The 105,371-nt window shown below is 70.1% G+C and carries 115 protein-coding genes, 3 tRNA genes and 2 pseudogenes; 29 read left to right on the top strand and 91 right to left on the bottom strand.

Annotation, left to right across the window (positions count from 1 at the left end; translation table 11 throughout):
• The first annotated feature begins 107 nt into the window (after positions 1–107).
• Together ACFYNS_RS26200 and ACFYNS_RS26195 are read left to right on the top strand one after the other, a co-directional pair.
• Positions 108–413 carry an RNase A-like domain-containing protein gene (locus ACFYNS_RS26200; RefSeq protein ID WP_360289801.1) on the top strand — a complete coding sequence of 102 codons (306 nt, stop codon included), beginning with the start codon at positions 108–110 and terminating at the stop codon, positions 411–413.
• An 11-nt stretch (positions 414–424) separates the two neighbouring features.
• Positions 425–1,150: a contact-dependent growth inhibition system immunity protein gene (locus ACFYNS_RS26195; protein WP_388605347.1), complete on the top strand. Its 726-nt coding sequence runs from the start codon at positions 425–427 to the stop codon at positions 1,148–1,150.
• On the opposite strand, the gene ACFYNS_RS26190 is transcribed toward ACFYNS_RS26195, so the two are convergent.
• From ACFYNS_RS26190 to ACFYNS_RS26165, 6 genes are all read right to left on the bottom strand, one after another.
• The gene (locus ACFYNS_RS26190) at positions 1,135–1,905 is read right to left on the bottom strand and encodes a hypothetical protein (protein ID WP_360289805.1); all 771 of its coding nucleotides are present in this window, start codon (positions 1,903–1,905) and stop codon (positions 1,135–1,137) included. The genes ACFYNS_RS26195 and ACFYNS_RS26190 overlap by 16 nt on opposite strands.
• 224 nt (positions 1,906–2,129) lie before the next feature.
• Positions 2,130–2,387 (bottom strand): hypothetical protein, encoded by a 258-nt coding sequence (locus ACFYNS_RS26185; RefSeq protein WP_360289807.1) that lies wholly within the window; start codon positions 2,385–2,387, stop codon positions 2,130–2,132.
• On the bottom strand, positions 2,387–3,517 hold the full coding sequence (gene tsaD, locus ACFYNS_RS26180; protein ID WP_360289809.1) for a tRNA (adenosine(37)-N6)-threonylcarbamoyltransferase complex transferase subunit TsaD: 1,131 nt from the start codon (positions 3,515–3,517) through the stop codon (positions 2,387–2,389). Before tsaD ends, ACFYNS_RS26185 begins: the two co-directional genes overlap by 1 nt.
• Entirely contained in the window at positions 3,510–4,082 is a 573-nt protein-coding gene (rimI, locus tag ACFYNS_RS26175) for a ribosomal protein S18-alanine N-acetyltransferase (RefSeq protein ID WP_388605351.1), read from the bottom strand. The genes tsaD and rimI overlap by 8 nt, the downstream gene beginning before the upstream one ends.
• A gap of 143 nt (positions 4,083–4,225) precedes the next feature.
• A complete protein-coding gene (gene tsaB / locus ACFYNS_RS26170; RefSeq protein ID WP_360289811.1) occupies positions 4,226–4,900 on the bottom strand; it encodes a tRNA (adenosine(37)-N6)-threonylcarbamoyltransferase complex dimerization subunit type 1 TsaB in 675 nt (224 codons plus the stop codon).
• 118 nt (positions 4,901–5,018) lie between these two features.
• Positions 5,019–6,614, bottom strand: a complete 1,596-nt coding sequence (locus tag ACFYNS_RS26165; protein ID WP_388605344.1) for a DUF2993 domain-containing protein — start codon at positions 6,612–6,614, stop codon at positions 5,019–5,021.
• Between the two features lie 407 nt (positions 6,615–7,021).
• Here ACFYNS_RS26165 and ACFYNS_RS26160 point away from each other — a divergent pair, with 407 nt between their 5' ends.
• Entirely contained in the window at positions 7,022–7,597 is a 576-nt protein-coding gene (locus ACFYNS_RS26160; RefSeq protein ID WP_388605342.1) for a L,D-transpeptidase, read from the top strand.
• A 179-nt stretch (positions 7,598–7,776) separates the two neighbouring features.
• On the opposite strand, the gene ACFYNS_RS26155 is transcribed toward ACFYNS_RS26160, so the two are convergent.
• The 5 genes from ACFYNS_RS26155 to ACFYNS_RS26135 form a co-directional block, all read right to left on the bottom strand.
• Positions 7,777–8,001 (bottom strand): hypothetical protein, encoded by a 225-nt coding sequence (locus tag ACFYNS_RS26155; RefSeq protein ID WP_360289817.1) that lies wholly within the window; start codon positions 7,999–8,001, stop codon positions 7,777–7,779.
• Between the two features lie 159 nt (positions 8,002–8,160).
• Entirely contained in the window at positions 8,161–8,823 is a 663-nt protein-coding gene (tsaE, locus tag ACFYNS_RS26150; RefSeq protein ID WP_388605340.1) for a tRNA (adenosine(37)-N6)-threonylcarbamoyltransferase complex ATPase subunit type 1 TsaE, read from the bottom strand.
• Positions 8,753–10,159, bottom strand: coding sequence for an alpha/beta fold hydrolase (locus tag ACFYNS_RS26145; RefSeq protein ID WP_388605338.1), 1,407 nt, complete (start codon positions 10,157–10,159; stop codon positions 8,753–8,755). The genes tsaE and ACFYNS_RS26145 overlap by 71 nt, the downstream gene beginning before the upstream one ends.
• A gap of 83 nt (positions 10,160–10,242) precedes the next feature.
• A complete protein-coding gene (gene alr / locus ACFYNS_RS26140; protein WP_360290970.1) occupies positions 10,243–11,358 on the bottom strand; it encodes an alanine racemase in 1,116 nt (371 codons plus the stop codon).
• Positions 11,359–11,575: 217 nt separating this feature from the next.
• Positions 11,576–12,133: a DinB family protein gene (locus tag ACFYNS_RS26135; protein WP_360290855.1), complete on the bottom strand. Its 558-nt coding sequence runs from the start codon at positions 12,131–12,133 to the stop codon at positions 11,576–11,578.
• Between the two features lie 152 nt (positions 12,134–12,285).
• Between ACFYNS_RS26135 and ACFYNS_RS26130 the strand changes: the two genes are divergently transcribed.
• A complete protein-coding gene (locus tag ACFYNS_RS26130) occupies positions 12,286–12,810 on the top strand; it encodes a GNAT family N-acetyltransferase (RefSeq protein ID WP_360290858.1) in 525 nt (174 codons plus the stop codon).
• 73 nt (positions 12,811–12,883) lie between these two features.
• Here ACFYNS_RS26130 and ACFYNS_RS26125 read toward each other — a convergent pair whose 3' ends face one another.
• The 3 genes from ACFYNS_RS26125 to ACFYNS_RS26115 form a co-directional block, all read right to left on the bottom strand.
• Positions 12,884–14,374, bottom strand: coding sequence for an NAD(P)H-hydrate dehydratase (locus ACFYNS_RS26125; protein ID WP_388605336.1), 1,491 nt, complete (start codon positions 14,372–14,374; stop codon positions 12,884–12,886).
• A gap of 49 nt (positions 14,375–14,423) precedes the next feature.
• Positions 14,424–14,792, bottom strand: coding sequence for a holo-ACP synthase (locus ACFYNS_RS26120; protein ID WP_075002184.1), 369 nt, complete (start codon positions 14,790–14,792; stop codon positions 14,424–14,426).
• A 156-nt stretch (positions 14,793–14,948) separates the two neighbouring features.
• Positions 14,949–15,194, bottom strand: a complete 246-nt coding sequence (locus tag ACFYNS_RS26115) for a hypothetical protein (RefSeq protein ID WP_276478286.1) — start codon at positions 15,192–15,194, stop codon at positions 14,949–14,951.
• A gap of 224 nt (positions 15,195–15,418) precedes the next feature.
• Between ACFYNS_RS26115 and coaA the strand changes: the two genes are divergently transcribed.
• Positions 15,419–16,405 carry a type I pantothenate kinase gene (gene coaA, locus ACFYNS_RS26110; RefSeq protein WP_388605334.1) on the top strand — a complete coding sequence of 329 codons (987 nt, stop codon included), beginning with the start codon at positions 15,419–15,421 and terminating at the stop codon, positions 16,403–16,405.
• 190 nt (positions 16,406–16,595) lie between these two features.
• Here coaA and glmM read toward each other — a convergent pair whose 3' ends face one another.
• From glmM to ACFYNS_RS26090, 4 genes are all read right to left on the bottom strand, one after another.
• Positions 16,596–17,969, bottom strand: coding sequence for a phosphoglucosamine mutase (gene glmM, locus ACFYNS_RS26105; RefSeq protein WP_360290868.1), 1,374 nt, complete (start codon positions 17,967–17,969; stop codon positions 16,596–16,598).
• Between the two features lie 276 nt (positions 17,970–18,245).
• Positions 18,246–18,749, bottom strand: a complete 504-nt coding sequence (gene rpsI, locus ACFYNS_RS26100) for a 30S ribosomal protein S9 (protein WP_019354921.1) — start codon at positions 18,747–18,749, stop codon at positions 18,246–18,248.
• A gap of 42 nt (positions 18,750–18,791) precedes the next feature.
• Positions 18,792–19,235: a 50S ribosomal protein L13 gene (gene rplM, locus ACFYNS_RS26095; RefSeq protein WP_388605332.1), complete on the bottom strand. Its 444-nt coding sequence runs from the start codon at positions 19,233–19,235 to the stop codon at positions 18,792–18,794.
• Between the two features lie 355 nt (positions 19,236–19,590).
• The gene (locus ACFYNS_RS26090; protein WP_388605330.1) at positions 19,591–21,264 is read right to left on the bottom strand and encodes an ABC-F family ATP-binding cassette domain-containing protein; all 1,674 of its coding nucleotides are present in this window, start codon (positions 21,262–21,264) and stop codon (positions 19,591–19,593) included.
• Positions 21,265–21,330: 66 nt separating this feature from the next.
• Between ACFYNS_RS26090 and ACFYNS_RS26085 the strand changes: the two genes are divergently transcribed.
• Entirely contained in the window at positions 21,331–22,251 is a 921-nt protein-coding gene (locus ACFYNS_RS26085) for a hypothetical protein (RefSeq protein WP_360290878.1), read from the top strand.
• Between the two features lie 147 nt (positions 22,252–22,398).
• On the opposite strand, the gene truA is transcribed toward ACFYNS_RS26085, so the two are convergent.
• The 32 genes from truA to rpsJ all read right to left on the bottom strand — a co-directional run bounded on the left by truA (position 22,399) and on the right by rpsJ (position 40,785).
• Positions 22,399–23,259, bottom strand: coding sequence for a tRNA pseudouridine(38-40) synthase TruA (gene truA / locus ACFYNS_RS26080; protein WP_388605328.1), 861 nt, complete (start codon positions 23,257–23,259; stop codon positions 22,399–22,401).
• A 96-nt stretch (positions 23,260–23,355) separates the two neighbouring features.
• On the bottom strand, positions 23,356–23,847 hold the full coding sequence (gene rplQ, locus ACFYNS_RS26075) for a 50S ribosomal protein L17 (RefSeq protein ID WP_360290883.1): 492 nt from the start codon (positions 23,845–23,847) through the stop codon (positions 23,356–23,358).
• 124 nt (positions 23,848–23,971) lie between these two features.
• Complete coding sequence (locus ACFYNS_RS26070) at positions 23,972–24,994, bottom strand: DNA-directed RNA polymerase subunit alpha (RefSeq protein ID WP_019354927.1); 1,023 nt, start codon at positions 24,992–24,994, stop codon at positions 23,972–23,974.
• Positions 24,995–25,143: 149 nt separating this feature from the next.
• Positions 25,144–25,770, bottom strand: coding sequence for a 30S ribosomal protein S4 (rpsD, locus tag ACFYNS_RS26065; protein ID WP_019354928.1), 627 nt, complete (start codon positions 25,768–25,770; stop codon positions 25,144–25,146).
• A gap of 25 nt (positions 25,771–25,795) precedes the next feature.
• On the bottom strand, positions 25,796–26,200 hold the full coding sequence (gene rpsK / locus ACFYNS_RS26060; protein WP_016473404.1) for a 30S ribosomal protein S11: 405 nt from the start codon (positions 26,198–26,200) through the stop codon (positions 25,796–25,798).
• Between the two features lie 67 nt (positions 26,201–26,267).
• The gene (gene rpsM / locus ACFYNS_RS26055; protein WP_360290888.1) at positions 26,268–26,648 is read right to left on the bottom strand and encodes a 30S ribosomal protein S13; all 381 of its coding nucleotides are present in this window, start codon (positions 26,646–26,648) and stop codon (positions 26,268–26,270) included.
• 174 nt (positions 26,649–26,822) lie between these two features.
• Positions 26,823–26,936 (bottom strand): 50S ribosomal protein L36, encoded by a 114-nt coding sequence (rpmJ, locus tag ACFYNS_RS26050; protein ID WP_003956441.1) that lies wholly within the window; start codon positions 26,934–26,936, stop codon positions 26,823–26,825.
• 66 nt (positions 26,937–27,002) lie between these two features.
• Positions 27,003–27,224 (bottom strand): translation initiation factor IF-1, encoded by a 222-nt coding sequence (infA, locus tag ACFYNS_RS26045; RefSeq protein WP_003948620.1) that lies wholly within the window; start codon positions 27,222–27,224, stop codon positions 27,003–27,005.
• A gap of 343 nt (positions 27,225–27,567) precedes the next feature.
• The gene (gene map, locus ACFYNS_RS26040; protein ID WP_360290891.1) at positions 27,568–28,404 is read right to left on the bottom strand and encodes a type I methionyl aminopeptidase; all 837 of its coding nucleotides are present in this window, start codon (positions 28,402–28,404) and stop codon (positions 27,568–27,570) included.
• 480 nt (positions 28,405–28,884) lie between these two features.
• A complete protein-coding gene (locus ACFYNS_RS26035; protein ID WP_360290894.1) occupies positions 28,885–29,535 on the bottom strand; it encodes an adenylate kinase in 651 nt (216 codons plus the stop codon).
• A complete protein-coding gene (secY, locus tag ACFYNS_RS26030; RefSeq protein WP_276478296.1) occupies positions 29,535–30,848 on the bottom strand; it encodes a preprotein translocase subunit SecY in 1,314 nt (437 codons plus the stop codon). Before secY ends, ACFYNS_RS26035 begins: the two co-directional genes overlap by 1 nt.
• Positions 30,849–31,032: 184 nt before the next feature.
• The gene (gene rplO / locus ACFYNS_RS26025) at positions 31,033–31,491 is read right to left on the bottom strand and encodes a 50S ribosomal protein L15 (protein WP_075002194.1); all 459 of its coding nucleotides are present in this window, start codon (positions 31,489–31,491) and stop codon (positions 31,033–31,035) included.
• A gap of 1 nt (position 31,492) precedes the next feature.
• The gene (gene rpmD, locus ACFYNS_RS26020) at positions 31,493–31,675 is read right to left on the bottom strand and encodes a 50S ribosomal protein L30 (protein WP_019354934.1); all 183 of its coding nucleotides are present in this window, start codon (positions 31,673–31,675) and stop codon (positions 31,493–31,495) included.
• Positions 31,675–32,277 carry a 30S ribosomal protein S5 gene (gene rpsE / locus ACFYNS_RS26015; RefSeq protein WP_019354935.1) on the bottom strand — a complete coding sequence of 201 codons (603 nt, stop codon included), beginning with the start codon at positions 32,275–32,277 and terminating at the stop codon, positions 31,675–31,677. Before rpsE ends, rpmD begins: the two co-directional genes overlap by 1 nt.
• A 43-nt stretch (positions 32,278–32,320) precedes the next feature.
• On the bottom strand, positions 32,321–32,704 hold the full coding sequence (rplR, locus tag ACFYNS_RS26010; protein ID WP_075002196.1) for a 50S ribosomal protein L18: 384 nt from the start codon (positions 32,702–32,704) through the stop codon (positions 32,321–32,323).
• A 3-nt stretch (positions 32,705–32,707) separates the two neighbouring features.
• Positions 32,708–33,247: a 50S ribosomal protein L6 gene (gene rplF, locus ACFYNS_RS26005; RefSeq protein ID WP_360290901.1), complete on the bottom strand. Its 540-nt coding sequence runs from the start codon at positions 33,245–33,247 to the stop codon at positions 32,708–32,710.
• 23 nt (positions 33,248–33,270) lie between these two features.
• Positions 33,271–33,669 carry a 30S ribosomal protein S8 gene (rpsH, locus tag ACFYNS_RS26000; protein WP_360290903.1) on the bottom strand — a complete coding sequence of 133 codons (399 nt, stop codon included), beginning with the start codon at positions 33,667–33,669 and terminating at the stop codon, positions 33,271–33,273.
• Positions 33,670–33,833: 164 nt separating this feature from the next.
• Complete coding sequence (locus ACFYNS_RS25995) at positions 33,834–34,019, bottom strand: type Z 30S ribosomal protein S14 (protein ID WP_019354939.1); 186 nt, start codon at positions 34,017–34,019, stop codon at positions 33,834–33,836.
• 2 nt (positions 34,020–34,021) lie between these two features.
• Entirely contained in the window at positions 34,022–34,585 is a 564-nt protein-coding gene (gene rplE, locus ACFYNS_RS25990; protein ID WP_019354940.1) for a 50S ribosomal protein L5, read from the bottom strand.
• Positions 34,585–34,908, bottom strand: a complete 324-nt coding sequence (rplX, locus tag ACFYNS_RS25985) for a 50S ribosomal protein L24 (protein WP_026004359.1) — start codon at positions 34,906–34,908, stop codon at positions 34,585–34,587. Before rplX ends, rplE begins: the two co-directional genes overlap by 1 nt.
• 2 nt (positions 34,909–34,910) lie before the next feature.
• The gene (gene rplN / locus ACFYNS_RS25980) at positions 34,911–35,279 is read right to left on the bottom strand and encodes a 50S ribosomal protein L14 (protein ID WP_019354942.1); all 369 of its coding nucleotides are present in this window, start codon (positions 35,277–35,279) and stop codon (positions 34,911–34,913) included.
• Between the two features lie 124 nt (positions 35,280–35,403).
• Positions 35,404–35,688, bottom strand: a complete 285-nt coding sequence (rpsQ, locus tag ACFYNS_RS25975; protein WP_019354943.1) for a 30S ribosomal protein S17 — start codon at positions 35,686–35,688, stop codon at positions 35,404–35,406.
• A complete protein-coding gene (gene rpmC, locus ACFYNS_RS25970; RefSeq protein WP_019354944.1) occupies positions 35,688–35,912 on the bottom strand; it encodes a 50S ribosomal protein L29 in 225 nt (74 codons plus the stop codon). Before rpmC ends, rpsQ begins: the two co-directional genes overlap by 1 nt.
• Complete coding sequence (gene rplP / locus ACFYNS_RS25965; RefSeq protein ID WP_360290911.1) at positions 35,912–36,331, bottom strand: 50S ribosomal protein L16; 420 nt, start codon at positions 36,329–36,331, stop codon at positions 35,912–35,914. The genes rpmC and rplP overlap by 1 nt, the downstream gene beginning before the upstream one ends.
• Positions 36,332–36,334: 3 nt before the next feature.
• Complete coding sequence (gene rpsC, locus ACFYNS_RS25960; protein WP_360290914.1) at positions 36,335–37,171, bottom strand: 30S ribosomal protein S3; 837 nt, start codon at positions 37,169–37,171, stop codon at positions 36,335–36,337.
• Positions 37,171–37,518 carry a 50S ribosomal protein L22 gene (gene rplV / locus ACFYNS_RS25955; RefSeq protein WP_360290973.1) on the bottom strand — a complete coding sequence of 116 codons (348 nt, stop codon included), beginning with the start codon at positions 37,516–37,518 and terminating at the stop codon, positions 37,171–37,173. The genes rpsC and rplV overlap by 1 nt, the downstream gene beginning before the upstream one ends.
• A gap of 43 nt (positions 37,519–37,561) precedes the next feature.
• On the bottom strand, positions 37,562–37,843 hold the full coding sequence (gene rpsS, locus ACFYNS_RS25950) for a 30S ribosomal protein S19 (RefSeq protein WP_019354948.1): 282 nt from the start codon (positions 37,841–37,843) through the stop codon (positions 37,562–37,564).
• Positions 37,844–37,856: 13 nt separating this feature from the next.
• A complete protein-coding gene (gene rplB / locus ACFYNS_RS25945; protein WP_360290917.1) occupies positions 37,857–38,693 on the bottom strand; it encodes a 50S ribosomal protein L2 in 837 nt (278 codons plus the stop codon).
• 47 nt (positions 38,694–38,740) lie between these two features.
• Positions 38,741–39,163 carry a 50S ribosomal protein L23 gene (rplW, locus tag ACFYNS_RS25940; RefSeq protein ID WP_075002200.1) on the bottom strand — a complete coding sequence of 141 codons (423 nt, stop codon included), beginning with the start codon at positions 39,161–39,163 and terminating at the stop codon, positions 38,741–38,743.
• A complete protein-coding gene (gene rplD / locus ACFYNS_RS25935; RefSeq protein ID WP_075002201.1) occupies positions 39,163–39,810 on the bottom strand; it encodes a 50S ribosomal protein L4 in 648 nt (215 codons plus the stop codon). The genes rplW and rplD overlap by 1 nt, the downstream gene beginning before the upstream one ends.
• Positions 39,811–39,817: 7 nt before the next feature.
• Positions 39,818–40,462, bottom strand: coding sequence for a 50S ribosomal protein L3 (rplC, locus tag ACFYNS_RS25930; protein WP_019354952.1), 645 nt, complete (start codon positions 40,460–40,462; stop codon positions 39,818–39,820).
• A gap of 14 nt (positions 40,463–40,476) precedes the next feature.
• Positions 40,477–40,785: a 30S ribosomal protein S10 gene (rpsJ, locus tag ACFYNS_RS25925; protein ID WP_016909683.1), complete on the bottom strand. Its 309-nt coding sequence runs from the start codon at positions 40,783–40,785 to the stop codon at positions 40,477–40,479.
• 850 nt (positions 40,786–41,635) lie between these two features.
• On the opposite strand from rpsJ, the gene ACFYNS_RS25920 reads away from it, so the two are divergent.
• The 5 genes from ACFYNS_RS25920 to ACFYNS_RS25900 all read left to right on the top strand — a co-directional run bounded on the left by ACFYNS_RS25920 (position 41,636) and on the right by ACFYNS_RS25900 (position 49,627).
• The gene (locus tag ACFYNS_RS25920) at positions 41,636–42,145 is read left to right on the top strand and encodes an SRPBCC family protein (protein WP_360290922.1); all 510 of its coding nucleotides are present in this window, start codon (positions 41,636–41,638) and stop codon (positions 42,143–42,145) included.
• Positions 42,146–42,453: 308 nt separating this feature from the next.
• Positions 42,454–42,855 carry an SseB family protein gene (locus tag ACFYNS_RS25915; RefSeq protein ID WP_019354954.1) on the top strand — a complete coding sequence of 134 codons (402 nt, stop codon included), beginning with the start codon at positions 42,454–42,456 and terminating at the stop codon, positions 42,853–42,855.
• Positions 42,855–43,541: a hypothetical protein gene (locus ACFYNS_RS25910; protein ID WP_360290926.1), complete on the top strand. Its 687-nt coding sequence runs from the start codon at positions 42,855–42,857 to the stop codon at positions 43,539–43,541. Before ACFYNS_RS25915 ends, ACFYNS_RS25910 begins: the two co-directional genes overlap by 1 nt.
• Positions 43,541–48,133, top strand: a complete 4,593-nt coding sequence (locus ACFYNS_RS25905; RefSeq protein ID WP_388605321.1) for a putative T7SS-secreted protein — start codon at positions 43,541–43,543, stop codon at positions 48,131–48,133. Before ACFYNS_RS25910 ends, ACFYNS_RS25905 begins: the two co-directional genes overlap by 1 nt.
• A 1,164-nt stretch (positions 48,134–49,297) precedes the next feature.
• The gene (locus ACFYNS_RS25900) at positions 49,298–49,627 is read left to right on the top strand and encodes a hypothetical protein (protein ID WP_388605319.1); all 330 of its coding nucleotides are present in this window, start codon (positions 49,298–49,300) and stop codon (positions 49,625–49,627) included.
• Here ACFYNS_RS25900 and ACFYNS_RS25895 read toward each other — a convergent pair.
• Positions 49,624–49,803 carry a hypothetical protein gene (locus ACFYNS_RS25895; protein ID WP_027760764.1) on the bottom strand — a complete coding sequence of 60 codons (180 nt, stop codon included), beginning with the start codon at positions 49,801–49,803 and terminating at the stop codon, positions 49,624–49,626. The genes ACFYNS_RS25900 and ACFYNS_RS25895 overlap by 4 nt on opposite strands.
• Before the next feature lie 42 nt (positions 49,804–49,845).
• Here ACFYNS_RS25895 and ACFYNS_RS25890 point away from each other — a divergent pair, with 42 nt between their 5' ends.
• The gene (locus tag ACFYNS_RS25890) at positions 49,846–50,421 is read left to right on the top strand and encodes an NADAR family protein (RefSeq protein ID WP_388605317.1); all 576 of its coding nucleotides are present in this window, start codon (positions 49,846–49,848) and stop codon (positions 50,419–50,421) included.
• 126 nt (positions 50,422–50,547) lie between these two features.
• Here the strand turns inward: ACFYNS_RS25890 and ACFYNS_RS25885 are convergent, their stop codons facing one another.
• Positions 50,548–51,153: a TetR/AcrR family transcriptional regulator gene (locus ACFYNS_RS25885; protein ID WP_388605349.1), complete on the bottom strand. Its 606-nt coding sequence runs from the start codon at positions 51,151–51,153 to the stop codon at positions 50,548–50,550.
• Between the two features lie 145 nt (positions 51,154–51,298).
• Between ACFYNS_RS25885 and ACFYNS_RS25880 the strand changes: the two genes are divergently transcribed.
• Positions 51,299–51,991, top strand: coding sequence for an FMN-dependent NADH-azoreductase (locus tag ACFYNS_RS25880; RefSeq protein ID WP_388605315.1), 693 nt, complete (start codon positions 51,299–51,301; stop codon positions 51,989–51,991).
• Entirely contained in the window at positions 51,988–52,311 is a 324-nt protein-coding gene (locus tag ACFYNS_RS25875; RefSeq protein ID WP_388605314.1) for a DMT family transporter, read from the top strand. The genes ACFYNS_RS25880 and ACFYNS_RS25875 overlap by 4 nt, the downstream gene beginning before the upstream one ends.
• 104 nt (positions 52,312–52,415) lie before the next feature.
• Here the strand turns inward: ACFYNS_RS25875 and ACFYNS_RS25870 are convergent, their stop codons facing one another.
• Both ACFYNS_RS25870 and ACFYNS_RS25865 read right to left on the bottom strand, forming a co-directional pair.
• The gene (locus tag ACFYNS_RS25870; RefSeq protein ID WP_388605312.1) at positions 52,416–52,595 is read right to left on the bottom strand and encodes a hypothetical protein; all 180 of its coding nucleotides are present in this window, start codon (positions 52,593–52,595) and stop codon (positions 52,416–52,418) included.
• 518 nt (positions 52,596–53,113) lie between these two features.
• Positions 53,114–53,365, bottom strand: a complete 252-nt coding sequence (locus ACFYNS_RS25865) for a hypothetical protein (RefSeq protein WP_388605310.1) — start codon at positions 53,363–53,365, stop codon at positions 53,114–53,116.
• A gap of 133 nt (positions 53,366–53,498) precedes the next feature.
• Between ACFYNS_RS25865 and ACFYNS_RS25860 the strand changes: the two genes are divergently transcribed.
• Positions 53,499–53,954 carry a GNAT family N-acetyltransferase gene (locus ACFYNS_RS25860; RefSeq protein WP_388605309.1) on the top strand — a complete coding sequence of 152 codons (456 nt, stop codon included), beginning with the start codon at positions 53,499–53,501 and terminating at the stop codon, positions 53,952–53,954.
• A 129-nt stretch (positions 53,955–54,083) separates the two neighbouring features.
• Here the strand turns inward: ACFYNS_RS25860 and ACFYNS_RS25855 are convergent, their stop codons facing one another.
• The 4 genes and pseudogenes from ACFYNS_RS25855 to ACFYNS_RS25840 form a co-directional block, all read right to left on the bottom strand.
• Positions 54,084–54,284: a hypothetical protein gene (locus tag ACFYNS_RS25855; protein WP_388605308.1), complete on the bottom strand. Its 201-nt coding sequence runs from the start codon at positions 54,282–54,284 to the stop codon at positions 54,084–54,086.
• 192 nt (positions 54,285–54,476) lie between these two features.
• On the bottom strand, positions 54,477–55,043 hold the full coding sequence (locus tag ACFYNS_RS25850; RefSeq protein WP_388605307.1) for a GNAT family N-acetyltransferase: 567 nt from the start codon (positions 55,041–55,043) through the stop codon (positions 54,477–54,479).
• Between the two features lie 53 nt (positions 55,044–55,096).
• A pseudogene (locus ACFYNS_RS25845) lies at positions 55,097–55,287 on the bottom strand (MerR family transcriptional regulator); the annotation flags it as partial.
• Positions 55,288–55,619: 332 nt separating this feature from the next.
• Positions 55,620–56,429, bottom strand: coding sequence for an alpha/beta fold hydrolase (locus tag ACFYNS_RS25840; protein ID WP_388605305.1), 810 nt, complete (start codon positions 56,427–56,429; stop codon positions 55,620–55,622).
• Positions 56,430–56,539: 110 nt separating this feature from the next.
• Between ACFYNS_RS25840 and ACFYNS_RS25835 the strand changes: the two genes are divergently transcribed.
• The 5 genes from ACFYNS_RS25835 to ACFYNS_RS25815 all read left to right on the top strand — a co-directional run bounded on the left by ACFYNS_RS25835 (position 56,540) and on the right by ACFYNS_RS25815 (position 61,043).
• Positions 56,540–57,367, top strand: coding sequence for a helix-turn-helix domain-containing protein (locus tag ACFYNS_RS25835; RefSeq protein ID WP_388605303.1), 828 nt, complete (start codon positions 56,540–56,542; stop codon positions 57,365–57,367).
• Between the two features lie 246 nt (positions 57,368–57,613).
• A complete protein-coding gene (locus ACFYNS_RS25830) occupies positions 57,614–57,856 on the top strand; it encodes a hypothetical protein (protein ID WP_069993043.1) in 243 nt (80 codons plus the stop codon).
• Positions 57,853–58,968, top strand: a complete 1,116-nt coding sequence (locus ACFYNS_RS25825; protein WP_360290954.1) for a hypothetical protein — start codon at positions 57,853–57,855, stop codon at positions 58,966–58,968. The genes ACFYNS_RS25830 and ACFYNS_RS25825 overlap by 4 nt, the downstream gene beginning before the upstream one ends.
• A gap of 440 nt (positions 58,969–59,408) precedes the next feature.
• On the top strand, positions 59,409–60,512 hold the full coding sequence (locus ACFYNS_RS25820) for a hypothetical protein (RefSeq protein ID WP_388605301.1): 1,104 nt from the start codon (positions 59,409–59,411) through the stop codon (positions 60,510–60,512).
• Positions 60,513–60,524: 12 nt separating this feature from the next.
• Positions 60,525–61,043: a VOC family protein gene (locus tag ACFYNS_RS25815; RefSeq protein WP_388605299.1), complete on the top strand. Its 519-nt coding sequence runs from the start codon at positions 60,525–60,527 to the stop codon at positions 61,041–61,043.
• A gap of 163 nt (positions 61,044–61,206) precedes the next feature.
• On the opposite strand, the gene ACFYNS_RS25810 is transcribed toward ACFYNS_RS25815, so the two are convergent.
• Positions 61,207–62,193: an alpha/beta fold hydrolase gene (locus tag ACFYNS_RS25810; protein ID WP_388605297.1), complete on the bottom strand. Its 987-nt coding sequence runs from the start codon at positions 62,191–62,193 to the stop codon at positions 61,207–61,209.
• A 141-nt stretch (positions 62,194–62,334) separates the two neighbouring features.
• Here ACFYNS_RS25810 and ACFYNS_RS25805 point away from each other — a divergent pair, with 141 nt between their 5' ends.
• Positions 62,335–62,964, top strand: a complete 630-nt coding sequence (locus tag ACFYNS_RS25805) for a helix-turn-helix domain-containing protein (protein WP_388605294.1) — start codon at positions 62,335–62,337, stop codon at positions 62,962–62,964.
• A 78-nt stretch (positions 62,965–63,042) separates the two neighbouring features.
• A complete protein-coding gene (locus ACFYNS_RS25800) occupies positions 63,043–63,477 on the top strand; it encodes a glutaredoxin domain-containing protein (RefSeq protein WP_388605292.1) in 435 nt (144 codons plus the stop codon).
• A 63-nt stretch (positions 63,478–63,540) separates the two neighbouring features.
• Here the strand turns inward: ACFYNS_RS25800 and ACFYNS_RS25795 are convergent, their stop codons facing one another.
• From ACFYNS_RS25795 to ACFYNS_RS25785, 3 genes are all read right to left on the bottom strand, one after another.
• Entirely contained in the window at positions 63,541–64,317 is a 777-nt protein-coding gene (locus tag ACFYNS_RS25795) for a hypothetical protein (protein WP_388605290.1), read from the bottom strand.
• 278 nt (positions 64,318–64,595) lie between these two features.
• Positions 64,596–65,288, bottom strand: a complete 693-nt coding sequence (locus tag ACFYNS_RS25790) for a hypothetical protein (RefSeq protein ID WP_388605288.1) — start codon at positions 65,286–65,288, stop codon at positions 64,596–64,598.
• A gap of 197 nt (positions 65,289–65,485) precedes the next feature.
• Entirely contained in the window at positions 65,486–65,665 is a 180-nt protein-coding gene (locus ACFYNS_RS25785; RefSeq protein ID WP_360303820.1) for a transposase, read from the bottom strand.
• A 289-nt stretch (positions 65,666–65,954) separates the two neighbouring features.
• Between ACFYNS_RS25785 and ACFYNS_RS25780 the strand changes: the two genes are divergently transcribed.
• Positions 65,955–66,086, top strand: coding sequence for a hypothetical protein (locus tag ACFYNS_RS25780; RefSeq protein WP_388605286.1), 132 nt, complete (start codon positions 65,955–65,957; stop codon positions 66,084–66,086).
• Between the two features lie 33 nt (positions 66,087–66,119).
• Here the strand turns inward: ACFYNS_RS25780 and ACFYNS_RS25775 are convergent, their stop codons facing one another.
• The 6 genes from ACFYNS_RS25775 to ACFYNS_RS25750 form a co-directional block, all read right to left on the bottom strand.
• A complete protein-coding gene (locus tag ACFYNS_RS25775) occupies positions 66,120–66,896 on the bottom strand; it encodes a hypothetical protein (protein ID WP_388605284.1) in 777 nt (258 codons plus the stop codon).
• A gap of 275 nt (positions 66,897–67,171) precedes the next feature.
• Positions 67,172–67,861 (bottom strand): hypothetical protein, encoded by a 690-nt coding sequence (locus ACFYNS_RS25770; RefSeq protein WP_388605282.1) that lies wholly within the window; start codon positions 67,859–67,861, stop codon positions 67,172–67,174.
• 161 nt (positions 67,862–68,022) lie between these two features.
• Positions 68,023–68,445, bottom strand: a complete 423-nt coding sequence (gene panD, locus ACFYNS_RS25765) for an aspartate 1-decarboxylase (RefSeq protein ID WP_360303826.1) — start codon at positions 68,443–68,445, stop codon at positions 68,023–68,025.
• A 204-nt stretch (positions 68,446–68,649) separates the two neighbouring features.
• Positions 68,650–69,690, bottom strand: coding sequence for a LacI family DNA-binding transcriptional regulator (locus tag ACFYNS_RS25760; protein WP_388605279.1), 1,041 nt, complete (start codon positions 69,688–69,690; stop codon positions 68,650–68,652).
• A 145-nt stretch (positions 69,691–69,835) separates the two neighbouring features.
• Positions 69,836–71,686, bottom strand: coding sequence for a discoidin domain-containing protein (locus ACFYNS_RS25755; protein ID WP_360293552.1), 1,851 nt, complete (start codon positions 71,684–71,686; stop codon positions 69,836–69,838).
• Complete coding sequence (locus ACFYNS_RS25750) at positions 71,683–72,771, bottom strand: DUF1996 domain-containing protein (protein WP_360293549.1); 1,089 nt, start codon at positions 72,769–72,771, stop codon at positions 71,683–71,685. Before ACFYNS_RS25750 ends, ACFYNS_RS25755 begins: the two co-directional genes overlap by 4 nt.
• Before the next feature lie 368 nt (positions 72,772–73,139).
• Between ACFYNS_RS25750 and ACFYNS_RS25745 the strand changes: the two genes are divergently transcribed.
• Positions 73,140–75,002 (top strand): coagulation factor 5/8 type domain-containing protein, encoded by a 1,863-nt coding sequence (locus ACFYNS_RS25745; protein WP_360293547.1) that lies wholly within the window; start codon positions 73,140–73,142, stop codon positions 75,000–75,002.
• Between the two features lie 195 nt (positions 75,003–75,197).
• Here the strand turns inward: ACFYNS_RS25745 and tuf are convergent, their stop codons facing one another.
• The 15 genes from tuf to ACFYNS_RS25670 form a co-directional block, all read right to left on the bottom strand.
• The gene (gene tuf, locus ACFYNS_RS25740) at positions 75,198–76,391 is read right to left on the bottom strand and encodes an elongation factor Tu (protein WP_360293544.1); all 1,194 of its coding nucleotides are present in this window, start codon (positions 76,389–76,391) and stop codon (positions 75,198–75,200) included.
• A 248-nt stretch (positions 76,392–76,639) separates the two neighbouring features.
• A complete protein-coding gene (gene fusA / locus ACFYNS_RS25735) occupies positions 76,640–78,763 on the bottom strand; it encodes an elongation factor G (RefSeq protein ID WP_360293541.1) in 2,124 nt (707 codons plus the stop codon).
• A gap of 39 nt (positions 78,764–78,802) precedes the next feature.
• Complete coding sequence (rpsG, locus tag ACFYNS_RS25730; RefSeq protein ID WP_019354980.1) at positions 78,803–79,273, bottom strand: 30S ribosomal protein S7; 471 nt, start codon at positions 79,271–79,273, stop codon at positions 78,803–78,805.
• Positions 79,274–79,275: 2 nt separating this feature from the next.
• Positions 79,276–79,647, bottom strand: coding sequence for a 30S ribosomal protein S12 (rpsL, locus tag ACFYNS_RS25725; protein WP_003948652.1), 372 nt, complete (start codon positions 79,645–79,647; stop codon positions 79,276–79,278).
• A 367-nt stretch (positions 79,648–80,014) separates the two neighbouring features.
• Positions 80,015–80,476, bottom strand: a complete 462-nt coding sequence (locus ACFYNS_RS25720; RefSeq protein WP_360293538.1) for a DUF1707 and DUF4190 domain-containing protein — start codon at positions 80,474–80,476, stop codon at positions 80,015–80,017.
• 392 nt (positions 80,477–80,868) lie between these two features.
• Positions 80,869–84,768, bottom strand: coding sequence for a DNA-directed RNA polymerase subunit beta' (locus ACFYNS_RS25715; RefSeq protein ID WP_360293535.1), 3,900 nt, complete (start codon positions 84,766–84,768; stop codon positions 80,869–80,871).
• A gap of 92 nt (positions 84,769–84,860) precedes the next feature.
• Positions 84,861–88,343, bottom strand: coding sequence for a DNA-directed RNA polymerase subunit beta (gene rpoB, locus ACFYNS_RS25710; RefSeq protein ID WP_388605275.1), 3,483 nt, complete (start codon positions 88,341–88,343; stop codon positions 84,861–84,863).
• A 530-nt stretch (positions 88,344–88,873) separates the two neighbouring features.
• The gene (rplL, locus tag ACFYNS_RS25705) at positions 88,874–89,257 is read right to left on the bottom strand and encodes a 50S ribosomal protein L7/L12 (protein WP_019354984.1); all 384 of its coding nucleotides are present in this window, start codon (positions 89,255–89,257) and stop codon (positions 88,874–88,876) included.
• Between the two features lie 150 nt (positions 89,258–89,407).
• Positions 89,408–89,980 (bottom strand): 50S ribosomal protein L10, encoded by a 573-nt coding sequence (gene rplJ, locus ACFYNS_RS25700; RefSeq protein WP_360293529.1) that lies wholly within the window; start codon positions 89,978–89,980, stop codon positions 89,408–89,410.
• Positions 89,981–90,451: 471 nt separating this feature from the next.
• The gene (locus ACFYNS_RS25695; protein WP_388605272.1) at positions 90,452–91,330 is read right to left on the bottom strand and encodes a hypothetical protein; all 879 of its coding nucleotides are present in this window, start codon (positions 91,328–91,330) and stop codon (positions 90,452–90,454) included.
• A gap of 271 nt (positions 91,331–91,601) precedes the next feature.
• Positions 91,602–92,324 (bottom strand): 50S ribosomal protein L1, encoded by a 723-nt coding sequence (gene rplA, locus ACFYNS_RS25690; protein WP_360293524.1) that lies wholly within the window; start codon positions 92,322–92,324, stop codon positions 91,602–91,604.
• Between the two features lie 79 nt (positions 92,325–92,403).
• The gene (gene rplK / locus ACFYNS_RS25685; RefSeq protein ID WP_075003444.1) at positions 92,404–92,838 is read right to left on the bottom strand and encodes a 50S ribosomal protein L11; all 435 of its coding nucleotides are present in this window, start codon (positions 92,836–92,838) and stop codon (positions 92,404–92,406) included.
• Positions 92,839–93,069: 231 nt separating this feature from the next.
• Entirely contained in the window at positions 93,070–93,951 is an 882-nt protein-coding gene (gene nusG, locus ACFYNS_RS25680) for a transcription termination/antitermination protein NusG (RefSeq protein WP_388605270.1), read from the bottom strand.
• Between the two features lie 73 nt (positions 93,952–94,024).
• A complete protein-coding gene (gene secE / locus ACFYNS_RS25675) occupies positions 94,025–94,306 on the bottom strand; it encodes a preprotein translocase subunit SecE (RefSeq protein ID WP_360293517.1) in 282 nt (93 codons plus the stop codon).
• A 117-nt stretch (positions 94,307–94,423) separates the two neighbouring features.
• Positions 94,424–94,496 (bottom strand) — tRNA-Trp (locus tag ACFYNS_RS25670).
• Positions 94,497–94,856: 360 nt separating this feature from the next.
• On the opposite strand from ACFYNS_RS25670, the gene ACFYNS_RS25665 reads away from it, so the two are divergent.
• Positions 94,857–96,095: a pyridoxal phosphate-dependent aminotransferase gene (locus tag ACFYNS_RS25665; RefSeq protein WP_360293514.1), complete on the top strand. Its 1,239-nt coding sequence runs from the start codon at positions 94,857–94,859 to the stop codon at positions 96,093–96,095.
• 109 nt (positions 96,096–96,204) lie between these two features.
• On the top strand, positions 96,205–97,260 hold the full coding sequence (locus ACFYNS_RS25660; RefSeq protein WP_388605267.1) for an adenosine deaminase: 1,056 nt from the start codon (positions 96,205–96,207) through the stop codon (positions 97,258–97,260).
• 167 nt (positions 97,261–97,427) lie between these two features.
• On the opposite strand, the gene ACFYNS_RS25655 is transcribed toward ACFYNS_RS25660, so the two are convergent.
• From ACFYNS_RS25655 to ACFYNS_RS25630, 6 genes are all read right to left on the bottom strand, one after another.
• Positions 97,428–98,501, bottom strand: coding sequence for a UDP-N-acetylmuramate dehydrogenase (locus ACFYNS_RS25655; RefSeq protein WP_360293509.1), 1,074 nt, complete (start codon positions 98,499–98,501; stop codon positions 97,428–97,430).
• Between the two features lie 168 nt (positions 98,502–98,669).
• Positions 98,670–99,104: a MaoC family dehydratase gene (locus tag ACFYNS_RS25650; protein ID WP_360293506.1), complete on the bottom strand. Its 435-nt coding sequence runs from the start codon at positions 99,102–99,104 to the stop codon at positions 98,670–98,672.
• A 5-nt stretch (positions 99,105–99,109) separates the two neighbouring features.
• A complete protein-coding gene (locus ACFYNS_RS25645) occupies positions 99,110–99,571 on the bottom strand; it encodes a MaoC family dehydratase N-terminal domain-containing protein (protein ID WP_360293503.1) in 462 nt (153 codons plus the stop codon).
• 139 nt (positions 99,572–99,710) lie between these two features.
• Positions 99,711–99,875 (bottom strand): 50S ribosomal protein L33, encoded by a 165-nt coding sequence (rpmG, locus tag ACFYNS_RS25640; protein WP_019354206.1) that lies wholly within the window; start codon positions 99,873–99,875, stop codon positions 99,711–99,713.
• A 90-nt stretch (positions 99,876–99,965) separates the two neighbouring features.
• Positions 99,966–100,038 (bottom strand) — tRNA-Met (locus ACFYNS_RS25635).
• A 40-nt stretch (positions 100,039–100,078) separates the two neighbouring features.
• A tRNA-Thr gene (locus tag ACFYNS_RS25630) sits at positions 100,079–100,151 on the bottom strand.
• 569 nt (positions 100,152–100,720) lie between these two features.
• Here ACFYNS_RS25630 and ACFYNS_RS25625 point away from each other — a divergent pair.
• Both ACFYNS_RS25625 and ACFYNS_RS25620 read left to right on the top strand, forming a co-directional pair.
• On the top strand, positions 100,721–102,028 hold the full coding sequence (locus ACFYNS_RS25625) for an amidohydrolase family protein (RefSeq protein WP_360293500.1): 1,308 nt from the start codon (positions 100,721–100,723) through the stop codon (positions 102,026–102,028).
• Between the two features lie 81 nt (positions 102,029–102,109).
• Positions 102,110–102,790, top strand: a complete 681-nt coding sequence (locus ACFYNS_RS25620) for an NAD(P)H-binding protein (RefSeq protein ID WP_360293497.1) — start codon at positions 102,110–102,112, stop codon at positions 102,788–102,790.
• A gap of 225 nt (positions 102,791–103,015) precedes the next feature.
• Here ACFYNS_RS25620 and ACFYNS_RS25615 read toward each other — a convergent pair whose 3' ends face one another.
• Complete coding sequence (locus ACFYNS_RS25615) at positions 103,016–103,489, bottom strand: carboxymuconolactone decarboxylase family protein (RefSeq protein WP_360293494.1); 474 nt, start codon at positions 103,487–103,489, stop codon at positions 103,016–103,018.
• 202 nt (positions 103,490–103,691) lie between these two features.
• Between ACFYNS_RS25615 and ACFYNS_RS25610 the strand changes: the two genes are divergently transcribed.
• Positions 103,692–104,018, top strand: a complete 327-nt coding sequence (locus tag ACFYNS_RS25610; RefSeq protein WP_360293491.1) for a hypothetical protein — start codon at positions 103,692–103,694, stop codon at positions 104,016–104,018.
• Between the two features lie 384 nt (positions 104,019–104,402).
• Here the strand turns inward: ACFYNS_RS25610 and ACFYNS_RS25605 are convergent.
• Positions 104,403–105,168, bottom strand: a pseudogene (locus ACFYNS_RS25605) (IS5 family transposase).
• Positions 105,169–105,371 lie beyond the last annotated feature (203 nt).

Raw genomic sequence — 105,371 nt, 5'->3', positions numbered from 1 at the left:
ACAGGACCCTAGACAAGTCCCATCGTTGCAGGTCAGGGGCACTTCTCGCTTTTTCGACCAAGCATCGGACAGCCACCGTGGTGAAAGCGCGAGGCTAAGGTGCCAACGTGACCTCCCCCACCAGAGCTGCCACCTATCCCGACCGTGCGACCGCGCAGTGGTGCACACAGCAGGTCGTCACCCGAAACGAGCAGCAAATCCACCGCTGGTTGGCGCAGGGCACGCGGCAGCGGCTGACCATCGAGGCGGCGTGGCCCTCGCGGCAGGAACCGGTAGGACGGGTGCTGCTGCAGGCGATGATGCTGGCGGGGCGCGGGGCGATCGAGGTGCGAGCCGCTCGCGTCGTGCTGAGAAGAGACCCCTCCCAGGACAACGGCTTCTCGGTACACGCCTCGTTCCCGGTCTACCTCTAGGAGCTTCCAGGATGTCCATGAAGCCCCTCGTCCACGACCGCAAGTACGGCGAACTGGATCAGGTCCTGACCGCGTACCTGGGCCGGACGGCGGACGACACCGCCGACGAGCGCAGCGAAGCGCTCACCGCCTACCTCCGCCACACCTGGCAGAACCGGCCGTGGGCGCTGGGCACAGCGGAGCAACAACTGCGGGAGTACGCGCAGAACCCGCCGGGACGGCTGCGGCACAAGCTGGGCGAGTTCTACCCCGTACCGGATGTGGGAATCCCGGAGAGCGACGTCCAGGAGTGGCTGCAGCAACTCGCGCAGCACATCCGGGCGAGCGTCGAGAGCAGCGACGCGCCGCCGCCCGGACCGCCGCGGACTCATTGGGAGTGGCATGCGCGCTTCCCCGAACTGGGACAGCTTCTGGGCGGATGGTTCTCACAGGAGATGCCGGACGAATTCGGCGAGCACGATGAGGCACTCGCCGACTACCTCAGCACCACCGACCCAGGACTCGTCGCCCGGCTGTGTGGTGAGCTGCGGGAGTTGCTGGCATCGGATCTGGAAGAGATCGAGTACTCCACGGCCGTCACGGAACTCGGTATGGAAGTAGACCCTCCGGCTCCGTACACGCCAGCGGCGTGGCTCGTCCGCGTCGCGGAGCGGGTTTCCCAGCCGCCGACCCAGTACGGAGCCCAGACTCCAGCCGAGCGGGTGCAGCAGGCCCAAGAGACTCAACCCATGGAGTGAACGGCCTCCTCCAGCCGCACCACATCCCAGACCAGCCGCGCCTGCTGTTCCGCCAAGGCGGCAGCCATGCCGTTCTGCTGCTCGGTCAGCTCGCAGCAGAAGGAGTGGTAGGGCAGCAACTCCTGCACCGTGCGCAGAAGAACACGTGCGACATCAGCTGCCTCGGCGGGACTCCCGGAACCGCACGGGCCGCCCTCAAGCTCCAGCTCGTCGTTGTGGAAGGGCTCATCGAGCCGCAGGGCCCCGGCGACGCCGCCGTCCCGGCGCAAGACGGCCAGCAGCGGCTGCTGGTCTTCCTCGTTCCATTCGTCGGCGAGGAACACCGTCTCCCGGAGTTCCTCGGCACTCATGCGGTGCCCGTCGTCAGCGTCGGACATCGCGTCCTGCCAGGCAGTCAGCACTGCGCCGGGCGCCTCACGTACATCGGCGTAGTACTCGGCCGTGAAAGTCCCACAGGTGCGTGTCCGACGAGTCGGCAATGCGAAGGCACTCGGACGCGGTCGCAGCGCGGACAAGGAGAACTGCCTCACCCACCCCACCTGGTCGAAACCATGTGCTCGCAAGAACCGCTGGCCGCCACCACCGTTCGGGGTGGATACGCGCAGCCGCTCGAATCCCCCGGCTGCGGCCAGCTCTCGCAGCACGATCAACGCCTCGCCGCCGTAACCGCAGCGACGCGACTCGGGCGCGATCTCCACCAGGCCCTCGCATCTCAACGAATGCGCATCCGCGGCGTACACACCCACCAGCCCCACAACGGTGCCCCTTGCACGGTCACGCAGCACGCGGGAGCGGCGCGTCCAGCCGACAGCGAGCGTCCGATCCGGCCGCAGGACGGCACGTGCGCTTCGAACGGGCCAGGAGTCGCCGGGCCCCAGCGCGTCGAGTACCTCATCTGCATCCCGAGGTGCCCAGCACTCGGCCACCATGGCTCCTGTGTCTCCGTTCATACCCACCCCCTGCCTCCCGTCACCCTGACTCACACGCGCTCGAACCGCCACCGGTGCACCGGGCGGGCGGACAGCTCCGGCGGGGGGTCGGGCAGCTCGGGGACGTCCGCGTCGTATCCGCCCGCCCAGCAGGTGATGACCAGGACCCGGTCGCCCGGTGCGGTGAAGTGTTCGCGGCGTTCGCAGCGGGCGTCCGGGGGCAGTTCCCGGCTGCGGACCCAGGAGAGCAGTTCGGCCCCGCGGCCGGGGGCGGCCTTGGCCTCCCACATGAGGGCGACGGTCGGCATCAGGCGTAGAGGTTCTTCCTGCTCAGTTCGTGCACGTGGTCGTGGTCGTCGTGGTCATGGCCGTGGTCGTGGTCCGGGGCCGCCGACGGGTCCGGCACGTGCGGTTCCGTCACCGGGAGCGAGGAGTCCGCGGGCAGGTCCCAGGCGGAGGCGGCGCGGTTGCGTGCCACCATCTCGGCGCCGAGGGCTGCCACCATGGCGCCGTTGTCGGTGCACAGCTTGGGCCGGGGGACCCGGAGGGTGATGCCCGCCTCGGCGCACCGCTCCTCGGCCATGGCACGCAGCCGGGAGTTGGCCGCGACCCCGCCGCCGATCATCAGGTGGTCCACGCCCTCGTCCCGGCAGGCGCGCAGGGCCTTGCGGGTCAGCACATCGGTGACGGCCTCCTGGAAGGAGGCGGCGACGTGGGCGACGGGCACCTCCTCGCCCGCGTTCCGCTTCGCCTCGATCCAGCGGGCGACGGCCGTCTTGAGGCCGGAGAAGGAGAAGTCGTAGGGCGCGTCGCGCGGTCCGGTCAGCCCGCGGGGGAAGGCGATGGCCGCCGGGTCGCCCTCCTTGGCGTACTTGTCGATCACCGGGCCGCCGGGGAAGCCGAGGTTGAGCACCCGGGCGACCTTGTCGAACGCCTCGCCCGCCGCGTCGTCGATGGTGGAGCCCAGCGGCCGGACGTCGGAAGTGATGTCGGGCGCCAGCAGCAGCGACGAGTGGCCGCCGGAGACCAGCAGCGCCATCGTGGGCTCGGGCAGCGCGCCGTGTTCGAGCTGGTCGACGCAGATGTGCGAGGCCAGGTGGTTGACGCCGTAGAGCGGCTTGCCCAGCGCGTACGCGTACGCCTTCGCCGCCGAGACGCCGACCAGCAGCGCCCCGGCGAGCCCCGGGCCCGCCGTCACCGCGATGCCGTCCAGGTCGGTGGCGGCGACCCCGGCCTGCTCCAGCGCGCGGTCGATCGTCGGCACCATCGCCTCCAGGTGCGCCCGGCTGGCGATCTCGGGGACGACGCCGCCGAACCGCGCGTGGGTGTCCACGCTGGAGGCGACGGCGTCGGCCAGCAGCGTGTGGCCGCGCACGATTCCGACGCCGGTCTCGTCGCAGGAGGTCTCGATGCCGAGAACGAGCGGTTCGTCAGCCATGGCTCTTCGTTCCTTGGTGCGGATGCGGATGCGGATGCGGGTGCGGAAGGGTGTTCGCGGGGGCGTCCCCCGAGGTGTCGGCGGCGGCCGCATACCCGGCGGGGTCGGCCAGCCGCATCACCAGCGCGTCGGTACCGGTGGGCTGGTAGTAACCGCGCCGGATGCCGATGGGCACGAAGCCGAAGCGCTCGTACAGGCGCTGCGCGGGCGCGTTGTCCACCCGCACCTCCAGCAGCACCTCCGCGCACTCGAAGTCCGTGGCGGCCTGCAACAGCGCCCGCAGCAGCCGCGCGCCGAGGCCGGTGCCCCGGTGGCCGGGCAGCACGCCGATGGTCTGGATGTCCCCCGTGCCGCCGACGGCCGCCAGGCCGCCGTAGCCGACGAGGCGGCCCGCCGGACCCGCTTCCGGAGAAGGGACCGCGTCCTCGGCGACCAGGTAGCGCCGGGTGGCGTCCGCTCCCCGCGCGTACGCCAGCTCGGACCAGAACATCCCGGCCGACCAGGCGTCCTCGGGGAAGAGCCGCTGCTCCAGCGCGAGCACGGGCTCGATGTCCCACCAGCGCATCTCGCGCAGACCGACGCGGCTCTCCCCGCCCTCCGCGCCACCCGCCCGCGCGGGGCCGGAGCCGCGGCCGGCGGCGTCGTCGGCGAGGTCGTCGGCGGCTTGGTGGGCGGCGGCTTGGTGGGCGGCGGCTTGGTCGGCGGCGCTCACCGCGGGGTGACCACCTTGTAGTTGGCGGGCACCTGCGCGTCGGGCCGCCGCAGATACAGCGGACGGGGCGGCAGCAGCTCCTCGCCGCGCGCCAGTCGCTCGGCCGCGAGCCGGGCGAGGGCCGCGGCCGACTGGTCGGCGGGCAGGTCGTGGCGTACGCCCCGGAAGACCGACTCGTACAGCACCGCGCCCGCGCCGACGGCGGGCAGGGCGCCGATCTCCTCCTCGCGGGCCTCGATCTCCGCGGGCCGGTCAACCGCCGGGTCGGTGCTGCGGGTGCGCGCGTCGGCGTACCGGGCCCAGTAGACCTCCTTGCGGCGCGCGTCGGTGGCGACGACGAACGGTTCCTCCAGTCCGGAGGCGTACGCGATGCCGTCGAGCGTGCACACGCCGTGCACCCGCTGGCCCAGCGCCGCCGCGAACGCCTCCGCGGTCGCCAGACCGACCCGCAGTCCGGTGTAGGGGCCCGGTCCGACGCCGACCACCAGGTCGGTGACCTCGGCCAGCTTCCGGCCCGCCTCCGCCAGCACCGCGTCCACGCAGGGCAGCAGCAGTTCGCCGTGGCGGCGGGCGTCGACCTGGTGGGCGGCGGCGAGCGTGCGGTCGCCGTCCGCGTCGTGGAGTGCGACGGTGACGGCGGGTGTGGCGGTATCCAGCGCGAGCATCAACACCCGACCAGCCTACGGCGCCCGCACGGCCCGCTCTCACCCGCGCGGGCCCGCCACCCCCGCCCCGGCGGCCGGGCCGTGCCGTGCACCGGGGATCTCCGCCCAGTACGTCAGCGGTGCGTCAGCGGTGCGGCACCAGGTGTTTCACCGGGTGCTTCACCGGGTGCATCGCCGCGTTCCCGCGCGCGTCGGCGCCGTTCCCGCGCGCGTCGGCACCCATGTGCGCCCCGGCGTGCTGCCGGTGGCCGGGGGCTTCCCGCCGCGCGTTCTCCCGCTCGTTGTCTCCCCCGTTGTCTCCCTTGTCGTCGCCCTCGGCGTTTCCCTCGTTCGTGGCTCCCTCACCGAACGGGACATCAGCCCCGGTCAGCTCGGCACGGATGCCTTCCTTGGCCACCGAGATGCCGCGCAGCCGCACGTCACCGGGCAGGTCGGGCAGCGTGACGCGGAGAGCGAGCTTGTCCGCGAGCTTCGGCTCCTCGATCTTCTCCAGGGCCGCCACCAGGGCCGGGTCGATCCCTGCCTTCTCCAGCAGCTTCGGATGCCGCACGGCGACATCGAGCAGGTTGAGCCGCATCACCTTGTCCACGAAGTCCGGTGTCCCCGTCACCCGGCTCAGCTCCCGGTCGCTGTGCCGGGCCTGCCGGGCCTGCTCGGGTGTCATGCCGAACCGCCGCGCGATGGACCGCACCCCGAACAGGGCCCGCGCCTTGTCGCGGTCGTGCTGGATGCGCTCGGCCAGCGGACGGGAGAGCCGCAGCCCCGCCTCCTCGCCGGTGCCCGGGGTGAAGCTGAACAGCTTGGGCACGACCAGCCGCATGTCGTCCACCGTGGTGCCCACGCCGTGATCGCCGGTACGGGCGAGATGGGCGCGCGCCCGCACCTTGACCTCGGTGTCCGCGACGGGCAGCTCGCCCGCGGCCAGCACGGTGTGCGGACCGCCCGGGGTGAACGTCACCTGCGAGGTGCCCAGTTCGCGGTCGAGATCGTCGAAGTCGAGCAGCACGTCGCCCTTCATCCGGCCGAGCACCGCGCCGCGGACGGAGGAGGGCGCGTCGCCGATGATCCGCACGTCCTTGACCCGGCCGCTGACCTGGGCCACCGAGACCCGGCCCGCGGGCACATCAGGAATCGCCACCTCCACATCGTCCAGGCGGCTCCGCGCCACCTGAGTGAGGAAGGGGAAGCCGTTGATGTGCACTTCGGGGCGGGCGTGCAGCTTCAGCGCGCTCTGCACCTGGTCGGCGGCCTTGCCCTCGGCGTAGAGCGCGGCCCAGCGGTCGGCGACGCCGAGGAACGCCAGCAGCGCGCAGCAGGCGACGCCGAGCTTGACTGTGCGGGACAGCCGGGAGCGGCGGCGCCTGCGGACGGCCCGCAGATACGGCATCCGGTCCTCGTAGGCGGGCTCGTCGTAGTCGGACCGCAGACCGAGGCCCCGCAGTCCGCCCTCGTACGGTTCCTCGGGCCCGGAGGCCGCCGCGGAGGACCCCGCCACGCCATACCCGCCATACCCGCCATACCCGCCGCCCGCGCTCCCCGCGCCGTCCCCGAGCGCCTCGTACGGGTTGGGGGCGGCGGTGCCGGGTGGAGCAGCGTCCGCCGGGGCCAGCGACGCCAGTTCGTCGTAGGGGCTGGCCGGCGCGTGGGAGTGCTCCGGGCCGCTGTCCCGGCCCTGGGGGCCGTCCCCGCCCCGGCCGGCCGGGAACCGGTCCCGGTGCACCCGGAACTGGCCCTGCTGGTCCTGAGGTTCGGGAACTTTCGGTATGGGGGTTGTGGAGTTTGTCGATGAACCGTGGGGGGTCATCGGCTTATGCGAACACAAGCGCGGGCATTACTCCAAGTTGCCGATCCCGCCGCCCGGCGTTCCTCCTCTCGCCACGCTGCGTTCCCCCTCCCCCCTGCCCTGCGCTTCCCCTCCCCCTTTTCCCTGCGTCTCCTCTTCCCCCTGCCCTGCGTTTCGCCGGCCCCTCGACCTACGGCTCTCCCACCGCCGCCCACCGGCCCTGCGCTCCGCCCCGAACCATGCGCGGCGCGCCTGCTGCTACCGTCGACCCGAGGTCGGCTCCCGGACGGGACGGACGGCAGTCCACCGCGGGAGCACGCGGGCAGGAGAGGTGGCAGCACACGGTGGCACGCAGCAGCGGCAGCAGCGCCGGGGTGATCGTGGCCGGGCTGACGGCGGCGGCACTCGCCGTGGTCGGCTTCTTCGCCTACCAGGCGTCGGCCGCCCAGGAGCGCGCCGAGAAGCCGTCAGCGGCGAAGTCGGCCAAGCCCTCGCCCGGCGCCTCGGACGGGAAGAGCCGCACCCCCGCCGAGCGGGACACCGCGCTGCCCGGCGACTCCGGCCGGGGCCATCGCGTCGTCTACGCGCTCAAGCGGCAGCGGGTGTGGCTGGTCGGCAAGAACGGCAAGGCCGCCAGGACGTTCGAGGTCTTCCCCAGCACGGTCGACCCCGAGCCGGGCGCCTACAAGGTCACCTCGCGCGCCTCCCATGTGACCGGCTCGGACGGTGTTCCGGTCGAGAACGTGGTGCGGTTCGCCGACGTGGACGGCGTCACGGTCGGCTTCAGCGCGGCACTCGACGGGTCGACGCCGGAGCCGGACGCCTCCCGCAGAACGGGCGGCATCCGCGAGAAGCGCGCCGACGGTGAGGCGCTGTGGCTGCACGCACCCATCGGCACCCGCGTCGTGGTGGTGCGCTAGCAACTCCCGTTCCCCGTTCGGCCCTTTTGCCGGGCTCCGGGCTCCGGGCGATGCCGACCCGGTATTCGGGAGGCGCGCCCTGTGAGGGCTCACGGGATTCGGGCCCCGGTACCCGCACGCCGCGCGGCATGCGACCCTCGGTCACGTACGGGCACAGCGGCCTCGTACGGGCACAGCCCTCAGCGGCGTGCGGAAGGTGCGCGCCCGGCCGGGGTGGTCTCCTCGTCGGGAGTCCCGGCGTCCGACGGCGGGCTGGAGACGGCGGCCGCGGCGGCGCAGGACGCGAGCAGTTCACTCATGGGCGGCGTGCCGTGCGAGGTGTGTCCACCGGCGGACGCCGACTCGTCCCGCGCAGGCGCGTGCGGCGCCCGCGGCGCTCGCTGCTGAGACTGCTGTGCGGTCATGGCTCCTCCAGGGGCGTCGGCACGGTGACACCTAGGCATACACTTAGGCATACCTAACCGTGCTCTCACCTCCCATGGGACCACGGTCCGCGCCGACCGCGCAACATCTTGCCGACACCATGTCGGCACGCCGGGGCGCCGGAACCGGGCGCCGGGCGGCTACCCGAGAGCTCCGAAGTCCTCCGCGGCCCAGCGCGGTCCGACCCCCACGAGGGTGACCGTCCGTACGTCCTCGGCCCCCTCCGACCCGGTGTCGCCGACGCCTTCGCCGGAGGGCGCGACGCCCTCGCCGGGCGGGGCGTCCTGGCCCGTCGCACGGGTGAGGACGACGTGCAGACGCTGCTCGGTGAGCTCCTCGACCTTGCCCTCGCCCCACTCCACGACGACCACCGAATCCGGCAGCGAGACGTCCAGATCCAGGTCCTCCATCTCCTCCAGCCCGCCGCCCAGCCGGTAGGCGTCCACATGCACCAGCGGCGGGCCGTCCCCCAGCGGCGGGTGCACGCGGGCGATGACGAAGGTGGGCGAGGTCACGGCGCCGCGCACATCCAGGCCCTCGCCCAAGCCGCGCGTCAAGGTGGTCTTCCCGGCGCCGAGTTCACCCGTCAGGAGGACAAGGTCACCGGCGCGCAGCAGTCCGGCCAACCGCAGGCCGAGCGCCCGCATGGCGTCGGCCGTGGGCACGGTGAGGGTGGTCTCGTTGCGCGGGCCGTCCGCCGCGCCTTCAGGGCCGCTGGTGCTGCCGGTGCCGTCAGCGCCGGTGCGGTCGCCGGGAGGAGCCTGCGGAGGCGGAGCGGGATGCTGGTCGTGCGGTGCTTCCATGGGTCCGGATGGTACGCGCCAGCCACTCGGCCAGGTGCTCGTTCACCTGCTCAGGGCGCTCCAGCATGGCCAGGTGACCGGTCGCCTCCAGGAGCACGTACGCGGCGCCCGGCAGAGCCACCACGATCCGCTCGCTGTGCTCGCTCGGCGTCATCAGGTCGCGGTCCCCGGCCAGCACCAGCGCCGGGCGGTCGGCGAAGGCCGACAGCGCGGCGGTCTTCTCGTGCTCGGCGAAGGCGGGATAGAACTCCGCGACGACATCCACCGGCACGGACTCGATCAGCCGCTCCGCGAACCGGGCCACCCCCGGGTCCACCTCGCGGGGGCTGCCGAACGAGTACCGCTTGACCACCCCGGCGAACAGGTCGGCGGTGACCCGGCGGCCGCGCTCGACCAGTTCGGACTGGGCCGCCAGCGCGCGGAGCACCCCCGGCACCACCCGGCGCACGGTGCGCACCCCGGCGGCCGGCAGGCCGTAAGTCACCTCGCCGAGCCCGCCCGCGCTGGTGCCCAGCAGCGCCACGCCCGCGACGCGCTCTTCGACGTACTCCGGGTACTGCTCGGCCAGCGCCATCAGCGTCATCCCGCCCATCGAATGGCCCACCAGCACCACCGGCCCCTCGGGGGCGGCGGCGTCGAGGACGGCCTTCAGGTCGCGTCCCAGCAGGTCGATGGAGACCGCCTCGCCGGCCGCGGCCCGCGCGGAGCGGCCGTGGCTGCGCTGGTCCCAGTAGACGCACCGGACGGCGCCGCGCAGCGCGGCCCGCTGGAAATGCCACACGTCCTGGCTGAGGCAGTAGCCGTGCGAGAACACCACGGTCACCGGCGCGCTGCCGGTGCCGCCCCGGCCCCGCACCAGCTCCACCAGCCGCGACCAGTACCCGGCCACCGGCCCGGCAGTGTCCTCGGTCGCGCCCCGGCCGCGCCCCGACGCCGACTGCGCCCCGGGCAGCGGGACCGGGCTGACCTCGGGGCCGCCCAGCCCGTCGCCGGACCCGGGGGCGGGCGCCGCGGGGTCCGTGCGCGGGAGCGGGAAGTCTGCGGGCTCGTCGACCTCGTAGTAGAGCTCCGTACCGTCCGCGGCTGGGACCCGGCCGGGAGTCCCCCGCAGCGTGCCGTAGGGGCCCGCGGCATCCAGCGCCAGCCGCGCCTTGCGGCGTACGGAACGGTGCACGGTGAGGCGTTCGAGCGCGACCCCGGCCGCGACGGCGCCCAGGGCGGCGCCCGCGACGCCCGCCCGGCGGGTCCAGGCCGCGCCGCCGGACGCGCCGGATGCGCCGGACGCCCTGCCGACAGCCGCCCCGACCGCGTCCCGTGTGCTGCTGCTGTCGCTCATGACCGCCCCCGTCCGTCCCGTACGCGCGGTTCCGTCCCGTCCGTCACCGGTGTCCGCGCCCGACCGCCGTGCCGCTGCCCGGCTCAGTCCTCGGCCTGCTCATTGGCGTATACCCGGGGTACCCGTGCGCTGATCCGGGTGACGATCTCGTAGGAGATGGTGCCCGCGGCGCGGGCCCAGTCCTCGGCGGTCGGCTCGCCCCCGTCGCCGGGGCCGAAGAGGACGGCGCGGTCGCCCGCTGCCGCCTCGTCGCCGCCCAGGTCGACGACGAACTGGTCCATGGCCACGGTGCCGGCGACCGTGCGCCATTTCCCGGCGACCAGCACCGGACCGGCCCCGGACGCGTGCCGCGGCAGGCCGTCGCCGTAGCCGAGCGGAACCAGCCCCAGGGTCGTCTCGCCCGGGGTGGTGTAGGCGTGCCCGTAGCCGACCCCGTGGCCGCCGGGCACCTGCTTGACCAGCGCCAGCGAGGCGCTGAGCGTCATCGCCGGGCGCAGCCCGAGGCTGTCGGCCGTACCGACCTCCGGCGACGGGGAGAGCCCGTAGACGGAGACACCGGTACGGACGAGGTCGAAGTGGGACTCGGGCAGGGTGAGGGTCGCGGGGGAGTTCGCGTGGTGCCGCACCTCGGGGTCGAGTCCGGCGCGCTCCGCGACCGCGACGGCCTCCCGGAAGGCGTCGAGCTGCGCGGCGTTGGCGGGGTGGCCCGGTTCGTCGGCGCAGGCGAAGTGCGCCCACACCCCGGTCACCCGCAGCGCGCCCTCCGCCTCGGCCGCCCGCGCCGCCGCCACCAACCGCGGCCAGTCGGCGGGCTGGCAGCCGTTGCGTCCGAGCCCGGTGTCCACCTTCAGATGCACCCGCGCGGTGCGCCCGGCCGCGCGGGCCGCCGCCACGATCTCATCCAGCGCCCAGTGGCTGCTCGCCGAGACGTCGATGTCGCGTTCGACGGCCCCCTGCCACGGCCCGCCCGGTGTCCACAGCCAGCACATCAGCCGACCGGTGTCCCCGGCGTCCCGCAGCGCGAAGGCCTCCTGCGGGGTGGCGGCCCCCAGCCAGCCCGCCCCGGCCTGCCGTGCGGCCCGGGCGCAGCGCACCGCACCGTGCCCGTAGCCGTCCGACTTGACCACGGCCATCAGCTCGGCCCGCGGCGCGTAGCCGCGCAGGGTCCGCACGTTGTCCCGCACGGCGCCGAGATCGATCTCGGCACACGCCCGGCCGGGTTCGGCAGGGGCCCCGCCGGAGCGCGGAGCGGAGTCCGCGCGCCGACCTGACGGGGGTCCGCTCCCGCCGCGCTCGGCAGCCGCGCGTCCGGTGTCGGCGTCGTCCGCGCCGGGCACGGGCAGGTGGGTGGGGCGGGACACCTGTGGCACGTCGTTCACGGGTTCAGTGTCGCAGGTGCCCGGATCGGCGCGGCTCTCAGTGGCCGGTCGCACCGTCGATGCGTTCGCGCAGCAGGTCGGCGTGGCCGCAGTGGTGCGCGTACTCGCCGATCTGGTGGAGGAGCACGCGGCGGACCGAGACGGGGGCGCCGGTGCGCGCGTGCGTGCCGGTCGCGTCCAGGTCCCTGGCGGCGACGATCTCGCGGGAGCGCTCGCACTCGGCACGCCACACCGCCAGCGCTTCGGCCGGGTCGCCTCCCAGGGAGTCGAAGTCCTGGTCGGGGTCGTCGTCCGAGTAGTACAGCAGCGGCACGTCCTCCCCGGCGAGTTGGATGCGGAACCACCAGCGTTCCACCCCGGCCAGGTGCCGCAGCAGCCCGTGCAAGGTCAGTCCCGAGGGCGGTACCGCGCGCTCCGACAGCGCCTCGGCCGGCACACCCGTGCACTTGAGCAGCAGTGTCTCCCGGTAGTGGTCGAGGTAGCGGGTCAGCAGCTCCCGCTCGTCGCCCACCAGCGGCAGCGGTTCCCGTGTGTCGTCCGCCCACGGCACGGAGAATGCGGTCGGCATCGCGCCCGCGGCGCTCTGTTCGCTCATGTGCGGAGTGTGGCACCGCCCACCGACAGTCCCGGGCGGCGTCCCGGTGGGGACTGCGGGGCGCCCGCGGAAGCGCCCTGCTGGATCGTCGGCGGAGAGCCCTCCCCGGGCAGCGAAAAAAGCATTGACGGGGCTCGGACAATGATCCCGTGATGTGGACCATTCAACCCGAACCCGTGCAGAGCCCGGCCGCGGTCGCCACCGTGCGCAGTTACATCGGCGAGATCGCCGGCCGCTACTACGGACGCCCTGCGACCGGGCAGGAGATCGACGCGGCGCTGGCCGCGGAGCCGGACGACGCGCTCACCCCGCCCGCGGGAACCTTCCTGCTGGCCCGCGCGCACGCCGACGGCTCCGTCGCCGGCTGTGCGGCCGTCCTGATGGTGACGCCCACGACGGCCGAGATCCGCCGCGTCTGGGTCGCCCCGCACGCCCGCAAGGGGGGCCTGGGCAAGCTGCTGGTCAACACCGCCGAGTGCACCGCGCTGCGGATGGGTGCCGCGGCGGTGCGGCTGGACACCCGGCACGACCTGGTGGAGGCCAGGCGACTGTACGCGCGGCTCGGGTACGAGGAGATCGCCCCGTTCAACGACTCGCCCTACGCCGACCACTGGTTCGGCAAACAGCTCACCCCGGCGCCCGTCCCGCCGCAGGAGCGGACGGCCGCCCCGGAGTAGGCCACCGGCCCGGTGCCCCGGAACGGGCCGCGGTGCCGTGCCCAGCGCACGGCACCGCGGCGCGGCAGGCGGCTCACGCCCCCCGCAGGACGTCCTGCCACGCGGGGGCCAGCGCCTCGGCGAGGTCCGTCGCGGCGGGCGGGTCGGTCGCCAGCCGACCGGCGAGGCCGTGCAGATAGGCGGCGGCGGAGGCGGCGTCGAGCGCTGAGAGCCCGGCCGCCAGCAGTCCCCCGGCCAGCCCGGTGAGCACATCCCCGCTGCCCGCCGTCGCCAGCCACCCCGTACCGGTCGCATTCACCCGCACGGGGGACATCGAGGCGTCGTCGGTGCCGGGCGGTTCGGCGACCAGCGTCGTGGAGCCCTTGAGCAGCACGGTGGCCCCGGTGCGCCGGGCCAGCTCGCGCACCGCGGCCAGCCGGCCCGCCTCGACCTCCTCGCGGGCCGTGCCGAGCAGCGCCGCGGCCTCCCCGGCGTGCGGCGTCAGCAGAGTGGGGGCGGTGCGGGCGCGCACCGCGTCCGGGTCCATCAGCCGCAGCCCGTCCGCGTCCACGAGCACGGGGACATCCCCGGCCAGCACCTCCTCGACGGCCTGCCGGGCGGCCGGTTCGTCGCCCAGCCCGGGGCCGACGGCCCACGCCTGCACCCGCCCGGCGTGCCCGGGCGGCCCCTCGGAGACCAGGGTCTCCGGATAGCGGGAGACCACCGCCTCCGTGCCCGGACCCACGTACCGCACCGCGCCCGCGCCGCTGCGCAGCGCCCCGGAGACGGCCAGCACGGCAGCCCCCGGATAGCGGCCGGAGCCCGCGACGACGCCGACGACGCCGCGCCGGTACTTGTCGCTCTCCGCCTGCGGCCTCGGCAGCAGACGGGCCACATCGGCGTGCTGCAGGGCCTCCACCTCCGGGACGGCGGGCAGGTGCGGCCCCAGACCGATGTCGATCAGCCGGACGGCGCCGGCCAGCTCCCGGGCCGGGTCGACCAGCAGGCCGGGCTTGTACGCGCCGAAGGTGACCGTGGCCCCGGCGGGCAGCACCGGGCCCGGCACCTCGCCGGTGTCGGCGGCCACCCCGCTGGGCAGGTCGACGGCGACGACCGGCACCCCCGCCTCCCGCACCAGGTCGGCCAGCTCCACGGCGGCGGGCCGCAGTCCGCCCGTGCCGCCGATCCCGACGATCCCGTCCAGCACCAGATCGGCGCGGGCCAGCACGGGGGCCACCGGCGCGGCGGCGCCCTCCACCACCGCACCGGGCGCGGGCAGCGCCCGTCCCCCGGCGGCCCGCAGCGCGGCCAGTCCGCCCTCGTGCGCGCGTTCGGGCGCCAGCAGCACCGCCGTCACCCCTGCGCCGCGCCGGGCGAGCCGGGCACCCGCGTAGAGCGCGTCCCCGCCGTTGTCGCCGCTGCCCACGAGGAGCACCACCCGGGCCCCGTAGGTCCGCCCCAGCAGGCCGCTGCACGCCGCCGCCAGCCCGGCGGCGGCACGCTGCATCAGCGCGCCCTCCGGCAGTCGGGCCATGAGCGCCGCCTCGGCGGCACGCACGGTCTGCACCCCGTAACCAGTCCTCATGCCCCCAGTGTGGCGTCCGTCTCATCCGGTCGCGCCCCGGGGGCCGGGCTCAGCCCTCCGCGACGACGACGGCCGAGGCGACCCCGGCGTCGTGCGAGAGAGAGACGTGCCAGCCCCGCACTCCCAGTTCGGCGGCGCAGCGCGCGACCGTGCCGCGCACCCGCAGATAGGGCCGCCCCGAGTCGGCGGTGCACACCTCGGCGTCGGTCCAGCGCAGTCCGCCGGGCGCGCCCAGCGCCTTGGCCAGCGCCTCCTTCGCCGCGAACCGGGCGGCCAGCGAGGCGGTGCCGCGGCGTTCGCCGCTGGGCAGCCACAGCTCGCGGTCGACGAAGATCCGGTCCGCCATGCCGGGAGTCCGCGCCAGCGAGGCGGCGAAGCGGTCGATCTCCGCGACGTCGATCCCCACCCCGATGATCATTGCTGTCCCACTTCCGCACACCCCATCCCGGCCCTGCCGCCGTACCGCCCTGCCGCCGTACCGCCCTGCCGCCGTCCCGCCGCGGCCGCGCCGCGGATCACCGACGGGGTGAGGGTACGCGCCGCGACGGCGCGGAACGCGCTCTCCCCCGCCGGGTCACTCGCCCCGTGCCATGCGCTCTATGGCGTCCTCCATCAACTCCAGGTACTCCGACTCCTCGCAGCGCGGCTTGCTGCCCATCACGTACAGCTCCAGCGAGTCCGTCAGGTCCTCGGTCAGGTCCTCGTCGGGGAGCCCGTCGGCCAGGTCGCTGTAGACGTGCCCGGCGTGGCCGGTCAGCGCAGCGGCATCGGAGGTGCGGCGGAGGCGGGGGCGACGTATGCGGCTCAAGGGGTGCGACATGGGCGGAACATAGCCCCGATCGGCACACCACGTACACCGTTTGTCCGCAGATTGTCCGACCGATATGACCGGCAGCCGCCCGCCCGGCACGCAGACCGGCCGCGACCACGTGCCCACCGGACCGCCGGGCACGGTGGACACGGCGAACCGGGGTCGGACCTGGGTTACCGGAGGTCCGCAGCCCCGGCCGCCGGCACCCCGCACCGCCCGCGCAGAATGGCACCGTGCCCACGAAGCCCTACGTCGACCTCGGCCGCTCGGAGTGGAGCGCCCTGCACGAGCGCACCCCGCTCCCGCTGACCGCCACCGAGGTCGAGGCCCTGCGCGGACTCGGCGACGTCATCGACCTGGACGAGGTGCGGGACATCTACCTGCCGCTGTCCCGGCTGATCAACCTGTACGTCGCGGCCACCCACGAGCTGCGCAGGTCCCTCAACGCCTTCCTCGACGACCCGCGCCGCCCCGAGCGGCCCGCTCCGCAGCGCGGCACCCCGTTCGTCATCGGCGTCGCGGGCAGTGTCGCGGTCGGGAAGTCCACTGTCTCCCGGCTGCTGCAGGCACTGCTCTCCCGGCCCCGGTCCCCGGGCGAAGAATCCCCGCTGCCGACGCACCCCCGCGTCGAGCGGGTCACCACGGACGGCTTCCTGCTGCCCACCGCCGAACTGGAGCGGCGCGGGCTGATGTCCCGCAAGGGCTTCCCCGAGTCCTACGACCGGCGCGCCCTCACCCGGTTCGTCGCCGACGTCAAGGCGGGAAAACCGGAGGTGACAGCTCCGGTCTACTCGCATCTGCGCTACGACATCGTCCCCGGGGAGCGGCTGACCGTGCGGCGGCCCGACATCCTCATCGTCGAGGGCCTCAACGTCCTCCAGCCGGCCCTGCCCGGCAAGGACGGCCGCACCCGGCTGGCCGTCGCCGACCACTTCGACTTCTCCGTCTACGTGGACGCGCGCACCTCCGACATCGAGCGCTGGTACCTGGAGCGGTTCCGGGCGCTGCGCGCCACCGCGTTCCAGGACCCGCGCTCCCACTTCCACCGGTTCACGGCCGTCTCCGAGGCGGAGGCCCTCGACTACGCGCGCACCACCTGGCGCACCGTCAACGAGCACAACCTGCGGCAGAACATAGCGCCCACCCGGGGCCGGGCCACCCTCCAGCTGCACAAGGCAGCCGACCACACGGTGCAGCGGCTGTCCCTGCGCAAGCTCTGACCACGGCGGGGCATGCGACCACGGCGGGGCAGATGTGAAGCCGGGGGCAGGCGGCGAGCCGGGCAGGCCGTGAACGGAGGCAGGCCGTGACCGGAGGCAGGCCGTGACCGGAGGCAGCCGACGAGGCCGAGGGCACGGCGGGACGCGCCGCGCCCCCGGTCACCCGCACCCCCCGGTCACCGCGGTGCCGTCAGCCCAGCGCGCGCTTGACCACGTCCGCGAGCCGTCCGGCGACCGCGCGCGCGTGCTCGATGTCCGCGGCCTCCACCATCACCCGCACCAGCGGCTCGGTCCCGGAGGGCCGCAGCAGCACCCGGCCGGTCTCCCCCAGCTCCCGCTCCGCCTCCGCGACGGCGGAGAGCAGCTCGGGAGCGGTCGCCACCCGCGTCCTGTCCACGTCCGGTACGTTCACCAGCACCTGCGGCAGGCGCTCCATCACCCCGGCCAGCTCCGCCAGCGGCCTGCCGGTGGCGGCGACGCGCGCGGCCAGCATCAGACCGGTCAGCGTGCCGTCGCCGGTGGTGGCGTGGTCGAGCACGATCACGTGCCCGGACTGCTCACCGCCGAGCGAGAACCCGCCGCGCTTCATCTCCTCCAGCACATAGCGGTCGCCGACCGCTGTCTGCAGCAGCTCGACGCCCGCCCGCTCCATGGCGAGCTTGAAACCGAGATTGGACATCACCGTCGCGACGACGGTGTCCTTGCGGAGCTGCCCGGCCTCCTTCATGGCGAGCGCGAGGACGGCGAGGATCTGGTCGCCGTCCACCTCGTGCCCGGCCCCGTCGACGGCCAGGCACCGGTCGGCGTCGCCGTCGTGCGCCACGCCGAAGTCCGCGCCGTGCCGCACGACGGCCTCGCGCAGCCCGTCGAGGTGGGTCGAGCCGCAGTCGTCGTTGATGTTGAGGCCGTCGGGGTCCGTGCCGATGGTGACCACGTCGGCCCCGGCCCGTGCGAAGGCCTCCGGCGAGACACGCGCCGCGGCGCCGTGCGCCCCGTCGATGACGACCTTCAGCCCGTCGAGCCGGTTCGGCAGCACCCCGACCAGGTGGGCGACGTAGTTGTCGAAGCCCTCGTCGTAGTCCTTGACCCGGCCCACTCCGGCACCGGTGGGCCGCGCCCACGGCTCGCCGGCCGCGTGCTCGTGGTACAGGGCCTCGATCCGGTCCTCCAGCTCGTCGGCCAGCTTGTGGCCGCCGCGGGCGAAGAACTTGATGCCGTTGTCGGGCATCGGGTTGTGGCTGGCCGACAGCATCACGCCCAGGTCGGCCCCGAGGGAGCCGGTCAGACAGGCAACGGCGGGCGTCGGCAGCACGCCGACCCGCAGCACGTCGACCCCCGCACTGGCCAGCCCCGCCACGACGGCGGCCTCCAGGAACTCGCCCGAGGCCCGCGGGTCCCGGCCCACGACGGCGACCGGCCGGGAGCCCTCCCGCTCCGCCTCGGCGCCGGCCTGCGCCTCGGTGAGCACATGGGCCGCCGCGACGGACAGTCCGAGCGCCAGTTCGGCCGTCAGCCCCTCATTGGCGACGCCGCGTACGCCGTCGGTTCCGAAGAGTCGTGCCACAGTCGTTCCTCCGAGTTCTGGGGGCGTTGTGCGGGATGGTGCGGGTTGTTCACCGGGCGGCTCCCGGAAGGCCCGGCACCCCAGGTATACGCCCCGTTGTCGGCGTGGCCGGCGTGGCCGCGCGGACGCCGCCGTTCGCGGCGCCGGATGTCGTGCCGGGGTCGGGCCGGATACCGGACCGGGGGTCGGGTCCGGGCCCGAACGACCGATGCCCCGTCGGCACCGAAGAGAGGTGCCGACGGGGCATCCGGAAAGCTCGCAGCAGCGAGCGCCGGGTCAGCGCTTGCTGTACTGCGTGCCCTTGCGGGCCTTCTTGAGACCGGCCTTCTTGCGCTCGACCGCGCGGTCGTCACGCGTGAGGAAGCCGGCCTTCTTCAGCGGGCCGCGGTTGTTGTCCACGTCCGCCTCGTTCAGCGCACGGGCCACGCCCAGGCGCAGCGCACCGGCCTGGCCGGAGATGCCGCCACCGGAGATGCGGGCGACCACGTCGTAGCGGTCGTCCAGCTCCAGCACCTTGAACGGCTCGTTGACTTCCTGCTGGTGCACCTTGTTGGGGAAGTAGCCCTCCAGGGTGCGACCGTTGATCTTCCACCGGCCGGAGCCCGGGATGATCCGGACACGGGCGATGGCGTTCTTGCGGCGACCGGTGCCGGCGGCCGGCTGCGGGTCGCCGAACCGGGAGGCGAGGGACTCGGAGGTGTACTCCTCCGGGGCCTCGGGGGTCTCGGTCGTGTACTCCTCGACGCCCTCGACGGGGGTCTCGGCGGTGGTCTCGGCCACGATTCTCCTCAGCTTCTCTTCAGTCTTAGGGGGTGGCCGGACTTACTGCGCGACCTGGCTGATCTCGAACGGCACGGGCTGCTGGGCACCGTGGGGGTGCTGGTCGCCCGCGTAGACCTTCAGCTTCGAGAGCATCTGACGGCCCAGGGAGTTCTTGGGGAGCATGCCCTTGACGGCCTTCTCCACCGCCTTCTCCGGGGTCTTCTCCAGCAGCTCGTCGTAGCGGACGGAGCGCAGACCACCCGGGTACCCGGAGTGGCGGTAGGCCATCTTCTGGGTGCGCTTGTTGCCGGAGAGGTGCACCTTGTCGGCGTTGATGATGATGACGAAGTCACCGGTGTCGACGTGGGGCGCGTACACGGGCTTGTGCTTACCCCGCAGGAGAGTGGCGGCCTGGGAGGCCAGCCGGCCGAGGACGACGTCCTGGGCGTCGATGACATGCCACTGGCGCTGAATGTCGCCAGGCTTGGGGCTGAACGTACGCACGGTCGTAGCCTTCGCTTCTTCAGTGATTGGGTCCTGACAGGGCCAACCAGGCAGATCACGACAGGCAAGATCGCATGCGGTGACGCAACCGCATGCTGATCGCTGGTCATCGACCGGTAGGCCGGTGTATAGACCCCCCACGTGAGAACAGGCAAGCCAATACACACAACGAACCAGCAGGATACCGACCCTGCCCCGCAAGGGTCAAAACAGCCCCCCGGACGGCCTCCGCACCCCGCCCCGGGACCGGGGACCGCCGCCCGACTCGCCGCCGGCCCGGCCACCCCCGCGGCCGCACCGTACGCGCCCCGGGCAGCGGCACCGCCCCGCGGCACCGCCCCGCGGCACCGCGGCCTCACCGCTTCCGCGCCACCCGGGCCTCGTCCCACACCGGCTCCGCGGACTCCCGGACCCGGCCGTCGGCGCCGAAGACGAGCCAGCGGTCGAAGGAGCGGGAGAACCAGCGGTCGTGCGTCACCGCCACCACCGTCCCCTCGAACGCCTCCAGCCCCTCCTGCAACGCCTCCGCCGACTCCAGGTCCAGGTTGTCCGTCGGCTCGTCCAGCAGCAGGGCCGTGGCCCCGGCCAGCTCCAGCAGCAGGATCTGGAAGCGCGCCTGCTGTCCGCCGGACAGCCGCTCGAAGGGCAGCTGGGCCTGGCGCGTCAGCTCGTACCGGCGCAGCACCGACATCGCGGCGCCGCGGTCCCGGGCGTGCTCCTTCCACAGGATGTCCAGCAGGGTGCGGCCCTCCAGTTCGAATGAGGAGGTGCCGGCGCTCAGCGCCGTCGATGAGGGGCGGTGGCCGGGCGGCGGGTGGGCATGGGTCTGCGCGAAGTGGCCCGGCACCACGCGGGCGCCCAGTTTCCAGTCACCCGTGTGCGCCACCTCCCCGCCGGCCAGCAGCCGCAGGAAGTGCGACTTGCCCGAGCCGTTGGAGCCCAGCACCGCGACCCGCTCCCCGTAGAAGACCTCCAGGTCGAAGGGGTCCATCAGGCCGGTCAGCTCCAGGCCGGCGCAGGTGATCGCCCGCACCCCGGTACGGCCGCCCCGCAGCCGCATCCGGATGTCCTGCTCACGCGGCGGCTCCAGCGGCGGCCCCGCCTCCTCGAACTTCTGCAGCCTGGTGCGGGCCGCCTGCAGCCGCGAGGCCATGTCGGAGTTGAAGGCGGCCTTCTGCTTGTACATGACCACCAGCCGCTTGAGCTTCGCGTGCTCCTCGTCCCAGCGCCGCCGCAACTCCTCGAACCGCGCGAACCGCTCCCGGCGCGCCGCGTGGTACGTCTCGAAGCCGCCTCCGTGCACCCACACGTCGCTGCCCGCGGCGCCCGGCTCCACGCTGACGATGCGGTCGGCGGCGCGGGCCAGCAGCTCGCGGTCGTGGGAGATGAACAGCACCGTCTTGGACGTCTCGCGGAGCCGGTCCTCCAGCCACCGCTTGCCGGGGACGTCCAGGTAGTTGTCCGGCTCGTCCAGCAGCAGCACCTCGTCCGTGCCACGCAGCAGCGACTCCAGGACGAGCCGCTTCTGCTCACCGCCGGAGAGGGTGCGCACCTGCCGCCACTGTGCCTTCTCGTAGGGGGCGCCCAGCGCGGCGACCGTGCACACGTCCCACAGCGTCTCCGCCTCGTACCCGCGTGCCTCCGCCCAGTCGGCGAGCGCCTGCGCGTACTGCATCTGCGCCGCCTCGTCGTCGACGGTCATCACCGCGTACTCCGCGTCGTCCAGCGCCCGCGCCGCCGCCCTGATCCGCGGGTGCGCCACGGAGACCAACAGGTCGCGGACCGTGCTCTCGTCCCGGACGCCGCCCACGAACTGCGGCATCACCCCCAGGCCGCCGCTGACGGTCACCGTGCCGCCGTCCGGGGTGATCTCCCCGGCGATCAGGCGCAGCAGCGTCGTCTTGCCCGCGCCGTTCGTCCCCACCAGCGCCACCGAGGAGCCCTCGCCCACGCGCAGCGACGCATCGTCGAAGAGCGCTCTCCCGTCGGGCAGCAGGAAATCCAGGTGCGCGACTTCGACATGTCCCATGAACCCGATTGTCACGGTCCGACGACGCCCGATCCAAGCGAATATCACGCGCAATAGGATGCGGTCATGAGCTTTGGGCAGGGGGGACCTCCGTGGGGTTCCCAAGGCGGACCCGATGGGCACTGGGGCGGCGGCCCCGGCGATCAGAACTCCGGGCACCTCGGCGGATCGGCCCCCGACTGGGCGGCACTCGCCGAGCAGGCCGAGCGCAGCCGCGCCCGACGTCGGCGCTGGCTGATGGCGGGCGGCGGAGCCCTGGCGACCGCCGCCGTGGCGGGCATCGTCGCGGTGGCCGTCGTCAACGAGAACGGTTCGGAGGCATCCGACAAGCCCTCGGACAGTCTGCCGCCCTCCTCCAGCGTCCCGCCGGGCGACAAGGACCCGCAACCGACGTTCAAGGACGAGCCGCCGCCCCCGGCACCGCCGCGGGACTTCATCTCGGACGCCTCCCGGGACAAGGCCCCGCTGAGCGCCAAGACGCTCTACCCCACCCGCCGCGTCACCATCAACGACCACCCCTACAAGCTGACCAAGACCGACTCCAGCAAGGACTGCGCGGCGGCCGCGCACGCGGGACTGGGCCCGGTGCTGACCCGCAACAACTGCACCGCCCTCTTCCGCGCCACCTACACCCACGACGGCATCGCCGTCACCGTGGGGATCGCCGTCTTCAAGGACGCCGCCACCGCCGAGAAGGCCAAGAAGCAGTACCAGCCCAACCTGGTCGCCCTCCCCGGCGGCGGCGTCCCCGACTTCTGCCGTACGGTCACCTGCCGCACCACGGCCAACTCGCTGGGCCGGTACGCGTACTTCACCATCGCCGGCCGCACCGACGGCCAACCTTCCGGAGCGGGCGACAAGAAGGCCCAGCAGGCCGCCCTCGACGGCTCCAACTACGCCTACGCGCGGGTCCTCAAGCGCGGCAAGGACCAGTCGGCCGCCGCGGCGAAGTCCCCGGAGCCGGAGAAGTCCTCGGAGTCGGACTGACCGTCGGATCCTCCCGGCGGGCTCCCGTTGGTCTCCCGCCGGGCCCGCGGTGTCCGGCCCCGCGGCGGCGTCCGGCACCCGCATCCGTCACCCTGCGGCGTCCGGGCGGCACGCCCTCGCAGCGCCGCGGCACACCCTCGGGTGCCGTCAGCAGCACCCCGCGGCGGCGCCGCGGCCCGGCAGCGGGGGGAGGGTGCGCTTGTTGCGGGAGGCCAGGTTGCGGGCCGCCAGCTCCGAGTCCGCCGGGTAGCCGACCTCCTCCAGGGTGAGGCCGTGCGGGCGCACCACATGGACGGCGGAGTCCCGCACGCCCGCGGCCAGCACCTGCGCGGGCCACTCCGGGGAGCGGTGGCCGTCGCCCACGAAGAGCATGGCGCCCACCAGGGCGCGCACCATGTTGTGGCAGAACGCGTCGGCCCGCACGGTCGCCTCCAGCACCCCGTCCGGGCGGCGTACCCACGCCAGCTCCTGCAGCGTGCGGATGGTCGTCGCGCCCTCGCGCTTCTTGCAGTACGCCGCGAAGTCGTGCTCCCCCAGCAGCCCGCGGGCCGCCTCGTTCATGGCGTCCAGGTCCAGCGGCCAGTTGTGCCAGAGCACATGGCCGCGCAGCAGCGGATCGGCGCCCCAGGGATGGTCGGTGACCCAGTAGGCGTAGCGCCGCCAGATCGCCGAGAACCGGGCGTCGAAGTGCGGCGGCGCCTCCTCGACGCGGCGGACCCGGACGTCCATCGGGAGCCGGCCCGCCAGCCGGCGCAGCAGCTGCGTGCCGTGCTCGGCCCACACCTCGGCGGGCAGGTCGACGTGTGCGACCTGCCCTCGGGCGTGCACTCCGGCGTCGGTGCGCCCGGCGACGGTCAGCTCCGGGGTCTCGTCCCGCCGCAGGACGACCCGCAGCGCGTCCTCGATCTCACCCTGGACCGTGCGCCGGCCGTGCTGCCGGGCCCATCCGGAGAACTCCCGTCCGTCGTAGGACACATCCAGCCGCACTCGCACCAGGTCGTTCGTCACGGCCCGATCTTCTCATCCGGCCCGGGCCGGATACGACGAGTGGGCCCGCCCCCCCTGCCGGGGGACGGGCCCACTCATACGTCAGCCGTGCGCTGCTCAGGCGTCCTTGGACTCGCCCTCGTCGTCGGCCGACTCCTTCTTCAGGTCGGCGACGGCCTCGTCACCGGCGGCGTCCTTGGCGGAGCGCTTGGTCGCGGCCTCGGCCTCGCCGACCGCGGCCTGCTGCACGGTCAGCGGCTCCACCAGCTCGATGACCGCCATCGGGGCGTTGTCGCCGCGACGGGGGCCGATCTTGGTGATGCGGGTGTAGCCACCGGGACGGTTCTCGTACCGGGGACCGATCTCGGTGAAGAGCGTGTGGACGACGCTCTTGTCCAGGACGGTCCGCATGACCTGGCGACGGTTGTGCAGGTCGCCCTTCTTCGCCTTGGTGATCAGACGCTCGGCGACCGGACGCAGGCGGCGGGCCTTCGCCTCGGTCGTCGTGATGCGGCCGTGCTCGAACAGCGCGGTCGCGAGGTTGCCCAGCATCGCCTTCTGGTGCGCGGCGCTGCCGCCCAGACGGGGACCCTTGGAGGGCTTCGGCATGGTGTCTCTCCTTCGTTGTCACTGCACCGGCCGTGTCAGGCACCGGAGGCAGTCCCGGCCGTGCGAGGTACCGGGAAGGGGTTCACGGGGGCTCCGGACGGAGCCCCCGCCGGTCGGCAGTCGCTCAGTACTGCTCGGTCTCGACGAACCCGGCGTCCGCGTCGTCGTCGGCGCCGAAGGCGTCGGCGGCGGCGGTCGGGTCGAATCCGGGCGGGCTGTCCTTGAGGGCCAGGCCCATCCCGGCCAGCTTCGCCTTGACCTCGTCGATGGACTTCGCACCGAAGTTGCGGATGTCCAGCAGGTCGGCCTCGGAGCGGGCCACCAGCTCGCCCACCGAGTGGATGCCCTCGCGCTTGAGGCAGTTGTAGGAGCGGACCGTCAGCTCCAGCTCCTCGATCGGCAGCGCCAGGTCGGCCGCGAGCGCGGCGTCCGTCGGCGACGGGCCCATGTCGATGCCCTCGGCGTCGACGTTCAGCTCGCGGGCCAGGCCGAACAGCTCGACCAGCGTCTTGCCTGCGGACGCCATGGCGTCGCGGGGCCGCATGGCCTGCTTGGTCTCGACGTCGACGATCAGCTTGTCGAAGTCGGTGCGCTGCTCGACTCGGGTCGCCTCGACCTTGTAGGTGACCTTGAGGACGGGCGAGTAGATGGAGTCGACCGGGATCCGGCCGATCTCCTGGCCCACCTGCTTGTTCTGCACGGCGGAGACGTAGCCGCGGCCGCGCTCGACGGTCAGCTCCATCTCCAGCTTGCCCTTGCCGTTCAGCGTGGCGAGGACCAGGTCCGGGTTGTGCACCTCGACACCGGCCGGCGGCGCGATGTCCGCGGCGGTGACCAGGCCCGGGCCCTGCTTGCGCAGGTACATCACGACCGGCTCGTCGTGCTCGGAGGAGACGACGAGGGACTTGATGTTGAGGATGAGGTCGGTGACGTCCTCCTTGACGCCCGGCACGGTCGAGAACTCGTGCAGGACACCGTCGATCCGGATGCTGGTCACGGCAGCACCGGGGATCGAGGAGAGGAGCGTACGACGCAGGGAGTTACCGAGGGTGTAGCCGAAACCCGGCTCCAGCGGCTCGATCACGAACCGGGAGCGGAACTCGTCGACGACCTCTTCGGTCAGGGAAGGGCGCTGAGCGATCAGCATGAGATGTTTTCCTCCAGTTTTCGGCAACCGCTATTTGATGCCGGTACTGCAAGGGTACGGGCGGCCCGGCCGAAACCGGCCGGAACCGCCCCGCACCCGTGTGAGCGGACCCGGAGGACCCGGGCACGCTCGACGATCAGCCGCCTCGGCTACTTCGAGTACAGCTCGACGATGAGCTGCTCCTGCACCTGGGTGTCGATCACCTGGCGCTCGGGCATCGAGTGGACGAGGATCCGCATCTTCGCCGGAATGGACTCCAGCCACGCCGGAACGGTCTTCTCGCCGGCCTCCGCAGCCGCCACCTGGAAGGGGGTGAGGTTACGGGAGGACGGACGGACCTCGACGATGTCGTTGACGGAGACCCGCGCCGAGGGGATGTCGGTCTTGCGACCGTTCAGCGCGATGTGGCCGTGCTTGACGAGCTGGCGGGCGTGGTCGCGGGACTTGGCGAAGCCGGCCCGGTACACGACGTTGTCCAGACGGGTCTCCAGAATCCGCAGCAGGTTCTCACCCGTCTTGCCCTGCTGTCGGTTGGCCTCGTTGAAGTACCCGCGGAACTGCTTCTCCAGCACGCCGTAGATACGGGCGGCCTTCTGCTTCTCGCGCTTCTGCAGCAGGTACTCGGAGTCCTTGGTGCGCCCGCGCCCGTGCTCACCCGGGGGGTAAGGACGGATCTCGATCGGGCACTTCGCGCTCTCGCACTTAGCTCCCTTGAGGAAGAGCTTCTGCTTCTCCCGACGGCAACGCTTGCAGTCGGCCCCGGTGTAACGCGCCATGTGTGGTGATCTCCTACTTCAGTTCTCAGACCCGGCGACGCTTCGGCGGGCGGCAGCCGTTGTGCGGGGTGGGGGTGACGTCCTGGATCGAGCCGACCTCGAGGCCGGTGGCCTGGAGGGAGCGGATCGCGGTCTCACGGCCGGAGCCGGGACCCTTGACGAAGACGTCCACCTTCCGCATGCCGTGCTCCTGCGCGCGGCGCGCCGCGTTCTCGGCGGCCATCTGCGCGGCGAACGGCGTCGACTTGCGCGAGCCCTTGAAGCCGACGTGGCCGGCGGAAGCCCAGGAGATCACGTTGCCGGTCGGGTCGGTGATCGAAACGATGGTGTTGTTGAACGTGCTCTTGATGTGAGCGTGCCCGTGGGCAACGTTCTTCTTCTCCTTGCGGCGCACCTTCTTGGCGCCGGCCGTACGGCCCTTCGGAGGCATATAGAGATAACTCCCGTGAGGTGGTCGGTCCTACTACGCGGACCGCTTGCAGCGTGTCCGGTGCGGACTACTTCTTGCCCGGCTTCTTCTTGCCGGCGATGGCGCGACGCGGGCCCTTACGGGTGCGGGCGTTGGTCTTGGTGCGCTGACCGTGGACCGGGAGACCGCGCCGGTGGCGCAGGCCCTCGTAGCAGCCGATCTCCACCTTGCGGCGGATGTCGGCCTGGATCTCACGGCGGAGGTCACCCTCGACCTGCAGGTTGTTGTCCACGTACTCGCGGAGCTGGACCATCTGCTCCTCGTCCAGGTCCCGGACGCGGGTGTCCGGGCTGACCCCGGTCTCGCGCAGGGTCTGCTGGGCAAGGGTGCGGCCGATGCCGAAGACGTAGGTGAGGGCGACCTCGACGCGCTTCTCGCGCGGGAGGTCGACGCCAGCGAGGCGTGCCATGGATGTGGCTCCTGATGATTTCGTCGGAGGTCTGAAGCAGTCCCGCTCCCGTCCCCTGGAGGACAGGTCCCCGGCCTCCGACCGGGGGTGTCGACACCGCGTACGGCGCCGGGTCCTGCTTATGCAACTGTTGCTCGCGTCGCGCGAAGGAACTGCGAAAGGCAGGTCGTCTAGTCAGCCCTGGCGCTGCTTGTGGCGCAGGTTGTCACAAATGACCATGACCCGCCCGTGGCGGCGGATCACCTTGCACTTGTCGCAGATCTTCTTGACGCTCGGCTTGACCTTCATGGTGTGAGGTTCTCCGGGTCTGGCCTTCTCCCCACGGGAGCGGGGAAGCCGGCACGATCTGTCGATCTACTTGTAGCGGTAGACGATCCGTCCGCGCGTCAGGTCGTAGGGAGACAGCTCCACCACGACCCGGTCGTCGGGAAGGATACGGATGTAGTGCATCCGCATCTTGCCGCTGATGTGCGCGAGGACCTGGTGCCCGTTCTGGAGCTCAACCTTGAACATCGCGTTCGGGAGAGACTCGACGACGGTGCCCTCGATCTCGATGGCCCCTTGTTTTTTGGCCATGCTTGAGCGCTTCACCTTCCGGGATCGGCTACCTGGGAGGCCCTGGCTCTCCGAGTGGCAAACGGGTACACCTGGGCCGACGAGCCAGTCTACGACACCGCTCCCCGAATAGACGAATCGGGGGAGTCTCCCCGCGGCGCGCGCAGCTTAATCCGCCGAGCCGCGATCCGAGGCGATTCACCCGGGCGGGTCCCCCGGGGTGGCTCCGGGGCCGGGACCGTGACGGAGAGCCGGGCCGCGGGCCGGAAGAGCCCGGACCACTCGGCGGGAGCGGCCGGAAACTCAGCACGGCAGCGGTCCGGCGCCGCGGCGGCCGGACGCTCGGCGGGAGCCGACCGGGCCTTCAGCCCAGCGGGTCCGGAGCGGCCTCGATCCCGAGCTCGGCCAGCTTGGCGCGGCCGCCGTCCGGCGCGGTCAGCACCAGCGGCCCCTGCTCGGTGAGGGCGATCGAGTGCTCCCAGTGGGAGGACCAGGTGCCGTCGTTCGTCTTGACCGTCCAGTCGTCCGACAGCACGTGCGTACGGGCTGTGCCCAGGCTCACCATCGGCTCGATGGCCAGGCACATCCCGGGCACCAGCTTCGGCCCCCGGCCGCGGCGCCGCTCGACGTAGTTCAGCAGGTGCGGGTCCATGTGCATCTGCGAGCCGATGCCGTGGCCGCCGTAGTCCTCGATGATCCCGTACTTGCCACCCGCCGGGCGCGGCTGCCGCCGGATGTAGCTCTCGATCGCCTTGGAGATGTCGACCAGCCGGTTGCCCTTGCGCATCGCGGCGATCCCGGCCCACATCGACTCCTCCGTCACCCGGCTGAGCTCGCGCAGCTCCGCCGAGTGGCCCTCGCCGACGAAGACGGTCAGCGCGGCGTCCCCGTGCCAGCCGTCGATGATCGCCCCCGCGTCGATGGACAGCAGGTCACCTGCCTTGAGGACGGTCTCCTTGCTGGGGATGCCGTGCACCACGACCTCGTTCACCGAGGTGCAGATGTTCCCGGGGAAGCCGCCGTACCCGAGGAAGTTCGGCTTCGCACCGTGATCGGCCAGCACCTTCGCCGCGACCTCGTCCAGGTCCTTCGTGGTCGCGCCGGGCACCGCGGCCTCGGCACACGCCCGGTGCATGGCCGCGACGACCAGCCCCGCCTCGCGCATCTTCGCGATCTGCTCCGGGGTCTTGATCTCGACCATGCCGACGTCCGCCTTCCCTGGCCGACGGCTCCCGCCGCCGGCTGCTCCCTGTACGAAAACTGCCCCCACAAGTCTGCCAGCCCGGGTCCGGAGGCGGGCACGCCGTCCCCGGCCGCCGTCTCCGGCCCGCGGTCGCGGGGGACGCGGTCGCCGGTCCCGGTCCCGGTCCCGGCCCCGGGGCTCAGGCTCCGGTCCCCCGTCCCGTACCGGCAGTCACCGGTACGCGGCCGTCGGTCCCCGGGCCCGGGTACCCGGCCGCCGTTCCCGGCCGACGGTCGCCGGGCCGCTTCCGCCCGTCGCAGGTCCGCGGCCGCACGGACGCCGTCTCCCGTCCCGGCCCGGGGCCGGCCGCGGTCCGCCGAGCAGCCGGAACAGCCGACGGGGCCGGACCTCTGGTCCGGCCCCGTCGCAACGGCCGATGCCGGGCGCGGCACGCGCGCCCCGGGCTACCGGGCGCCGCTCTCGCGCGCCCGGCCCCTGCTACTCCGCGGAGATCGCCTGCATCGCGCGCTCCGTCACCTCGCTGACCGTACCCAGCGCGGAGATCGTGGTCACGAGCCCCTGCGCCTTGTAGTGGTCGATGATCGGCTCGGTCTCGCTGTGGTAGACCTCGAGCCGCTTGCGCACGGTCTCCTCGCGGTCGTCCTCACGCTGGTAGAGCTCACCGCCGCAGGCGTCGCAGACGCCGTCGGTCTTGGCGGGGCTGTACTCGACGTGGAAGACGTGGCTGCTGTCGTTGCGGCAGATCCGCCGACCGGCGATCCGCTTGACGACCTCGTCCTCGGGGACCTCCAGGTCGAGCACCGCGTCCAGCTTCAGACCGGTCTCGTCCAGGTAGCCGTCCAGCGCCTGGGCCTGGGCGATGTTCCGCGGGAAGCCGTCGAGCAGGAAGCCGCCCGCGGCGTCCTCCTCCTCCATGCGCCCCTTGGCCATCCCGATGGTGACCTCGTCGGGGACCAACTGGCCGGCCCGCATGTACTCCTGCGCCTTCTGCCCGAGCGGAGTGCCCTGGCTGATGTTGGCGCGGAAGAGGTCGCCGGTGGCGATGTGCGGGATCGCGAGGTTCTTGGCGAGGAACGCGGCCTGCGTCCCCTTGCCTGCACCAGGCGGCCCGACCAGGACGATACGCATCAGCGGAGGAACCCTTCGTAATGGCGCTGCTGAAGCTGGCTCTCGATCTGCTTCACGGTCTCGAGACCGACGCCCACGATGATCAGGATGCTCGTTCCGCCGAACGGGAAGTTCTGGTTGGCGTTGAACATGATCAGCGCGACGGTCGGCACCAGTGCGATCAGACCCAGGTACAGAGAGCCGGGCCACGTGATCCGGTTCAGCACGTAGCTCAGGTACTCCGCGGTGGGACGACCAGCCCGGATACCCGGGATGAAGCCACCATACTTCTTCATGTTGTCGGCAACTTCTTCGGGGTTGAAGGAGATGGCGACGTAGAAGAAGGCGAAGAAGACGATCAGCAGGAAGTAGGTCGCGATGTAAAGCGGGTGGTCACCCTTTACGAAGTGCGCCTGGATCCACTGCGCCCAGCCCGCCTGGGATCCGCTGAACTGCACGATCAGCGCGGGAATGTAGAGCAGCGACGAGCCGAAGATGACGGGAATCACACCGGCCTGGTTGACCTTCAGCGGAATGTAGGTCGAGGTGCCGCCGTAACTCCGCCGGCCGATCATGCGCTTCGCGTACTGCACCGGAATACGGCGCTGGGCCTGCTCGACGAAGACCACCAGGCCGACCATCGCCAGGCCGCAGAGGATGACCGCACCGAACTCGATCCAGCCGTCCGCCAGCTTGCCCTGCTTCTTGATGGCCCACAGCGCGCCGGGGAAACCGGCCGCGATGGAGACGAACATCAGGATCGACATGCCGTTGCCGATACCGCGGTCGGTGATCAGCTCACCCAGCCACATGATCAGGCCGGTACCCGCGGTCATCGTGATGACCATCACGATGGTGCTGAAGATCGACTGGTCGGGGATGATCTGGCTGGCGACGCTGCAGCTCTGGAAGAGGCTGCCGCTGCGCGCGGTGGCGACCAGACCGGTGGCCTGGAGGATGGCGAGCGCGACGGTCAGATAGCGGGTGTACTGCGTGATCTTCGCCTGTCCGGCCTGCCCCTCCTTCTTCAGGGCCTCCAGCCGGGGGATGACCACCACCAGCAGCTGCAGGATGATGCTCGCCGTGATGTACGGCATGATCCCGAGAGCGAAGATGGTGATCTGCAGCAGCGCGCCACCGCTGAACATGTTGACCAGGCCGAAGAGGCCCTGCGCGCCCTTGGCCTCGTCCATACAGGCTTGGACGTTCTCGTAGCTGACGCCCGGCACCGGAACGTGCGCTCCGATTCGGAAGAGCACCATGATGCCGAGCGTGAAGAGCAGCTTCTTGCGCAGGTCGGGCGTCTGGAACGCCCGGGCGAACGCGGTGAGCACGGTGCCTCCTGCGCCCCCCGCGATCTACTGGCGCGAGAGGTGACGGTCTTGAGGATCGACAGTTATCAACGTGGTGCCACCTTACCGGCCGGTGCACCACCGAGAAACGACCAGCTACGCAAACAACCAGCCGGGGATGTCCCGTTGGGACATCCCCGGCCTGTCGTTCACCTGGTCAACGAACTCAGAGGAGTTCGGTGACGGTGCCGCCGGCGGCGGTGATCTTCTCCTTGGCGGAGCCGGAGACCTTGTCGACGGTCACCGTCAGCGCCACCGAGATGTCGCCGTCACCGAGCACCTTGACCAGCTCGTTCTTGCGCACAGCGCCCTTGGCGACCAGATCGGCCACCGTGACCTCGCCACCCTGCGGGTAGAGCGCGGCCAGCTTCTCCAGGTTCACCACCTGGAACTGCTTGTGGGCGGGGTTGTTGAAGCCCTTGAGCTTGGGCAGCCGCATGACCAGCGGCATCTGCCCGCCCTCGAAGCGCTCCGGAACCTGGTACCGGGCCTTGGTGCCCTTCGTACCACGGCCCGCGGTCTTGCCCTTGGACGCCTCACCACGACCCACGCGGGTCTTGGCGGTCTTGGCGCCCGGGGCCGGACGGAGGTTGTGCACCTTCAGCGGGTTCTCGGAGTCAGCCATCTCAGTCGACCTCCTCGACCGTCACGAGGTGGCGCACGGTGTGCACCTGACCGCGAACGACGTCGCTGGCCTCGCGGACGGCCACATCGTTGACGCGCTTGAGACCCAGGGTCCGCAGCGTGTCACGGTGGTTCTGCTTGGTCCCGATGACGGAACGCGTCTGCGTGATCTTCAGGCGAGCCATTACGCGCTCACCCCTGCACGCGCCCGCAGCAGAGCGGCGGGTGCCACGTCCTCCAGCGGCAGGCCGCGACGGGCCGCGATCTCCTCGGGGCGCTGAAGCCCCTGCAGAGCCGCCCGCGTGGCGTGCACGATGTTGATCGGGTTCGACGAGCCGAGCGACTTGCTGAGCACGTCGTGGATGCCCGCGCACTCCAGCACGGCACGCACCGGGCCACCGGCGATCACACCGGTACCGGGCGAGGCCGGCTTGAGCAGCACGACACCCGCGGCTTCCTCACCCTGGATCGGGTGCGGAATGGTGCCCTGGATGCGGGGGACCTTGAAGAAGTGCTTCTTGGCCTCCTCCACACCCTTGGCGATGGCGGCCGGCACCTCCTTGGCCTTGCCGTAACCGACACCCACGGTGCCGTCACCGTCGCCCACCACGACCAGCGCGGTGAAGCTGAAGCGACGACCACCCTTCACAACCTTGGCGACACGGTTGATCGCGACAACGCGCTCAACGTACGCAGTCTTCTCGGCGGCGGCGCCGCCGTCCCGGCCCTTACGGTCCCGCCGGTCGCCGCCACCGGCGCCGCCACCGCGGCGCTGGGGTCCAGCCATTGGAATTACCTCTCTCGATTAACGTCCGCTTGCAGGACCGTGCTCAGAACTTGAGCCCGGCCTCGCGGGCGGCGTCGGCCAGAGCGGCAATCCGCCCTGCGTACTTGTTGCCACCGCGGTCGAACACGACAGCCTCGACACCCGCGGCCTTCGCACGCTCGGCGACCAGTGCGCCGACCTGCTGGGCCTGGGCGCTCTTGTCGCCCTCGCCACCGCGAACCGAACCGTCCAGGTGCGACGCCGAGGCCAGCGTGTGGCCCGCGAGGTCGTCGATCACCTGCGCGGTGATCCCGCGGTTGGTGCGGGTCACCACCAGACGGGGGCGCTCGGGCGTGCCCGAGACCTTCTTCCGGATGCGGATGTGCCGGCGCTTGGCAGCGGAACGCTTGTAGGCGTCGCCCTTGGCGATCTTCACGCCGTATGCCATGGCTTACTTACCAGCCTTTCCGACCTTGCGGCGGATGACCTCGCCCGCGTACTTCACGCCCTTGGCCTTGTACGGGTCGGGCTTGCGCAGCTTGCGGATCTTCGCGGAAACCTCGCCGACCCGCTGCTTGTCGATGCCCTCGACCGTGAACTTGGTCGGGGACTCGACCTTGAAGGAGATCCCCTCGGGGGCCTCCACCAGGATCGGGTGGCTGTAGCCCAGCGAGAACTCCAGGTCGGAGCCCTTGGCCTGGACCCGGTAGCCGACACCGCTGATCTCGAGGTCCTTGCTGAACCCGTTGGTCACGCCAGTGATCATGTTCGCCACCAGCGTGCGGGACAGGCCATGCAGGGCCCTGTTCCGGCTCTCGTCGTTCGGACGGGTGACGACGAGCGCGCCGTCCTCGCCCTTGGCGATCTCGATGGGCGCGGCAACGGTGTGCGAGAGAGAGCCCTTGGGGCCCTGCACCGCGACCGTCTGGCCATCGATGGTGACGTCCACACCGGCGGGAACCTGGATGGGGAGCTTGCCGATACGCGACATTGCTTTACCTCCGTTCCCTTCCGTTACCAGACGTAGGCGAGGACTTCCCCACCCACGCCCTTCTTCTGAGCCTGCTTGTCGGTCAGCAGACCGTGCGACGTGGAGATGATCGCCACGCCCAGGCCGCCGAGCACCTTCGGCAGGTTGGTGGACTTTGCGTAGACCCGCAGACCCGGCTTGGAGATCCGCTTGATACCGGCGATCGAGCGCTCGCGGTTCGGGCCGAACTTCAGCTCGAGAACGAGGTTCTTGCCGACCTTGGCGTCCTCGGTCTTCCAGCCGGTGATGAAACCCTCCTGCTGGAGGATCTCCGCGATGTGCGACTTGATCTTGCTGTGCGGCATCTCGACGGCGTCGTGGTACGCCGAGTTCGCGTTCCGCAGACGAGTCAGCATGTCTGCGATGGGATCGGTCATGGTCATGTGATGGCCTTCGGCCTCTCTCGCCGGGGTTTCCCTGTCTGCGTCGTCCTTCTCCCCGTCCGCCGGCCTTGCGGCCGACGACGGGACGGGTGCGTCGCGGGGGACCTACGGCGTAGTAAGCGACTTTTCAGCTTACCGAGAGTCCTGGCTTGTCCCCGAAGGGATTACCAGGAGCTCTTGGTCACGCCCGGCAGCTCGCCACGGTGCGCCATCTGGCGGAGGCACACGCGGCACAGGCCGAACTTGCGGTAGACGGAGTGCGGACGGCCGCACCGCTGGCAGCGCGTGTAGGCACGCACCGCGAACTTGGGCTTGCGGCCGGCCTTGGAGATCAGGGCCTTCTTCGCCATGGTCAGTTCTCCTTGAACGGGAAGCCGAGGTGACGAAGCAGGGCGCGGCCCTCGTCGTCGGTGGTCGCCGTGGTGACCACGGTGATGTCCATGCCCCGGACCCGGTCGATCTTGTCCTGGTCGATCTCGTGGAACATGACCTGCTCCGTGAGACCGAAGGTGTAGTTGCCCCTGCCGTCGAACTGCTTGGGCGACAGACCGCGGAAGTCGCGGATGCGCGGCAGCGCGAGGGACAGCAGGCGGTCCAGGAACTCCCACATCCGGTCGCCGCGCAGCGTCACGTGGGCGCCGATCGGCTGCCCCTCACGCAGCTTGAACTGCGCGATGGACTTGCGGGCCTTGGTGACGGCGGGCTTCTGGCCGGTGATCGTGGCGAGGTCCTTGATGGCACCCTCGATCAGCTTGGAGTCGCGGGCGGCGTCGCCCACACCCATGTTGACCACGATCTTGGTCAGCCCGGGGATCCGCATGACGTTGTCGTAGGCGAACTCGTCCTGCAGCTTGCCCTGGATCTCGGCGCGGTAGCGCTGCTTGAGGCGGGGGGCCTCAGAGGTGGTGGCAGTCATCAGATGTCCTCACCGGTCCGCTTGGCAACGCGGATCTTGTTGCCTTCGTCGTCGAAGCGGTACCCGACACGGGTCACGACCTTCTTGCCGTCCGCCTCCACGATCAGCTGAACGTTGCTGACGTGGATCGGGGCCTCGGTCGTCACGATGCCGCCGGTCTTCGAACCGCGGGCCGTCTGACCGGCCTTGGTGTGCTTCTTGACCCGGTTGACACCCTCGACCAGGACGCGGTCCTCGCGGGGGTAGGCCACGATGACCTTGCCCTGCTTGCCCTTGTCCTTGCCGGTGATGACCTGAACCAGGTCGCCCTTCTTGATCCTCATGGTCACAGCACCTCCGGCGCGAGCGAGATGATCTTCATGAACTTCTTCTCGCGCAGCTCACGACCGACCGGGCCGAAGATGCGGGTACCGCGAGGGTCGCCGTCGTTCTTGAGAATGACGGCGGCGTTCTCGTCGAACCGGATGTACGAGCCGTCGGGGCGGCGGCGCTCCTTCACGGTGCGCACGATGACGGCCTTGACGATGTCGCCCTTCTTCACGTTCCCGCCCGGGATCGCGTCCTTGACGGTAGCGACGACGACGTCACCGATGCCCGCGTAGCGCCGGCCCGAGCCGCCGAGCACACGGATGGTGAGAATCTCCTTCGCACCCGTGTTGTCGGCGACGCGAAGCCGGGACTCCTGCTGGATCACGTCTATCTCCTGTATGTCTGCCGGTTCCCGGCAGGGATCTCGCGATCCCTGCCGAGCCTGGCGGAACGAACCTGCGGGGGTACCCCCTCAGGCAGCTTCTCCGGGACTCCCCAGCGGGGAGGTCCTACTTGGCCTTCTCGAGGATCTCGACGATGCGCCAGCGCTTGGTGGCGGACAGCGGCCGGGTCTCCATCAGGAGGACGCGGTCGCCGACACCGGCAGCGTTCTGCTCGTCGTGCGCCTTGAGCTTGTTGGTACGGCGGATGACCTTGCCGTACAGGGCGTGCGTGACGCGGTCCTCGACGGCGACGACGACGGTCTTGTCCATCTTGTCGCTGACGACAAGACCCTGCCGGGTCTTGCGGAAGCCGCGCTCCTGCTGTGTCTCAGTCACATTCGTCTCGCTCATCAGGCGCTCTCCACCGTCTCGATGCCCAGCTCGCGCTCACGCATCAGGGTGTAGATCCGGGCGATGTCCTTGCGGACGGCCTTGAGCCGACCGTGGTTCTCGAGCTGCCCGGTCGCCGCCTGGAAGCGGAGCTTGAACAGCTCGTCCTTGGCTTCGCGGAGCTTGGAGCCAAGCTCCTCGTCGCCCAGCTCGCGCAGCTCGGACGCCTTGGTTCCGGCGGCCATCACGCGTCACCTGCCTCGCGCCGCACCACGCGGCACTTCATCGGAAGCTTGTGAGCTGCGCGGATGAGCGCCTCACGAGCAATCTTCTCATTCGGGTAGGACAGCTCGAACATCACGCGCCCCGGCTTGACGTTGGCGACCCACCACTCGGGCGAACCCTTACCGGAACCCATGCGGGTCTCAGCGGGCTTCTTGGTCAGCGGGCGGTCGGGGTAGATGTTGATCCACACCTTGCCGCCACGCTTGATGTGACGAGTCATGGAGATACGAGCGGCCTCGATCTGCCGGTTCGTCACGTAGGCACCGGTCACAGCCTGGATGCCGTACTCACCGAACGCGACCTCGGTACCGCCCTTGGCCATACCCGTGCGCTTCGGGTGGTGCTGCTTGCGGTGCTTGACCCTGCGCGGGATCAGCATGGGTCAGCTCTCCTTTCCTGAAGCGCTCGGCTCGGCGGCGGCGCCGGCGGGCGCGGCGGACTCCGTCTTGGGAGCCTCAGCCGAACCCTGGCCCTGCTGCGGCTTGCGACCGCGACGCTCGCCGCCCCGACCACGGGGACGGTCGTTGCCGCCACCGCCGCGCGACGGGCGGTTGCCCGCACGGGCCGCGGCGTTCTCGGCGCGCACCTCGGAGATGTTCTTGACATCGCCCTTGTAGATCCACACCTTCACACCGATGCGGCCGAAGGTCGTACGGGCCTCGAAGAAGCCGTAGTCGACGTTGGCGCGCAGCGTGTGCAGCGGGACCCGGCCCTCGCGGTAGAACTCCGAGCGCGACATCTCGGCACCGCCGAGACGGCCGCCGCACTGGATCTTGATGCCCTTGGCACCGGCCTTCATCGACGTCTGCATGCTCTTGCGCATGGCGCGACGGAAGGAGACCCGGGAGGAGAGCTGCTCGGCGACCGCCTGGGCGACGAGCTGCGCGTCCGTCTCGGGGTTCTTCACCTCGAGGATGTTGAACTGGATCTGCTTGCCGGTGAGCTTCTCCAGGTTGCCGCGCAGCCGGTCCGCCTCGGCGCCGCGGCGGCCGATGACGATGCCCGGACGGGCGGTGTGGACGTCGACGCGGACGCGGTCACGCGTGCGCTCGATCTCCACCTTGGAGATGCCCGCCCGCTCCATGCCCTGAGTGAGCATGCGGCGGATCGAGACGTCTTCCTTGACGTAGTCCTTGTAGAGCTTGTCGGCATACCAACGCGACTTGAAGTCGGTGGTGACGCCGAGCCGGAACCCGTGCGGGTTTACCTTCTGGCCCATTACCGGGTTCCTTCCTTGCTGCTCACGACCACGGTGATGTGGCTCGTCCGCTTACGGATCCGGTAGGCGCGGCCCTGGGCGCGCGGCCGGAACCGCTTCAGGGTCGGGCCCTCGTCGACGTACGCCTCGGAGATGTAGAGGCTGTCGGCGTCGGTGTGGTCGTAGTTGTGCGCGGCGTTGGCGATGGCGCTGTCGAGCACCTTGCCGACCGGCATGCTCGCGGCCTGCGGGGCGAAACGCAGGACCGCCTGAGCCTCCGTGGCGTCCATGCCACGAACAAGGTCCACCACCCGGCGGGCCTTCATGGGCGTGACGCGCACATAGCGCGCTGAGGCCCTGGCTTCCATGGTTGTCCCTTCGGTGTCAGTCATAGTCTTCGCACCCAGCCGTTCAGCGACGACGCGACTTGCGGTCGTCCTTCACGTGGCCGCGGAAGGTGCGGGTCGGCGCGAACTCGCCGAGCTTGTGGCCGACCATCGACTCGGTGACGAACACCGGGACGTGCTTGCGGCCGTCGTGCACCGCGATCGTGTGGCCCAGCATGGCCGGGACGATCATCGAGCGGCGAGACCAGGTCTTGATGACGTTCTTGGTGCCCGCGTCGTTCTGGCCGTCCACCTTCTTGGCGAGGTGGTCGTCGACGAAGGGCCCCTTCTTGAGACTGCGCGGCATCTAAACCCGCCTCCTAGCGCTTCTTGTTCGTCTTGCGGCGGCGGACGATGTACTTGTTGCTGGCCTTCTTCGGCGAGCGCGTACGCCCCTCCTTCTGACCCCACGGCGAAACCGGGTGGCGGCCACCGGAGGTACGACCCTCACCACCACCGTGCGGGTGGTCGATCGGGTTCATGACCACACCGCGGACGGTCGGGCGGACGCCCTTCCAGCGCATGCGGCCGGCCTTGCCCCAGTTGATGTTCGACTGCTCGGCATTGCCGACCTCGCCGACGGTGGCGCGGCAGCGGACGTCGACCAGCCGGATCTCACCGGACGGCATGCGCAGGTGGGCCATCCGGCCCTCCTTCGCCAGCAGCTGCACCGAGGCACCGGCCGAGCGGGCGAACTTGGCGCCGCCGCCCGGCTGCAGCTCGATCGCGTGGATCGTCGTACCCACGGGGATGAAGCGCAGCGGCAGGTTGTTGCCCGGCTTGATGTCGGCGCCCTGGCCGTTCTCGATGCGGTCGCCCTGCTGGATGCCGCGCGGGGCGAGGATGTAACGCTTCTCGCCGTCCACGTAGTGCAGCAGCGCGATGCGCGCGGTGCGGTTCGGGTCGTACTCGATGTGCGCGACCTTCGCCGGCACGCCGTCCTTGTCGTGCCGACGGAAGTCGATCACGCGGTAGGCGCGCTTGTGGCCACCACCCTGGTGGCGCGCAGTCACACGACCGGCGTTGTTACGGCCGCCCTTGCTGTGCAGCGGGCGGACCAGCGACTTCTCCGGCGTGGACCGCGTGATCTCGACGAAGTCGGCGACGGATGAGCCGCGACGGCCCGGAGTCGTCGGCTTGTACTTGCGGATACCCATTTCTCAGTCCTCGGAAGATTCCGGACTTCAGAACGACCTGGCCCCCGTCAGGAGGCCGGGCCGCCGAAGATGTCGATTCGGTCGCCCTCGACAAGGGTCACGATGGCGCGCTTGGTGTCCGCGCGCTTGCCGTAACCGGTGCGGGTGCGCTTGCGCTTGCCCTGGCGGTTGATCGTGTTGACCCCGGCGACCTTGACCGAGAAGACCTCTTCGACGGCCTGCTTGATCTGGGTCTTGTTCGCACGCGGGTCGACGATGAACGTGTACTTGTTCTCGTCCAGCAGCGCGTAGCTCTTCTCCGAGACGACCGGCTTGATCAGCAGGTCGCGCGGGTCGGTGAAGACCTTGCTCGGGTCGGCCGGCGCGATCGGGCCCGGACCGTCGGCGGCCCGGCGGGCGGCCTTGGCGACGCGGGCGGCCTTCGCGGCCTTCGCTGCCTTGGAGGCAATGCTCGGGTGTCGCGTAGCCATCAGGCGTCGCTCCCTTCGGTGTGGGCCTGCGGGCCAGCAACGAAGGACTCGAGCGCGGCCTGGGTGAAGACCACGTCGTCCGAGACGAGCACGTCGTAGGTGTTGAGCTGGCCCGGCTCCAGGATGTGCACCTGGGGCAGGTTGCGGGCGGACAGCCAGGCGGCCTCGTCGGAGCGCTCGGCGACCAGCAGCAAGTTCTTCCGCTCGCTGATCCGGCCGAACAGGTTCTTCGCGGCCTTGGTCGAGATCTCGCCCTCGACCACACCGGAGACGGCGTGGACGCGGCCGTGGCGGGCCCGGTCGGAGAGGGCGCCACGCAGCGCGGCGGCCTTCATCTTCTTCGGGGTCCGCTGCGAGTAGTCGCGCGGCACCGGGCCGTGCACGACGCCACCGCCGGCGAACTGCGGAGCGCGGGTCGAGCCCTGGCGGGCGCGGCCGGTGCCCTTCTGGCGGTACGGCTTCTTGCCGCCGCCGCGGACCTCGCCGCGCGTCTTGGTCTTGTGCGTGCCCTGGCGGGCCGCTGCCAGCTGGGCGACGACGACCTGGTGGATCAGCGGAACGCTGACCTGCACGTCGAAGATCTCCGCGGGGAGTTCGACGGTCCCGGTCTTGTCGCCGGCCGGCGAAAGGATGTCAATGGTGCTCATCGGTTCCTCAAGCCCCCTTGGCCGCGGTACGGACCAGGACGAGGCCGCCGTTCGGACCGGGGACTGCGCCCTTGATGAGCAGCAGGCCCTTCTCCGCGTCAACGGCGTGGACGGTCAGGTTCTGGGTGGTGACCCGCTCGTTGCCCATCCGGCCGGCCATGCGGGTGCCCTTGAAGACACGGCCCGGGGTGGCGCAGCCACCGATGGCGCCCGGCTTGCGGTGGATGCGGTGCGCACCGTGGGACGCCTTGCCGCCGCGGAAGCCGTGGCGCTTCATGCCGCCGGCGAAGCCCTTGCCCTTGGAGTTGCCGGTGACGTCGACCTTGAGGCCGGCCTCGAAGGTGTCCGCGGTCAGCTCCTGGCCGAGCGTGTACTCGGACGCGTCGGAGGTGCGGAGTTCCACCAGGTGGCGGCGGGGGGTGACGTCGGCCTTGGCGAAGTGGCCCTTGAGGGGCTTGTTCACCTTGCGCGGGTCGATCTCGCCGAAGGCGATCTGGACGGCTTCGTAGCCGTCCCTGTCTGCGGTGCGGACCTGGGTCACAACGTTCGGACCGGCCTTGACGACGGTCACGGGGACAACGCGGTTGTTGTCGTCCCAGACCTGGGTCATGCCGAGCTTCTCGCCCAGGACGCCCTTGATCTGCTTAGCCATCTCTACGACACCCCTCAGAGCTTGATCTCGATGTCGACGCCGGCCGGGAGGTCCAGGCGCATCAGCGAGTCAACGGTCTTGGGGGTCGGGTCGAGGATGTCGATCAGACGCTTGTGGGTACGCATCTCGAAGTGCTCGCGCGCATCCTTGTACTTGTGCGGCGACTTGATGACGCAGTACACGTTCTTCTCTGTGGGCAGCGGCACCGGGCCGGCGACCGACGCGCCAGTACGCGTCACCGTCTCGACGATCTTCTTCGCCGAGTTGTCGATGACCTCGTGGTCGTAGGCCTTGAGCCTGATGCGGATCTTCTGTCCCGCCATGGCTACTTCGTAGTCCTGTCTCTCGTAACGCTCCGGAACCCGTGGGCTCCCACCCTCACTCGACCCACGCGGTCGGGCGTGTCGGCATCCTTCTCGCAGTTCTCCACAGCAGTACTCCGCCGAGGTTCCGCGGGCGCATACGCGATCCGTCCGCGATCCACATGAGGAAGGAGCCGGGGGAGGAATCCCACCGGGTGCCTGGCTGGAAGCCCCTCCTACGCTTCCCGGAAGATTCCCGTACTTCCGCCCCTGACGAGGGGCGACGAATACCTGGGACTCGCTTCCGGTCCTCCCGGCGGGAGGCGCGCAGCATCGGCACTCAACCGAGCAACCTGGACAGTGTGCCACAGAGGCCAGAGCCGTAGCCAATCGGGCCACTAGCACATCCGGCCCCGGACTGCGGAATGAGGGGCAGCTCACAAGTGGCGTGCCGCACATCGGGAGTGCCGGGGTCTGTGCAAGATCCGGAGCGCCTCTTCGATCGTACCGGCTGCCCGGCGTGCGCCCCAGTACTTCACGACCTGCCCGCACTTCAGGCGCCCCCTCTGCATCCGTCTGCGCTTCGACGCGCCCGCACTCCCGGGGCGGCCAGCCCCCTCATGGGCAGCCCGCACTCCCGCGAACCCCTGACAGCGCGACTACCGGCAAGTAGGGTCACGCGGGCCGGGAGCCCCGTCCGCGGCCGGGTCCGCGCCACCGCGCACCGGGCCGCCGCGTACCCCTCGGCCCGACGCGATCCGGTCGGGCCGACGGAGAGGTGGCCGAACCGGTCGGCCCGACGCGAGCCGGACCGACGGAACGGCCCGCACCGGGTCCGCGCCCCCGGCATCCGCCGAGGAACGGAGTGCCCATGCCCCGCGAATTCACCGTGTCCCGCAGCATCCGGATCGACGCGGCACCCCAGGCCGTGTACGAGCAGATCAGCCGGCCCGCCCGGATGGGCCGCTGGAGCCCGGAGAACCTGGGGGCGACCGTGCCCGGCGGGGACGGGCCCGCCGAGGTCGGCACCGTCTTCGAGGGCCGCAACAAGCGCGGCGTCTTCCGCTGGACCACGCGCTGCACCGTGACCGAGGCCGACCCGGGCCGCCGCTTCGCCTTCCGCGTGCACGCCATCGGCTTGCGGCACCCGAAGCTGAAGTCCCCCATCGCGACCTGGGAGTACCGCTTCCACAGCTCCGAGGGCGGTACGAAGGTGACCGAGACCTGGACCGACGACCGGCGCTCCTGGCCGGACCCGGTGGCCGGGGTCTTCGACCGGATCGCCACCGGAGGCAGCACCTTCGCCGCCTTCCAGATCCGCAACATCGACCGGACGCTGCGCAACCTCAAGCGGGAACTGGAGCAGCGGCCCGAGGCATGACGCGGGGCCCGCTGGAGCGCGTCCGACGGGAGTGTGAACACCGGGCGCGCTGTGGGATGCGGCACAGCTTTCCCGTCCCGGCCTGCGGGTATGCAACCGAGCAACGGTGTGTGAGCGTCTGCTCACATGGCCGTCGGCGTTGCCGGGGCTCTCGTGGCCCGGACCTCGCCCGCGGAACCGACCGAACCGGCCGGTCCGGCCGGACCGGCCGCGGGGCGGGGTGGGGCGGGGCGGGGCGGGGCGGGGACAACCGTCCAAGGGGACGGCAGCAGCCGACGCCAGGGGAAGCAGGAGTACGAGGGGGCGGGATGGAACTGTCCGAGGAGATCGCGGCACGGCGCGCGGGAACCGGGGACCCCGAGGCGCTGGTGGGCGAGTTCCGCCGCACCGCGGTGCTGGTCCCGACAGTGGGCGAGGACCAGGTGATGTCGGGGGTGCACGGCGGCGTCCGCTGGATCTTCGCCTTCACCGACGAGGCGGCCCTGGCCCGCTTCGCGCTCGCCCGCGGCGAGGCCACCGACCGGCCGTGGGACTACGCGGCGATCCTGGGGGCCCGGCTGCTCGATGTCGTCGTCCCAGCCCAGGACGGCCCGGCGGGTGTCGCGGTGAACGCCGCCGACGAGGACGGCTCGATGCTCTTCCCGCCCGCGCCGGGGATCGTTCCGGACGCGGTGGCCGTGCCCGCCCCGGACGACGGAGGGGACGTCTGATGGGGGACGGCGGCAAGAGCAGCGACGGCGTCCACTGGAACAAGGAGTCCCTCGATCTGGTCGAGAAGGGACTCAAGGGCGCCATCGACGAGCTGAAGGCGTCCGGCGGTTCGGCGACGGGCGCCCTGCAGGGTGCGGGCTTCGAGGAGCTGTCGCTGACCGGCATGGAGATGGGCCACTACAGCCTCTCGGTCGACTTCGAGGACTTCTGCGAGAGGTGGGAGTGGGGCGTGCGCGCCCTGGTGCAGAACGCCAACGCGCTCGCCCAGAAGCTCGGCCTCTCGGCGGGGATGGCGCACGAGGAGGACCAGTACCGGGCGGGCACCCTCAAAATCGCCATGAACTCCGCCCTCTACACCGGCAACCCGCACGCCACCGAGGAGGAGGTCGTCAAGCAGGGCTACGGCGACATCCTCACGCCGGACGCCCCCGACTACAGCAAGGAGTCCTGGGAGAAGGCCGGTCAGGACATCAAGCAGGACTGGCAGGACACCGGGCGCGAGCTGTCCTCCAAGGGGCGCGGCGGGATGTACATGGACCTCGCCCAGAAGGCCACCGGCATCAGCGACGAGCAGGTCGAGGCCAAGCAGGACGAGTGGTTCGGCCCCTCCCCCGAGGAGCGCGCGACCCAGCAGCAGCACGGACAGGGTGCTGACGGCGACGGAACCGACGGGGGCAACGGCTGATGGGCTGGCGGGATTTCGTACCGGACTGTGTCGAGGACAAGGCCGAGGACCTCGCGGAGGGCGCCGGGGACTTCGTCGAGGGCGCCGGGAACTGGACCGGCGACCGGCTGGACGACGTCGGCTGGGAGAGCGGCGGCGACTGGGTGCGGGACAAGTCCCGCTCGGCGGCGAACGCGTTGGGCGCCGAGACCGCCGAGTTCCAGCTGGACGAGACCGACGACCCCAAGAAGCTGGTCTACGGCAGCCCCAGCAAGATCCGTTCGACGGCCGAGCACATCGGCAACCTCAAGACGGCGTTCGACAACGTCGCCAAGGGCCTCAAGGGCCTGCACAAGGGCACGCTGAAGGGCAAGGCCGCCGACGCCTTCTGGGAGAAGGTCGGCCTGGAGCCCGCCAAGTGGGTCAAGGCCGCGCACGCCTGCGAGAAGGCCGCCGACGCACTGGAGTCCTTCGCGACCACGGTCGAGTGGGCGCAGGGCCAGGCCGGCGAGGCGGCCACCAAGTACAAGAACGACAAGAAGAAAGACGCCGAGGAGCAGCTCAAGGAGGCCCGCACCCAGCGCAACACCGCCGCGGCCGAAGCCCAGAAGAAGGTCAAGGAGGCCCGCGACGCGGCCCCGCCCAAGCCGGACTACTGGGACCAGGCCGGGGACGGCGTCACCGGACTCCAGCTCGACAGCGAACATCTGGTCGGCGGCGTGGTGAAGGGCGTCGCCGGCCTCAACAACTTCGTCCGCAGCATCAACCCCGTCGACCCGTACAACATCACCCACCCCGCCGAGTACGTCACCCAGCTCAACTCGACCGTCACCGGCATCATGCGCACCGCCAACGACCCGGTCGGCACCGGCAAGCAGATGTGGGAGACCTTCAAGAAGGACCCCTCCGAAGGGGTCGGCCGCCTCCTCCCCGAACTCTTCGGCACCAAGGGCCTCGGCGTGGCGACGAAGGCGGGGCGCGCGGGGAAGCTGGCGAAGGAACTCTCGGCGGGGCGGAAGGCCGCCGAGCAGAAGGGTCCGCACCAGGCAGCCCGCAAGGGCGAGGAGACTCCCTCCGGCAGGACCGACCCGGTCGACCTCGCCACCGGGAAGATGTACCTCCCGCAGACGGACCTGTCCCTGCCGGGCACCCTGCCGCTCTCCTTCAACCGCCGCGTCGAATCCGGCTACATCCTCGGCCGCTGGTTCGGCCCGTCGTGGAGCTCCACGGTGGACCAGCGGCTGGAGGTCGACCCGGAGGGCGTCGTCTTCGTCGCGGAGGACGGCCGCCTGCTCACGTTCCCGCACCCGGCTCCGGGGGTTCCCACCCTGCCGTCGGCGGGCTCGTCCCGGATGCCGCTGGAGCGCACCCCGGACGGCGGGTACACGCTGACGGACCCGGACACCGGCTGGGTACGGCACTTCGCCCCGCCGCAAGGGGACACGTCGGAGGACGGCGCGGCCCGGATCGAGCAGATCACGGACCGCAACAGCAACAGCATCACCTTCGAGTACGACGAACAGACCGGCGCACCCCTGCGCCTCGTCCACAGCGGCGGCTACGTGGTGCGGCTGACGGTCGAGGACGACCGGGTGACCGCGCTCTCCCTGGCCGGTTCCGAGACCGATACGACGGTGCTGCGCTACGCCTACACCGACGGCAACCTGACCGACGTCACGGGCTCCTCCGGGCTGCCACTGCGCTTCGAGTACGACGACGAGCAGCGGGTGGTGTCCTGGACCGACACCAACGACCGCCGCTACGACTACGTCTACGACAATCTGCACCGCGTCATCGCCGAAGGCGGCACAGCAGGCCACATGCAGGTCCGCATCGACTACGACGGCGTCGACGAGGCAACCGGCCACCGCGTCACGACGCTGACCAGCGCGGCAGGGCACGCGACCCGCACGCTCTTCGACGAGCAGGGCCGGACGGTCGGCGAGATCGACCCCCTGGGCCACCGGACCAGGACCGAACGGGACGACCACAACCGCCCGCTGTCCCACACGGACGCTTTGGGCCGCACGACGTCTTTCACGTACGACACGGCAGGCCACCTCGCCGCGGTCGCACGCCCGGACGGTACGCGCACCGCGATCGTCCGCGACGCGCTGGGACTGCCGGTCGCCACGACCGGCCCCGACGGCTCCGCATGGCGCCAGGAGTGGGACGCCTACGGCAACCGGACCTCGGTGACCGACCCCGCGGGCCACACCACCCGCTACACCTACGACGACCGGGGCCGGCTGGCGACGGTGACGGACGCCCTCGGCGCGACGACGAGGGTCCGCTGCGACGCGGCGGGCCTCCCGCTGGAGATCACCGACCCGCTGGGCGCGACCACCCGCTACGAACGCGACGCGTTCGGCCGCCCGGTGCGTGTGGTGGACCCGCTGGGCGCCCGGACCACGCTGAGCTGGACGGCCGAAGGCCGACTGGCCTCCCGCACGACACCCGACGGCGCCACGGAGCGCTGGGAGTGGGACGGCGAGGGCAACTGCACCCGCCACGTGGACGCGGCAGGCGGCGAGACCCGGTACGAGTACACCCACTTCGACATGCTGGAGGCCCGCACGGGCCCGGACGGCGTCCGCTACGAGTTCGCGTACGACGCCGAGTTGCGCATGACGCGGGTGACCAACCCCCAGGGCCTGACCTGGGACTACACCTACGATCCGGCGGGCCGCCTGGTCGCGGAGACGGACTTCGACGACCGCACGCAGCAGTACGAACTGGACGCGGCCGGCGAACTGATCCGCCGTACGACACCGCTCGGCGAAGAGATCACCTACGAGCGGGACGCCCTGGGCCGCACCCTCCGCAAGGACGCGGCGGGCGCGGTGACGACCTACGCCTACGACCCGGCAGGCCGCCTCCTGGATGCCGTCGGCCCGGACGCGGAGCTGCGCTACCAGCGCGACAAGCTGGGCCGCGTCAAAACGGAACTCGTCAACGGCCGAGCCCTCACCCACACCTACGACGCCCTGGGCCGCCGCACCCGCCGCACCACCCCGACCGGCGCCGTCTCCACCAGCACCTACGACGCAGCGGGCAACCGCACCTCGCTCACCGCCAGCGGGCACACACTGGACTTCACCCACGACGCGGCGGGCCGCGAGACGCAGCGCCGCATCGGAACCGAGGGCCTGACCCTCTCCCAGGTGTGGGACCCGGCGGGCCGGCTCGAGACCCTGTCCCTGGACACGGCGGACTCGACCGTCCAGCGCAAGGGCTACGAGTACCGCGCGGACGGCTATCTGACCGGCGTCGACGACCTCCTCTCCGGCCGCGCCACCTTCGACCTGGACGCGATCGGCCGCGTCACCGCCGTCCACGCCCGCGGCTGGACCGAGCGCTACGCCTACGACGAGGCAGGCAACCAGACGGAGGCGAGCTGGCCGACGACCCACGCCTCCCCCGAGGCCATCGGCCCCCGCACCTACGCAGGCACGACCATCCGGGCGGCAGGCAAGGTCCGCTACGAACACGACGCAGCGGGCCGCACCACCCTCCGCCAGAAGGCCCGCCTCTCGAAGAAGCCGGACACCTGGCGCTACACCTGGGACGCGGAGGACCGCCTCACCCGAGTCGTCACCCCGGACGGCACCGCCTGGCAGTACGCGTACGACCCCCTGGGCCGCCGGGTGGCCAAGCACCGCATGACGGCGGACGGCGAGCAGGCCGAATCGGTCCTCTTCACCTGGGACGGCCCCACCCTCATCGAGCAGACCACCGCCGCGCCCGACCTCCCCCACCCTGTCACCCTCACCTGGGACCACAGGGGCTTCACCCCCCTCGCCCAGACGGAACGCCGCACCGACGAGTCCACCCAGCAGGAAATCGACTCCCGCTTCTACGCCATCGTCACCGACCTCGTCGGCACCCCGACCGAACTGGTCTCGGAATCGGGCGACATCGCCTGGCGCACCCGCTCCACCCTCTGGGGCACCACCACCTGGCACACCGACAGCACCGCCTACACCCCCCTCCGCTTCCCCGGCCAGTACTACGACCCGGAGACGGGCCTTCACTACAACTACTTCCGGTACTACGACCCGGGAACCGGCCGCTATGCCACGCCGGATCCCCTGGGGTTGTCTCCCTCGCCGGATCCGGTCGGCTATGTTCCCAACCCGCTCTCCGTCATCGACCCATTGGGGCTGGCACCGGCAGGTTGCCCAGAGGAAGAGCACCTCTTCCGCGGCACCACCCGCGGTTACGATGCAAGCAGCGGTACACAAGCCAGCGGCGTCACACCGACATCAACCGACCCCGGGGTGGCTACAGCTTTTGCGAGGCATTCCGAGCAATACGGTGATGCGGTAGTCCAATTGATCCCACGCAGCGCGCTCGACGGCGTTCCGAACTATCCTGGATTCATCAGAGCTGAAGCCGAGGTCGGAGTAGAGCTATCGGCTTCCGAACTCGCAAAGCGCGCCACCGTCACCCTGCCTGCCGACACTGCGCGCAACATCCTCGCAGACATGGGAATCAATGTACCGAAGGTCAATTCCTATCAGGGAATTACCGATGCCCTCGAATGGGATATCCCCAAGCTAACCCCGGAGCAGACAACACAATTCCTCCGAGAGGCGTACAAGCATGGATAGCCAGGATTTCGGACTGATCCAAATCATCTCAGTCGAATCGCGGTCGAGCAACGATTGTGTTTGCGTGGTCCGCTGCGTGGGAGGGGTTCCGCGAATTGGGCAGCACTTCACACTCGAAGAGGCGCCGACCGTCGGCCCGGTTCTCCCAATCCTTAAGCTGGAGTGGATCAACCGGTATGGGCAGCACGTAGACTTTTTCGACCCGCCTCACGGGGCGAAGATCCTTCTGTCCGGCGCTGACCCCCATGGCCTTGTCCGGAAGGGCGTGGTACTTCACGAGACTTCAACATGAAGAAGCATGCAGCCGCTCACACCTCCAGTCCCTAAATCGAGAGTGCGGTCGCACGCTATTCGCTACTTTGGCCCAGTCCAAGGGGATCGGATCCGAGACCCGAAGCGACTCTGCACCGACGCGACGGAAGCGATCGGTGCGCCTCTGGAGGAAATCACACGTCGAGCTGAGCATTGGCAGGACGGCACGCATGAGGAGATTCTCTTCTTGCGCAGGGTCAAGAATTTGTTGAAGACCTTGGAGGGGACGCAGCACCTGGTTCGAAACGAGCTCGGTGCCCCTGGGACGGATGGTCAAGTCTGGCTTGACATAGTCCCTCTGCTGCCATGAACGGCCGCTGGTTGATACCTTCCGCCACGCCGTCGAGAGCAAAGACTCCGATATTCGTGAGGTTACAGAATTCACGCTATCCGAAAGTGATCATGCTGGCTCAGGCCGTGACCCCGTGGGCGAGTCGGGTGAGGGCGGACTTCAGGCGGGCTGTCGAGATGCCTCGGCCGCGCTGATGGAGGAAGACCTCGGGTGCCAGCGGCGCCAGCAGCGTGTCCGCGAGCGCCTCGGGGCCGAGACTTCGAAATCGAGGACATACAGCCGGACGACTTGGTCGGACCCTATTCACCTCGACTGCCAAGGGATCCATCTCACGGGGCATCCACATTCACCGACCCAATCCAAGCCCCTTTGAGCGGGCACTACCATCGCCTTCCAGAAGGAACACAACTGCCAGAGGGGCTTGGCGTCCATGCCGACGGCGCCGACGTCGGTGGAAGAATGCGAGCAGGACACCGCACCATCTACCCCACCGCCCCCATGTCCTACGAACGATTCCAGGAGCTCTTCGCGGGACTTCCGTGGGAGTACGGAGGGAAACTGTGAATGAGTTTACGCCCGCTGGCGATACAGAAACATTGTGGCCTGGGGTTCACGATGCCGTCACCTCGCTCTTCTCCGCCATGGCGGAAATGCGTCAGGATCCCCTCTCAGCAAGAAGGCAAATTCGGTCCGCGCTTCGCGACAACCGCAAAACAGACGCCCTAGTTCTTCTTGCCTACCTGGACGACGATTTCACCATCGATCTCATCGGGGAGATCCTCCCACTCTCCTTGAACCATGCCTGGCAATGGAAATCCGCCGACTACTGGGAATGCTCCCTCGCGAAAAAATGGCGCAAGTTGTACCTCAAGCCGCATGGAGACAACTAGACGCGACTCCAGACGACGACGCGTACAGGCGTATCGCTGAACTCTTTCAGCATCTCGGATTGCATGAACCGCTGGCTGATCTCTGCCGTCGTGCGGCTGCCAGCGACGACCTCGACATCCGAGAGGTGGCGGATGATTTCAGACAATCCTGCGGTGATTTGCGCGACTGACTTCACACCATCATGCAAATCAAGAACGAATAGGGAAAAGAAAAAACGATGACGTCGGAGCCACCGAAATCGTTGCCAATGTCAGCCGAAGAAGGAGCGCTCTGGGAGCAATCGCACCACCCTATGCGCTTTCTTTTCTTCTGGGGTAACCAGCGCGAAGCGGACGGCAGGATTGGACGAGGATGCCTCAGCCAGTGGTGGGAAAGCGAATTCACCACAGAAGGGCATGTCTTTCGGTCCGCAGAACACTACATGATGGCCCACAAAGCGTGGCTGTTCAACGATGACGAGACAGCAGAGCGCATTCTTGCGGCTCCCCACCCCGGTGCAGCGAAGACCCTTGGTCGTCAGGTAGAGGGATTCGAGGAAGAAGCCTGGCTCGAGCACCGGTACGGAATCGTTCAGCGCGGCAACCTCGCGAAGTTCTCCGCCGATACAGAACTACGCGACTTCTTGCTGAAGTCGCGGGACCGCGTACTGGTCGAAGCAAGCCCCCTGGACCGCATCTGGGGCATCGGCTTGGCCGCCGACGACGCACGTGCTTCTTCACCATCGCGGTGGAAAGGTCTGAATCTGCTGGGGTTCGCGCTGATGGAGACTCGAAATACACTGTTGTCGCGTTGAAACAGAAAACGCGATGCGGAGTCGCCACCGGAGCCCATCGGCGCATCCCGCGTCGGCCGATCTCCTCCGATGCCAGATCGCACCAAGCTTCATACTCTCCAAGAACGGCTAAATGGCCGCTCCGGCTCAGGCCGTGCCGGCCGTGACCCCGTGGGCGAGTCGGGTGAGGGCGGATTTCAGGCGGGCCGTCGAGATGCCTCGGCCGCGCTGGTGGAGGAAGACCTCGGGGGCCAGCGGCGCCAGCAGCGTGTCCGCGAGCGCCTCGGGGTCGGACGTGCCCGCCTCCCGCAGGAGCGCCAGCACGTGGGCGCGCCAGAACCCGTAGGCGCCGACGGCGAAGCGTTCGGCGCCGGTCTCGGCCCCGAGGACGAGATGGCTGTGCTGCTCCAATAGGTCGATCATGGCTGCCAGGAAGGCCGCAAGCCGCTCCCCCGGTGCTGCGCCGGGACCCAGTGGCGGTGCGCCCTGCAGCAGTTCGCCCTGCAGTGCGTGCTCGTGCTCGTCCAGGAGTGCCGCCGCGATGGAGGCGATGTCCGGGTAGCGCCGGTAGAGCGTGCCCCGACCGATTCCCGCAGCGCGGGCGATGTCCTCCATCGTGACCGCGCGCGGATCCCCCTCCGCGAACAGTTCGGCCGCCGCGGAGAGGACTTTCGCCCGGTTCCGCGCCGCGTCCGCGCGCTCCCGGGGCCGCTTCGGCTCTCCCGGCCTCACCGGGTCCCCGGGCCTCGCCAGGTCCCCGGGCTGCTCCGGCCCCTTCGTCTCCACGGCATCAGCCTACGCCAGCTCGGCGGAATAACCGGACGAGGCGTCCGGTTATGCTGCCCATGTCGAACCGGACATGGTGTCCGGTTACCTCTTCCGAGGCAGGAGCCTTCCCATGTCCACGACCGCCACCCCGCCGGCGACACCCTCCGCTCCGCAGACCCTGCTGCACCTCGACGCCAGCGCCCGCCGCCGCTCCTTCAGCCGCGAGGTCGGCGACGCCGTCGCCGACGCCTGGCGGTCCTCCCACCCGGACGGCACCTACCTCCACCGCGACCTCGCACTCACCCCCGTTCCGCAGATAGGCGAGGCATGGACCGAGCTGTGCGACTACGTACTGGAGCACCAGATCACGGACATCGCCCGCTACCGCGAGGCCGTGCGCACCCCGGCCCAGGCCGAAGCGTGGGCGATCGTCGAGCCGCTGCTCGGTGAACTCGTCGCCGCCGACGTCGTACTGATCGCAGCGCCCATGTACAACTTCTCCGTCCCCGCCTCGCTCAAGGCGTGGATCGACCAGGTGACGTTCCCCAAGATGTCGCTGGCCGGACGGCGCTTCGTCGTCGCCTACGCGCGCGGCGGTGCGTACGGTCCGGGCACCCCGCGCCGGCCGTACGACCACCAGGAGCGCTACCTGCGGGACTTCTTCCCCGGCCACTTCGCCGTCCCCGAGGAGGACATGACCTTCCTCGGCACCGAGTTGGTCAACTCCCTCCTCGATCCCGCACTCGCCGCCCGCCGCGAGGCCCACGACGCCTCCCGGGCCGCCGCGCTGGCCGCGGCGCGGACAGTCGGAGCAGCGCTGTGAGCTGGCTGCTGATCATCGCGGCAGGGCTGGTCGAGGTCGCCTGGTCGCAGAGCATCAAGCCCACGGCCGGCTTCACCCGTCCGCTTCCCACGCTGGTGTGCTTCGCGCTCGCCGCTGTCGCGGTCTACCTGCTCTCCCTGGCGATGCAGGGGTTGCCGGTCGGGACGGCCTACGCCGCGTTCACCGGAATCGGCGCGCTCGGCGCCATCACCCTCGGCATCGTCGTGCACAAGGATCCGGTGACCACCGGTCGCATCCTCGCCCTCGCCCTGATCGTGGGCGGCGTCGCACTGGCCCGCGCGACCTCGCCGGAAGGCTGACAACCCCATGACCGGCATCAGCGATGATGCCGGTCATGGACTGCGGCCGCTCGCACGACGCATCCGTCGACCTCCCTCGACCGGCCGGAGGAGCAACGGTCCGACTACTCGTGCCCTGACGCGCTCGTAGGGTTCGTCACGAACCGGCTCAGCCGGTAGACGGTCGGGAGTTCGAGCCGACCACACAGTGTGTCGACCCGGACCATCGACTCGTCGACGCGGGCTTCTCGAAGACGCCGCAACTGTGTACGCAGCGCCACCACGTCCTGCGTTTCGAAGATCACTTCCCACCGCCCCGTGTCCGGCGCGGTGCGAGCAGTGAGCCGGAGTCTCTCGGCTTCTGGTCGCCGTCTTCGTTTCCTCTGTCCTGACACCGGCCCAGAATCACTGGTCGGTGTCAGGACAGCAAGGAGATCGGCTCCACTGCACATACCCGCTCGGTGAGTCGTCGGCAGCAGGGCCCGAGCGGCTGCACCGGACCTATCCGACCGGCGGGCCAGCATCGGCCTGGCGCCCATCAGGCCTGCTCTTCGGCCCCGCACGTATGCGGGGAACAGCCCCCTGCGGCAGGTTCTGCCCGGCCGAGAACTCCGATGCCACGGCACCCGCTTCTTCCGTGAAGCGCTCAGCGCTCGGGGTCTTCGGGGCAGGTGAGGATGACCAGGCGTCGCCAGCGGCCGACCGTGACATGGCGGGGGGTGTTGGCGTCCATGGCGGCTGCCGTCGGCCGGTCCTCCAGCGGGGTCCAGCTCCCGGTGCCGCCGTCCGGCCCGGGGCGTTCCCCGGGGACGGGAGTGCGGCTCTACGCCTCGGCCAGAATGCGCCGCCGGAGCCTGACGTCCCGCACCCGCTCGCCGCTGCGCCGCTTGGGCGGCTCGGTGCACATCGGCCACGGTTCCCCGGCCGGCCACAGCAGCGGACCGCCGACGGAGCTGTCCCGCACCCCGGGGTTTCCCGGCCGGGGGTGCAGCCGTGTGGCGGCACGCCGGTGGTGGACCAGCTCCGGGAAGAGCGCCTCGGCTTCGGCGGGACAGCGCGGTGTGGTGCGGGTCATGGCGTCCTCTCGTCGCAGGCCGTACAACTCGTCGCAGGCCGTACGACGTAGCCGCGGGGTCGGACACACAGCACGGTCCTCGGCTCCGGGCCGTTCGCCGCCTGGCGACGATGCATGGAGAGGACGTGACGCGTTGCAGATCTCGGTGGATGACCTCTCCGGGCCGGACATCGCCGGGTTCCTCGACGAGCACGTCCAGCAGATGCGGTCCCTCACGCCCCTGGAGAGCAAGCACGCCCTCGACCTCGACAGTCTCCGGAAGCCCGACGTCACCTTCTGGTCGGTCGTGGACGACGGCAGCCTGGTGGGCTGCGGTGCGCTCAAGAGGCTGGACGCGGGGCACGCGGAGTTGAAGTCGATGCGCACCCGGCCGACGCGGCAGCGAAGCGGGGTCGCCTCCACGCTGCTGGCCCACATCCTGCGCGAGGCCTCCGACATGGGGTTCACACGCCTGAGCCTGGAGACCGGCTCCGCCGAGTTCTTCCTGCCGGCCCGAAGGCTCTACGAGAAGTTCGGCTTCCGGCCCTGCGAACCCTTCGCGGACTACCGGCCCGACCCGAACAGCACCTTCATGACCAGGGTCCTTTGACCGCGCACGCCGTTCACGCGTCGCGTCGATTCCCCTGGTCACCCGTCGAGCGCAACCGTCCGCCTCTCTGGTGCTTCCGCGGCCTGTTGCCTCGGTCGTCCCGTCCGTCTCCTCTCGGACAACCCGGTCTCAGGCGGAGCGGTGCTTGCGGCGAAAGGGCGTGACGACGACTGCGTACAGCGCGAAAGCCGTGAGCCGTTGGAGGCCGGGCTCGGCGAGACTCCCACTGTGCCGGATGCCGTGGACGGCATACCAGTTGGCGGCGACATCGGTCACCATGATGAGGCAGGCCAGATCCGCGCCACGGCGTCTGCCGCCGAGCAGGAGCACCGCGGCGAGCGGATCGTGGTCGGGTGCTCAAGCCCGCCGAGTCCGCCCAGGCCCACTGGCGCGCGATCACCGCACCCCACCTCGTCGCCCTGGTCCGCGCCGCAGCCCGCTTCGAGAACGGCCATCTCCTCGAACGCCCGAGTCCCCCGCGGCATGGGCAGCCATACCCGGCCGGAAGAAGACGACTGGATCTCAGGCATCCCTGCGCCGTACATGCAGATGGCCTTCGCGGGGAAACGAGGGCGGCGCTGCGGGCAGGACTGAGTCGAGGCCGTACCGGCTCTTGTGCGCCACGCGGCAGGAGGCCGAGTTGTCCACCTGGTGCAGGAGTTCCAGACGCTCCAGCCCATCGGCGCCCAGGGCGTCGAAGGCCCAGTCGGTGAGAGCCTCCAAAGCGCGCGGTGCCACACCCCGCCCGCGGGCATGCGCCGCGGTCCAGTAACCCACCTCGGCCGACGGTTTGCCGGACGCCACTTCCTTGAGTACCGCATTGCCCACCAACTGCCCTTGGCTGCGGTCGGGTTGCGTTTCAAGAACCGCGAAACCGAAGCGATTCCCCGCTGCCCAGCCCGGCTCCTGGCCCTGCACCCACCGGATCGCATCGGCCTCGTTCTCCACAGCCGAGCTGGTCCAGTGGCGCAGTTCGGGATCTCGGAACACTTCGACGAGTGCGGCAACGTCCCCTATGCGCCAGGGGCGAAGGACGAGTGCGGGAGCGGACGGCGTCGGGCCCGCATGCAGGATGACGGTGTCGTTCACCGGCCGATTGTATTGAGGCAGGGGCCCCTACCCACGCCGACGATCCCGGCCCACTACCGCTCCACTCGGGCGCGGACGGCCTGGACAGACCAGTCGAACGCCGGCGCCAGGCTCTGCGGGGCAGGGCAGGCCAGCCGTCGATCACTGCGAGGAGCTGGCAGTACCGGTCCCGGCGCGGGTCGCTCACGCTCTCCAGCCGGGCCAGCAGCAGGCGGCGCAGCTGGGCGTCTATCGACGGCCGCCCACTCCACAGTTCTCGACAATGCCTCGAGCTGTGCGCCTGTGGACGCCAGGGTCGTACCGTCCTGAAGCGTGAGCGCCCGATGCGGCGGGACCGCGGGCACCGGGTCGCCGTCGGCCGCGTTCCGGTGCCCCGCGGCATCAGCGGCGTGAGGGACGGGCGAAGCACTTTCACCGCACCACCGGCCTCCCGTCACTCATCGAGGCCTATGCCGCCAACGCGGCCTGGCTGCGGGCCGTCGGCCGCCGTGGGCTCCGACCGAGCACCCCGTCGGCTCTCCAGGACCTTCCGGGCTCTCCCAAGGCCTTCCGGGACTCTCCGGCGGGCGCCGGGGGTCACGATCCGTCGCCAGGCCGCGCATCCGGTCGGGCAGCTCCCGGCGCGAAGGCTGTGACGGCGTCCACGAGGTCGGCCGGGGCCTCCAGCGGGATCAGGTGGCCCGTCTTCGGGATCACCATGAAGTCGGCTGCGGAGAGGTAGGGCACCAGGTTGTCGCGGAGTACGTCGACCGGCTCGACGAGGTCGTTCTCCCCGGCCACGACGAGGGCCGGGACGCTGATCATGCGGGTGTGCTCGGAGATGTCCTCAGCGATGCCGCGCAGCGGCCACTCCGTGCGGGCCGCGTCGGTGCAGGCCCGCGAATCCGTCACGATCTGCGACCTGACCGGTTCGGGCAGCTCGGTCGCGGTGAGAATGTGGTCCCGTGCCCCGGCGACGGACTCGTCGGAGTCGTAGGCATGAGAGAGACCTTCGCGGTACTCCGCGGTGACCCCCGCGGCGGGCTTCGCGGGGCCGGAACCGACGAGGACGATCCCGCGGAGGCCGGTGGGCCGGGTCGCCGCGACCAGCTGCGCCACCTTGCCCCCCATGGAGTGGCCGACGAGGACGTAGTCGGTGATGCCCGCGTCGGCGATCACCGCGAGCGTGTCGTCCGCGAGCTGACGAAGCGTGCAGGGGCCGGCCAGGTTGCTCGAACGGCTCCACCCGCGAAAGTCGGCGGTGAGCATGTCGCGCCCTGCCAAGCGCTCGACGACGAGGTCCCAGGTGCGGGCGGAACCACCCCAGTAGTGCAGGAACACCAGAGTCGGCCCAGCCCCCGAGAGGTGGTCATAAGTGGGCAGTGGCGGCTGCTGCGTCGTGTTCATCGCGTCTCTCCCGATCAGTGTTCTGGGGTATTCGGTCTACGTTCATTGCATCTCGTCAGCCGTGCCGGGGCATCGGCACGACTGGTCGTCTGATGGTGGAAACTGGACACATGACCGTGATCCGGCAGATGACCTACCACCCCGTGGGACGCCGCGCAGCCGCTGTCGAGACGATGACCCTCGACCGTCTGCGCGAGCTGAACGACGGCGGGACGCAGCGTGCCGACTTTCACGTTCTCGCTGTCGTCGACGCCGGGAACGGAGCAGTCACGGTGGACTTTCTCCGGTACCCGCTCCGGAAACGGTCCGTGGTGTGGGTCGTCCCGGGGGCGGTGCACCGGTGGGATGACATCGCCGCTCTGTCAGGGCACCTCGTGCTCTTCGTTCCGACCGCACCGGTCACCCGCGCCACCCGGGAGTTCGTCGCCTCCCCGGGCCTGGCCGCGCACTGGACCGTCCCCGACGCCGACTGGCCGTACGTCGACGCCGCGCGCAACCATCTCCTCCTCGAGACATCCGCCCCGTCCGGGGACACCCCGACCGAGCTGCCCGAGATCCTGCTCTCCGCACTCGTCGCCCGCCTCCGGCCACCGGACACCGAAGCACAGTCCACGCATCCGGTGTTCCGGCTGTTCCGGTCCAGCGTCGAAGCGCACTTCCGCGAACATCACGACGCCGGCTACTACGCGCGGGCACTGGGATACGCGCCCCGCACTCTCTCCAGAGCGGTGCAGCAGGCCACCGGCCGCACGGCGAAGGCGTTCCTCGTCGATCGGATCGTCCTGGAAGCCAAACGCCTCCTCGCGCACGACCGCCTCACCGCGGCAGCCTGCGCCCACACGCTCGGCTTCCCCGACGCATCCAACTTCTCCGTCTTCTTCCGGAAGGCGACAGGAATGCGTCCGGGTGCGTGGCAGGCGGCAGCGACCGTCGGTTGAGGGGCGTGCTCAAGAGCGGAGAACCGGGCATCGCGGGTTCCGCACCGCGAACGGGACCAACTCGCGCCCCGCCCGCCTTCCCGCCTTCCCGCCTTCCCGCCTTCCCGCCTTCCCGGGTTCCCGGGTTCCCGGGTTCCCGGGTTCAAGACGCCCCCTACCGCGAAAGTTGACGCCCGGGTGGAACCGGTGGGGGACGACGCCCGGCAGCCGCCGCCATAGCCTCGGCGCCGGAGGGGAGTTTTTCTCATGACCGACGGTGCGTACGAAGAGGCGAAGCGCGCGGTGGAGCGTATCCAGCGGCTTTCGGACGACTGCTGGCACGCGCTGGATGCTTCCTGCCAGGCCATGGACGACGACGCCTGGGTCGGCCCGGTGGCACGGCAGTTCCACGACGCCCTGCGGAGCGGTCGGCGCGAGTTGCAGGCCCAACTCGGTGAGGCGGTACGGGACGCCCGGGCGAAGCTCGCGACGATGCCGGGGAAACCATGACCTATCCGGCGGGCGACCCGAACTTCTCCGGTGCCAGGATGCCGGCGTTCGACACCCTGGTGAGCCGACATGAGCGTGCCGCGTTCCTGCTCGAACAGCTCGCCGGGGACCTGTGGAGAGAGCTGACACAGATGCGCATCGACACCACCCCGGCGCTGCGCATCCGCACCCTTGCCCAGAGCGTCCGCAGCCAGACGACGGAGCTGCAGACACGCCGGACCCGGGTGCACGACATGCAGCGGACCGGGGGCGGGGCGCGGCTGTGCACGGTCGAGGGGATCTTCTGGAGGCTGCCCGAGAAGGCTGTTCCGACACCGGTGCCGGGACAGCCGCCCCCGACCGATCCGGTGGCCCTCTCCATCGAGTTGTGGGATGCCAACCTGCTGCCGCGTACGGGGCGGCTGCGTCCGGACGGCACCCCGTTCTCGCCGAAGGAGGACGCGGTGCTCAGCTGGCTCGCCGCGCACCGCGAGAGCATCGTCGCCGAGGCCCGGAAGTGGAACATCTCCCCGCAGGCGGTCGCCGCCGCGATCTCCTGGGAGGCCATGGAGAACGTGAAGGGCATCCCCGCCGACATGCTGGCCGGGACGGGCATCGGCAACGCGGTGAAGAACGCGTCGTTCGGTCCGGGCAAGGTCCACGTCGACTTCCCGCTCGTCAACCAGGTCGAGGAGCGGGGCTATCTCCCCCGCAGAGCCGTGTGGGAGCGCGAAAAGATCCTCCGCAGCGACGAGGGGTCGATCCGCTACATCGCCGCGATCATGGGCGCCTACGCCAAAGTCACCCAGGACAGCGGGAATGGTCACTACGACATTCGCTACGACGTGCCCATGCTCACCCAGCTGTACCAGGGCAGCGACCTGAAGCAGTGGGAAGCGGCATTGGAGAAGCGGAAAGCCCGCAACGACTGGGGGAAGCTCGACCCGCAGAATCCGATGGCGCTCTGGGCGCAGCGCAACCAGGTCTTCCTCGACGCCGCGCTGCCCAAGGACCCCTGGAAGGTGAACCCCCGACCGGCGACACCGGTCCGGCCGCCCGGCCCACCACCCAGTGCCCCGGTCACCCCGACCACCCCGACGCCACGGACCGGCCCCAGCCCCACCCCGCGCTGAGCACCACGTGCCACCGGGACGGCCGGAGCTCCGGTCGCTCGACGCCGCGAGCACCGGGTCGCCGTCCGCCGCGTTCCGGTATCCCACGGCATCAGAGACGTAAGGAACCCGCGAAACACCTCACCAAGCCCCACCACCCTCCCGTCACTCGCACAGGTGAATGCCGCCAACGTGACAGGCGTGTGGGCCCGTTGACTGGCATAGGCTCCAGCCGAGAAACCCGCATCATCCGTACGACAACCGCACACACGCTGTAAGACCACCGCACACCGCACACCGCACACATGCAACGGCCCCCGGCCGGGACTGCAATCCCGATCGAGGGCCTGACCACCCAGGAAGAAAGACCCTTCCCGATGGCTGTTCAGCAGCTTAACGCGGCCGCGCCCGCGCGCCCGCCGTATCGCACCTCTCGTCCGAATTCCCGCCGCCGGTCCCCGGTGACCGCGCCGCTGACCGCACCACACCCGGGACGTGGACGTCCCGGCGTCGTCCACGTCAGGCACCGGCACCGCGAGCGCTTCACCGTCGTCGGCAACCATCTCGCCCAGCACCGCGAACTGTCGCTCCTCGCCATCGGGCTGGGGGTGCACATCCAGTCCGTACCGGACGGCACCCGCGTCGACATCAAATCGTTGACCGCCCGATTCCCGGAGGGCGAGGCACGGATCGCCGCTGCGCTGCGCGAGTTGGAGGCGTACGGCTACCTGGCGCGCACCCCGCAGCGCACGCCCGGCGGGCGGATCGTCACGCACACCGTCTCGTACGCCAACCCGGCAGTGCAGGAAGCAACGTCACCGCGGGTACCGCCGCAGCCCGCGCCGCCGCAGCCCCCGCTGTCGCCACCACCCGCCGCAGGGCCGGTACCTGCCCCGGCCCCCGCTCGGGCCCCGGACTCGGCCCCAATCCCGGCCCCGGCGCCCGTCCCGTACGCGCCCCGCAGGGCCCACGCACCGGAACCGGCAGGAACGGCACCCACCGCGACCGATCCGACCGCCGCCACCCACGCCGGCACCGCCGCAACAGTGCTCGCCGCCCTGCGCCGCGACGACGACCGGCTGCTCCTCTCCGAACGGGACGTGGCCCGCCTCTCCCCCGCCGTCGAGACCTGGCTGGCGCGGAACACCGGTCCGGAGGCCGTGCGCCGTGCGCTGACCTCGCAACTGCCCGCCGGACCGCTCCGCAGCCCCGTCGCGCTGCTCCTGCACCGGCTGACCGCCCGACTGCCCGTGCCGCTGCCCGACTCCCCTCCGCCGGGCGCCCGCCCGGACCCGTTCCAGGAGTGCCCCGACTGCGAGCGCCCCTTCCGCGCCCCCGGCCCCGGCCGGTGCCGAAGCTGCCGCACGGAAGCAGCCGAAGCGGCGGCACTGGCGGAATCGGCGGCAGTGGCAGCAGGAAGGACGCCCTTGAGGGCGCCGGACGGTGCCGATACGGGCCGGGCCTCGGAACCGGGACCATCCGCAACGGACCCTCCGCGCTCCCCGCTCCGCCCCGCTGCCCCGCTCGGATGCGGGAAACAGGCACCGCGCGAGGGAAGCCCCTGACATGATCCCCTCATGCACTCGCAGTCGAAGGTTCAGGTGCCGTCCCGCTACGCACGCGTCAACGCCTGGGTGATCAGCCACGACACCGACGCGGAAGTGCACTTCCTGGAGTCGGCGTTCGGAGCGGTCGAAACCCCGGGCTCCCGGATGCTCGACCCCGACGGCGACATCGGCCACGTCGAGGTCGAGATCGGCGAGAGCGTCCTCATGCTCTTCGACGCCAAGCCCGGCTGGCCGGCGACCCCGGCACACCTGCGCGTCTACGTCGGCGACCTCGGCGCGGCCGTGGAACGGGCCGTCGAGGCCGGTGCCCGGGTGGTGACCCGGCCGACCCTGCTCGCCTTCGGTGAGCGCGTCGCCCGCGTCCGCGACGCCCAGGGGCACCTGTGGTGGCTGCACGAACGGGTGGAGGACGTCCCGCCCGAGGATCTCGCCGAACGCTTCGCGGATCCCGCGGCCCAGGAGGCCATGGCCTACGTCCAGCGCACGCTCCGCGAGGAGATGGAGACAGGGGCGACGGACCAGGCGTGACCGGTTCGCCGTGACGGTTCGCCCGTCGTGCCGGTCCGCGGCCATCCGCGTTCCGCTCCGGCGCACCGCCGGGCGCCCATCCGCGGACTGCCTCGTCGACCCGCCCCCGGCCACACCACACCACACCAGGCGCTTCAGCCCGGTCCGTCCAGTCGAATCCGGCTCAGCCCGCGAGGGTGCCGAGCCAGCCGGTCAGCAGCCGGTTGATCTCCTCTGGGCGTTCCTGCTGGATCCAGTGGCCGCAGCCCTCCAGGAGGTGGGAGGCGGTCAGGCCCGGGAGGGTGGTGGGGAAGGCGTCGACAGCGTCGGACATCCAGGTGGTGGAGGCGTCCAGGGCGCCGCCGACGAACAGGGACGGCTGCTCGATCGGCGCTCCGCGGTAGGGGGCGAGGTCTTCCCAGTCCCGGTCCACATTGCGGTAGCGGTTGAGCGCACCGGTCAGCCTCGTACGCTCGAACTCCGCGGCGTAGACGTCGAGGTCCTCCTCGGACAGCCAGGCCGGGAGGGTGCCGACGGGAAAACGGTCACGCAACCGGCCGCCGTGGGTGACGAAGTGCGGGTCGGGCTCGCCCTGGGCCGGCATGGTGTCGGCGGACAGAGCTGCGTAGAACCCCGCGAGCCAGCCCCGGACGTCTGGCTCGATCTCCGCCTCGGCGCGGCCGGACTCCTGGAAGTAGGAGACGTAGAACTCCTGCTCCGGGCCGCCGATCCGGCCGAAGACGTCGGTGGGGCGGGGGCCGCCGGGTGGCGCGTACGGGACGCTGAGCAGGGCGACGGCCCGGAAGACCTCGGGGTGCAGCAGAGCGGAAGTGGCGGCGACGTTGGAGCCCCAGTCATGGCCCACGACCACCGCGTTCTCCTCGCCGAGGGCGTGCACGAGGGCGACGTTGTCCGCCACCAGGTCGAGCATCCGGTAGGCGTCGGTCGCCGCGGGCTTGGACGAGCGACCGTAGCCGCGCACGTCGAGCGCCACCGCCCGGTAGCCGGCCGCGGCGAGGGCCGGGAGCTGGCGCCGCCAGGAGTACCAGGACTCGGGGAAACCGTGCACGAGCAGGACCAGCGGGCCGGTGCCCTGCTCGACCAGGTGCAGGCGCCCGGCAGGGGCCTCGACCGTGCGGTGGCGGAGTGCTGCGGACGGCTCGGAAGGCATCGGATCTTCTCCTCGGATCGCGGGCGGACGCCGGTACGACCGATCATGCGGCACCGCGACCGGCCGACGCGATCACCGTTGCCAATCTGGCAAACTTGCAGGACAGAGAGGCGGAGCAGCGCGTCAGGATGGGGTGAGCAGGTGGCAGGCGACGACGTGGCCGACGCACTGGCGGCGATGGGCCCCCGGCTGCGGGCCGCGCGCGAACACCGCGGCGCCACGCTCACCGGCGTCGGCTGCGCGACCGGCATCTCCCCGAGCACCCTGTCGCGGATCGAGACCGGCCGCCGCAAGCCCACCCTGGAAGTGGTGTTGCAGTTGGCGAAGGAGTACGGCGTCTCCCTGGACGAGCTGGCCGGCACCGCCCCCGTCTCCGCCCCTGCCGCCGAGCCTCGGCCCGCCGCCGCCCGGCGTTTCGGCGACGAGAAGGCAGTGCTGCCGCTGACCCGGTACGTCGGGGGCCTGCACGCCCACAAGCACGTCCTGCCCGCCGCCCAGGAGCCGCCCGCGCGGCCCCGGCAGGTCTCGCACGACGGCTGGGAATGGCTGTGCGTCCTGTACGGGCGACTGTGGCTCGCGCTCGGCGACCAGGACCTCGTCCTGGCTTCCGGGGACGTCGCCGAGTTCGACACCCGCACACCCCACGGGGTGGCGAACACCGGTTCCGGCGGCCCGGTCGAGTACCTGATCATGTTCGGGCCACAGGGAGAGCGCCTGCGGCCACGCACCCCGCCCGCCCCGGGTCTCGGCTCCGGCTCAGGGGCGCGGTAGCGGGCCGCCCTGGATGGGACCTCTTCGTCGTCCTCGGCAGCATCGGCACCCCGAGAAGGGCCGGTAGCCTGCGTCACCATGATGCGCTCTTGGATCCTGCCGATGCTGTTCGTGCTCAGCGGCTCAGTCGTCGCGGCGGCGCAGTTCTTCGAGGGAAGCCCCGGCATCGCCGCAGCAATCCTGCTGGTCTTCCTGGCGCTCGGCGGTATGAACTCGCCCCTGATCTTCCCGAGGTCGGCCGGCGAGCCGGAAGCACGACGCCGCAGCGCGGACGACGGCCGACCGATCGTCTTCTGGCGGCCCGGCTGCGCCTACTGCATACGGCTGCGCTTCCGGCTGGGCCGCAACGCCCACCAGTTGCACTGGGTCAACATCTGGCGCGACCCGGCCGGAGCCGCAGCGGTGAGAGCAGCCAACGACGGCAACGAGACCGTGCCGACCGTCGTAGTGGCGGGCCGGCCGCACACCAACCCCGGTCCTGACTGGGTGCGCGAACAGCTCCCTTCCACCTGATCGGAACCCGCGCCTACAGCGAGGCGCCCGAAGCCACAAGCGCACAGGGGCCAGAGCACGAACTCAGTTGATGGCTTGGATTTCCTGGACGGTGACGTCCTGCCGGCCGCCGAACTCTCCGTTCGGCAGGTCCTCGGCGCCCGCACCGCCGCTGCCCTCCCACGACGCCGACCACGTCAGCGTCGAACGCAACGTATAACTCCCCCCGCCCCGAGTGGCCTTCAGATACGTCACCCCGCACGGCGGCGCCTTCTTCCCACTGCCCTTCACGTACTCCGTGCCGATGCTGCCGTCATCCTCGACACCGCACTCACCCGACCCCGGATGCAGCGTCGCACTGTCCGTGCCCGGATCCAGCTTCAGCGCCTCCGGCACCACCGTCGTCCGCGCCCAGATCTCCCGGCCCGCACCCAGATCCACCGACGCCCGCACCGACAACTTCTTGTACCGGCCCTCATCCAGCCACACCCACGTCGGCAGATTCACCGTCTGCCGGCCCGCAGGATTCATCTCCACCCGCGTATCCGGCACCCGGATCCGCGCATAGGCCAGCTTGGAGAGGATCTCCGGACTGATCGCGTTCTCCACATCCGGCACCTCCCCGTTCTTCACCCAGAACGGCAACTCCGTACACGACTGGGCCTTCGCCGCATCCTCCTCATCCGGATTCGGCACCGCCGCCCAGAACTGCCCCTCCCCCTCCTTGTCCAGATTATAGTTGTCGTAATCCCGCGACTCATACTTGTCCCGAATCGCCAGATCCGTATCCTGCTTCTGCCCGCTGTTGTCCGGATCCCGCCCCGTCACCGAAAACGGCGAATCATCAATCTTCTCCTTCAACTCCCGAGGAGAATACCTCGGCGCATACCAACACGGCGGCGGCGACCAATCCCCACCCGGAACCGAAAGATTCCCACCACCACCGCTGCCACCACTGCTGCCGCCCGCACCACTGCCGGAATAGCTGACCTCACGACGCCCACCAGCACCAGCCGCCGCCTCACCGTTATTGAAGCTTCCCAGGGAAGAATTCGAGTGCTCGTCCCCAGCCCAAGCAGGCGACACACTCCCGACGAAACTTCCCATGGCCAGGGAGATCGCGAGAAGTCGCGACGCAATCAGCCTTCGCATTTCTTCTTGCCCTCTCCCTCAAAGACAAACGTCCGAGCCTTCCAGATCCCCTGAGGTTCTTCCGGCTTCTGCATGACCAACGAGAGGCGCATGAAGTCACTCTCACTCACCTCTGTGCGACGAACTTTCCCGCTCTTGATTTCCTTGCTGAAGAATTTCCGCTGATCCATACAGAAAGAAACTTCAACTAGTCCCGAGTTGGCTACGTCGCCGATCTCAGCGTGGGAGAAGCGCTCCTTGCCGGTGACGGAGAGACTGTCCTTCACATCGGCCTTCACCTTCTTGACCGCAGCCTGCTCTGCTGTCTGCAACGGAACCACATGTCGGGCCAGCACCGGATCTTGAGGATCCTGCTTCACAGTGCCGTGATTCATCGCCCGCATATAGTCAGCGGCGCCGGCCAGCGCGGCGGCCTTGTCCGGGTCCGACGGCTGGTCCCAGTCGAACACCATCTCAAGGTCATCCGGCAACTCGATGTCTGACGTACGGAAATCACCCGCCGCATCCTTCTCACCCGGCGAACTCGACTCGACACTCGGCGACTTCTTCCCCGCGTCCTCCGCGCCGTCGATCTTGCCGCTCTTCCCGTCACCGTCGTCACCCCCACCGCACCCGGAAACAAGCAGCGCAACGGCCGCAGCAACAGCGGCCAGCGGAACAGCAGAACGGGTCGGACGCACAACAAACTCCCGGAAGCATCAGGTAACTGTCGTGCACCTGACGGTAGCAGCGCACCCAGCACCCCACCCACCGACTTCAACAGCGAGAAGCGGAGCACAACAGTCCCGACCGAGATCCCCTCAGCGTCCGCTTCGGAGGGCACAGCGGTGAACACCCTCGCCCAGGTGCCGTCGTGTGCCCATCTTCGCGAGCGGGTTCAGACACCCCTCCACGAACCGATCTTGGAAGGCATGTCCGCCCAGGGCCACCCCGTCCGGTACTTCCATGCGAGCGCCTCGATCATCTGCCGGTGATCGCGCCACGGCCCGCCATGTCGCGGAGTCCGGTCCGGAAGCAACAGCTCAATCCGCGACCAGTGCACATCAGTCAACGACATGACCGGACCAACGGCCCGTGATCCGAATGCGACGGCCTCTGTGCAGGATGTACTCGTGCTTCCTCCCCGACTGTTGTGGCGTGATCCCCGGCCCATCCCCCGGTTCAATCGGCAGGAGCCGGTAACCCAGATTGTCCGTGATCCCAGCTTCTACGAACCGAGCGATGAGGACGACTGCTCAAGGTTCTGGTACTTCTGCCAGGCCCATGACCGCCCCTACTGGCATGAGTCCTGTGGGGAAGGGCCGCACGTCATCGCACTACACTGCCAAGAGCACGGGCACGAGAGCATGTGGCCGCAACCACTGATGCTGATGCTGATGCTGATGCTGATGCTGATGCTGATGCTCCCAAAAGGATTCGCCCCGCCGCTGAGTGACGCGCAGCTGGCCTGGGTGCGGGCGCAGGGCGACGTTGTCTAGACATGAGCCGAAAGAGACGCCCTTGAACCAGGCTCAGTTGATGGCTTGGATTTCCTGGACGGTGACGTCCTGCCGGCCGCCGAACTCTCCGTTCGGCAGGTCCTCGGCACCGGCACCGCCACTGCCCTCCCACGACGCCGACCACGTCAGCGTCGAACGCAACGTGTAGCTCCCCCCGCCCCGGGTGGCCTTCAGATACGTCACCCCGCACGGCGGCGCCTTCTTCCCACTGCCCTTCACATACTCCGTGCCGATGCTGCCGTCATCCTCGACACCGCACTCACCCGAACCCGGATGCAGCCTCGCACTGTCCGTGCCCGGATCCAGCCTCAGCGCCTCCGGCACCACCGTCGTCCGCGCCCAGATCTCCCGGCCCCCACCCAGATCCACCGACGCCCGCACCGACAGCCGCTTGTACCGGCCCTCATCCAGCCACACCCACGTCGGCAGATTCACCGTCTGCCGACCCGCCGGATTCATCTCCACCCGCGTATCCGGCACCCGGATACGCGCATAGGCCAGCTTGGAGAGGATCTGCGGACTGATCGCGTTCTCCACATCCGGCACCTCCCCGTTCTCCACCCAGAACGGCAACTCCGTACACGACTGGGCCTTCGCCGCATCCTTCTCATCCGGATTCGGCACCGCCGCCCAGAACTGCCCCTCCCCCTCCTTGTCCAGATTATAATTGTCGTAATCCCGCGACTCGTACTTCTCCCGAATCGCAAGATCCGTATCCTGCTTCTGCCCACCATTATCCGGATCCCGCCCCGTCACCGAAAACGGCGAATCATCAATCTTCTCCTTCAACTCCCCAGGAGAATACCTCGGCGCATACCAACACGGCGGCGGCGACCAATCCCCACCCGGAACCGAAAGATTCCCACCATTACCATCACTACTGCCACCCGCACCACTACCGGAATAACTGACCTCCCGACCCCCACGAGCTCCAGCAGCCGCCTCACCGTTATTGAAGCTACCTCCTTCTTGGAAGGCTCCCCCGACGTCTCGTCTATCATTGTTGGCAAGCGCTGCCGGGGCAGCACCGACGAGCACGAGAACGCAAACCCCCGAGACGATCATCAGCCTTTGCACTGCTTCACCGCCTTTGGCTTGTATTGGAAGGTACGCGCCTTCCAGAGCTCCGACTCCTTCTCCTTCTCCATCACCATCGTGAATCGCATGTAGCTTGACGCATTTTCCTCCGTGCGCAGGACCTTTCCATTCTTGATCTTCTTGGCAAAGAAGTCAGACTGGTCCACGCAGAAGGAAACTTCAGCCAGGTTCTCATCGACTACATCGCCGACTTCTTCCCGGTAATAGCGGTCCTGGCCAGTAACCGTGACCTCGTCCTTGACGTGCGCCTTGACCAGCAAGGCTGCGTATTCCTGGGCGCTCTCCAAGGGGACCGTCGTCTTCGCCAGTACAGGATCCTTCGGATCCTGCTCCGCCACAGCGTGCACCTGAGCCCGCATATAGTCCGCTGCCCCGTCCAGCGCGGCCGCCTTGTCCGGGTCCGAGGGCTGGTTCCAGTCGAAGACGAGCTTCACATCGTCCGGCAACTCGATGTCGGACGTACGGAAATCACCCGCCACATCCTTCTCACCCGGCGAACTCGACTCGGCACTCGGCGACTTCTTCCCCGCGTCCTCCGCACCGTCGATCTTGCCGCTCTTCCCGTCACCGTCGTCACCCCCACCGCACCCGGAAACAAACAGCGCGGCAGCCGCAGCAACAGCGGCCAGCGGAACAGCAGAACGGGTCGGACGCACAACAAACTCCCGGAAGCATCAGGTAACTGTCGTGCACCTGACGGTAGCAGCGCACCCAGCACCCCACCCACCGACTTCAACAGCGAGAAGCGGAGCACAACAGTCCCGCCCGGAAGACGATTTCGCCGCGTGGGCGCCCCGTGGAGAGTCGGCGTCGGGGGTCAGGTCCGGGCCACCGCGTGCGGGGCGCGTTCCGTGGCGGAGCCCGGCGACGGCTCTCCGGCGTCGGCTCCCAGTGCCACGATGCGGTTGTCCGCGTCCACGTGCACCACACGCGGTTGCAGGGTGCGGGCCTCGGCGTCGTCGACCTGTGCGTAGCTGATCAGGATGACCAGGTCGCCGGGGTGTACCAGGTGGGCGGCGGCACCGTTGATGCCGATGACACCCGAGCCCGGCTCGCCCTCGATGACGTAGGTCTCCAGCCGGGAGCCGTTGGTGATGTCGACGATGTGGACCAGTTCCCCGGGGAGCAGGTCGGCGGCGGACATCAGCTCCGCGTCGATCGTGACCGAGCCGACGTAGTGCAGGTCGGCCTGGGTCACGGTGGCGCGGTGGATCTTGGACTTGAACATCGTGCGCAGCATGGCGTCACTCCAGGATGTGTGCTCCCTGCCCGCAGTGCCGCAGGTCAAGGGCGTTCCGTGGTCGAGTCGGGTTCAGGGTACTACGCGGTAGGGGCAGAGCGCCCGGGGGCGCAGCGCCCGACGGCGGCAGCGCCAGGCCTCGGCAGCGCCAGGCCTCGGCAGGGCCGGCGGCAGCGCCCGACGGCGGCAGGGCCCGGCGGCGGCCTACGCCGACTCCCGGACCACCAGCTCCGGGGCGAAGATCTCGCAGGCCGGTTCGGTGCGGTCGCCGCGGATGTGCTCGTCCAGCAGGCGGGCCATCGCGGCGGCCATCTGCTCGACGGGCTGGCGCACGGTGGTCAGCGGGGGACGGCAGGTGAGGGCGGCGCTGGAGTCGTCGAGGCCGACGACCGCGACGTCCTGCGGGATACGCCGCTCCCGCTCCCGCAGCACCTCGCAGGCGCCTTGGGCCATCAGGTCGTTCGCGGCGAACACCCCGTCAAGGTCCGGGTGCTCGTCCAGCAGGGCCGCCATGGCCGTTCTGCCGCTGTCGAGCGTGAAGGCGCCCTCGGCCACCGGGACGCTGGGGTGCCCGCGGCGGGCCATCGTGCCGCGGAAGCCGGCGAGCCGCTCCTGGCTCGCGGCGACGGCCAGCGGCCCGGCGATCGTGACGCTGCGGCGGCAGCCGCGGGCCAGCAGCCGCTCGGCGGCCAGGTGTCCGCCGTCCCGGTGGGCGAGGTCGACGGAGCTGAGCGGGAGCGGCCGGGCCGGGCGGGCGAAGAGGACGGCGGGCAGCTCCGCTTCGGCGAGCAGCGGCGGCAGCGCGTCCTCGGCGTGGGTGGAGACCACCAATGCGCCGTCCGCGCGGCCCTGGCGCAGGTAGGCCACGACGTCCCGGCGGGCCTCCGGGGTCTCCGCGAACATCAGGACCGGGTACATCGAGCGCGGGCGCAGATAGCCGGTGACGCCCGCCACCACGCGGCCGAAGAAGGGGTCGGAGAACACCCGGGAGGCGAAGGCGTCCTGTGCCTCGTCGGAGACGTCCCCGGCGCCGGAGACGACGAGGGCCACCGTTTCGGTGCGCCGGGTCACCAGCGAGCGGGCGGCCCGGTTGGGGGCGTAGCCGGTCCGTGCGACGGCCCGCCGGACGAGGTCCTGGATGGCCGGGTCCACGTTGCGGACGCCGTTGACGACGCGGGAGACCGTCGCACGGGAGACACCCGCCTCCCGTGCGACGTCCTCCAAGGTCGGTGCCCGGCTGCTCATGCCCGGCACCCTAGCGGCGGAGGCACGCGCCGTATAGAGCGCTCTCCGGACTTGCCGGCGCCGCTGCCCCCGGTACCGTCCGCGACCTCGGGGGTCGGCCCCGCGGCGGAACACCGGCCCGCGCGGGCCCTGCCGTCGCCCCGCGTCAGGTGTAGACGCCGAACTCGTAGAGCGAGTAGCCCCAGCCGGTGCCGCGCTGCGTCCCGTGGACACGGACGTAGCGGCCGGTGCCGGAGACGTCGAGGTCGTCGACTCCGCCGTCGCCTCCGGTGACCTCGCGTACGGTGCGCCAGTTCCGGCCGTCGTCGGAGGTCTGGACGGTGTACTCCGTCGCGTGGGAGGTCTCCCAGACGAGTTGCACGTGCCGGAACGCGGTGCGGGCACCGAGGTCGACGCTCAGCCACTGCGGGTCGCTCCAGTCGCTCGCCCAGCGGGTGGTGAGGTCGCCGTCCACGGCGTCGGCGGCGGTGCAGGGGCAGTCGCCGCCGCCCTGCTGCTCCGAGGAGGCCGTCGCAGGCGCGCCGAGGGCCGCGTTGGTGCCGTCGACGTCCGGCGGGACGACGCGCACGGAGCGGGACTCCACTCCGACGTTGCCCCTGCCGTCCGTGGCCTTGACGTACATCTTCCACACGCCCGGGCGGTCGGGTGCGGTGACCCGGAGCCGGCCGCCGCCGAGGTCGGTGGCGGGCAGCGGAGTCAGCTGGTTGCTCTCGTCGAGATACTTGCTGTTGCTGAGCACCTCGTAGGAGAGCGGATCGCCGTCCGGGTCGGTCGCCCGTACCGACAGGGTCACTTCGCCGCCCGCCGGCACCTGGGAGGGGTCGCCCTCGACGGTCATCGCGGAGATGACCGGCGGGGTGTTGTCGGTGTCGGTGGCAGCGCCGTAGGCCCGTTTGACGGCGTAGTAGGAGAGCCGTTTCTGGCCTGCGGGCAGCAGGTTGAACCAGATGCCGCCGAAGTCGTACTCGGTGCCGTAGTGGAACATCGTCGCGCCGAGCGCCACACCCCGGTGCCCGGTCACGCAGTTCCACGCCTCGGTGTAACCCTCGGCCTTGGCCTGGTCGGTGGGTTCCTCGGGGACGCCGTTGGCGTCGTCGGGGACCTCCCACTCGCCGGGCGGGCCGGTCTCGGTGACGAGGTAGGGCTTGGTGTAGCCGCCCTGTTCCCAGGCGGACCGGATGCCGCACACGTCCTGGTAGGCGTTGACGGCGTACAGGTCCAGATCGGGTGCGTTCTCCTTGTAGTACGGCCAGGCGCCGGTCCACGCGTCGGTCGAGGTGACGGGGTGGTCCGGGTCGAGGGCGTGGATGCGCACGGCGACGTCGTTGACGAAGGAGGTGTAGGCGTCGCGCTGCTCTTCGAGCGCGTTGCCGCTGTAGCAGTTCTGCAGCCCGAGCACGGACTCGTTGCCGACGTTCCACATGAGCACGCCGGGGTGGTCCTTGTACGCGTCGACCCAGCTGGTGAACTCCTCCAGCGTGCTGCTCTTGTAGCCGTCGTCGGTCACGTAGTCCACGCAGCCGCCGCTGCCGGGGCCGCCGCCGGGCTGGAGCCAGAATCCGGCGACGACCTTGATGTCGTTGGCCGCGGCCGCGTCCAGCAGCGGCTTGCTGGTGGCGTCGGTGCCCCAGGTGCGGATCGTGTTGACGCCCATGGAGCGCAGGTCGGGCAGATACTTCCCGGCGTCGGAGGCGGCGGGCCCCCAGGTGAGGCCCTTGACCTGGTAGGGGCTGCCGTCCACGGTCAACTGCCAGTCGCCCTGGCTGCCGGTCACCTCGACGACGCTGCCCGCGGCCTGCGCCGGCTGCGCGGGCAGCGCGAGCGCTCCGGCGGCCAGCGCCCCGGCGACCAGGGGCGCCGCGAGACGGCGGACGAGAGGTGCCGGGACGAGACGGCGGACGAGCGACGCCTCGACGCGGCGACGGACGCCAGGGGGCGGGACGATCCGGCGGGCGAGAGGCGCCGCCCGGCGGGTGCGGGTGCGGGGTCCGGTCATGGTGCGGCCACCCCCGCGGGCAGTTCGTAGTCCTCGTTCAGGGCCGCGCCTTCCTCTGGATGCGTCTGGTCGTAGCCGCGTGCGTCGCACTGGAGGCCGCCGACGATGCAGTGGTCGACCAGGGCGTCGAGGGTGGCGTCGTCCCAGGCGTTGAAGAAGTCGTAGTGGAACGAGTAGCTGGGGCCGCTGGCCAGCCGCGCGGCGGAGAGGTCTCCATTGACGGGGAAGGCCATCTTGAACTCGATCATCGGCAGCGCGACCGGGTGGTCGGCGGGGCAGACGTTGTCGTTCGTGCCCTCCTTGACCACCGGATAGGCCATGTGGCTGCGGTGGTCGGCGGAGTCGAGGGAGGAGCCGTCCCAGCAGCTCGGGGCCTGGAGGCGGATGTTGAGCTGCACGTCGGAGCGGTCGGGGCAGTCGGTGGGGAACTCGGTGTTGAAGTAGCTGTCCCCGCACTCCCAGCCCTCGACGTACCCGGGGTGGTCGCGGAAGTCCTGCGGGCTCTGCGCCGGGCTGCCCACGACGAACCGCAGCCCCTTGGGGAAGGGGTGGACGCTGGTGTAGTCGGTGACACCGGCCTTGTAGTAGATGGTCTGGGGGCCGACGGGCAGTACCGGCCAGTCGCCGTCGAAGAGGGTGGGCATCCAGTAGGCCGACTTGTCGCCGGGCGCCTTGCAGGTGGTGCCGCCCGCGTCGAGGGAGGCGACGGTGCTGTCGGCGTCGGTCGTGGTGTTGCCCATGAAGGTGTGGTTGTGGGACGCGCCGGGCTGCCCGGGGAAGACGATCGGATCGTCCGGACCGGTGTGGCTGACCGCGCAGTTGGCCTGGAACTCGTGGAAGTAGCGATGGGGCGGCTGTGCTGCGGCGATTCCGGCCCCGGACGCGGTCCCGGCCCTGGTCCCGGCCCTGGTCCCGGCCTTGCTCCCGGACGCGGACCCGGCTTTGGTCGCAGTCCCGGCCCTCGTCCCGGACGCGGACGCGGACCCGGTCGCGGACGCGGACGCCGTCCCGGTCGCGCCGAGTGCCGCCAGCAGTAACGCGATCACGAGCAGCGTTCCCGAGCGGTACGTCGATCTCCGTGCCATGGAGCCCTCCTGAAAGTGAGGGGTGGGGGGCGGCGCGGCGAGCGGACCGCCGCGCCGATGGATCGGAAAGCGCTCTCCCGTTCCGGAGTGTTGAGGCACGCGGCGGAGGTGTCAAGGAAGTGAACCAAAGGATCAACAGCTAGCCCGCTCCGCACATTGCGGCGCAGTCGCCCCTCCCCCACGTTCCTACAGGTCAGCACCGAACTCCACGCCCGCGGCACCCACATGGGCGACAACCGGCGCCCGTCCGAACGCGCCTGCATTCCGTCACAACCCTTGACGTCCTGTACACACGGATGAACCATTCAGCGGCGAGAGAGCGCTCCCTCACCCCCCATCGTTCATCTGATGAACAAGGAGAAGCGCCCATGTCCCCTTCCTCCGACAGTTCCTCCGACAGTTCCTCCGAGAGTTCCGCCGCCCGTTCCTCCGACACTTCCGCCGATCGCCCCGCCCCCGGCCGCCGTACGGTTCTCGGGGCCGCCGCGGCAGCCGTACCCACGGCATTCGTCGGCCTGTCCGCACCCGCCTCGGCCGCCCCGGCACAGCGTCCGCGGCCGACGGGCACCGACGGCGCCCAGGACCTGCCCGGCGGCGGCGATCTCGGCCCCAACGTCATCGTGTTCGATCCCTCGACGCCCGGTATCCAGGCGAAGCTGGACGAGATCTTCCGGCAGCAGGAGTCCGCACAGTTCGGCAGCGGCCGCTACGCGCTGCTGTTCAAACCCGGCACCTACCACGGACTCAACGCGCAGCTCGGCTTCTACACCTCGATCGCGGGGCTGGGCCTGTCCCCCGACGACACCACCATCAACGGCGACGTGACCGTGGACGCCGGATGGTTCGACGGGAACGCGACCCAGAACTTCTGGCGCTCGGCGGAGAACCTCGCGCTCGTCCCGGTCAGCGGCACCAACCGGTGGGCCGTCGCGCAGGCCGCGCCGTTCCGCCGGATGCACGTCCGCGGCGGCCTCAACCTCTCCCCGGCCGGCTACGGCTGGGCCAGCGGCGGCTACATCGCCGACAGCCGGATCGACGGCCAGGTCGGACCGTACTCCCAGCAGCAGTGGTACACCCGCGACAGCGCGGTGGGCGGCTGGCTCAACGGCGTCTGGAACATGGTCTTCTCCGGCGTCGAGGGCGCTCCGGGGCAGAGCTTCCCCGACCCGCCCTACACCACACTGAACACGACGCCGATCTCCCGCGAGAAGCCGTTCCTCTACCTCGACGGCGCCGACTACCGGGTCTTCCTACCGGAGAAGCGGACCGCGGCGCGCGGCGTGACCTGGGGCAACGGCACCCCGCGCGGCACCTCGCTGCCGCTGTCCCAGTTCTACGTGGCACGGCCCGGCGACTCGGCGGCCACCCTCGACCAGGCGCTCGGCCAGGGGCTGCACCTGCTGCTCACCCCGGGCGTCTATCACCTCGACCAGCCGCTGAAGGTGGACCGGGCCGGGACGGTCGTGCTGGGCCTGGGCTACGCGACGCTGGTGCCCGACGGGGGCGCCACCGCGGTGCGGGTCGCCGACGTCGACGGGGTGCGCCTGGCCGGGTTCCTGGTCGACGCCGGGCCCACCAACTCCGAGACGCTGGTGGAGGTCGGGCCGCGGGGCGCCTCGGCGGACCACTCGGCGAACCCGATCACGGTGCAGGACGTGTTCGTCCGCATCGGCGGCAGCGGCGCGGGCAAGGCCACAACCAGCATCGTCGTCAACAGTCGGCACACCATCGTCGACCACACCTGGGTGTGGCGGGCCGACCATGGCACCGGCGTCGGCTGGGAGACGAACCGGGCCGACTACGGCGTGGTCGTCAACGGCGACGACGTGCTGGCCACCGGGCTGTTCGTGGAGCACTTCAACAAGTACGACCTGCAGTGGAACGGCCAGCGCGGCCGCACGATCTTCTTCCAGAACGAGAAGGCGTACGACGCGCCGAACCAGGCCGCGATCCAGAACGGTTCGATCAAGGGTTACGCCGCCTACAAGGTCGCCGACTCGGTCACCTCGCACGAGGCGTGGGGCCTGGGCAGCTACTGCTACTACAACGTCGATCCGACGATCGTCCAGCACCACGGCTTCGCCGCCCCGCACATCTCCGGGGTGAAGTTCCACGACGTGCTGGTGGTCTCGCTGGGCGGCAAGGGCCAGTACGAGCGCGTCATCAACGAGACCGGCTCGCCCACCTCCGGGACCTCGACCACGCCGTCCACGGTGGTCTCCTACCCCTGATCCGGGCGGGACGGCGTTTCGACGGCTGCCCACGGGCCCTCCGCGAGCACCGTCCGTCCCGCGGTCCGCGCATGCGAGAGGGCCCGTACGGCAGTACTGCCGTACGGGCCCTCTCCTCAGCCGAAGCCGATACGCCGGCCGGAGCCGACTGTCAGCCGAAGCCGGGATGCGCCGGGCGGACCCGGCGCGGCGAGGTCACTTGGAGATCTTGGTGACCTGGCCGGCGCCCACGGTGCGGCCACCCTCGCGGATGGCGAACTTGAGGCCCTCTTCCATGGCGACGGGCTGGATGAGCTGGACGCTCATCTCGGTGTTGTCGCCCGGCATGACCATCTCGGTGCCCTCGGGGAGGGTCACCACGCCGGTCACGTCGGTGGTGCGGAAGTAGAACTGCGGGCGGTAGTTGTTGAAGAACGGGGTGTGGCGGCCGCCCTCGTCCTTCGACAGGATGTACGCCTGCGCCTCGAACTCCGTGTGCGGGGTGACCGAGCCCGGCTTGATGATGACCTGGCCGCGCTCGACGTCCTCGCGCTTGATGCCGCGGAGCAGCAGACCGACGTTCTCACCGGCCTGGCCCTCGTCCAGCAGCTTCCGGAACATCTCGATGCCGGTGACCGTGGTCGAGGTCTTGGTGTCCTTGATGCCGATGATGTCGACGTTCTCGTTGACCTTCAGCACACCGCGCTCGATACGGCCGGTGACGACCGTGCCGCGGCCGGTGATGGTGAAGACGTCCTCGATCGGCATCAGGAACGGCTTGTCGGTGTCGCGCTCCGGGGCCGGGATGGCCTCGTCGACGGCCGCCATGAGCTTGACGACGGACTCGCCCCACTCCTTGTCGCCCTCCAGCGCCTTGAGCGCGGAGACCTTGACGACCGGAACCTCGTCGCCCGGGAACTCGTACTCCGAGAGCAGCTCACGGACCTCGAGCTCGACGAGCTCCATGATCTCCTCGTCGTCCACCATGTCGGCCTTGTTCAGGGCGACGACGATGTACGGAACGCCGACCTGGCGGGCCAGGAGCACGTGCTCCTTGGTCTGCGGCATCGGGCCGTCGGTGGCGGCGACCACGAGGATGGCGCCGTCCATCTGGGCGGCACCGGTGATCATGTTCTTGATGTAGTCCGCGTGACCCGGGCAGTCGACGTGGGCGTAGTGACGGTTCTCCGTCTGGTACTCGACGTGCGCGATGGAGATGGTGATACCGCGCTGGCGCTCTTCCGGCGCCTTGTCGATGTTCTCGAAGGCCGAAGCCTGGTTCAGCTCAGGGTACGCGTCGTGCAGCACCTTGGTGATCGCCGCGGTAAGAGTGGTCTTGCCGTGGTCGATGTGACCGATGGTGCCGATGTTGACGTGCGGCTTAGTCCGCTCGAACTTCGCCTTCGCCACTGGGGTCCTCCTGTGGACTGGTGCTGTACACCCTCCACATTTTGCGGAGGGGTTCAGGTGGTCGTACCGAACCGGTCAGGACCCCGAGGGGGATGCCCTTGACCTGTTCGCTTGGATGGGCCGGCGGCCGGGGCGCCCCGGCACAGTCCGCATCGGCGACCGAGCGATCTGTACCGGAGTGCCCCGAATGCCTTTGCTCCAGCCTAAGGGGTGAGGACGGGTGTCCTCCTCGCCCCCGGACGAGTGGGTTACTCGCCCTTGGCCTTCGCGATGATCTCCTCGGCGACGTTCTTGGGAACCTCACCGTAGGAGTCGAACTGCATGGAGTAGGTCGCACGGCCGGAGGTCTTGCTGCGCAGGTCTCCGACGTAGCCGAACATCTCCGACAGCGGTACCAGGCCGGTGACGAGCTTCGCGTTGCCCCGCTCCTCCATCGACTGGACCTGGCCGCGCCGCGAGTTGATGTCACCGATCACGTCGCCCATGTAGTCCTCGGGCGTCGTCACCTCGACCTTCATCAGCGGCTCCAGCAGGGCCGGGCTCGCCTTCCGGGCGGCCTCCTTGAACGCCATGGAACCGGCGATCTTGAACGCCATCTCGGAGGAGTCGACGTCGTGGAAGGCACCGTCGAGCAGCGTCACGCGGACACCGGTCAGCGGGTAGCCCGCCAGCACACCGAACTCCATGGCCTCCTGGCAGCCCGCGTCCACGGACGGGATGTACTCCCGCGGGATACGGCCACCGGTGACCTGGTTGACGAACTCGTACCCGTCGCCCTCAAGCGGCTCGACGGCGATCTGCACCTTCGCGAACTGACCGGAACCACCGGTCTGCTTCTTGTGGGTGTAGTCGACCTTCTCGACCTTCTTGCGGAGCGACTCGCGGTAGGCCACCTGCGGCTTACCGACGTTGGCCTCGACCCGGAACTCGCGCTTCATACGGTCGACCAGCACGTCGAGGTGCAGTTCGCCCATACCGGCGATGATCGTCTGGCCGGTGTCCTCGTTGGTCTTGACCTGGAAGGACGGGTCCTCCTCGGCCAGCCGCTGGATCGCGACGCCCAGCTTCTCCTGGTCGCCCTTCGACTTGGGCTCGATGGCGACCTCGATGACCGGGGCCGGGAAGTCCATCGACTCCAGGATCACCGGGCTGCTCGCGTCGCTGAGGGTCTCACCGGTGGTGGTCTGCTTCAGACCCATGACGGCGACGATGTCGCCGGCACCCACCGACTCGATCTCCTCACGCTTGTTCGCGTGCATCCGGTAGATCTTGCCGATGCGCTCCTTGCGGCCCTTCACCGAGTTCAGGACCTGGGTACCGGTGTGCAGCCGGCCCGAGTAGACGCGCAGGAAGGTCAGCTTGCCCAGGTGCGGGTCGCTGGCGATCTTGAACGCGAGCGCCGACATCGGCTCCTCCTCGGAGGGCCGACGCGTGATGACCTCGTCGGCGTCCTTGGGGGACTGCCCCTCGACGGCCTCGACGTCGATCGGGGCCGGCAGGTAGCGGGCGATCGCGTCGAGCAGGGGCTGCACGCCCTTGTTCTTGAACGCGGTACCGCAGAACACCGGGGTGACCGTGGTGGTGCCCTCGGCGCCGGTGGAGGCGAGGGTGACGCGGCGGATCGCCGCCATGAGCTGCTCCTGGGTGGGCTCCTCGCCCTCCAGGTACAGCTCCATCATCTCCTCGTCGTTCTCCGCGACGGCCTCGAGCAGCTTGCCGCGCCACTCCTCGGCCGCCTCGGCGTGGGTGTCCGGGATGTCGACGGTGTCGTACATCTCGCCCATCTTCGCCTCGGGCGACCAGACGAGGGCCTTCATCGACACCAGGTCGACGACGCCCTTGAAGTCCGCCTCGGTGCCGATCGGCAGCTGCATGACCAGCGGCACCGCGCCGAGGCGGTCCACGATCATGTCCACGCAGCGGTGGAACTCGGCGCCGGTGCGGTCGAGCTTGTTGACGAAGCAGATGCGCGGAACGCCGTAGCGGTCGGCCTGCCGCCAGACCGTCTCGGACTGCGGCTCCACACCGGCGACACCGTCGAACACCGTCACGGCACCGTCGAGCACGCGCAGCGCACGCTCCACCTCGACGGTGAAGTCGACGTGGCCCGGGGTGTCGATGATGTTGATGGTGTAGTCGACGCCGTTGAGCGGCCAGTGAGTGGTCGTCGCGGCCGACGTGATCGTGATGCCGCGCTCCTGCTCCTGCTCCATCCAGTCCATCGTGGCAGCGCCGTCGTGGACCTCACCGATCTTGTAGCTGCGACCGGTGTAGAAGAGGATCCGCTCGGTGGTCGTCGTCTTGCCCGCGTCGATGTGCGCCATGATCCCGATGTTGCGGACCTTGGCAAGGTCAAGTGAAGTGGTAGCCATAAGGCTTCAGTCTTCTCTCGGTCTCGATGGGGGTAGCGACTACCAGCGGTAGTGCGCGAAGGCCTTGTTGGACTCGGCCATCTTGTGCGTGTCCTCGCGCTTCTTCACGGCGGCGCCGAGCCCGTTGGAGGCATCGAGCAGCTCGTTCATCAGACGCTCGGTCATGGTCTTCTCGCGGCGGGCGCGGGAGTACCCCACGATCCAGCGGAGCGCGAGCGTGGAGGAACGGCCGGGGCGGACCTCGACCGGAACCTGGTAGGTGGCGCCACCGACGCGGCGGGAGCGGACCTCGAGGGTCGGCTTGACGTTCTCCAGCGCGCGCTTCAGCGTGATGACCGGGTCGTTGCCGGTCTTCTCGCGCAGCCCCTCCATGGCGCCGTAGACGATGCGCTCGGCGGTGGAGCGCTTGCCGTTCAGCAGCACCTTGTTGATGAGGGAGGTCACCAGAGGAGAGCCGTAGACCGGGTCGATGATGACCGGGCGCTTCGGGGCGGGGCCCTTACGAGGCATTCTTACTTCTCCTTCTTGGCGCCGTAGCGGCTGCGAGCCTGCTTGCGGTTCTTGACGCCCTGCGTGTCGAGGGAGCCGCGGATGATCTTGTAGCGAACACCCGGCAGGTCCTTCACACGGCCACCGCGCACGAGCACGATGGAGTGCTCCTGCAGGTTGTGACCCTCACCCGGAATGTAGGCGGTCACCTCGATCCCGCTGGTCAGGCGCACACGGGCGACCTTGCGCAGGGCCGAGTTCGGCTTCTTCGGGGTGGTCGTGAAAACACGCGTGCAGACGCCGCGGCGCTGGGGCGAACCCTCCAGTGCGGGCGTCTTGTTCTTCTCGACCTTGTCCTGCCGGCCCTTGCGGACCAGCTGCTGGATCGTAGGCACCGTTTCTCCGGTTTCTGTGTGCCAGTCTCGGTAAAGCTAACCTGGGCCATACCCGACCCACGAGGTCGGGTGTGTCGAAGACTGCAGATCCCCGCTGAGGGCGGAAGACTTCTCCATGGTGAGAAGCATGCAGATCCCGGTATCACCTGCTGCGCGCACCGTCACCGCGTTCGCGGGGGGACAACAGCGCAGGGGACACCCCAGGCACAGGAATTGAGGGTACCTACCTCATGGGCTGGGGTCAAAACAAATGGGGCGGCCACGATAGCGCCCCCGACCTGCGAGAAGAAGGGCACCGGGCCGCCCCTGGGGCCGACGCGCCGTACCGCTGCACCCCGCACCGGCCCGCCGACGGCTCCGCGACCCGTCAGGCTGTCGCCAGGATCACCCCGAAGACGATGGCCAGGAACACCCCGATGGCCACCCAGCCGAGCACCAGACCCGCCATCGCCAGACCCGCACCCTGCTCCCCCGTCCTGCGGATCTCCGCCCGCGCCTTGTGCCCGAGGATCACCGCGGGGATCGCCGTCAGCCCGTACATCGGCGTCAGCACCCCGCAGACCAGCGCGCCGATCGCCGAACCGTTGGTGCTCGGCGGGGGCGGCGGCAGGAAGGTGCGCGGCACCGCCGGATAGGCGGGCTGCTGGGACGGCATCGGGACCGGCCCCTGCGGCAGATCCGCGATGAGCATGTTGAGCTCCCCGTACGTCTGCGCGTGCGAGGCGCGGGCCAGCCGCTGCTCGTACTCCTCCTGCCCCAGCCGGCCCTCGGTGAAGCCGGCCTTCAGCACGTCGATCGCCCGCTCCCGGTCCGTGTGCGCCGCGCGCATCTGGCCCACCTGCTGGCCCTGGGCCGGAAAAACCCCCGGACTGTGGCCCTGACTCGGGACAAGACCGGGCTGCTGCCCCTGGCCCGGCACACCCCGGGCATTCCACGGTCCGTACGCCACCGGCCCCCACCTCCCAGCTCGCTTACCGTCCCCTCCATCATCCATGACGCGGGCGGTCCGCGGACGGTTCAGCCCCTGCCGATACCGCGGGCGCGGGCGGTGCGGGCAGGCACGGGGCACGCAGCGGGACCCGGCAGTCGGACGCGGGGACCCGCGAGACGACCGGACAGGTCCGGAAACGACCGCGGGGCGGCCACCCCTCTCGGGTGACCGCCCCGCGGCGGATACCTCCGTCATCCGCCGTATCCGGCGGTGACTCGGGCGCAGGCGACTCAGGCGTTGTACGGCCCGTAGTCGTAGTCCTCCAGCGGGACCGCCTGGCCGGAGCCGGTGCCGAAGGGCGAGTAGTCGATGTCGTCGTAACCGACGGCCGAGTACATCGCGGCCTTCGCCTCCTCGGTGGGCTCGACCCGGATGTTGCGGTAGCGGGACAGGCCCGTACCGGCCGGGATGAGCTTACCGATGATGACGTTCTCCTTGAGGCCGATCAGGGAGTCCGACTTGGCGTTGATCGCCGCGTCGGTCAGAACCCTGGTCGTCTCCTGGAAGGACGCCGCCGACAGCCACGACTCGGTGGCCAGCGACGCCTTGGTGATGCCCATGAGCTGCGGACGGCCGGAGGCCGGGTGGCCGCCCTCCTGCACCACGCGCCGGTTCTCGCCCTCGAACTTGGTGCGCTCCACCAGCTCGCCGGGCAGCAGCTCGGCGTCGCCGGACTCGATGATCGTCACCCGGCGCAGCATCTGCCGGATGATGATCTCGATGTGCTTGTCGTGGATCGACACACCCTGCGAGTTGTAGACCTTCTGGACCTCGCCCACCAGGTGCACCTGGACCGCGCGCTGGCCGAGGATACGGAGCACGTCGTGCGGGTTCTCCGTACCGACGGTCAGCCGCTGGCCGACGGAGACGTGGTCGCCCTCGCCCACCAGGAGGCGGGCGCGCTTGGAGACCGCGTAGGAGGTCTCGTCCGAGCCGTCGTCCGGGGTGACGATGACCTTCTTGGTCTTCTCCGTCTCCTCGATCCGCGCCCGGCCGGCCGACTCGGAGATCGGCGCGACGCCCTTGGGCGTCCGGGCCTCGAACAGCTCGACCACACGCGGCAGACCCTGGGTGATGTCGTCACCGGCCACACCACCGGTGTGGAAGGTACGCATCGTCAGCTGGGTGCCGGGCTCACCGATCGACTGGGCCGCGATGATGCCGACGGCCTCGCCGATGTCGACCAGCTTGCCGGTGGCCAGCGAGCGGCCGTAGCACATGGCGCAGGTGCCCACGTGCGACTCGCAGGTGAGGATCGAGCGGGTCTTGACGGTCTCGATGCCGTGCCGGACCAGCTCGTCGATGAGCACGTCGCCCAGGTCGGTACCGGCCGGGGCCAGCACCATGCCGTCGACGACGATGTCCTCGGCGAGGCAGCGCGCGTACACGCTGGTCTCGACGTCCTCCGCCTTGCGCAGCACACCGTCCTCGCCCTTGGAGGCGATGGACAGCTTGAGGCCGCGGTCGGTCCCGCAGTCCTCCTCGCGGATGATCACGTCCTGCGAGACGTCCACCAGACGCCGGGTGAGGTAACCCGAGTCCGCCGTACGCAGCGCCGTGTCGGCGAGGCCCTTACGGGCACCGTGCGTGGAGATGAAGTACTCCAGCACGGAGAGGCCCTCGCGGAAGGACGCCTTGATGGGACGCGGGATGGTCTCGTTCTTGGCGTTGGAGACCAGACCGCGCATACCCGCGATCTGACGCATCTGCATCATGTTCCCTCGGGCGCCCGAGTCCACCATCATGAAGATCGGGTTCGTCTTCGGGAAGTTCTCGTTCATCGCCTCGGAGACCTCGTTGGTCGCCTTGGTCCAAATGGCGATGAGCTCCTGCGTGCGCTCGTCCTTGGTGATCAGACCGCGCTCGTACTGCTTCTGGACCTTCTCGTCCTGCGCCTCGTAACCGGCGATGATCTCCGGCTTGGCGTCCGGGACGACGACGTCCGTGATCGCGATGGTGACACCCGAGCGGGTCGCCCAGAAGTAACCGGCCGACTTCAGGTTGTCCAGCGCCGCGGCGACGACGACCTTGGGGTAGCGCTCGGCCAGGTCGTTGACGATCTGGGAGAGCTGCTTCTTGCCCACGGTGTAGTCGACGAACGGGTACTCCTCGGGCAGCAGCTCGTTGAAGAGCGCCCGGCCCAGAGAGGTGTGCAGCCGGAACGGGTCACCGGGCTGCCATTCCGGCTCGCCCTCCTCCGGCGCCGGCGGGGCCCAGCCCAGCGGCGGAGTGGTGCCGACCGGGAAGCGGATGTCGATCTTCGCCTGGAGCGACAGCTCCCCGGCGTCGAACGCCATGATCGCTTCCGCGGTGGAGTTGAACGAGCGGCCGTCGCCCTTGGTGACGCGCTGCTCCTCGTCCGTGGTGAGGAAGAACAGGCCCAGGACCATGTCCTGCGTCGGCATCGTCACCGGCCGGCCGTCGGCCGGCTTGAGGATGTTGTTCGAGGACAGCATCAGGATGCGGGCCTCGGCCTGCGCCTCCGCGGACAGCGGCAGGTGCACGGCCATCTGGTCACCGTCGAAGTCCGCGTTGAACGCGGTGCACACGAGCGGGTGAATCTGAATGGCCTTGCCCTCGACCAGCTGCGGCTCGAACGCCTGGATGCCGAGACGGTGCAGGGTCGGTGCGCGGTTGAGCAGCACCGGGTGCTCCGCGATGACCTCTTCCAGCACGTCGTAGACGACCGTGCGGCCGCGCTCGACCATGCGCTTGGCGCTCTTGATGTTCTGCGCGTGGTTGAGGTCCACCAGCCGCTTCATCACGAACGGCTTGAACAGCTCCAGCGCCATCGCCTTGGGCAGCCCGCACTGGTGCAGCTTGAGCTGCGGGCCGACGACGATGACCGAACGGGCCGAGTAGTCGACACGCTTGCCCAGCAGGTTCTGCCGGAAGCGGCCCTGCTTGCCCTTGAGCATGTCGGACAGCGACTTGAGCGGGCGGTTGCCCGGACCGGTGACCGGACGGCCGCGGCGGCCGTTGTCGAACAGCGCGTCGACGGCCTCCTGGAGCATCCGCTTCTCGTTGTTGACGATGATCTCGGGCGCACCGAGGTCGAGAAGCCGCTTCAGGCGGTTGTTCCGGTTGATCACCCGGCGGTACAGGTCGTTCAGGTCGGAGGTGGCGAACCGGCCACCGTCCAGCTGCACCATCGGACGCAGGTCCGGCGGGATGACCGGCACGCAGTCCAGCACCATGCCCTTGGGGCTGTTGCTGGTCTGCAGGAACGCGGAGACGACCTTGAGCCGCTTGAGCGCGCGGGTCTTCTTCTGCCCCTTGCCGGTGCGGATGATCTCGCGGAGCCGCTCAGCCTCCTCGTCCAGGTCGAAGGTCTCCAGCCGCTTCTGCAGCGCGGCAGCGCCCATGGAGCCGTCGAAGTAGGTCCCGAAGCGGTCGCGCAGCTCGCGGTAGAGCAGCTCGTCGCCCTCCAGGTCCTGCACCTTGAGGTTCTTGAAGCGGTTCCAGACCTCGTCCAGCCGGTCCAGCTCACGCTGGGCGCGGTCGCGGATCTGCTTCATCTCGCGCTCGGCGCCCTCGCGCACCTTGCGGCGCACGTCGGCCTTGGCGCCCTCGGCCTCCAGCTCGGCCAGGTCGCCTTCCTGCTTCTTGGCGCGGGCCTCCAGGTCGGAGTCCCGGCGCTGCTCGATGTGCTGGCGCTCCACACCGACGTGCGCCTCCAGGGAGGGCAGGTCGCGGGTGCGGCGCTCCTCGTCGACGTACGTGATCATGTACGCCGCGAAGTAGATGACCTTCTCCAGGTCCTTCGGGGCCAGGTCGAGCAGGTAGCCCAGCCGCGAGGGAACGCCCTTGAAGTACCAGATGTGGGTCACGGGCGCGGCGAGCTCGATGTGGCCCATCCGCTCACGGCGCACCTTGGCGCGGGTCACCTCGACGCCGCAGCGCTCGCAGATGATGCCCTTGAAGCGCACGCGCTTGTACTTGCCGCAGTAGCACTCCCAGTCCCGGGTCGGACCGAAGATCTTCTCGCAGAAGAGTCCGTCCTTCTCGGGCTTGAGGGTGCGGTAGTTGATGGTCTCCGGCTTCTTGACCTCGCCGTGCGACCACTGACGGATGTCGTCAGCGGTGGCCAGGCCGATTCGCAGTTCGTCGAAGAAGTTGACGTCGAGCACTCTCGTCAATCCCTCTCAGGGTCGTGTGTCAATGGTCTGAACGGGGTCGCGGGGAGGGCCGGGACACGCGGGGCGCGCCCCGGCCGACTCCGTCAGACCTCTTCGACGCTGCTCGGCTCGCGCCGGGACAGGTCGATTCCGAGCTCCTCCGCCGCGCGGAAGACGTCCTCGTCGGTGTCGCGCATCTCGATCGACATGCCGTCCGAGGACAGCACCTCGACGTTGAGGCAGAGCGACTGCATCTCCTTGATGAGCACCTTGAAGGACTCGGGGATGCCCGGCTCGGGGATGTTCTCGCCCTTGACGATGGCCTCGTAGACCTTCACGCGGCCGGTGACGTCGTCGGACTTGATGGTCAGCAGCTCCTGCAGCGCGTACGCGGCGCCGTACGCCTCCAGGGCCCACACCTCCATCTCACCGAAGCGCTGGCCACCGAACTGGGCCTTACCACCCAGCGGCTGCTGGGTGATCATGGAGTACGGACCGGTCGAGCGGGCGTGCAGCTTGTCGTCGACCAGGTGGTGCAGCTTGAGGATGTACATGTACCCGACCGAGATCGGGTCCGGGAACGGCTCGCCGGAGCGGCCGTCGAAGAGGTGCGCCTTGCCGGAGGGCTGGACCATCCGGTCGCCGTCCCGGTTGGGCAGCGTGGCCTGGAACAGACCGGCGATCTCGTCCTCGCGGGCGCCGTCGAAGACCGGCGTCGCCACGTTGGTCTTCGGGTCGACCTCGTCGGCACCGATGGACTGCAGGCGCTGCATCCACTCCTCGGAGCCCTCGACCTTCCAGCCCTGGGAGGCCAGCCAGCCCAGGTGGATCTCCAGGACCTGGCCCGGGTTCATCCGGGACGGGACACCCAGCGGGTTGAGGATCACGTCGACCGGGGTGCCGTCCTCCAGGAACGGCATGTCCTCGACCGGCAGGATCTTCGAGATGACGCCCTTGTTGCCGTGCCGGCCGGCGAGCTTGTCACCGTCGGTGATCTTGCGCTTCTGGGCGACGTAGACCCGCACGAGCTGGTTGACGCCGGGCGGCAGCTCGTCGCCCTCCTCGCGGTCGAAGACGCGGACGCCGATGACCTTGCCGGTCTCGCCGTGCGGCACCTTCAGCGAGGTGTCACGGACCTCACGCGCCTTCTCACCGAAGATCGCGCGCAGCAGCCGCTCCTCGGGGGTCAGCTCGGTCTCACCCTTGGGAGTGACCTTGCCGACGAGGATGTCGCCCGCCTCGACCTCGGCGCCGATGCGGATGATGCCGCGCTCGTCGAGGTCGGCCAGGACCTCCTCGGAGACGTTCGGGATGTCCCGGGTGATCTCCTCGGGGCCGAGCTTGGTGTCGCGGGCGTCGACCTCGTGCTCCTCGATGTGGATCGAGGAGAGGACGTCGTCCTGCACCAGCCGCTGGCTGAGGATGATCGCGTCCTCGTAGTTGTAGCCCTCCCACGGCATGAAGGCCACGAGCAGGTTCTTGCCGAGCGCCATCTCACCTTCGTCGGTGGACGGGCCGTCGGCCAGCACCTGGCCCTCGATGACGCGGGCGCCCTCGTCCACGAGCACCTTCTGGTTGAAGGAGGTGCCCTGGTTGGAGCGGGTGAACTTGGCGACCCGGTAGGTGTTGTACGTGCCGTCGTCGTTGGCCACCGTGACGTAGTCGGCGGAGACCTCCTGGACGACACCGTCCTTCTCGGCCTTGATGACGTCGCCGGCGTCGACCGCGCAGCGGTACTCCATGCCGGTGCCGACCAGCGGGGCCTCGGCCTTGATGAGCGGCACGGCCTGCCGCATCATGTTCGACCCCATCAGGGCGCGGTTGGCGTCGTCGTGCTCCAGGAACGGGATCATGGCGGTCGCGACCGACACCATCTGGCGCGGCGAGACGTCCATGTAGTCCACGTCGTCACCCGGGATCAGGTCGACCTCGCCGCCGCGGCGGCGGACCAGGACCCGGTCCTCGGCGAACCGCATCTCCTCGGTGAGGGGCGCGTTCGCCTGGGCGATCACGAAGCGGTCCTCCTCGTCGGCGGTGAGGTAGTGCACCTCGTCGCTGACGACGCCCTCGATCACCTGGCGGTACGGGGTCTCGACGAAACCGAAGGGGTTCAGCCGGCCGTAGGAGGCGAGCGAGCCGATCAGGCCGATGTTCGGGCCTTCCGGCGTCTCGATCGGGCACATCCGGCCGTAGTGCGAGGGGTGCACGTCACGGACCTCGAAGCCGGCCCGCTCCCGGCTGAGACCACCCGGGCCCAGCGAGTTGAGGCGCCGCTTGTGGGTGAGCCCGGAGATCGGGTTCGTCTGGTCCATGAACTGGGAGAGCTGGCTGGTGCCGAAGAACTCCTTGATGGAGGCGACGACCGGCCGGATGTTGATCAGGGTCTGCGGCGTGATCGCCTCGACGTCCTGCGTGGTCATCCGCTCGCGCACCACGCGCTCCATACGGGCGAGACCCGTACGGACCTGGTTCTGGATCAGCTCGCCGACGTTGCGCAGACGGCGGTTGCCGAAGTGGTCGATGTCGTCGGTCTCGATGACGATCGTGTCGCCCTCGGCGGACTGCGACTCGGACTCGCCCGCGTGCAGCTTCACCAGGTACTTGATCGTGGCGATGATGTCGGCGGTGGTCAGCACGCCGGAGTCCAGCGGCTCGTCGCCGCCGAGCTTCTTGTTGATCTTGTACCGGCCGACCTTGGCCAGGTCGTAGCGCTTCGGGTTGAAGTAGAGGTTCTCCAGCAGCGTCTGCGCGGCCTCGCGGGTCGGCGGCTCACCCGGGCGCAGCTTGCGGTAGATGTCGAGCAGCGCGTCGTCCTGACCCTGGGTGTGGTCCTTCTCCAGGGTGGCGCGCATGGACTCGTACTGGCCGAACTCCTCGAGGATCTGCTCGGTGGTCCAGCCGAGCGCCTTGAGCAGGACGGTGACGGACTGCTTGCGCTTGCGGTCGATGCGGACACCGACCATGTCGCGCTTGTCGACCTCCATCTCCAGCCAGGCACCGCGGGAAGGGATGACCTTGGCGGAGTAGATGTCCTTGTCGGAGGTCTTGTCGATCGAGGAGTCGAAGTAGACACCCGGGGACCGGACGAGCTGGGTGACGACGACACGCTCGGTGCCGTTGATCACGAAGGTGCCCTTGTTGGTCATGAGCGGGAAGTCGCCGATGAAGACCGTCTGCGACTTGATCTCGCCGGTCTCGTTGTTCGTGAACTCGGCGGTGACGAACAGCGGAGCCGCGTACGTGAAGTCGCGCTCCTTGCACTCGTCGATCGAGTTCTTGGGGGGCTCGAAGCGGTGGTCGCGGAAGGTCAGCGACATCGACCCGGAGAAGTCCTCGATCGGCGAGATCTCCTCGAAGATCTCCTCCAGACCGGACTTGGTGGGAACGTTCTGTCCGCTGTCCAGCGCGGCCTCGACGCGAGCCTTCCAGGCGTCGTTGCCGAGCAGCCAGTCAAAGCTCTCGGTCTGGAGCGCGAGAAGGTTGGGAACCTCCAGGGGCTCCCTGATCTTCGCAAAAGAGATACGCAGCGGGGCAGTGCTGGCGCCGTTGTTCGAATTGGCAGTCGAGGCGGTGCGCGAGGCGGCCAAGAGGGGGTCCTTCCGAGGGCTCGGACTCTCTACACGCATACCGGTGCCCCTGGTGACGGGCAGGGGGCAGCTAATAGGCAGCGCAAAGGGTCAGTGTAGCCACAAGGCCCACTGATGTCCAGTAAGGATGACGGGAAACCGGCTCACGCCCCGGTCTCCACCTCCTGCGATTGTTCTGCTCCGTCCCGCCCGGTCCCCGGCGGCCTCGATTCGCCGGGGTGGACGCGCCTGCCGCGGCTCGTCGTGCCTGCCGCAACACTTCCCGCTTCGCCGCCGATCCATGCCTCGGAGTTCGGATCGATGTGACGACGCGCCCCGAGAATTGCGCGCTGCGTGCCGTTCGTCAAGGGCCTCAGGGACAACGAAGATCACCATACCCGCCGAGGCCCGCGCAGCACGCGACCGTCCAGCAAAGGCGAAGGGCGACCACCCGTCTGGGTGATCGCCCTTCGCTGCACGGCTACCCCGCGCGGAGTAACCCGCGGTCCGCCGCGCTGACTCCGGTGAGCCAGTGGCTCAGCGAGTGCGGGTCACTTGACCTCGACCGACGCGCCGGCGCCCTCGAGGGACTCCTTGGCCTTGTCGGCGGCGTCCTTGGCGACCTTCTCGAGGACCGGCTTCGGGGTGCCGTCCACGAGCTCCTTGGCCTCCTTCAGACCCAGCGAGGTCAGCTCACGCACGACCTTGATGACCTGGATCTTCTTGTCGCCGGCGCCGGTCAGGACGACGTCGAACTCGTCCTGCTCGGGCTCGGCCTCGGCAACCGGGGCGCCCGGGGCTGCGACGACGGCGGCGGCCGGGGCGGCGGCCTCGACGTCGAACTTCTCCTCGAACTTCTTCACGAAGTCCGACAGCTCGATGAGGGTCATCTCCTCGAACTGGGCAAGCAGTTCGTCCTGGCTGAGCTTCGCCATGGTTGTGGTCCTTCCACTTCAGTCGGCTGGTGCCGGATCAATATGTCGGCGGGCTTACGGCCCGCTGTGACCGAATACGGTGAGTGAGCTGAGGCGGACGGCGCGCGGTACCCCGCCGGAGCGGGCCACCGGGTACGCCGCGCCCCGGAACTACTCGGACTCGGTCTCGGCGGGAGCCGTGGTGTCGGCACCGCCCTGCTCTTCGACCTTGCTGCGAAGCGCGTCCGCGGTGCGGACGAACTTCGAGAGCGGGGCCTGGAAGGTCGCCGCGGCCTTGGCCATGGACGCCTTCATGCCACCGGCCAGCTTGGCGAGCAGCACCTCGCGGGACTCGACGTCCGCGAGCTTCTTGAGATCGTCGGCGCCGTACAGCGCGCCGTCGACGATTCCGCCCTTGATCACGAGGGCGGGGTTCTCCTTGGCGAAGTCACGAAGACCCTTCGCCGCCGTGACCGGGTCACCGGTCACGAAGGCCACAGCCGAGGAGCCCGTCAGGAACTCGTCGAGCTCGTTGATCCCGGCCTCGTTGGCCGCGATCTTGGTCAGCGTGTTCTTCACCACACGGTACTGAGCGCTTTCACCGAGTGCACGGCGCAGCTGCCTGAGCTGCGCCACGGAGAGTCCGGTGTACGCGGTGACCACAGCGGCGTTGGAGTCACGGAACTTGTTCGTGATCTCGTCGACGGCTGCGATCTTGTCGGGAGCGACCTGTTCCCTCGCCATGAGCCTCGGCCTCCTTCCGGGTGATGAGGACCGCTCGGAAGGGGCTGAACACGACAAACGCCCCAGCGCAGGCGCATGGGGCGTCATCTCGACCGGAGTACGCACGGCACACCGGGAGTTCTTCCTCAATCACCTGCGCGGGTCGTCCGCAGCGAGCGGATCCTTCGGCCGTCGGCGCTCTGAGTGCGCACGACGACGACCAGCGGTCTTTGGCTTCACAGGGAGAGTACGCGAACGTGCCCGGGACCGCCAAATCCGGTCCCGGGCACGCGGAGCCCGCAGCGGGCCGACGCCCTCTCGGCGCCGCAGCCCGGGTACGACGCCGCACGGCCCGGGGGCCTGCGCCGTCCCGGCCCGGTACTGCGTCGGCCGGTCTCCGCCGGATGCCGGCGAGCCCTCGGTGGGCGCGAGTCGGCTCCGGCGGGTGCCGGTCCGCTCTGGCGGGTGCCGGTCAGCTCTGGCGGGTGTCGGTCAGCTCTGGCGGGTGCCGCCGCTCATCATCGCTGCGGCGTCCGTGGTCTCGGAGGCGGACGGGGCGGTCACGTTCACCGGGGTGCCGTAGTCCGAGTAGTAGTTCGTGGCGTCGATGCTCGTGGAGCCGTCCGCGTTCTTGGCCGTCTCGTGCTTCTTGACCAGCAGGTCGTCCTCATCGATCCACAGATCGATCTTCTCCTTCTCCAGACCCTGCTGCTTGAACTGCTTCTCCAACGCGTCGAGGTCCTTCTCGGAGAGGTCCTTCGACTGCATCCGGGTCAGCTCGTTGACGGAGATCGTGCCCGAGTAGTGCGTCGCCTTCTTGCCGCGCACCGTCTCGGTACCGAGCGCCTTGACCTTGCCCGAGGCCAGCACGAGCTGGACCGAGCGGGCCGGGTTGTTGTTCTGCATCTGGTCCTTGAGCATGGCGCCCGAGGCGCCGCCCTTCTTGGCCAGCATGTCGTAGTCGTACTTCATCCACGCCTTGCCGCCGGGCGCGCCGGACGAGGGCTGGACGTACATGGCGTCGGGCAGATAGCGCGCCTTGGCCGACTGGTTGCCGGCACCGCCCATGGTCAGGTCGGCCTCGCCCTTCATGCCGCCGCCGGACCAGTCGAAGGCACCCTCCATCTCGGTCTTCATCGACTTGCCCTGGGCCGTCTGGTTGTTGATGCCCTCGACCTTGGCGGAGTTCTGGTTGTCGGTGGCCGTCGACGCCTTCTTCAGCGCCGCCAGCGCGCCCTGGAGGGCCGACCCTCCGGCCTTGTCCGCGCCGCCTCCGCCGCCGTCTCCGTTCGCCTTCTCGCTGCCGCACGCCGTCAGCCCGGCTATGAGCGCGATACCCGCGGCAGCAGCCGCCGCCCTCGTCTTCCGCATGGGACTCAGCCCCCCTGTTGCTGGACGGGCCCCAAGGGCCCCGTTCTTACCCGCACCTTATGCAACACAAGAGACGCGGCACACACCGGTTGGGGTTCCAGGATCCCGGGGACCCGCCGCCACCGGCCCGCAGAAGCGGCGGAAAGCGCCGAAGGACACGGCGCAGCAGCCCCGGGAACGACGCCCGGAAGAACGGCGCGAGGCCGGTGCCCGCCCCCAGGGGAGCGGACACCGGCCTCGGTGTGCCGTACGACGGCCGGCCGGTCGCGGATCAGGCCGCGGCCGGGTCCTCCTCGACGAGGAGGTTGCGGGTGCGGTTCGGGTCGACCGGCACACCCGGGCCCATCGTGGTGGTGAAGGAGGCCTTCTTGATGTACCGGCCCTTCGCCGCCGCGGGCTTCAGCCTGGTGATCTCCTCAAGGGCAGCGGCGTAGTTCTCGACGAGCTGCTGCTCGCCGAAGGACGCCTTGCCGATGATGAAGTGCAGGTTGGCGTGCTTGTCGACGCGGAACTCGATCTTGCCGCCCTTGATGTCGTTCACGGCCTTGGTCACGTCGGGGGTGACGGTGCCGGTCTTCGGGTTCGGCATCAGGCCACGCGGACCGAGCACGCGGCCGAGGCGGCCGACCTTGCCCATCAGGTCCGGGGTGGCGACGACGGCGTCGAAGTCGAGACGGCCGCCGGCGACCTCCTCGATGAGCTCGTCGGAGCCGACGATGTCGGCCCCAGCGGCCTCCGCCGCCGCAGCACGGTCGCCGGTCGCGAAGACCAGGACCCGGGCGGTCTTACCGGTGCCGTGCGGGAGGTTGACGGTGCCGCGGACCATCTGGTCGGCCTTGCGCGGGTCGACGCCCAGGCGCATGGCGACCTCGACGGTCGCGTCGAACTTCTTCGTGGAGGTCTCCTGGGCGAGGCGGACGGCCTCCAGCGGCGCGTACAGCCGCGCCTTGTCGATCTTCGCGTCCGCTTCGCGGAGAGTCTTGCTGCGCTTCACTGCTGCTCCTGACGGTATGGAGTCGTGGTGCGGGCCAGCGCCTGGCCCTGCCACGGGGGTGGGATCGGTTGCCGGGGGCTCAGCCCTCGACGGTCACACCCATGGAACGGGCGGTACCGGCGATGATCTTCTCCGCCTGGTCCAGATCGTTGGCGTTGAGGTCGGGCATCTTGGTCGTGGCGATCTCGCGCACCTGGTCGCGACTGATCTTGGCGACCTTGGTGGTGTGCGGGGTGCCCGAGCCCTTCTCGACGCCCGCGGCCTTGAGGATCATCTTCGAGGCCGGCGGCGTCTTGGTGATGAAGGTGAAGGAGCGGTCCTCGTAGACCGTGATCTCCACCGGGATCACCCAGCCGCGCTGCGACTCGGTCGCCGCGTTGTAGGCCTTGCAGAACTCCATGATGTTGACGCCGTGCTGACCCAGCGCCGGGCCGACCGGCGGAGCCGGGTTGGCCGCACCGGCCTGGATCTGGAGCTTGATCAGCCCCGCGACCTTCTTCTTCTTGGGAGGCATGTTCTCTCCGGGTCCTGGTGAGAGGTGATTCGTCCGCCGCCCGTCACCCGGGCGGAGGCATACCGCACAACGATAGCCCGTACCGTCACGCGGCTTGAAACCGAGCAGGTCAGGAAGGGCGCGAGGGCCCTTCCTGACCTGTCCGGAAGCTGGTTCGCCCGCCCCTGGGCGGTAGCCGCGGCCGGGAGTCGGCACCGGCGTGCCGCCCGGCCGGAGCCCGGGTGGGGAGGGTCAGTTCTTCTGGATCTGGTCGAAGCTGAGCTCGACCGGGGTCTCGCGGCCGAAGATCTCGACGAGGCCCTTGACCTTCTTGGAATCGGCGTTGATCTCGTTGATGGTCGCCTGGAGGGTGGCGAACGGGCCGTCGGTGACGGTGACCGAGTCGCCGACCTCGAAGTCGAGGACCTGGACCTCCACCTTGCGGCCGGGGGTGCCCGCGGGCTTCCCCTCCTCGTCGGCGGCGGCGGCCTTGGCGGCCTTCTCCTCGGCCTCGGGGGCGAGCATCTTGACGATCTCGTCGAGCGTCAGCGGGTACGGGTCGTAGGCGTTGCCGACGAAGCCGGTGACACCGGGCGTGTTGCGGACGACGCCCCACGACTCGTTGGTGAGGTCCATCCGGACCAGCACATAGCCGGGGAGCTTGTTCTGGCGCACGGTGCGGCGGTCGCCGTTCTTGATCTGGACGACCTCCTCCTGCGGCACCTCGGCCTGGAAGATGAAGTCCTCGACGTTGAGCGAGACGGCGCGCTGCTCCAGGTTGGTCTTCACCCGGTTCTCGTAGCCCGCGTAGGTGTGGATCACATACCACTCGCCGGGCAGGAAGCGCAGTTCGTCGCGGAGCTGGGCGACGGGGTCGGCCTGCTCCTCCTCGGCCTCCTCGGCCTCCTCGGCCTCGGCGGTCTCCTCGGCCGCGGCGGCAGCGTCCTCGGGGGACTCGACCACGATCCCGGCCTCGTCCTCCTCGCGGACGGCGGCCTCCTCGGCGGGCTCACCGGCAGCGGCCTCGGCGGCTTCCGCCCGGTCGACGCTGCTGTCCGCGGCCTCGACGATGTCGCGCGCCGTGTCATCACCCTCGGCGGGCTCGACGGCATCGTTCATGTTCGGCTCAGACACGGTGGCTGCTTCTTCCTGGCTTCAAGGGGTCGAACATGCGGAAAGCCCCGCGAAGGGGGCTCTGCGCGGAGGGTCAGCCGAAGACGTGTTTCATGACTTCGGTCAGCCCATAGTCAATCACGAACACCAAGGCGATGATGATGACCACGAAGACGATCACCACGCTCGTGTACGTGGAGAGCTGCTGCCGCGTCGGCCAGACGACCTTCCGGAGCTCCGCGATGATCTGGCGGTAGAAAAGGCCAAGTCGAGCCAGAGGCCCCCTCTTCGCCCGCTTTCCGCCCTTGCGCGGCTTCTTGCCCTCGGACGACCCTCCGGGCTCGGGGACCTCGGTGGTGTCCGTGATCTCCGTCACTCGTCCTCACCTGATCCGGGTCGTTGCCCTGCGGCGTCCGGCCCGGCCGCACGGCGGTGCAATTCAGTGCAATTCACGCATGGTACGCACGCACACACCTTGGCGACGTGTGTGTAGCAGGGCCGGAGGGACTCGAACCCCCAACCGCTGGTTTTGGAGACCAGTGCTCTTCCAATTGAGCTACGACCCTTTGTGTTCCCTCAACCTACCGCATCCATGCCCTCGCACGGAGTGTGCACCGCGAGCGGGCTGCAAGTGACGGCTGAAGGCCAACGACATGGGAGTGTACGTGCTCAGGAGCCGGGCGTCGAACAGGATCCACCCCACCGTCCCCACCGGAGGCCCCTCCGAAGGCCACACCGCGGCCCCTCCGAAGGCCACACCGCGGCCCCGCCGGAGGCCACACCGCGGCCCCGCCGGAGGCGATCGCACCCCCGGCCGGAAGCCCTGCCGCCGTCCGCCGGAGGCGATCGCACCGCCCCGCCGGATGTGACGCGGTAGCCGCGGAACCCCGGTGCCCCCGGGCTGCCGGGTCTGGGAACATGCCTCTATGACCGCAGCGACTCCCCCTGCACAGCCCTCGTCCGAGCGGCGCCTGTCGGCCCGCATCAGCGCGATCTCCGAGTCCGCCACGCTGGCCGTGGACGCCAAGGCCAAGGCGCTCAAGGCCGCCGGACGCCCCGTGATCGGCTTCGGCGCCGGCGAGCCGGACTTCCCGACGCCCGACTACATCGTCGAGGCGGCCGTGAACGCGGCCCGCGACCCGAAGAACCACCGCTACTCCCCCGCCGGCGGACTCCCCGAACTGAAGTCCGCCCTCGTCGACAAGACGCTCCGCGACTCCGGCTACCAGGTCGACGTCTCGCAGGTGCTCGTCACCAACGGCGGCAAGCAGGCGATCTACGAGGCGTTCGCCGCGCTGCTCGACCCGGGCGACGAGGTCATCGTGCCCGCGCCCTACTGGACGACGTACCCCGAGTCCATCCGGCTGGCGGGCGGTGTGCCGGTGGAGGTCGTCGCGGACGAGACCACCGGATACCGGGTCTCGGTCGAGCAGTTGGAGGCCGCGCGCACCGAGAAGACCAAGGTGCTGCTGTTCGTCTCCCCCTCGAACCCGACCGGCGCCGTCTACCCGCGCGAGCAGGTCGAGGAGATCGGCCGCTGGGCGGTGGAGCACGGGCTGTGGGTGCTCACCGACGAGATCTACGAACACCTGGTCTACGGCGACGCGGAGTTCACCTCGCTCCCGACGGTCGTCCCGGAGCTGCGCGACAAGTGCGTGGTCGTCAACGGCGTGGCCAAGACGTACGCCATGACGGGCTGGCGCGTGGGGTGGCTGATCGGCCCCCAGGACGTGATCAAGGGCGCGACGAACCTCCAGTCGCACGCCACCTCGAACGTCAGCAATGTCTCGCAGGCCGCCGCGCTGGCCGCCGTCTCCGGCGACCTGGACGCCGTGGCGGAGATGCGCGAGGCGTTCGACCGCCGCCGCCGCACCATCGTGCGGATGCTCAACGAGATCGACGGCGTGCTCTGCCCCGAGCCGGAGGGCGCGTTCTACGCGTACCCGTCGGTGAAGGCGCTGCTGGGCAAGGAGATCCGCGGCAAGCGGCCCGCCACCTCCGTCGAGCTGGCCGCGCTGATCCTGGAGGAGGTCGAGGTCGCGGTCGTCCCGGGTGAGGCGTTCGGCACCCCCGGCTACCTGCGGCTGTCCTACGCGCTGGGCGACGAGGACCTGGCCGAGGGCGTCTCGCGGATCCAGAAGCTGCTCGCGGAGGCCCGCGACTGAGCGGTCTGCCCCCATGGGGAGCGAAGCGGGCCCGGAGGCGCTGCCTCCGGGCCCGCTCGCGTTTTCGGAACGTCCCCTTCCGGGAACCGGCTGTCTCTCCGGGGCCCTGATGCGGCAGGATCTGGGAATGTTGCACTCTTCCGGGGAGCGGGACCCGCGTACGCTGCCGAAGGCCCATCTGCATCTGCACTTCACCGGGTCGATGCGCCCCTCCACACTGCTCGAACTGGCGGACAAGTACGGCGTGCACCTGCCGGACGCGCTGAGCGGCGCCGAGCCGCCGAAGCTGCGGGCGACCGACGAGCGCGGCTGGTTCCGCTTCCAGCGGCTGTACGACATCGCGCGGTCCTGCCTGCGGGAGCCGGAGGACATCCAGCGGCTGGTGCGCGAGGCGGCCCAGGAGGACCTGCGGGACGGCTCGCGCTGGCTGGAGATCCAGGTCGACCCCACCTCCTACGCGCCGCGGCTGGGCGGGCTCACGCCCGCGCTGGAGATCATCCTGGACGCGGTGGAGACCACGTCCCGGGAGACCGGACTCGGCATCCGGCTGCTGGTGGCGGCCAACCGGATGAAGCACCCGCTCGACGCCCGCACCCTCGCGCGGCTCGCGGTGCGCTACCGGGACCACGGCATCGTCGGGTTCGGCCTCTCCAACGACGAACGACGCGGCTTCGCACGGGATTTCGACCGCGCCTTCACCATCGCGCGGGAGGGCGGGCTGCTCGCGGCGCCGCACGGGGGCGAGCTGTCCGGGCCGAGCAGCGTACGGGACTGCCTGGACGATCTGCGCGCCGGCCGGATCGGCCACGGGGTGCGCGCCGCGGAGGACCCCTGGCTGCTGGCCCGGCTGGCCGAACGGCAGGTGACCTGCGAGGTCTGCCCCGCCTCCAACGTCGCCCTCGGTGTCTACGACAAGGCGGCCGACGTCCCGCTGCGGGCGCTGTGGGACGCCGGGGTGCCCGTGGCGCTCGGCGCCGACGACCCGCTGCTGTTCGGCTCCCGGCTGGCCGCGCAGTACGACCTGGTGCGCCGGGAGCACGGCTTCTCGGACGCGGAGCTGGCGGAGCTGGCCCGGCAGTCCGTGCGCGGCGCCTCGATGCCGCAGGGCGTCCGGGACGAGATCCTGGCGGACATCGACGCCTGGCTGGCGGCCGAACCGGGCTGACCTGCGGGACGCCGGGAGCTGCCGCCACGGACGCCGGGAGCTGCCGCCACGGACGCCGGGCAGCCGACCCCCGCGCCGCCGGGGCGCGGGACGCCGGGGCGGCGCGGCTGCCGCACCCGCCGGGGTGGGCCCGCCGCGGGAGCCGGGCGCTCGTCCGTGCGCTGCCGCTACAGTGCGCAGCCGACCATCACCGGCTCGTTGGTGAGGTCGACGCCGAAGGCGTCCCGCACTCCTCCGCGCACCTCCCGGGCCAGCCCGAGCAGGTCCGCGGTGGTGGCCGAGCCGCGGTTGGTGAGCGCCAGGGTGTGCTTGGTGGAGATCCGGGCCGGGCCCTGGCCGTATCCCTTGGTGAAGCCCGCCCTGTCGATGAGCCAGGCCGCGGACGTCTTGGTCAGCCCCTCCCCCGCGGGGAAGGCCGGGGGTGCCACATCCGGGCCGAGCCGCTCCCGTACCCGGTCGGCGAAGGCCGCGTACTGCGCCTCGTCCAGGATCGGGTTGGTGAAGAAGGAACCGGCCGACCAGGTGTCGTGGTCGGCCGGGTCGAGCACCATGCCCTTGCCGGCGCGCAGCCGCAGCACGGTCTCGCGGGCCTCGGCGACCGGTACCCGGTCCCCCGTCCCGACCCCGAGGAGGCGCGCCGTCTCCCCGTACTTGATCGGTGCGGACCTGCCCTCCGCGTCCTCCAGCTCGAAGCGGACCCGCAGCACGACGTGGCGCGCGGGGTCGGCCTTGAAGCGGCTGTGCCGGTAGGAGAAGTCGCACTCGGCGTTCGAGAGGGTGACCGTCTCGCGGGTCCGCCGGTCGTAGGCGACGACCTCGGTGAGCGTGCTGGAGACCTCCTGGCCGTACGCGCCGACGTTCTGGATCGGCGTGGCGCCCGCGGAGCCGGGGATGCCGGCCAGGCACTCGATGCCCGCCAGCCCGGCCTCGACGGTGCGTGCGACGGCGTCCGACCAGTTCTCGCCCGCCGCCAGCTCCAGCCGGGTGCCGGAGAGCGAGGAACCGCTGGTCGCGATGTGCAGGACGGTCCCCGCGAAGCCGTCGTCGGAGATCACGAGGTTGCTGCCGCCCGCGATGATCAGCAGCGGTGTACCGCTGTCGTCGGCCTCGCGGACCGCCGCGATCACCTCGTCGTCGGTGGTCGCCGTGACCAGCCGCCGGGCCGGGCCGCCGAGGCGCAGCGTCGTCAGCGGGGCGAGCGAGACCAGGGGGACACCGGGGTCAACATAGAGTTCCTGCACGCGCTCCAGAGTACGGGGGCGCGGGCGCTGCTCGACCGGAGGCCGCGCTGGGCTGCCGGGTCGGCCCCGCTCGGCTCCGGCCCGCAGGGGCCCAGGCGCCGGAGAGCCGGAGGCTCGGGGGCGCGCGCTTCGGGGTCCGGCGGCGCGGGACCGGGGGCAGCCGGTCGGTCAGGCGAGCCGGACCACGGCGCGGGACATCCCCAGCACCTTGGCGCCTGCGCTGCTGACCGTCAGGTCCACCTGGACCGTACGGGCCTCGTCGTCCAGCTTCTTGGCGACCTTCGCCGCCACCTCGATGGCAGCGCCCTGGTCGTCGTCCGGGACGACGACCGGCTTGGTGAAGCGCACTCCGTACTCGACCAGCGCGCCGGGGTCGCCCGTCCAGTCGGTGATCACCCGAGCGGCCTCGGCCATGGTGAACATGCCGTGCGCGATCACGTTCGGCAGCCCGACGTCCTTGGCGAACCGCTCGTTCCAGTGAATGGGGTTGAAGTCCCCGGAGGCGCCCGCATACCGGACCAGCCGCTCGCGGTCCACGGGGAAGGTGCGGGCGGGCAGCTCCGTGCCCACCTCCACGTCGGCGTAGGCGATCTGCGCTGTCATGTCCGTCACTCCCCTTCGGCCGCTTCCACCGCACGCGCCACCAGCTTGGTGTGCACGGTCACCACCGGCTCTCCCGCCGCGTCCCGGACGTCGCCACGGACGTCGAGGACCTCGTTGCCCGCCAGGGACTTGATGGACTCGATCGTCGAGGTGGTCGAGAGCAGGTCCCCGGCGCGGACCGGGCGGTGGTGGACGAAGCGCTGGCCCCCGTGGACCACCCGCGCGTAGTCCAGTCCCAGTTCCGGGTCCTGCACCACGGTGAAGGCTTCCCGGAACGTGACGGAGAAGACGAAAGTGGGCGGCGCGATCACCTCGGGGTGACCGAGCGCCCGGGCCGCCTCGGCGTCCGTGTAGACGGGGTTGTCGTCCCCGATGGCCTCGGCGAACTCGCGGATCTTCTCCCTGCCGACCTCGTAGGGCCTGCTGGGCGGGTACGTCCGTCCGACGAAGGTCTGGTCGAGTGCCATCTGCGGCGCCTCCTGCGGCAGTGCGGCGGATTCACGACGAGTACGGCTGCGCGGGACGCCCGGTTCCGGAGCGCCGGACACCGGACACAGCACGAGGCCGACCCCGATCGACGGGGACGGCCTCGAAGCACGAGACGATTCAGCGCGTCTCGCGGTGCACGGTGTGCCGGTTGTCGCGCGGGCAGAACTTCTTCATCTCAAGCCTGTCCGGGTTGTTGCGACGGTTCTTCTTCGTGATGTAGTTCCGCTCCTTGCACTCCACGCAGGCCAGCGTGATCTTCGGGCGGACGTCTGTGGCAGCCACGTGAGTGCTCCTTGACGAACGGACGGGTTTTAACGCAGAAAGAGTAGCCGATCGGAGGACCGACCCCACAACCGGCTACTGTCGGTGAAGTAGCGGTGACCGGACTTGAACCGGTGACACAGCGATTATGAGCCGCTTGCTCTACCGACTGAGCTACACCGCCACGATGCGGCGACCTCCCGACGGAAGATCTCTCACATCAGAGCCCCAAAACGGAATCGAACCGTTGACCTTCTCCTTACCATGGAGACGCTCTGCCGACTGAGCTATTGGGGCGAGCGATGAAGACATTACACGCCCCGCCGCCAAACGTGAAATCGGTATTCGCCCCGCCCACGTCCCCCGACCGGCCTCCGGATCGCCCCTGGTCCGCCCCCGATCGCCGCCCGTGCGGCCACCGGACCGGCCCCGTGTCGAACCCGGTTCGGCTCGTGCCGCCTCCGGTTCGCCCCCGGCGTCCGGTCGCCGCGCCACCAGCACACCTCCCGTCACCGCGTGCCCCATCCGCACGCGGCCGCCCGCGCACGCCGCGTCGCGCAGCCGGCCGCCACATGCCCGCACGGCCGCGGCGCCCCGCCCTCCGCGGAATCCCCCCGGAGCCCTCACGCAGGGCCCTCCGCCGAGTCCCCTGCGGACCACGTCCGCCGCGGACGCCCCGCCGCATCCCGCACACACCCGGTGACCCACAAACCGCACCGGCGCATACGGTCACCAGCGGCCCCCACCGGCTCCGGCACACCACACTGGGGCGGGACCCGGCACCACACCGGTACGACTATTCGTCTCCTCCCCGTCGGCGCTCACTGCGCGTCCTACTCTCGTCCCACATACGACGTGGGAGTCAGATGACCGACAGCGAGCCACAGGAACCGGGAAAGGCGGGGCGGGATTTCCGCGACGCCGCCCGGCAGTCCGCCCGCCCGGCACGCTCCCTCGTGCTGTGCGGCGCGCGACTGGCCGACGGCCGCACGGTCGACGTACGCCTCGTCGGCGAGCGCATCGAAGCCGTCGGAACCGCCGGCAGCCTCGGCACGGAACAGGACAGCGCCACCCGGATCGATCTGTCCGGCTATCTCCTGCTCCCCGCCCCCGCCGAGCCCCACGCGCACTACGACACCGCGCTGACCGCCGACCCGCCCGGCCGACCCGACCTCGGCCGACCCGGCGACAGCACCGACCCCGCCGCGGACGACGTCCAGCGACGCACCACCGAAGCGGCGCTCCTCCAGCTCAGCCAGGGCGCGACCGCGCTGCGCACCCACGTGCACATCGGCGACGTCGCAGGACTGCGCTCCCTGGCAGCGGTGCTGCAGGCCCGCCGGTCGCTGCGCGGCCTGGTGGACCTCAGCGCCGTCGCCGTGCCCCGGCTGCTGACCGGGGCCGCGGGAGCCGAGGGGCTGTCGATGCTGCGGGACGCCGTGAAGATGGGCGCGGCTGCCGTCGGCGGCTGCCCCGACCTGGACCCCGACCCGGGCGGCTACGTGGAGGCGGTCCTGGACGTCGCGGCCGAGCACGGCTGCCAGGTCGACCTGCACACCGACGGCAGCGACCCGGCGCGCCTCGCGCGCCTCGCGGCCGCGGTCGGCGGGCTGCGGCCCGGCGTCGCCATCGGCCCCTGCGGCGGCCTCGCCCGGCAGCCGCTCCAGACCGCGCGGCGCGCCGCCGACCAACTGGCCGCCGCCGGGGTGACGGTGGTGTGCCTGCCCCAGGGCAACTGCGGCGTACTCGAACGCTCCACCCCCACCACACCGTCCCGGACGGCACCCGTCCGGATGCTGAGGGCGGCAGGGGTCGCGGTCGCCGCGGGCAGCGGGGCGCTGCGGGACGCCGCCAACCAGGTGGGCCGCGGCGACCCGCTGGAAGCCGCCTATCTCCTCGCCTCGCACGGAGAGGCCCGCCCGTACAGCGCCTACGAGGCGATCAGCACCCGTGCCCGCGCCGCGATGGGACTGCCCGAGGTGCGCGTCGAGGCCGGTTTCCCCGCGGAGTTGCTCGCGGTCCGCGGTACCGAGTTGGCCGCGGCCCTCTCCCTCGCCTACAGCCGGATCGTTGTCCACCGGGGGCGCGTGGTGGCACGTACCAGCGCTGTACGGGAGTACTGCGACCTGGTCGGAGCACGTGAGTTGGGCCTGCCCCGCCAGTCACAGGGGTGACGAGCGGGCAGGCGGGTGCGCCCCCGGTCCGGCGGACCGGGGGTGCGCCGTCCGTCGCCGCGAGGGGCGTACGGTCGGGGGATGCGCACAGTTATCGCTGGTGGACACGGTCAGATCGCGTTGCGGCTGGAGCGGCTGCTCGCCGGGCGCGGGGACGCGGTGGCGGGGATCGTCCGCCGCCCCGGGCAGGCGAGCGCCCTCCTGGCCGCGGGTGCCGAACCCGTCGTGTGCGACCTGGAGACGGCCGGTGTCGAGGAGGTGACACGGCATCTGGAGGGCGCCGACGCGGCCGTCTTCGCCGCCGGGGCCGGACCGGGCAGCGGCAGTGCCCGCAAGCAGTCGGTGGACCATCGCGCGGCCGTCCTGTTCGCGGACGCGGCACAGGCAGCGGGCGTGCGACGCTACGTGATGGTCTCCGCAATGCGCGCCGATGCGCTCCTCGACGGCACCCCCGACGGGATGGACCCCGTCTTCGCGGACTACCTGCGGGCCAAGGGCGCCGCCGACGACGACCTCCGGGCCCGGACCGACCTCGACTGGACAGTGCTGCGCCCCGGCCGACTCACCGACGAGACCGGCACCGGCCGCGTCCACCTGGCCCCCGAGACCGGACGCGGTGAAGTGACACGGGACGACGTGGCCGCCGTCCTCACGGCCCTGCTCGACGAACCCCGCACGGCCGGGCTGACCCTCGAACTCATCGGCGGCCGGATGCCGATCCCCGAGGCGATCGACGAGATCGCCGGGGTGGAAGGAGCCTGACGGCGGGAGTCCGCCGCTCCCCGGTCGGTGGCACGAGCGCGGGTGCGGTGCCGGTGCGGAGGCGGGTGCCGGTGCGGGCCGGCGTCGGCACCGGCACCGGCACCGGCGTCGGCACCGGCAAGTCGCCCTTCGCGGAACGGCACCGAGGGGGCAGCGCGCGCCCCCGCGACGGGACCAGCGCCGCCCGCACCCCCGTCCACCCCTACCTGTCCGTCACCCTGTCCGTCACCCGAGCTGGCCGGGCTGATAGGCCCCGGCGGGCTGCTGGACGAGGACGTTCCCGCGGTTGAAGGCGTTGATCAGGGCGATGAGCGAAACCAGGGCCGCGAGCTGCTCCTCGTCGTAGTGCTCGGCGGCGGCCGCCCACGCCTCGTCGGTGACCCCACCCGCCGCGTCCGCGATGCGGGTGCCCTGCTCCGCCAGCTCCAGCGCCGCCCGCTCGGCCGGGGTGAACACGGTGGCCTCCCGCCAGACCGCGACCAGATGGAGCCGGGTCGAGGTCTCGCCCGCGTGCGCGGCTTCCTTGGTGTGCATGTCGGTGCAGAACCCGCAGCCGTTGATCTGGCTGGCGCGGATCTTCACCAGTTCCTGTGTCGCGGACGGCAGCGCCGAGTCCTCCACCACCTTGCCGGCCGCGACGACGTGCTTGAGGAACCTGCTCAACAGCGGGCTCTCGAAAAGGTTCAGACGAGCTTCCACGGTGCACTCCTTGCTTGCCGTTGTCGATGACTGCACCTGTTCCGACGGGTGAGCCCCCGCCGGATGTGACACGGCAGGAATGTGACGTGCATCTCCCCCGCCTCCGGCTGCGCCGGGCTCGCTGACGGGCACACGGCGGGATCTCGGCAAGGAACGGCTCCGGCGAAGTCTCCCCGCGCGCAGGAGGACGGTCCGTACACGCGTGGGCCTCGCGCTGACGGCGCTTGCGGCAGGAGTCGCGGCCAAACTCGGTGCTGCACAGGCCGAGGAGTGGGGAATCACCTCCGCCGTGGTCGGCGCGGCGACCGCCCCGGGCGCGCTCACGGTGCTCGGGCGCCGCGTGCAGTCGGGTCCGGCCGGGCTGCGCTTCCGTACGGTGCTGCGATGGCGCCGACCGGAATGGGACGAGATCGTTGGCTCCGAGGACCTCGGGGTGGACAGCAGCGACCCCCGCCTCCGCAGCACCAATCTGCGTGTCGCGGCCAGGCTGCGCGACGCACTCTCGTCGTCCTGCCGGTGCCGTACCTAGATGCCCATGCTCGCCCTGACCGGACTCGCCCGCCGGTAGGAGCCCAAACTCCTGCAACTACGGCTGTTCTCCGCCGCCGCCCAGCTCATCACCACCGCCCGCCGCCAACACCTTCGCTCCGCCACCCATTGGCCCTGGACGAACGTCATCACCTGCGAGACCGGACGCCTTCAGTTCCCAAACCCGGCTGAACAGCCGCTTCGACCTGCAGCGACAGTCAGCACCCCACCCGGGAAACGAGGAATCCCGGCGCCCACGCGGCACGACAGCCGGGCCGCCGACCTTCCCGAAAACCGAATCCAACCGTCTCGAACAGCAGGAAGGGGCCGTCGACAAGCTGGCGGCCCCTCGATGCCGGACGGCTCGTCCCTCAGTGAGGCTTTTTCATCCTGCGTCTGAGCTGGCCTGATGGAGGGTGAGGACGGCCTGGACGAGGGCGGTGATGCGGGTGGTGGAGCATCGCAGCTTGCGCAGGAGTCGCCAGGTCTTGAGGGTGGCCATGGCCTGTTCGACGAGTGCGCGGATCTTCGCGTGGGACCGGTTCGCAGCTTGCTGGCCTGCGGAGAGCGTCTCCCAGCGTCCCCAGTAGGGCACCCGTATGGTGCCGCCGGCACCCCGGTAGCCCTTATCCGCCCAGCAGTCGATGCCGGTTTGTTCGAGTGCGTCGATGATGCCGTGCTCTCGTGCCGCGCGGACATCGTGGACGGCGCCGGGAAGCGCGGGCGAGGCCCACAGCAGCCGGCCGTGCGGGTCGGCGATGACCTGCACGTTCATGCCGTGCCTCTTGTGCTTCCCGGAGTAGAAGGGCCGGTCGGCGGCGATGCGGTCGATCGGCAGCAACGTGCCGTCCAGGAGGACGAACGCCTTGCGCGATGCGGTGCGGACGGTCTCGGCGAGGGTCGGTGCGAGCGCGGACGTCGACGGCTTCGCGGATGTAGCGGTAGACGGTACTCGTCCCGATCCGGAAGCCGGCCGCGAGCTGGGCGTACGTCGTCCCGTTCCGCAGATGCGCCAGCGCCAGGAGGGCCTGACGGCCGGCCGAGAGCCGGCGCCAGCGGCTGCCGATCCTGCGGCGGTGTTCACGCAGGCGAGCAGCGAGGAAACACAGGGACCGGCTCGACACGTCCAGCCCGCACGGGTAGACAAGCACACGAAGCCTCTGGTGGGCGAGGGAATCTTGGTCGTGAACCCGTCTACCAGAGGCTTCACCCACCTGTCAGCCCAACCGCCCGGCCCGCTACGCAAGTTGGCAAACGCTCAGTGAACCTCTTTCATCCTGTGCTGTAGAGGTGAAATGGGCTGGTCAGCGAGGGTGGTGACGCGGCAGAGCCCCTCGTCGTTGGCGTGGTGATC

It is taken from the genome of Streptomyces sp. NPDC006925 (genome assembly GCF_042869575.1).
Taxonomy (GTDB): domain Bacteria; phylum Actinomycetota; class Actinomycetes; order Streptomycetales; family Streptomycetaceae; genus Streptomyces.
This window is presented reverse-complemented; position numbering and strand designations above follow the sequence as displayed.

What these genes read in the sequence shown, in the direction of transcription:
- tsaE (WP_388605340.1), bottom strand. Translation starts at nt 8,823, where the DNA reads ATGGAAGCACCGCACGACCAGCATCCCGCTCCGCCTCCGCAGGCTCCT.
- fusA (WP_360293541.1), bottom strand. Translation starts at nt 78,763, where the DNA reads ATGGCTACCACTTCACTTGACCTTGCCAAGGTCCGCAACATCGGGATC.
- ACFYNS_RS25920 (WP_360290922.1), top strand. Translation starts at nt 41,636, where the DNA reads ATGCCCCGCGAATTCACCGTGTCCCGCAGCATCCGGATCGACGCGGCA.
- rplE (WP_019354940.1), bottom strand. Translation starts at nt 34,585, where the DNA reads ATGACTGCCACCACCTCTGAGGCCCCCCGCCTCAAGCAGCGCTACCGC.
- ACFYNS_RS26035 (WP_360290894.1), bottom strand. Translation starts at nt 29,535, where the DNA reads ATGCGTATCGTCCTGGTCGGGCCGCCTGGTGCAGGCAAGGGGACGCAG.
- rplO (WP_075002194.1), bottom strand. Translation starts at nt 31,491, where the DNA reads ATGGCTGACTCCGAGAACCCGCTGAAGGTGCACAACCTCCGTCCGGCC.
- ACFYNS_RS25830 (WP_069993043.1), top strand. Translation starts at nt 57,614, where the DNA reads ATGACCGACGGTGCGTACGAAGAGGCGAAGCGCGCGGTGGAGCGTATC.
- rplC (WP_019354952.1), bottom strand. Translation starts at nt 40,462, where the DNA reads ATGGCTAAGCAGATCAAGGGCGTCCTGGGCGAGAAGCTCGGCATGACC.
- ACFYNS_RS25720 (WP_360293538.1), bottom strand. Translation starts at nt 80,476, where the DNA reads ATGCGCGCGGCGCACACGGACCGGGAGCGGGCGATCGACGTGCTGAAG.
- ACFYNS_RS26085 (WP_360290878.1), top strand. Translation starts at nt 21,331, where the DNA reads ATGAGCTTTGGGCAGGGGGGACCTCCGTGGGGTTCCCAAGGCGGACCC.
- ACFYNS_RS26185 (WP_360289807.1), bottom strand. Translation starts at nt 2,387, where the DNA reads ATGCCGACCGTCGCCCTCATGTGGGAGGCCAAGGCCGCCCCCGGCCGC.
- rpsD (WP_019354928.1), bottom strand. Translation starts at nt 25,770, where the DNA reads ATGGCGCGTTACACCGGGGCCGACTGCAAGCGTTGCCGTCGGGAGAAG.
- ACFYNS_RS25995 (WP_019354939.1), bottom strand. Translation starts at nt 34,019, where the DNA reads ATGGCGAAGAAGGCCCTGATCTCCAAGGCCGGCCGCAAGCCCAAGTTC.
- ACFYNS_RS25890 (WP_388605317.1), top strand. Translation starts at nt 49,846, where the DNA reads ATGACGTCGGAGCCACCGAAATCGTTGCCAATGTCAGCCGAAGAAGGA.
- rpsJ (WP_016909683.1), bottom strand. Translation starts at nt 40,785, where the DNA reads ATGGCGGGACAGAAGATCCGCATCAGGCTCAAGGCCTACGACCACGAG.
- rplL (WP_019354984.1), bottom strand. Translation starts at nt 89,257, where the DNA reads ATGGCGAAGCTCAGCCAGGACGAACTGCTTGCCCAGTTCGAGGAGATG.
- ACFYNS_RS25910 (WP_360290926.1), top strand. Translation starts at nt 42,855, where the DNA reads ATGGGGGACGGCGGCAAGAGCAGCGACGGCGTCCACTGGAACAAGGAG.
- ACFYNS_RS25810 (WP_388605297.1), bottom strand. Translation starts at nt 62,193, where the DNA reads ATGCCTTCCGAGCCGTCCGCAGCACTCCGCCACCGCACGGTCGAGGCC.
- ACFYNS_RS25905 (WP_388605321.1), top strand. Translation starts at nt 43,541, where the DNA reads ATGGGCTGGCGGGATTTCGTACCGGACTGTGTCGAGGACAAGGCCGAG.
- ACFYNS_RS25625 (WP_360293500.1), top strand. Translation starts at nt 100,721, where the DNA reads ATGACCGACAGCGAGCCACAGGAACCGGGAAAGGCGGGGCGGGATTTC.
- rplV (WP_360290973.1), bottom strand. Translation starts at nt 37,518, where the DNA reads ATGGAAGCCAGGGCCTCAGCGCGCTATGTGCGCGTCACGCCCATGAAG.
- ACFYNS_RS26195 (WP_388605347.1), top strand. Translation starts at nt 425, where the DNA reads ATGTCCATGAAGCCCCTCGTCCACGACCGCAAGTACGGCGAACTGGAT.
- ACFYNS_RS26125 (WP_388605336.1), bottom strand. Translation starts at nt 14,374, where the DNA reads ATGAGGACTGGTTACGGGGTGCAGACCGTGCGTGCCGCCGAGGCGGCG.
- ACFYNS_RS25865 (WP_388605310.1), bottom strand. Translation starts at nt 53,365, where the DNA reads ATGACCCGCACCACACCGCGCTGTCCCGCCGAAGCCGAGGCGCTCTTC.
- rplP (WP_360290911.1), bottom strand. Translation starts at nt 36,331, where the DNA reads ATGCTGATCCCGCGCAGGGTCAAGCACCGCAAGCAGCACCACCCGAAG.
- ACFYNS_RS25815 (WP_388605299.1), top strand. Translation starts at nt 60,525, where the DNA reads ATGCACTCGCAGTCGAAGGTTCAGGTGCCGTCCCGCTACGCACGCGTC.
- rpsC (WP_360290914.1), bottom strand. Translation starts at nt 37,171, where the DNA reads ATGGGCCAGAAGGTAAACCCGCACGGGTTCCGGCTCGGCGTCACCACC.
- ACFYNS_RS26155 (WP_360289817.1), bottom strand. Translation starts at nt 8,001, where the DNA reads ATGACCGCACAGCAGTCTCAGCAGCGAGCGCCGCGGGCGCCGCACGCG.
- rplD (WP_075002201.1), bottom strand. Translation starts at nt 39,810, where the DNA reads ATGAGCACCATTGACATCCTTTCGCCGGCCGGCGACAAGACCGGGACC.
- ACFYNS_RS25755 (WP_360293552.1), bottom strand. Translation starts at nt 71,686, where the DNA reads ATGACCGGACCCCGCACCCGCACCCGCCGGGCGGCGCCTCTCGCCCGC.
- rpsQ (WP_019354943.1), bottom strand. Translation starts at nt 35,688, where the DNA reads ATGAGCGAGACGAATGTGACTGAGACACAGCAGGAGCGCGGCTTCCGC.
- ACFYNS_RS25660 (WP_388605267.1), top strand. Translation starts at nt 96,205, where the DNA reads ATGCGGCAGGATCTGGGAATGTTGCACTCTTCCGGGGAGCGGGACCCG.
- ACFYNS_RS26115 (WP_276478286.1), bottom strand. Translation starts at nt 15,194, where the DNA reads ATGTCGCACCCCTTGAGCCGCATACGTCGCCCCCGCCTCCGCCGCACC.
- rpsS (WP_019354948.1), bottom strand. Translation starts at nt 37,843, where the DNA reads ATGCCGCGCAGTCTCAAGAAGGGGCCCTTCGTCGACGACCACCTCGCC.
- ACFYNS_RS26130 (WP_360290858.1), top strand. Translation starts at nt 12,286, where the DNA reads ATGTGGACCATTCAACCCGAACCCGTGCAGAGCCCGGCCGCGGTCGCC.
- ACFYNS_RS25695 (WP_388605272.1), bottom strand. Translation starts at nt 91,330, where the DNA reads ATGCGGAAGACGAGGGCGGCGGCTGCTGCCGCGGGTATCGCGCTCATA.
- infA (WP_003948620.1), bottom strand. Translation starts at nt 27,224, where the DNA reads ATGGCCAAAAAACAAGGGGCCATCGAGATCGAGGGCACCGTCGTCGAG.
- rplX (WP_026004359.1), bottom strand. Translation starts at nt 34,908, where the DNA reads ATGAGGATCAAGAAGGGCGACCTGGTTCAGGTCATCACCGGCAAGGAC.
- ACFYNS_RS25800 (WP_388605292.1), top strand. Translation starts at nt 63,043, where the DNA reads ATGATGCGCTCTTGGATCCTGCCGATGCTGTTCGTGCTCAGCGGCTCA.
- rplW (WP_075002200.1), bottom strand. Translation starts at nt 39,163, where the DNA reads ATGGCTACGCGACACCCGAGCATTGCCTCCAAGGCAGCGAAGGCCGCG.
- rpsH (WP_360290903.1), bottom strand. Translation starts at nt 33,669, where the DNA reads ATGACCATGACCGATCCCATCGCAGACATGCTGACTCGTCTGCGGAAC.
- rplR (WP_075002196.1), bottom strand. Translation starts at nt 32,704, where the DNA reads ATGGCATACGGCGTGAAGATCGCCAAGGGCGACGCCTACAAGCGTTCC.
- ACFYNS_RS25835 (WP_388605303.1), top strand. Translation starts at nt 56,540, where the DNA reads ATGACCGTGATCCGGCAGATGACCTACCACCCCGTGGGACGCCGCGCA.
- rpsE (WP_019354935.1), bottom strand. Translation starts at nt 32,277, where the DNA reads ATGGCTGGACCCCAGCGCCGCGGTGGCGGCGCCGGTGGCGGCGACCGG.
- ACFYNS_RS26145 (WP_388605338.1), bottom strand. Translation starts at nt 10,159, where the DNA reads ATGAGCGACAGCAGCAGCACACGGGACGCGGTCGGGGCGGCTGTCGGC.
- rplB (WP_360290917.1), bottom strand. Translation starts at nt 38,693, where the DNA reads ATGGGTATCCGCAAGTACAAGCCGACGACTCCGGGCCGTCGCGGCTCA.
- rpsG (WP_019354980.1), bottom strand. Translation starts at nt 79,273, where the DNA reads ATGCCTCGTAAGGGCCCCGCCCCGAAGCGCCCGGTCATCATCGACCCG.
- rpsK (WP_016473404.1), bottom strand. Translation starts at nt 26,200, where the DNA reads ATGCCTCCGAAGGGCCGTACGGCCGGCGCCAAGAAGGTGCGCCGCAAG.
- panD (WP_360303826.1), bottom strand. Translation starts at nt 68,445, where the DNA reads ATGCTGCGCACGATGTTCAAGTCCAAGATCCACCGCGCCACCGTGACC.
- ACFYNS_RS25780 (WP_388605286.1), top strand. Translation starts at nt 65,955, where the DNA reads ATGTGGCCGCAACCACTGATGCTGATGCTGATGCTGATGCTGATGCTG.
- ACFYNS_RS26090 (WP_388605330.1), bottom strand. Translation starts at nt 21,264, where the DNA reads ATGGGACATGTCGAAGTCGCGCACCTGGATTTCCTGCTGCCCGACGGG.
- ACFYNS_RS25645 (WP_360293503.1), bottom strand. Translation starts at nt 99,571, where the DNA reads ATGGCACTCGACCAGACCTTCGTCGGACGGACGTACCCGCCCAGCAGG.
- ACFYNS_RS25620 (WP_360293497.1), top strand. Translation starts at nt 102,110, where the DNA reads ATGCGCACAGTTATCGCTGGTGGACACGGTCAGATCGCGTTGCGGCTG.
- ACFYNS_RS26070 (WP_019354927.1), bottom strand. Translation starts at nt 24,994, where the DNA reads ATGCTGATCGCTCAGCGCCCTTCCCTGACCGAAGAGGTCGTCGACGAG.
- ACFYNS_RS26135 (WP_360290855.1), bottom strand. Translation starts at nt 12,133, where the DNA reads ATGAGCGAACAGAGCGCCGCGGGCGCGATGCCGACCGCATTCTCCGTG.
- ACFYNS_RS25745 (WP_360293547.1), top strand. Translation starts at nt 73,140, where the DNA reads ATGTCCCCTTCCTCCGACAGTTCCTCCGACAGTTCCTCCGAGAGTTCC.
- ACFYNS_RS25760 (WP_388605279.1), bottom strand. Translation starts at nt 69,690, where the DNA reads ATGAGCAGCCGGGCACCGACCTTGGAGGACGTCGCACGGGAGGCGGGT.
- rplJ (WP_360293529.1), bottom strand. Translation starts at nt 89,980, where the DNA reads ATGGCGAGGGAACAGGTCGCTCCCGACAAGATCGCAGCCGTCGACGAG.
- rplF (WP_360290901.1), bottom strand. Translation starts at nt 33,247, where the DNA reads ATGTCGCGTATCGGCAAGCTCCCCATCCAGGTTCCCGCCGGTGTGGAC.
- rplQ (WP_360290883.1), bottom strand. Translation starts at nt 23,847, where the DNA reads ATGCCGAAGCCCTCCAAGGGTCCCCGTCTGGGCGGCAGCGCCGCGCAC.
- rpmC (WP_019354944.1), bottom strand. Translation starts at nt 35,912, where the DNA reads ATGGCCGCCGGAACCAAGGCGTCCGAGCTGCGCGAGCTGGGCGACGAG.
- rpsM (WP_360290888.1), bottom strand. Translation starts at nt 26,648, where the DNA reads ATGGCACGCCTCGCTGGCGTCGACCTCCCGCGCGAGAAGCGCGTCGAG.
- map (WP_360290891.1), bottom strand. Translation starts at nt 28,404, where the DNA reads ATGGTCGAGATCAAGACCCCGGAGCAGATCGCGAAGATGCGCGAGGCG.
- rpmD (WP_019354934.1), bottom strand. Translation starts at nt 31,675, where the DNA reads ATGGCTCGCCTGAAGATCACGCAGACGCGTTCCGTCATCGGGACCAAG.
- ACFYNS_RS25840 (WP_388605305.1), bottom strand. Translation starts at nt 56,429, where the DNA reads ATGAACACGACGCAGCAGCCGCCACTGCCCACTTATGACCACCTCTCG.
- tsaD (WP_360289809.1), bottom strand. Translation starts at nt 3,517, where the DNA reads ATGGCTGACGAACCGCTCGTTCTCGGCATCGAGACCTCCTGCGACGAG.
- ACFYNS_RS26120 (WP_075002184.1), bottom strand. Translation starts at nt 14,792, where the DNA reads ATGATCATCGGGGTGGGGATCGACGTCGCGGAGATCGACCGCTTCGCC.
- ACFYNS_RS25915 (WP_019354954.1), top strand. Translation starts at nt 42,454, where the DNA reads ATGGAACTGTCCGAGGAGATCGCGGCACGGCGCGCGGGAACCGGGGAC.
- ACFYNS_RS25785 (WP_360303820.1), bottom strand. Translation starts at nt 65,665, where the DNA reads ATGTCGTTGACTGATGTGCACTGGTCGCGGATTGAGCTGTTGCTTCCG.
- ACFYNS_RS25665 (WP_360293514.1), top strand. Translation starts at nt 94,857, where the DNA reads ATGACCGCAGCGACTCCCCCTGCACAGCCCTCGTCCGAGCGGCGCCTG.
- ACFYNS_RS25825 (WP_360290954.1), top strand. Translation starts at nt 57,853, where the DNA reads ATGACCTATCCGGCGGGCGACCCGAACTTCTCCGGTGCCAGGATGCCG.
- rpmJ (WP_003956441.1), bottom strand. Translation starts at nt 26,936, where the DNA reads ATGAAGGTCAAGCCGAGCGTCAAGAAGATCTGCGACAAGTGCAAGGTG.
- ACFYNS_RS25750 (WP_360293549.1), bottom strand. Translation starts at nt 72,771, where the DNA reads ATGGCACGGAGATCGACGTACCGCTCGGGAACGCTGCTCGTGATCGCG.
- rplK (WP_075003444.1), bottom strand. Translation starts at nt 92,838, where the DNA reads ATGCCTCCCAAGAAGAAGAAGGTCGCGGGGCTGATCAAGCTCCAGATC.
- rimI (WP_388605351.1), bottom strand. Translation starts at nt 4,082, where the DNA reads ATGCGCTGGTGGGACATCGAGCCCGTGCTCGCGCTGGAGCAGCGGCTC.
- ACFYNS_RS25650 (WP_360293506.1), bottom strand. Translation starts at nt 99,104, where the DNA reads ATGACAGCGCAGATCGCCTACGCCGACGTGGAGGTGGGCACGGAGCTG.
- ACFYNS_RS25880 (WP_388605315.1), top strand. Translation starts at nt 51,299, where the DNA reads ATGTCCACGACCGCCACCCCGCCGGCGACACCCTCCGCTCCGCAGACC.